The sequence below is a fragment of the Acidimicrobiales bacterium genome (assembly GCA_036378675.1).
Taxonomy (GTDB): Bacteria; Actinomycetota; Acidimicrobiia; order Acidimicrobiales; family Palsa-688; genus DASUWA01.
Window position 1 is genome coordinate 1 of sequence record DASUWA010000001.1, and the last position, 101377, is coordinate 101377.

Here is a 101377-nt window from a genome sequence, read left to right on the forward strand (position 1 = left end):
GATCGAGTGAGAATGCTGGCATGAGTAGCGAGAGAGGGGTGAGAAACCCCTCCGCCGAAAGCCCAAGGGTTCCTGGGGAAGGCTAATCCTCCCAGGGTGAGTCGGGAGCTAAGGCGAGGCCGAAAGGCGTAGTCGATGCACAACCGGTTGATATTCCGGTACCACCGTGTCCGCGCCAATCCCAAGTCGAGGTACTAAGGGGCTGCCTTCGGGCGAACCGACAGACTCGAGGAGGGCAGCGAAGGCAGGACGCAGGAGGGTAGGTGATCCCAAGTGTTGGTTATCTTGGGGCAAGCAGGTAGGGAGAGGACCAGGCAAATCCGGGCCTCATTAATCCCGAGATGTGATACCGAGCCGATTCAGGCGAAGTCACCGATCCCATGCTGCCAAGAAAATTGTCGTCGTTAGTTGGCACGGTGCCCGTACCCCAAACCAACTCAGGTGGGCGGGTAGAGAATACCAAGGCGATCGAGAGAACTGTGGTTAAGGAACTCGGCAAAATACCTCCGTAACTTCGGGAGAAGGAGGACCTCGGTAGGGTGAAGAACCTCGCGTTCCGAGCCCGATGGGGTCGCAGAGACCAGGGGAAAGCGACTGTTTACTAAAAACACAGCAGCGTGCGAAGTCCTAAGACGATGTATACGCTGTGACGCCTGCCCGGTGCCGGAAGGTTACGGGGAAGGGTTAGTCCGTAAGGGCGAAGCTCTGAACCTAAGCCCCGGTAAACGGCGGCCGTAACTATAACGGTCCTAAGGTAATGGCCCGGATTCGTGCCCGGGTGTTGCCCCTTTTAGGAGTGATCCTGAGAGTGCAGCTGGCCAAATGCTGGAAACTCCGAGCATCCAGCGGTACTAGTTCATTGACACACCCTCTTCGTAGGGTAAGTCGATGCGCAGTGACAAACCGACTGGTGCGGACAATCAGCAGGAAAGGCCGCTAGCTGCGGAGTGGGTCGTCGGCTTTGTCGACGGCGAGGGATGCTTCAGCATCCCGATCTTCAAGAACAAATCGTGTCGCTCGGGTTGGCAAGTCCAACCTGAGTTTGCTGTTGTTCAAGGAGAGAGAAGCGTTTCTGTGCTTCATGCGCTCGAGAAGTTCTTCGAGTGCGGTGTCGTATCGGTCAACCGCCGGAGCGACAATCACCGCCAGGACATGTGGCGCTACAGCGTCAGGCGCCTGGAGGACGTGCAGAAACGCATTATCCCGTTCTTCGAAGCAAACCCACTCAGAACGGCTAAAGCCTGTGATTTTGCAGGCTTCGCAGCTGTCGTAGCCATGATGTCGAAAGGTGACCATTTGACGATGGAGGGCCTGAGACTGATTGGTGAGATAGCAGCGACGACGAATCGTCGGAGGCCGTCGCGCCTAGCGGAATCCTCAGAGGCCATACGCCAGCCAACTCACCTCGACGGGTGAGCTGAAGATATGGTCCTAGCCCCATGGCGACATGGGGAGCTCTAGAGCGAAATTCCTTGTCGGGTAAGAAGTTGCCCCTTGCGGGAGTGATCTCGCATGAAACATCCCGCTCATAACGGCGAAGCCCACACCGGCTGCCTCGTACAAGGCGAGGCGATAGACGGCGGGTAATGCCGTGGGAAGCCCTCTGCCACTCACATGAGTGGTATGGCCCCGTAACGACTGATCCCATTATGGGTGAGGCCTCAGTCCTGTCACACCCCGGCCATATGGTCGGGTCATGGCAAATCTATGGCTGGGGCAAGACGCGGGCTCTCTGCAAAGTGCAGAGATGAAGGCATAGTCTGTCCCCCTCGAAAGAGGGGATTAAGACGAAGTTCCGACCTGCACGAATGGCGTAACGACTTTCCTACTGTCTCAACCACAGACTCGGCGAAATTGAAGTACGAGTAAAGATGCTCGTTAGCTGCACCAGGACGGAAAGACCCCGTGGACCTTTACTGCAGCTTGATGTTGGTTTTTGTTACATGTTGTGTAGGATAGGTGGGAGACTTGGAAGCCGCAGCGCCAGCTGTGGTGGAGTCAACGTTGAAATACCACCCTGCATGTGACGGGAATCTAACCCACGTCCATTATCTGGATGGGGAACAGCGTCAGGTGGGTAGTTTGACTGGGGCGGTCGCCTTAATTAAATGGGGCGAATCATGGGTAACCATGTGAAATAAAACTCCCGGCGTATGCTGGAACATCCGAGAATCTGGCAGTACTCATTCATGTCACAGCCCTCTTTAGGATCGTGGCATGAGAAGTAACAATCTGACCAGCGCGGACAATCAGCAGGTTGGGTGGCCCAAAGCCACCTACCCCAACGACCACAACGGGAGCCCCGTTGCATCGCAACGGGTGATGGGATGGTCTGACCTGCATGGCGACATGCAGACCGAGGCAGAAATGACCTCGGGACGACAGCGAGTGTTCGAACGCAGCCGTAGGTCTTGTGCAACGTAGGCCGTCGCCCTCCGTGACGGATGACGCACAAGCACCTGTAGCTGTACTTACTGTCGGGCTAACAGAGTGCCCAAAAGGTAACGGAGGCGCCCAAAGGTTCCCTCAGGCTGGTTGGCAATCAGCCGTCGAGTGCAATGGCACAAGGGAGCTTGACTGCGACACCTACAGGTGGAGCAGGTGCGAAAGCAGGGCATAGTGATCCGGCGGTTGCGTGTGGAAGCGCCGTCGCTCAACGGATAAAAGGTACCCCGGGGATAACAGGCTCATCTTCCCCAAGAGTCCATATCGACGGGAAGGTTTGGCACCTCAATTTTGGGGTGTGGCGGCAGAAATGTCGTCAGAGCATCGGCTTATAACGGTGAACCCCGAAGCTGTCACAGGCCATCTGTACAGTGGGCAACACCGTGGGAAGTCTTTCGGAAATACAGCGCTCGATCGTTGTCGGCACCTTGCTGGGTGACGGCGCGATGCGCTGCAAGGCCAATGCTCTTCTGGAGATCAATCACTCCGTCCATCAGCAGACGTACGTCGACTGGAAGTTCCGCCATCTGGCTGAACTTGTGTCGACACCGCCAAAGCGGCGGATCGGTAACGGGGGACGGATCGCATATCGATTCGTGACCCGAAGCCTCCCGGAGCTCACTCCCTACTACCGCCTTTTCTATGACGGAGGAAGGAAAGTAGCCCCAGAGGTCGAGCTGACTCCGCTAGCGATGGCCGTCTGGCTCATGGATGATGGTTCGAAATCAAGAAGAGCCTTGTACCTGAATACACAGCAGTTCGACGTGGCTTGTCAGCAATCACTTCTCTGGCTCTTACAAGACCAGTGGGGGATTCGAGGCACGCTGAATCGGGACAAGTCGTACCACCGGATTAGGTTGTCGGTAGACGGCACGTTCCGATTTACGGAGTTGATAGCTCCTTACGTCTTGCCAGAGTTCAGGTACAAGATTCCGGAATGACCCCGTAACGACTGAGGCCTAACGGCCGAGGTAGCGGTTTCTCGGCGCAAAGCGTCGAAATCTATGGCCCCTACAACACGCCGACCCCTCGCCCGATTGGCCGGGCAGGGTGGAGATATAGTCTGCGCCGCCAGAAACGGCGGATTACGTGCGATGTCGGCTCGTCGCATCCTGGGGCTGAAGTAGGTCCCAAGGGTTGGGCTGTTCGCCCATTAAAGCGGTACGCGAGCTGGGTTTAGAACGTAGATTCACTGCGTCCCCAGGGAGTAATCCCTGGGTGCCCACCGGCTCATATCGGTGGAACCCTCACTGTCACAACCGAACAGTACGGTGAGGGCAATACCGAGGGAAGGCCAGCAAATGTCCCTAAACTATTCCAAACGGAAGCGGATTACGGCCGAAGATGTCGAGCGGCATCTTCGTAGCAAGGGCTGCTGTGCCCCTGTAACGACTTCTCTGTTTGCTCAACAGAGAGATGGTATTTAAGCCATAACACGCCGGCCCCTGGAAACAGGGTGAAGGTATAGTCTGTGCCCGCAGTAATGCGGGGTTTACATGCGTGAGACAGTTCGGTCCCTATCCGGTGTAGCCGTAGGAAATCTGAGGAAGGCTGTCCCTAGTACGAGAGGACCGGGACGGACGCAGCTCTCGTGTGCCAGTTGTCCTGCCAAGGGCACGGCTGGTTAGCGACCTGCGGAAGGGATAAGCGCTGAAGGCATCTAAGTGCGAAGCTCGTTCCAAGATGAGATTTCCCACTGGGTCAACCAGGTAAGGCCCGTGGTAGACGACCACGTTGATAGGCCGGAGGTGTAAGCACAGCAATGTGTTCAGCCGACCGGTACTAATCGGCCGAGGGCTTGGGAACACTTCCGCTCGTGCTCGCTATGGAACGCTCAAAGGATCAGCTCGCCGATAGGCGAGCGAACCTAATTGAGCACGTTTTCCGGTGGCCATAGCGGCGGAGTCACACCCGTTCCCATCCCGAACACGGAAGTTAAGCCCGCCAGCGCCGATGGTACTTGGGGGGTTGCCCCCTGGGAGAGTAGGACGCCGCCGGAATAATCGTGAAGACCAAATCCCGCCCGAATGGGGCGGGATTTGGCGCGTTTAAGAACATTTGTTGGCAAGGGATTTTGCTCAATAACCAGCCGATGAAGGCCTCAGGGCCTCGACGGATTCACGACCCCCAACCGGTACGATGACAAGTCGTGCCTCCCCCCTCTAATTCCTCGCGGCGCGGCCAAAACCCCGCAAGACGTGGGGACCAGCAGGGCCGCGCCGGTCGGGCTGGCGGGGGGCAGAGCCGCTTCGAGGGGACGGGGCGGCCAGGGACCCCCTCAAGCTCAAAGGGTCGGTCAGACGCCTCACGGGGTCGGTCCGACGCCACCGGTCGAGGCGGTCGCTCGACGTCAGGCACCAGTCGTTTCGGTTCCGGCGCCGGCAGCAGCCGACGAGGGACCTCGTCCGGCTTCGGTGGCCGGCCAACCGGGAATCGCTCCACGGACGCTCGAAGCGGCGGCCCTTCGGCAGGGCGCGGCACGCGGGGTTCGACTTCCGGATCGCAAGAGCGCCGCGGTGGATACCGGCGGGACGAGGACTGGACCGACCGTCCGAGACGTCGCTTAAACGAACGCGAAAGGAATGGCGACCAACGTTGGGCCGGCGACGGTCGGTCCTACGGGGAACGCCGGTCGAACGGTGAACGCCGCCCCTACCGAGACCGGGAGCCCTTCGGCGAGCGCCGGTCCACCGGTGAACGCCGGCCCTACGGCGACCGGCAGTCCTCGGGAGAAGGCCGATCCTCGAGCACCGGACGCCCCTCGGACGAACGCCGATCCACCGGTGACCGCCGACCTTACGGAGATCGTCAACCGTTTGGGGAGCGACGCTCCTACGGGGACCGCCCAACCCGCGGACGCCAGACCGACGCTCGGCGCGACACCGGGGACAGATCGAGCGGACCGAGGGACCGAACCAGCTACCGCGACGGAGCAAACCCGCCCGACGACCGAGCCCCCCGCCAGCGCCGAGCACCAGCGGCCCGGTACCGCTCCGACGACGAATACCGCGACAAGCCGGCCCGGCAGAACCGCTCCTCCGACCAGAACCGCAGGTGGGGGAGCGTCGCCCGCCGGGGCGCCCGGGAGATCCAAAACGGCAGCGACGACGAATCCAAACCGTCAGCGTCACAACTCTGGCGAGACGCAGTCGCGAGAGCCGAGACCGACAGGCCGGCGCATCAGCCCCAGTCAGGCTGGGAACCCGACGAAGTCTGGATCTCTGAGCCCGAGCCGCTGGAGGACCGGCATGAAACCAGGCCGCCGCGCAAACCCGGGCCGCCGCAGCCGCGTGATCTGGCGACGGGCCGGGAAGGGACTGCGGCGCCGGGCGGCCATCGCCGCAAGGTCCCACGCCCTGTGGTGGACGAGCTCGCAGCAACCGCAGGTCCGCTGAAGGGACCAAAGCTTGCCAGCCGCATCGCCGACGCCACGTACGCGTACGAGAAGGAGCGCTACCAAGAAGCTCGCCGCATCCTGCGCCAGCTAGTCGAGGACGCCCCGGATTCGGCCGCGGTCAGGGAGCTCAACGGTCTGGTGCTCTACCGGACCGGGCAGTGGGCCGCTGCCGCCAAGGAGCTCGAGCGGTACCGGGAGCTGTCCGGCTCTTACGACCAGCATCCGGTTCTGGCCGACTGCTATCGAGCCTTGCGGCGTTACGAGGAAGCCGACGAGCTGTGGAACGACCTCCGCGAGGCCTCTCCGTCGGGCGACCTGGTTGCTGAAGGAAGAATCGTTGCCGCGGGATCGCGCGCGGATCAGGGCGACCTCACCGGTGCGATCAATCTTCTCGAGAAAGCGCTTCGCCGGGTCAACCGGCCGCAGGAACGCCACCTCAGGCAGTGGTACGCCCTCGCAGACCTGTACGAGCGGGCCGGTGACCTTCCCAAGGCCAGGGACCTGTTCAACCGGGTCGCATCGGCAGACCCCGACGCGTTCGATGTGAAAGCACGCCTCCGCGCGCTCCGCTGACCGACACCGTCTCACCTCCCGCGTAACCTCGACCTCGCCTCGTCAAGCGGCGTATCGCCGGTGCATCGACACCGACCGGGTCCGACTACCAAGCCCGTTAGGGCCGAGGCGGGCGCCGGCACCCGGCGGCCGCGGGAGGTGAACGATGCTCAACGTTGTCGTATTGATCGGCGCGCTCGCGCGCCCCGCACAGGACGTGGAACTCCCGTCAGGAAGCCGCCTGCTTTCGCTTGAAGTGACCGTCCGGAGGGAGTCGGGCCCCGCAGAGACGGTGCCTGTCGCCTGGTTCGATGCCCCGGCGTGGGCCACATCTCTCGACGCCGGCACCGAAGTAATCGTCTACGGGCGCGTCCGCCGGCGCTTCTTCCGGTCGGGAGGCTCGACCCAGAGCCGCACCGAGGTCGTCGCGTCGAAAGTCGCCCGGGCTTCAGCGTCGAGCCGGTTGCGTTCATTGATCGGCGACGCCATGACCGCACTGGAGGGGGCTACTGGGGAGTCGACGGAGCCGTCCGACCCGGTTCGCACGGACCGGTGGTGACCCAACCGGCCAGAAGCACCGTCAGTCCGCCCGTGACCGGGCGAGCTCCTCGAGCAAGCCCGCCACGCCCCCCTCGCCGTTGGCTGGCAGTACATGATGGGCGACGGCGAGCACTTCGGGGATCGCGTTGGCAGGGGCCATCGCCGTGCCCGCCCAGGCGAGCACCGAGAGATCGTTGTGGTTGTCACCTATGGCGATGACTTCGCTCAGGTGGACCCCCAGCCGGTCGCACAACCTCTGCAGGGCGTAGGCCTTCGACACATGGACGGCCCCAATGTCGACCCAGTCGAGACCCGAGGTGGTGACATGAGCCATCTCGGCCAGGTGATCCTCGAGAAACTCGATCAGCTGAGGAGCCGAATGACCGGGCGAGCGGGCCACGAGCTTCACGCATCCAGCGCGAACGCTCTCGCGAATGTCGTCCACTTCGTACATCTCCTCGTCCCAATCGACGGGGGAGGGGAAGAAACCCCTCTCGTAGATGAAGTAGTCGAGGTCGTCGCAAGCAAGGACGATGCCCGGCACCTCAGCGCGAAGGAGATCGACCAACCCCTCCGCGATGTGCGCGGCGATCGGCTCCGACTCGAGGACGCTCCGGTTGTCCAGGTCGACCAGCGCCGCGCCGTTGGAACACACCCCATAGGGGCCTAGACCGGCCTGCTCGGCGAGATGCCACATCGCCTGAGGGGGCCGCCCCGTGATCGGAACGACATGGATTCCAGCCTCGCGGGCTGCGGCCACCGCCTTCGTGGTGCGCGGGGTTACTTCGCCGGCGGTGTCCAGGAGGGTCCCGTCCAGATCGGTTGCGACGACTCGCACACGAGACCAGCTTGCCGAGCCCCGTGATCCGGCCGAACCCTCAGACACACCGTCAACCATGCCTTTAGCCACGCCGGCGCCACCGCCGGGAGCCGTCTTCGCAGGCACCTCGGCCTCGCCAGCCACGCCCGCCACCCTACAGACGCTTCGGGACCGCGAACTCTCGGATTTTCGAGACGGCCGGCACCTCCCAACAGCGCCTCCCCAAGCCGGCCGCGTTCCTACCGATTCGCCGTCTCGCTGGCCGAGACGGAGGGCCGGTTATACCCGCCGGTAACCTGAGTGTCACGGGGGTAAGGCCGTAAACTCGTTGTGTCTTTACTTATACGAGAAGGAACGTACATGGCTGACACCGCTGCACGTGACCGTCCAGTGGTCGATCTCGACCGCGCGGTCATCCGTTTCGCCGGGGATAGCGGCGACGGGATGCAGCTCACCGGGGACCGGTTCACGACCTCCTCTGCGCTGTTCGGAAACGACCTGTCGACCCTGCCCGATTTCCCGGCGGAGATCCGAGCGCCTGCCGGCACTCTCGCCGGCGTTTCGGCGTTCCAGGTTCACATCTCCGACCACGACATCCTCACGCCTGGTGACCACCCGAGCGTGCTGGTCGCCATGAACCCGGCGGCTCTGAAGGCGAACATCTCCGACGTCACCCCGGCCGGGACGATCATCGTCAACAGCGACGCCTTTGACGATCGCGCCCTCACCAAGGCCGGGTACGCCACCAACCCGCTCAACGACGGCAGCCTCGCGGACTACACCATCTACGAAGTGCCGATGACCAATCTCACTATGGAGGCAGTCAAGCCTTCCGGCACGAAGCCCCGCGACGCGGAGCGTTCCAAGAACTTCTTCGCGCTCGGACTCATCAGCTGGCTTTACACCCGCCCGGTCGAGCCGACCCTTAAGTGGATTGAGGAACGGTTCGCCAAAACGCCCATGGTCGGTGAAGCCAACACGCTTGCATTCAAAGCCGGGTGGAACTTCGGCGAGACGGCGGAGCTTTTTCCCAACATCTACGAAGTCAAGCCGGCGATCCACGAGACGGGCACGTACACCAATATCTCCGGCAATACCGCGCTCGCGTGGGGCCTGGTGGCAGCCGGTCAGCTTGCGAAGCTGCCGCTCTTCTTGGGGAGCTACCCGATCACCCCCGCGTCGGACATCTTGCACGAGTTGTCCAAGCACAAGAACTTCGGGGTGCGCACGTTCCAGGCCGAAGACGAGATCGCCGGAATCGGCGCGGCTTTGGGCGCGTCGTACGCCGGCTCACTCGGGATCACGACGACGAGCGGTCCGGGTATCGACCTCAAAACCGAGACCATCGGTCTCGCGGTGAGCCTCGAGTTGCCGCTTCTGGTCATCGACATCCAGCGAGGTGGTCCCTCCACCGGGCTTCCGACCAAGACCGAGCAGGCCGATCTGTTGCAAGCGATGTTCGGCCGCCACGGCGAAGCGCCGGTTCCGATCGTCGCCCCGGCGACGCCGGGGGAATGCTTCTACATGGCGATCGAAGCCGCTCGCATTGCTGTCAAGTACCGCACCCCGGTCTTCTTGTTGTCGGACGGCTATCTGGCCAACGGCGCCGAGCCGTGGCCGGTTCCGGACGTCGACTCGCTGCCCGACATCAGCGTCGACTTCGCCACCGAGACGAACCACGTCGCCGAGGACGGCACCGAAGAGTTTTGGCCGTATATCCGTGATGCGAGCACGCTTGCTCGGCCGTGGGCCATCCCTGGAACGCCGGGGCTTGCTCATCGAATAGGTGGCCTAGAGAAGGCGGACGGGTCAGGTTACGTGTCGTACGACCCGGCCAATCACGAGCTGATGACCAAGCTGCGCGCGGCCAAGGTCTCTGGGATCGCGTCCGACATTCATCTCGCTGAAGTCGATGACCCCGATGGCAGTGCGGAGGTCCTGGTGGTCGGCTGGGGGTCGACATTTGGCGCGATCCAGGCTGGTTTGCGACGAGTCCGGGCGCAGGGTCGTGAGGTTGCGCATCTGCACATCCGCCACCTCAACCCCTTCCCCGCGAACATCGGCGAGATCGTCGGGAGGTACCGGAAGATCCTCGTTCCCGAGATGAACCTCGGCCAGTTGGTAAAGCTCCTGCGAGCCGATTTCCTCGTCGACGCCAAAGGACTCAACAAGACGCAAGGTAAACCGTTCAAGGCCGAGGAGATCGAAGCAGCGGTCCTCGATCTTTTCCTCGAGCGGTCCTGAACGGCGGCGGGAACTGAACGGAGAAGAGGCTAAATGACAGACGTAGCAGTGCCGGTGACAACGAAAAAGGACTGGACCAGCGACCAGGAAGTCCGCTGGTGTCCCGGCTGCGGCGACTATTCGATACTCACTGCGGTGCAGATGCTCATGCCCGACCTCGGCGCGAAGCGGGAGGACACCGTGTTCGTGTCGGGAATAGGGTGCAGCTCGCGTTTTCCGTACTACATGAACACGTACGGGGTTCACTCGATTCACGGGCGGGCCCCCGCCTTCGCGACTGGCATCGCGGTGAGCAGGCCGGACCTGCACGTGTGGGTCATCACCGGTGATGGCGACGCCCTTTCGATCGGCGGCAATCACCTTCTGCATGCGCTCCGCCGGAACGTCAACCTGACGATCATCTTGTTCAACAACCAGATCTACGGACTCACTAAGGGCCAGTACTCACCGACGTCCGAGGCCGGCAAGGTCACCAAATCGACGCCGTTCGGGTCGCTCGACCATCCATACAACCCGGTGTCCCTGGCGTTGGGGGCGGAGGCCAGCTTCGTTGCGCGCACTCACGACATGGAGCGCAAGCACATGATGGAAACGTTCCGGCGCGCGTACGAACACCAGGGCGCAGCACTTGTCGAGGTGTATCAGAACTGCAATGTTTTCAACGACGGGGCCTTCGAACAGATCCTTTCCAAGGACGCACGGCCACAGATGCTCATACCACTCGAGCACGGCAAACCGGTTCGCTTCGGTCCGGAAGGAGAGCATGGTGTGGTCATGGAGGACGGCGCCGCGCGCGTCGTCAATGTCGCCGACGTAGGCGAGGACGGGTTGCTCGTCCACGACGAGCGCAGGGACGACCCGAGCCTCGCCTTCGCGCTGTCCCGGCTGTCGACAGGCCCGACTATGCCGACGCCGATCGGTGTTTTCCGGGCCGTTGAGCGACCCCATTACGGGGAATTGGTGGACCAGCAGCTGGTTGCGGCCGCCCAGAACAAGGGACCCGGCGACCTGGCCAAATTGCTGACGTCGGGCTCGACCTGGAAGGTTGGCTGAATTTCTCACTCCGGAAAAAAAAATGCCGCCAGACCTGCGGGTAAACGTGTTATCCAGATTTAAGGTTGCATAGACCGCCGGCGAGGGTAGGTTCGCCGCCATGCCGGTGACTCCGTCAACAAGCTCCCCCGCGCTTGCCGTCAGGCTGACGCCCGCCGACTTGGAGAAGGCGCTCGCCGACGATGTCCGGCGGGGGCTCAGCGCCCCACCCAGGCGCATCCCGCCGAGGTGGTTGTACGACTCCGTCGGCTCGCAACTATTCGAGCGGATCACCGATATCCCTGAGTACTACCCGACGCGAGCCGAGCGGGAAATCCTCCAAACCTATGCGGGCGAGATCGCCGAGCGGTGCGGCGCGGCGACACTGATCGAACTCGGCCCGGGCAGCTCCGACAAGACACACGCGCTGGTCGACGCTCTCATCGAGACCGGCACACTCAGGCGGTACGTCGGATTCGACGTTTCCGAATCGGCCCTCAAGGAAACCTTGGACGCCCTGAACGAGTCATACCCGACGATTCAGATCAGCGGCGTGGTTGGCGACTTCAACCGAGACCTCGACCTGCTCCCCGAAGACGGCCCGCGCCTCGTGGCTCTGATGGGCGGCACGATCGGAAACCTCGACCCGGCGGGACGCTCGGCCTTCCTCCACGCGGTTGCTGGGAAACTCCAACCCGGCGAAGGCCTGCTGCTCGGCGTGGATCTCGTAAAGGATCCCGCGCGTCTGGTTGCCGCCTACGACGACCCCGAAGGTGTAACAGCGGATTTCGAGAAGAACGTGCTCTCGGTTCTGAACCGATCCCTCAACGCCGACTTCGACCTCGACGAATTCGAGTACGTCGCGCGATGGGACGCGGCGAAACACGAAGTGCACATGGCGTTGCGGTCGAAGGATGCTCAACAGGTCCATATCGGTGCGCTGGACTTAACACTCGACCTCGCCGAAGGCGAGGAGATACACACCGAGAGCAGTTACAAGTTCCTGCGCGAGTCGATTGTCGACGATCTCTCGGCAGCTGGCTTCGTGTCGATGGGATGGTGGACCGACGCGTGCGCGGACTTCGCGGTCATCCTCGCGCAGCGAACCTCGGTCGGGCGCCGGACGCCGATGCCGACGGCCGCTGCGCCCGCCGTTTCGCCGCCGGCCGCCGATCTCGACGGGTACCGGGTTATCCGGGCCGTGACGGAGGCGCTCGCCGCGCCGCTGTCACCAGAGGATCAGACCGTCCAGACGATTCCAGATGTCAGCCCAACCAAGTGGCACCGCGCACATGTGACTTGGTTCTTCGAGCAGTTCGTTCTGATGCCGCACAGGCCCGGCTACGCGCCGGTGGACGATCGCTATCTCTACCTGTGGAACTCCTACTACGAAGGCGCCGGCCCACGACATCCTCGAGCGGAACGGGGCAACTTGGGCCGTCCCGGAGTCGGCGAAGTCACCGCCTACCGCGACACCATCGATGAGGCGATGGCGGACCTGCTCTGTCAAGACCTTCCCGAGCAGGTACTTGCCCTCGTCGAGTTGGGCCTGCACCACGAGCAGCAGCACCAGGAACTGTTGCTGATGGACATCAAGCACGTCCTCGGCACCAATCCGCTGCGACCCGCCTACAGATTCACCAGGCCGCCGTCAGGGGCAGCGCCGGGCGAGGACACCTGGACCGCCCATGAAGGTGGACTGGTCGAGATCGGGGCAGACCTCGGTGAGGGTTTCGGTTTTGACAACGAAAGCCCCCGGCACCGCGCATATCTCGAGCCGTTCGAGCTCGCGGACCGGCTGGTAACCGTTGGCGAATGGCTGGCCTTCATCGACGACGGCGGATACCAAAGACCCGAGTTGTGGCTCTCCGACGGTTGGGCTGCTCTACAGCTTCCCCCCGTCCCACAGGGATCCGGCTTCGAGGCCCGAGCGCCCCTGTACTGGTGGCGTGAAGGGGGGACCTGGTGGACCTACACCCTGTACGGCGCCGCCCCAGTCGACCCCGCGCTGCCAGTCACTCACATCAGCTATTACGAAGCCGACGCTTACGCCAGGTGGGCCGGAGCGAGGCTGCCGACCGAGACTGAGTGGGAAGCGGTCGCGGCGAGCCAACCGGGACCTTCGCAATTGGCTGTCGCCTTGCACCCCGAAAGCGCCGGCCGCGGCCAAGGCATGCGTCAGTTATACGGAGCGGCGTGGCAGTGGACTTCGAGCGCCTATCTGCCCTATCCGGGCTTCGTACCCGCCCCGGGGTCGGTAGGCGAGTACAACGGGAAGTTCATGGTTGGCCAGCAGGTGCTTCGGGGGGGAGCCGCGATAACCCCGCCGGGCCATACTCGGGCCACGTACAGGAACTTCTTCCCGCCGGGAGCGAAGTGGGCGATGACCGGCGTCCGTCTCGCCAGGTAGGCCCGCCAACCCCACCCCTGGCCGTGTAACAGTGGTGAAACGCGCCAGGGCCGCCGCCGCGGGAGGACGGCGACGGCCCCTGCAATCCGGGCGGGATGAGGAGGACCCCACCCGAACTGAGTCTGCGCAACGCTGCGCCACAACTATCGCTCGGGAACCCAAACGTTCACTGAGAGATTACTGAGGATCAGCCAAAAATGGGAAGTGGTTTCCGCCGCTAACTCAGACAATCAGTTCTCTGACGACCATCCCCGTCCTGGGTTTCGGCCAAAAGAAAGTGGTCTTGGGCGGCATCCGCACGCCGCCCCGGCTGATAGCTGCGATCTGCGCGACAGAGGGCGGCCTCAGGAGGACTGCGATGTCGGCCTGGCCGGTTGCGACCGCAGCTGCGGCGTTGTCCCAGCCGTACTGAAAGACCAGCTCTGGCGAGCGGATCGCTGCGATGGCAACGTCGAGGCGGCTGCTGTCCAGGTCGTGAGTGGCCGCCGCCTGAACCTCTGGGTTCGGGCGAATAAGCCACGCACCTCTACGCGTGAGAACCGCCAGCGCGCCCGCATCGTCCATCCGGCTCAGGATCGTGCGATCGACTGGTTCGGTCGGTGTCACGTCGAACCATCGACCAAAGAAGTCCTCGACGTTGAAATCCGCCGGCAATCCGGACACCAAGCGGTGGATCGCCTGAACGGTCAACTGTTCCTCGGACAGCTCGACGATGAGTCCCATGACGAACGATTCGTCCTCGCCGGCGAGGCCGGCTGATTCTCGCTCCGCTCGGTAGTTGAGCGCTGTCTCGAAACGGTGGTGACCATCGGCGATGAGAACCGGCTCCGACTCGACCGTTTTCGTGATCGCTGCGATTCGCTCCTGGTCGACGATCGGCCAAAGCTCGTGCCGCACGCGATCGTCGTCGGTCGTGTGATCGATCGGATGAGGCGGGGGCTGGAGCAACTCGCTCAGGCCGACTGCGGGAGACAACCCCCAGATGGGGGACACGTTGGCCCGGGTCGCTCGGAGAAGATCCAGCCGATCGGACTTCGCCTTGGGGGTCGTCTCCTCGTGCGGCAGTATCCCCGAACCGGGCTTCTCCAGTCCCAGGGCGCCGATCACCCCGACGGTCGACCTCTCGATGCCCGACGGATCCGTGTACGTCATCCGGTAGCCGTAGAGAGCCGGGGCCGGATCGCGATGGACGATGCCACCGTCACGCCAACCGTCCAGGAGCAGCGCCGCCCGTTCGTAGCGGTCCCCACCGGCTTCTCCGTCGTCGGACGGCAGTTCGAGACGGACGATGTTGTTTGGGCTTCGCGCCTCCAGGGCGAGACGTTCAGGCTCTGATATGACGTCGTATGGAGGGCATACGACGTCGTCGAGAGAGCGGATGTGAGAGTGGGAGTAGCGCAGTCCGCTGAAGGGTTCGAATCGGGGCACGGTCACACTGCGTAGCAGACTTGTGGCTCACCGCGTAGAGGACGTGTTTTCACTGCGTTAGCCGAGTTGTAGCCGACTCCGTACAAGACTGTCCGAATGCTCTGGGTTCTCGACCTCGACGGAGTCGTTTGGCTGGCGGGAACACCGATTCCCGGTTCGGCCGGGGCGATCAAGCGTCTTCGGCTCTCCGGCGAGCGGATCGCGTTCGTAACCAATAATTCGACACCGCTGCTCTCCGAGCACGTAAAGCGGCTGGCTCTCGCCGGAGTAGAGGCCCAACCAGCCGAGGTGGTGTCATCGGCACAAGCGGCCGCGTCGTTGCTCGAGCCCGGCAGCCGGGCCACTTGTGTTGGAGGGGAAGGCCTCAGGGAGGCCCTGGAGCTCGGGCGAGTCCAGGTGGTGCCGCCGGACGATCAGCCCGATGCGGTAGTGGTAGGACGAACAATGACTCTCGACTTCAAGCCATTGTCCGACGCAGCTTCCGCGATCAGATCCGGGGCCCGATTCATCGCGACGAATACGGACGCGACTTTTCCGACGCCGCACGGTCTCGAGCCTGGAGCTGGAGCATTGGTTGCCCTCTTGGAGGTGGCTTCGGGCCAGAAGGCGGAGACCGCGGGAAAGCCGGGAAAGCCGATGGCCGAGTTGCTGAAGGCCCGGTTCGGGGACGCCGGCCTCGTCGTCGGAGATCGGCCGGATACCGATGGTCTATTCGCGCGTCGACTCGGCGCCGACTTCGCTCTCGTGCTCAGCGGGGTGACCAGAGCTTCGGATCTCCCCGTCGATCCCGAGCCGGACCTGGTCGAGAAGGACCTGGAGACCGTTGTCCGCTCTCGGGTGGGTTGACCGGCGCTCTGGGGGAGCTTCGCGGACTGGCGCTACGATGCGGCATGGCACGCGACGAGAGGTTCAAGAAATACCAAGAGGCTGGGGCCGACTTTCTCGAGACGGCGCGGGTACGCGCGGAGGAGTTCCTTCGTGAGCTCTCGAAAGCCACGGACTCAACCTCGAAGCAAGGGCGCGACACCATCGACGACCTGATGGAGGGGAGCCGCAAGGGAACCGAGCAGTTCATCGCGTCCATCCGCAAGGAGATCACTTCGCAGCTTTCGGCGCTCGGGCTCGCCACCAAGGATGACCTTGCCGCGCTGGAAAGACGATTGGGTGGCAAGGCTGGGGTACAGAAATCGGCGCCCAGCAAGACTGCGGCCGCCTCGAAAAAGGCGACCAAGACCTCGTCCGCGACGAAGAAGGCCGCTTCTCCGGCCGGCAAGGCAACTGCCAAGAAGGCGTCAGCGGGCAAGTCGACGGCGGCGAAGAAGACAACCGGTCCGAGCTGAGCGTCCGCCGGCGCCTGGACACCGAACTGGTCCGCCGGGGACTCGCCCCGAGCCGCACTAGCGCCGTAGAGCTGATCGCTCGCGGGGTAGTTCTGGTCTCGGGCTCGATCGCCGATCGTCCCTCCCGCCTGGTATCCCCAGCGGAGCCAGTCCTGCTGGCCGAAACGGGACCGCAATACGTAAGCCGCGGGGGTGACAAGCTCGCTCCAGCCCTAGAACATTTCCGCATCGACGTGAAGGGCGCTCGTGCACTGGACGCGGGAGCGTCAACCGGCGGCTTCACCGATTGCCTCCTGCAAAAGGGCGCCTCGTCGGTCGTCGCGCTCGACGTCGGCCGCGGCCAACTGCACGAGACCCTTCGTGATAACCCGCGTGTCACCGTCCTCGAGAGGACCGATGTCCGACGTGTGTCGCCTGCGTCCCTTGGGGGTCGGTTCGACGTCGTCACGGCCGATCTCTCATTCATCTCCTTGCGAACCGTCGCGGCCGCGCTCGCAGAACTGGCGCGTCCAGGCGGCGCGTTGATCGTTCTGGTGAAGCCGCAGTTCGAGGTGGGCAGGCGGGAGGCGGCCAAGGGGAAGGGGGTGGTCCGGGACCCTCATTTGTGGCGCCAATCGGTCGCTGAAGTGATAGCCGCGTTCGACCGAGCAGGAGCGACCATGATGGGGGTCATGGTTTCTCCGCTGCACGGGGCCGACGGCAACGCCGAATTCCTCGTGCATCTCACCGTAGGGAGTCAGGCCTCCGAGCCGGACACCCATCGCGAGGAACTCATCGACTCGGCCGTCGCAGCTGCCGAGTCCGGTCTCGAGGCTCGATCCTGACGTGGCGTTGATCGGTTTCGTGCCCCATCCACAGCGGGAGGGCGCGACAGAACTCGCCAGTGAAACATCCTCATGGTTGAAGCGCCAGGGTCACGAAGCTGTCGTCCTCGACGGTGTCTACGGATCCGATGAACCGGGCGAAGAGTCACCGATCGCGGACAAACTGGACCTGGCGGTGAGCCTCGGCGGGGACGGGACGATGCTACGAACCGTCGACCTGGTCAGCCAGGAGGGCGTGCCCGTCCTTGGGGTCAACTTGGGCCATCTCGGATACTTGACGGCCGTGGAGCCCGAGGACCTAAAGCCCGCACTCAGCAGGTTTCTCGCCGGCGATTATCTCGTTGAGTCGCGAATGACTCTGGACGTCTCGCTGACCGACGACGGGGAAGGCACAACCAGCGTTCTTCACCGGAGCGCTCTCAACGACCTGGTGATGCAGCGCGTCAGCGGCGGTCATACCGTTCGTGCTGCAGTCGTGGTGAACGGCACTCCCTTCCTCACCTTTCTTGCCGACTCGATCATCCTCGCCACCCCCACGGGGTCCACTGCGTACAACCTTTCCGCTAGGGGTCCCATCGCCTCCCCTCGGGCGAGAGTCCAGATCCTCACTCCGGTGGCTCCGCACATGCTTTTCGACCGATCATTGATCCTGGACTCCGACGACGAGGTGTCGATCGCGCTCGAGGGTGCGTATCCCGCCGATCTGGTCATAGATGGCTGGAAAGCTGCGACCCTCAATCCAGGACAAACTCTGATTTCGCGGAAGGGCGGACGGGACGCACTGCTGGTCACATTCGGCGAGCGGGACTTCCACGACATCCTCAAGCGCAAGTTCAACCTCGCAACCCCCTGATGCTCACCGAGCTTCGCGTCACCAACCTCGGAGTCATTCAGGACGTAACCGTCGTCCTCCGATCCGGAATGACGGCCCTGACTGGCGAGACCGGAGCCGGCAAGACGCTCCTGGTCGACGCAATCTCGCTGCTTCTCGGAGGCCCGGCGGACCCAAGCCTGGTCCGCCCCGGCTCAGCCGAGGCTGTCGTCGAGGGTAGGTTCAGCGGCCCGACCGGGGACGAGACGATCTTGAGAAGGGTCGTCCCGGCAAGCGGGCGCTCCCGGGCCTACATAGATGAGAGGATGGCCAGCGCGGCGCAGCTGGCGGAAGTCGGCGAATCGCTGGTCGACATGCACGGTCAGCACAGCCACCAGGCCCTCATGGCGACCGCGGCTCAAAGAGCCCTCCTCGATCGATTCGGGGGCATCAGCACGCAAGAGGCTGTGTCCGCGCGGCGGGCGTTGCGGCAACTCGCCGAGGCGCGAGAAGCCATTGGCGGCGATCCGAAGGCCCGTGCACGGGAAATCGATCTGCTCCGGTTCCAGGTCGACGAGCTCGACTCGGCCGGGCTGGAATCCGCAGACGAGGATGAGCGTCTGCGAGATGAAGAAGAGACACTCAGCGCTGCCACGTCCCTGAGGCAGGCCGCCGAGCAGATCCACGCTTCTCTGACTTCCGAGGACGGGATATGTGACCGGCTGGGATCACTGGCGTCGATCGTCCCGTCAGGCAAAGCATTGGCTTCGATCCGCGAACGGCTGTCGGCGTCGCTGGTCGAGTTGTCGGATGTCGCCCAAGAAGCCCGACTGGCCGCAGAGTCATTGGAAGATGACCCCGATCGGCTCGCGTGGATAGGCGCCCGGCGCAACCTCATCGCGGACCTTCGGCGCAAGTACGGCGACAGCCTGGAGGAGGTCATCGCCTTTCGCGACGACGCCCGCAATCGGATCGCTGAGCTCGAATCCCACGATCAGCGGGCATCCGAGCTCGACGGCCAGATTCAGCTCGCCGAGGCGAACTTGGCTGAACAAGAGCGGCTCGTCCTCGAAAACCGGCTACGGATTGCACCATCATTGTCCGAAGCGGTCGAGGCAAGGTTGCGTGAGCTCGCCATGCCGCGGGCGAAGTTCCTGGTCGAGGTCGGCCGGGAGCCGCCAGGCGATTCGGTCACGTGGATGTTGGGAGCCAATCCGGGAGAACCGGTGCTTGCGCTGACGAAGGTCGCGTCGGGCGGCGAACTGGCGCGGACCATGCTCGCCGCTCGATTGGTCGTCGGGACAGGGGGGCCGGGAACCCACACGAACGGCGGCCGTGTCGGTGCGACGACCATTGTCTTCGACGAGGTCGACGCGGGCATCGGTGGAGAGGCGGCGGTCGCGGTGGGACGGGCGCTGGCGTCGCTTTCGTCCGACTACCAGGTTCTGGTCGTCACCCACTTACCTCAAGTTGCCGCCTTCGCAGACCAGCATTTGGTCGTGCAGAAACGAACCGAGAAGGACCGCACCGTCGCGTCAGTCGAACAAGTCGAAGGGCAGAACAGGGTCGTCGAGCTTTCTCGCATGTTGTCGGGAAGCCCGGGCAGCCTGACCGCCAGGCGCCACGCCGAGGAGCTGCTCCGGAACACGAGGTGATCCGTCGCGGGGGTGATCACGCATCACCCAGGAGGGGAACCGGCGTGCGGTAGGGTGGGGTGGCCGAGCGGTGTATCCACCCAGAGCCTTCGATTCCGACTCGAGTGGAGGAGCGTTTTGGCGAAGCACATCTTCGTCACGGGCGGCGTGGCAAGTTCGTTGGGCAAGGGGCTGACCGCGTCGTCTCTTGGGCGGCTTCTCAAGAGCCGGGGCCTGCGGGTCACCATGCAGAAGTTGGACCCTTACATCAATGTCGATCCGGGGACCATGAACCCCTTCGAGCACGGGGAAGTGTTCGTCACCGAAGACGGCGGCGAGACTGACCTTGATCTCGGTCATTACGAGCGATTCGTCGACGAGAACCTTCACCGGGACTCGAACGCGACGACCGGCTCGATCTACCAATCGGTGATCGCCAAGGAGCGCCGAGGGGACTTCCTCGGCAAGACGGTCCAGGTAATTCCCCACATCACCGATGAGATCAAGGACCGGATCAAGAGGCTGGCGACGGACCAGGTGGACGTCGTGATCACCGAGATCGGCGGAACGGTAGGCGACATCGAAATTCTGCCGTTCCTCGAGGCGATCCGTCAGTTCCGCAAGGACGTCGGCCGGGACAACGTCTGCTACATGCACGTCACACTCGTGCCATATCTCGGCCCGTCAGGAGAGCAGAAGACCAAACCGACCCAGCACTCCGTCACCGAGCTCCGGAGCCGAGGAATCCAGCCCGACGTCATTATCTGCCGAAGCGACCGGAGCATCTCGGCGGGGCTCAAACGGAAGATTTCCTTACTGTGCGACGTACCGGTCGAAGCCGTGGTGTCGTGCATCGACGCCCCCAACCTGTACGAGATCCCCCTGGCCCTGCACGAGGAAGGACTCGACGACTACGTCTGCAGGTTGTTGGGACTGGGATCGGGAGAACCGGGCACGAGTCATCCGCTGGATCTCGGCAAATGGGAAGCCCTGGTTTCGAGGGTCGAGGCCGCGACTCGTCCGGTGTGCATCGGGCTGATCGGTAAGTACGTCAACCTCCCCGACGCGTACCTGTCGGTAGTGGAAGCTCTGAAACACGGCGGATACGCCCACGGCGCGAGGATCGATCTGCAGTGGATTCAGGCCGAGGAAGTCGAGGGCCTTCTTGCCGCCGGCCGATTGAAAGATCTGGACGGGATCGTGATCCCCGGCGGGTTCGGCGAGCGGGGGGTGGAGGGGAAGGTCGCGGCGGCGACGTACGCCCGGGAGAATTCGATCCCGTGCCTGGGGCTCTGCCTCGGTCTCCAAGTGATGGTGGTCGAGTTCGCCCGCAACGTCGCAGGGCTCGAGAACGCCAACTCCCGCGAGATCGACCCGTCCTCGCCTCACCTCGTGATCGACTTGATGGACGAGCAGCGAGACGTCGTCGACATGGGCGGAACCATGCGGCTGGGCCTATACGCAGCCAAGCTGCTCCCCGGCTCCATCGTGGCCCAGGCGTACGGGTCTGAGCTGGTCTACGAACGTCACCGCCATCGGTTCGAGGTGAACCCCCGATACCGCGCCCGGCTCGAGGCCGCCGGTCTGGTCTGCTCCGGCAGCTCCCCGGACGACCGTCTGGTGGAGTTCATCGAGCTACCCGACCACCCGTTCTGGGTCGGCACCCAGGCTCACCCCGAGTTCAAGAGCCGTCCGGACAATCCTCACCCACTCTTCCGCGGTCTGGTTGCGGCTGCGCTGGACCGGGCCGACGGGCGCTCTCCGAGGCTGATCGGCATGCAGGACCTTGCCCCAGTCTCATGAGGACCAGTCTCATGAGGACCAGTCTCGTGAGGGCCGGGCCCCTGGGGGCTTCCGAAAGGTAGGGGAGCAGGAGCTCTTCCGAGGATCGCTGATCCAGGTAGCAAACGCCACTTTCGAGGACCCCGCGGGGCGGCGGTTCGAGAGGGACGTTGTTCACCACCCGGGAGCTGTGGTGGTCGTCCCGGTGACCGCGTCACGCACCATCGTCATGGTCCGCCAGTTCAGGGCTGCCATCGGGCAAGAGCTGCTCGAGCTTCCTGCCGGCAAGCGCGACGTCGACGGCGAGGACCCCGAAACGACCGCTGCCCGGGAGCTCGCTGAGGAGGTCGGCAAGGAGGCCGCGAAGCTCGAACTGCTCGCCCGCTTCTACAACTCGCCCGGCTTTACCGACGAGCTGAGCTGGCTCTACCTGGCCACCGACCTGCAAGAAGTTCCTGACGCCCGACAGGGATTCGAGGAACAGCAGATGTCGGTAGAAGAGGTACCCCTCGATAGTGCACCAGAGTTGATAAGAAGCGGCAAGATAATGGATGCCAAGTCGATAATCGGACTTTCCCTCGCTGCAATCTCCCTCGGACGCTCGGCAATCGGAGTGCGACGCCAGGCCTAATCGGCGTCGGCGTGGTTACACTCAGATGGATGGCAGCTGAAGCGACGACTCAGGAACTGCGGGAGGCGCTCGAGTCCGAGCGCGACTCGCTGCGCCGCCAGCTCGCCGAGCTCGGCCACGGCACCAAGGGACTCGACTACGACCCGAACTTCGCCGATTCGAGCCAGGTGACTGCGGAACGAGGGGAGAACGAGGCCCTGGTCACCAAGCTCGTCGAGACGCTCAACGAGGTCGAGCACGCCCTCCAGAAGATCGACGGAGGGAATTACGGCGTGTGCGAAAGCTGTGGGCGGGAGATCGCTCCAGCTCGCCTCGAGGCGAAACCCGAAGCCCGCCTGTGCATCGACTGCGCCGCGGCCGCCTCCTCCCGTCGCTAAGCACCCATTTCGGCTGACCCTCGGATATTGACCCCGTCGAAGCAGTCGTCCCGTGAGCAGGAGATCGGCAGCTGGGGACACTTAGCGCGCCGTTTTCTGTTCTCGCTGTGGCCTGCGGGGCCTGGCGTGGCTGGCGAGGCCTGGGCGCGCCAGTGGTTGCGGTCCGGCGAGATCGACGTTTGGAAGGCGATGAGCGGACCGGACCGTCGGCACGGATTGGGCGTGGCCCGGCGGGTTGCGGAGGCCCTGGGCAACTCCGACGGGGCGGGGGTGCCGCGGAGCGCTCTCGCGGCTGCCCTTCTTCACGACTGCGGCAAGGCCGGCTCCGGCCTGGGAGTGCTGGGTCGCACCTCGGCCACCGTTCTCGCTGTTGCGCTCGGCCGGAGGAGGCTTGCCGCGTGGAGCGAAACCCGGGCCGGGTGGGCCGCGAAGGCTGGTAGTTACGCGAACCACGACGACATCGGCGCCGACATTCTCGCCGCGGCGGGCAGCGACCCAGTGGTTGTCGCTTGGGCTCGGGAGCACCACAGACTCCCGTCGGAATGGTCCGTCGATCCAGCTCTGGCAGCGGTCCTGAAAGCCGCAGACGACGACTGACGTACCGCTGATCTAGGGAGATCTAGACCGCTGATCTAAACGACTGTTGCTGCCCGGCTAACCGGAGCGAGCAGGCCAACAGCGTCGAAGGCGCGGGCGAGCGTCTTCCGGGCGTACTCGTCAGCCTTTGATGCACCGGCTTGCAGGATGTCGCCGACGGTCGCAGGGTCTGCAGCCCAGCCGCGGTAAGCCTCCTGGATCGGCAGAACCACCTCCAGAACAGCCTTGGCGACGTCAGCCTTGAGGGGACCGTACCGGCTGTAGTCCTCTGCGACTTCCTGGGGAGAGCGGCCCTGGATAGTGGCGAGCAGTTCGAGGAGGTTCGAAACCCCCGGCTTTGTCTCAGGGTCGTACCGAACAGAACCGGGGCCGTCCTCGGCGTCTGTGACCGCCCGTTTGATCTTCCGCTCGATCTCCTTGAGATCGTCGAAGAGGCCGATCGTGCCTTGGGGACTGCTTTCGGACTTGGACATCTTCCGGGTCGGGTTCTGCAGGTCCATGATCCGGGCGCCCCGGCCGGGAGGCGGGATGGACGCCTCGGGGACGACGAACGTGTTTCCGTACCTGGTGTTGAAGCGTTGCGCCAGGTTTCGGGTCAGTTCGAGATGCTGCCGCTGGTCGTCGCCGACCGGGACCAGATTCGTGTCGTAGAGAAGGATGTCCGACGCCATCAGCGCCGGGTAGGTGAACAGGCCGGCCCGGGCGGCCTCTTCGCCGCCTTTCGCCGACTTGTCCTTGAACTGGGTCATCCGGCGGAGCTCCCCGAAGCTGGCAGTGCACTCGAGCACCCAGGCCAGCTGGGTGTGGGCCGGCACGTGGCTCTGCACGAACAGCGTGCACACGTCGGGGTCGAGCCCGGCCGCAAGAAGAAGCGTGGCCATGGTGAGGGTTGCCTTCCGCAGCTCCGCTGGATCGCCCGGCACCGTGAGCGCGTGGAGGTCGACGACGCAATAGAAGCAGTCGCCCTGGCGCTGGTCCTCCACCCACCAGCGAACTGCCCCGAGGAGGTTCCCGAGGTGGGGGTCACCGGTCGGCTGGATGCCGGAGAAGACTCTTGCCATCGACCCATGGTATGCCCGGGTGCTGATGCCGACCCCGGTAATGTTGGGGGGTGCCCTACACGGTGAGCACGCCCGTTTTCGAGGGTCCTTTCGACCTGTTGCTCCACCTGATCACGCGCGAACAGGTGGATCTTTGGGAGGTTTCGCTCTCGGACATAGTCGACGGGTACGTCTCGACCTTGGAGGAGATGCAGGCCGGGCTTGACCTCGAGGTCGCTACGGAGTTCCTTCTCATCGCGGCGGTGCTGCTGGAGCTGAAAGCACGCCGTCTTCTGCCCGGCACGGATGACGTGGATCTCGAGGAGGAGCTGGCGCTCTGGGAAGAGCGCGATCTGCTGATCGCCCGGCTCCTCGAGTGCAAGACGTTCAAAGACGCCGCTATCGCAATGGGCCGGTTGATGGACAACGCCGGGCGCTCATGGGCCCGCTCGGCAGGCCTCGAGGAGCGCTACGCCGATCTGGCTCCGGACCTTCTGGCCGGTGTCAACCCTCTGCGCCTGGCGGAGAGCATGCAGCGGATGATGGAACCCAAGCCGGTTGCCCGGGTCCTGCTAGAGCACGTCGCGCCGGTGAGGGCAAGCGTCCGGGATGCGGTCGAAGAGCTGGTCGAAGAGTTGCCGCGGGCGGGCAAGATCACCTTCGCCCGGCTGACTTCAGGCCTGGTTGAGCGCCTCGAGGTGATAGTCCGCTTTCTCGCACTCTTGGAGATGTTCAAGCAGGGCCTCGTGGACCTTGATCAGGCCACGTCATTCGGCGAGCTCACCGTCACCTGGCTCGGCGTTGCACCGGGCGCCTCGGAGCCAGTGATGGATCTCGTCGAGGAATACCAGGGTTGACCGACCGAGCAGGCTTTACCGGCTGATGGCATCAGAAGCGCGCCGCGCGATCGAAGCGATAGTCATGGTCGCCGGCGAGCCAGTCGACCCACAGATGCTCGCTCAGCTACTCGAGGTCTCAGTGTCGGGCGTCGAGCAAATGTGCGCAGAGTTGGCGGAAGTTTACGAATCCGAGGATCGAGGCTTTCAACTGGTTCGGGTTGCTGGCGGATACCGATTCCAGAGCCACCCAGATCTCGCTCCGTACGTCGAGCGATACGTTCTCGATGGACAGAGCGCGCGCCTTTCGGCTGCCGCAATGGAAACCCTGGCGATAGTGGCTTACAAGCAGCCGGTGTCGCGCGCGCAGATCGGTGCGATCCGCGGAGTCAACGCGGACGGCGTCATCCGGACTCTGCAAACACGCGGTTACATAACGGAGATCGGACGCGATCCTGGACCGGGTCAAGCGGTGCTCTACGGGACGACGACCCTTTTTCTCGAGAAGCTGGGCCTCGATCGTTTAGAGGATCTGCCGCCACTCGCTGAATTCGTCCCCGGCCCAGAGATCATGGATGCGCTCGAAAGCAGCCTGCGAGCCGACCGAAACCGCGCTTCCGATCAGTCTTCCCAGCAGGTTGTCGTCGGCACCACCACCGTGGACGACGTCGACGACGACGAAACCTTCGATCGGGCGGTCGAGGACAACGAAGGGGATTCCGGCGAACCCTCCTGAGACCGTTCCGGAGGGCGAGCGACTCCAGAAGGTGCTGGCCAGGGCGGGGATTGCCAGCAGAAGAGCCTCGGAGGAACTCATCTCCGCAGGCCGAGTCTCCGTCAACGGAGAGACCGCCCGCCTCGGCCGGCGCGTCGATCCCGAGCACGACCGGGTGGCGGTCGACGGGATACCCGTCGGGGTCCAGCCAGGCCTCGTCTACTACCTGCTGAACAAGCCGAGAGGCGTGGTTAGCACCGCAGCCGACCCCGACGGCAGGCCGACAGTCACGTCCCTCGTCCCGGGGGATCCGCGGGTCCATCCGGTCGGCCGGCTGGACGCCGACAGCGAAGGGCTCCTGCTCCTCACCAATGACGGAGAGCTCACCCATCACCTCACCCATCCGCGTTTCGGGGTCGAGAAGGAATACCTGGTATCAGTGGCGGGACGACCGTCGGCCGGGACGCTTCGGACCCTGCGCCACGGCGTAAAGCTGGACGACGGCGTCACGGCTCCAGCGAAGATCAGCCAGGTGGAGCCCTCGTTGCTGCGGATCACCATCCACGAAGGCAAGAAGCGCCAGGTTCGCCGCATGTGCGAAGCCGTCGGGCACCCGGTCAACCGGCTCGTCCGAACCCGGATCGGTCCTCTTCGCGACCCCGGCCTGCCCCCGGGGACCTGGCGCGAACTGACCACCGCCGAGGTGCGAAATCTCGAAAGGGCCGCATCCGGTCCGCCGGCTCCCCGGTCGCGACCGTCGCGGCGCCCCGCCTGACGCCGCCGCCCGCCTAGTCTTTAACGCCGTGCCGAATCCAGCCCACCCGTAAAAAGTTCCCAACAAGTGCAGCGGATAGACCCCCAGCGGCAAAGGGCCCAGATCATCGGCACCGGACTCATCGGTGGCTCGATCGGGGCAGGGTTGCGCGCGCGTGGATGGCTGGTCACCGGCTTCGATCTCGACGCCGCGCGTACCGAAAGGGCACTCGAGATCGGCGCAATCGACGCTTCCGGCCGGGATCCCGAGGCACTGATCACGTTCGTCGCCACCCCAGCCGGATCGGCCGTCGACGCCGCGAAGGCGGCCCTCAACTCCGGGTTGGGAGTGGTGACCGACGTGGCCGGCGTGAAAGGACCCATCCTGGATCAGGTAGCCGACCCGCGTTTCGTGGGCGGCCACCCGATGGCGGGATCGGAGCAAGCGGGTGTCGACGGCTCGGACCCCGATATGTTCGAAGGCGCGACCTGGGTCTTGACGCCTACGACTCACACCGATCCAGTCGCCTATTCGACCGTCAGGTCCGTGGTGGCGACCCTCGGCGCCAACGTCGTCGAACTGCCAGCTTCGCGTCACGACGATCTGGTAGCGATGGTGTCCCACGTCCCCCACCTGACCGCAGCCACCCTCATGAACCTTGCCTCGGACGCGGCCCTCGAGCACTCCGCCCTCCTTCGCCTGGCCGCAGGCGGCTTCCGGGACATGACTCGCATCGCGGCGGGGGAACCCGGTATCTGGCCCGACGTGTGTGCCGAGAACAAAGAGGCGATCCTCCACGTACTCGACCAGCTGATTTCGGCACTGGGGGATGTGCGCGAGGTCGTGGCCGGCGCGGAACGGGGCGTGCTCCTCAAAGTTCTCGAGCGCGCCCGCGAAGCTCGGGTCAACCTCCCGGCCGGAGTCCCCGCGGGTGGTGACACCGTCGAAGTCCGCGTTCCAGTGCCAGACAGACCGGGCGTACTCGCCGAGGTGACGACTCTTCTCGGCGAGATGGGCATCAACATCTATGACCTCGAGATCGCCCACAGCGCCGAAGGCGACCGCGGCGTACTCGTACTAGTCATCGACAGCACGGCCGCCGAAGCGACCCGATCGGCCCTTCACTTACGCGACTTCCGTTGCTCGGTTCGTCCTCTCGGATCGTGACCACGTACCTCTCCGAACGGGCCAAGAACGGTTTGAAGGGCCGCCTTCACGTGCCCGGCGACAAGTCGATTTCGCACCGCTGCCTGCTCCTAGCGGCAAAGGCCGACGGAACGTCCACCATTCGCGGGCTCTCCGAAGGGCATGACGTCGCTCACACGCTCGATGCCATTGAAGCCTTCGGTGCCGAGGTCGACCGGTTCGCCACGGGAGCTATTCGTGTCCGGGGCGGATCGCCCAGCGAACCACAGACCGTGATCGACGTCGGGAACTCTGGCACCGGCATCCGGCTGCTGTCAGGTTGGGCCGCCGGGGTCGACGGGGTCACCGTGCTCGTCGGAGACAAGTCGATCGCTCGCCGGCCTATGGATCGGGTGGCTGAGCCATTGCGGCAGATGGGGGCCCGCATCGACGGCCGCGAAGGCGGGCGGTTTCCTCCGCTCGTCGTCCGCGGCGGTTCGCTGCATGGCATCGAGTACCGGGTGCCAGTTCCGAGCGCCCAGGTCAAGGGAGCGGTGCTCCTCGCCGGAATATCCGCTGACGGTGCTACGACAGTCCTGGAAGATGCCACCACAAGGATCCACACCGAAGAACTTCTCGCACAGTGCGGCGCCGACATCTCCGTGTCACCCGGGCGGGTCACAGTGCGCCGATCGGTTCTCTCACCGCTCGACATCGACGTGCCGGGGGATCCTTCTCAGGCGGCGTTCTGGATCGTCGCCGCGTGCGTCACCCCTGGCAGTGACCTGACGGTCGAGCGGGTGTACACCGGTGTCGCGCGAGCCGGTTTCCTCGAGGTCCTCCGTCGGATGGGAGCCGACATTCAAGTGACCGACGAGGACCCCGCCAACTCAACGTCGACGATCCGAGCGCGTTACTCACCGCTCACCTCGACCCGGGTAGACGGAACGGAAGTGCCTACTCTGATTGACGAGATCCCTGTCCTTGCGGTGGCGGCCGCGTTGGCGGATGGCGAGACGGTTTTCGCGGACGCTTCCGAGCTGAAGGTGAAGGAGAGCGACAGGATCGCGAGCACCGTTGCGGCCTTGTCGTCGATCGGGGGAACCGCCGAACCTCGTGACGACGGGCTGGTCGTCTGGGGCTCCGGTGGGAAGCCGCTCGCCGGCGGAGCCGTGGACGCCGCCGGAGACCACCGAATAGCCATGGCTATGGCCGTCGCCGGAATGGCCTCGGCGTCGCGGGTGTCGATCGAGGGTTGGGACTCGGTGATGACGAGCTATCCCGATTTCGAGCAGGACCAACGCAGATGCGCGTGATAGCGATCGACGGCCCGGCGGGATCCGGCAAGTCGACCGTCGCGAAAGCGGTCGCATCGCGTCTCGGGTTGGACTATCTGGACACGGGCGCGATGTACCGGGCCGTAGCCTTTGCCGCGATCCGCAGGGGCATTGATCCCGATGACGCAGAAAGGGTTGCGGAGCTTGCGCGCCAGATCGATCTCGAAGTGGGGGAGTCGGTGAAGGTGGACGGAGCCGACGCCACAATCGAGATAAGAAGCCCCGAAGTGACCCGAGCGGTGAGCGTCGTGGCCGCGAATCCCGCGGTCAGAGCCGAGCTGGTTGCAAGGCAGCGCGAATGGGCGTCCGGGCATGACGGTGGGGTGGTCGAAGGCCGGGACATCGGGACCGTCGTATTTCCGGAAGCGGACGTGAAGGTGTACCTGACCGCGGACGACACCGAGCGGGCGAGCCGGAGAAGCAAGGAAATGCTCGATCTCCAATACGACCAGGTCGCCGCGGATATCGCCCGCCGAGATCATGCCGATTCGACCAGAGCGTCGTCGCCTCTTAGCGTTGCGCCGGACGCAGTCGTGCTCGACACGACCGGCCTAGGAGTAGATGCCGTGGTGACGACCGTTCTCGAGATGGCAGAAAGAACCCGGCGTGACGGTTGAGCCATTGCGCGATCCGAAGCCCGCAAGACCGCTGTCCGCCGACACGCTGCCCGGGTCTTCGTCTTCGCGGATCGCGCTCGCCTGGTACGCGTTCGCCCGGGGCCTGGTCGAGGTGGTCTGCCGCCTCTACTGGCGAGTGGAGATCCGGGGCAAGGTCAACGTGCCGGCCTCGGGGCCATTCGTGATCGCACCAGTCCACAGGTCGAACATCGACACCCTTCTCTCAGGCTGCCTGACCCACAGGCGGATCCGGTTCATGGGCAAGGACAGCCTGTGGAAGTACCAGTGGTCGGGTGCTCTCTTCAGTTCGCTCGGAGCGTTCCCGGTTCATCGGGGCACACCCGATCGGGAGGCTCTTCGCAAGTGCGAAGCTGCGCTCGCAGGTGGCGAACCGGTCGTGTTGTTCCCCGAGGGCACCCGCCAGTCCGGGCCGATCGTGCAGCCCCTGTTCGAGGGAGCCGCGTTCGTGGCGGCGCGGGCCGGGGTCCCCATCCTGCCGGTCGGCATAGGCGGAAGCGAATGGGCGATGCGGAAGGGCAGCAAGCGGATCTCGCCCGTCAAGGTGGTGATGGTCGTCGGCGAGCCGATCCCGGCGCCTGCGCGTTCGGAAGGCTCACGGGTCTCCCGGCGTGCCGTCGCCGAGGTCTCCCAACGGCTGCACTCCACCTTGCAAGACCTCTTTGACGAGGCTCTCAGAGGCGCAGGCCGGGCCTAGGCCTCCGCCTCGGGGACCGTTCCGGGGACTCATGAGCAGTTCCGTAACTCTGGGCTAGTGGGTTAGCCCCGCGAGAGCCATAGCAGCCGACATCTCGCGATCGTCGGGGAGGGGAGTCCCGCCGGCGGTCGGATCGGCCCCGGGCGCCAGTCCGGCGACCGCTGCGGCCGCTGCGAGGTTGCGAACCGAGTCCCGTAGCTCGCGTGGGAGCGGGAAGTACTCGTCCTCGTCGACGGCCCGTACTTCCTCGACACCCTTCCGGGGTGCGAGCTTGGCGATGATCGCTTCGACAACTTCCTCCGGAGCCGACGCGCCGGCGATGACGCCTACGGTACCGGAGACATCGTCGGGCAGCTCGTGGGGGCCGTTGACCCGCAGCACGCGGGGACAACCGGCGGCGATGGCGGTGCGCTCCAGCGCCCGCGTGTTCGACGAGTTCTCCGACCCGATCACCACCACCTCGTCACAGCGGGGGGCGATGGTCTTCAGGGCCTTCTGGCGGTTGGTCGTCGCAAAGCACAGGTCGGACGTACCCGGCACCCACACATCCGGCCAGCGAGTTCGAGCCGCCTCCAGAAGAGCCTCCCATTCATCTACCGCCAAGGTGGTCTGGGCGAGAAAAGCGACCGGACCATCGAAGCTGGGCAGCGCCTCCAACTCTTCAAGGTGCTCTACCCGATGAACCGCGTCTGGAGCGACCGCAGTGGTCCCGATCGCTTCCTGGTGACCCTCGTGGCCGACGTAGACGATGGAGTAACCCTTCCCCGACCTGACCTTCACCTCATGGTGGACCTTCTTCACCAGCGGGCAAACCGCGTTCACGACGGCGCCGCCGCGCTCTCGAGCCGCGGCGACGATCTCGGGAGGGGAACCGTGAGCGGAAAGCATCATCGGTGCGCCCTGGGGCACCTCGGCCACGTCCTCGACGAAGACAACGCCCATCTCGCGGAACCGGTCGACGACAACCTTGTTGTGGACGATCTCGTGGTAGCAGTACACGGGCGGCTCGAACACCCTCGTCATCCACGCCAGTGATTTGATCGCCATCTCCACGCCGGCGCAGAACCCGCGGGGCGACGCGAGCAGCACCTTCTCCACGTTCACGACCCCCAGGCTACCGGGCTGCCGGATCACGGCTTACGGCCGGTGTGGGGTTGGGTCCCCGCGCTCCAGAGGAGGCCAGGTCCCGGCCGGCGGGTCCGCGTGCCGGGTCATTGTGATGGCCGGGCGTGGAACTCACCTATCCTTGAGGGGCCATGTCCATGCCCCGTGTGGTGGCGGTGACCCCTGGGTCGCCAGCCGCCCGGGCCGGTTTCCAGCCAGGCGACGAGATCGCTGCGATGGAAGGCCAGCTCCCCCGCGACATCATCGAATACCAGCTCATCGCCGACCAGGACCGGATCGCGTTCGACGTGCGGCGAGGCGGTCTCGAGTTGTCGCTCGAGGTCGAGCGGAACGGGGCGGAACCGCTCGGGATCGAGGTCGACGCCGCACTCTTCGACCGGGTGCGAACATGCGACAACCACTGCGAGTTCTGCTTCATCCACCAGCTGCCCAAGGGCATGCGCAAGAGCCTTTACACCCGCGACGACGACTATCGCCTGTCGTTCCTGTACGGCAACTTCACGACCCTCACCCGGTTCACCGAGCTCGATCTCGAGAGAGTCGTCACCGAAGGACTGTCCCCGCTGTGGGTGAGCATTCACGCCACAGATCCCGATGTCAGGGCAAGGATGTTGCGCAATCCTCGCGGTGCCACCAGCCTACGGTGGCTACGAGCTCTGCTCGACAACGGAATCGAGATTCACGGACAGATAGTCGTCTGTCCCGGAGTCAACGACGCGGCGATACTCGACGACACGCTCGCCGGTGTCCTCGACCGATACCCGGAGCTGGCCAGCATCGCTTGCGTCCCTCTCGGAGTGAGCCGTTTCAACAACGAGCCGGCGATGCGGCCGCACACAAAGGACGAAGCCGAACGGGTCGTGGACCTGGTTGAGAGCTGGCAGGAGACCTTCCTCCTGGCTCTCGGCCGGCGTCTCGTGTACGCCGCCGACGAGTACTACCTGTTGGCCGGCCGCCCCTTTCCCACGATCGAGACCTACGGCGCGGTTGCTCAGCACGAAAACGGTGTCGGCATGGCCGCAGCCTTCGAAGCTCGGTTCCGAGGGCGTCTCGAGGCTCCCGAGGGCGGACCGGGCGGCTTCTTCCAGTCGGTCGACGGTGCGCCGGCGGCCGGCTACCGCGCCCCTCGCACCAACGGCCTGAACATTGCCCCGTCGAAGGAGGCGCCGGTCACCGTGGTCACCGGTGTTTACGGAGCCCGCGTGCTCGCGCCGTTGATAGCCGAAGTAGCGCCGGACGCCGAGGTGATGGCGATCACGAACTCCTTCTTCGGGGGCAACACCGGCGTCGCCGGCCTTCTAACCGGGTCAGACCTCACCGTGGCCCTCAGCAACGCGCCGATCGGTCGCCGCTACCTCCTGCCAGACGTATGCCTGTCGAGCGGGCGTTTCCTCGACGGCATCGCGCTGACTGATCTTCCCCGTCACGTCGAGGTCGTTGCATCCGACGGGGCGGCCTTGCGCGCCGCGCTCGTCGGAAGCTCCAAATGAAAAAGGACTCCGGGTCGGCGACTACCGCTGTCTCCACACGGCCGGTCGTCGCAGTGGTCGGGAGGCCGAACGTCGGAAAGAGCACCCTGGTCAACAGGATCGTCGGTCGTCGCGAGGCGATCGTGGAAGAGCAGCCCGGTGTAACCCGCGATCGGAAGTTTCTCGATGCCGAATGGGCGGGAAGAGAGTTCACCGTCGCCGACACGGGCGGTTGGCTGGCGGCAGGCAGCACGCTCGACGCGCAGGTGAGTGCTCAGAGCGAGCGGGCGGTGAAGGATGCCGATGTGGTTGTTTTCGTCATCGACACATCAGTGGGCATCACTGACGAGGATGCGAAGGTCGCAGAACTGCTTCGACGGACGGGGCGACCGGTTGTCGTCGTTGCCAACAAGGTGGACGGCGAGAGCCGCGACGCCGACGCGTGGGTATTTGCAAGGCTCGGACTCGGGGACCCAATTCCGGTCAGCGCGATTCACGGCAGAGGGACAGGGGACATGCTGGACGCGGTGGTGGCTCTTTTTCCTCAGCCACGTGCGCAGCCGGAGGACGAGCCGGCCACGAATGCGCCGTCGGTCGCGATCGTCGGCCGACCTAACGTCGGCAAGTCGACTCTGTTCAACCGGCTCATCGGCGACGAGCGCTCAGTGGTTCATGACGTTCCCGGAACGACCCGTGACTCGGTTGACACGCTCGTATCAACGCCTGATGGCGACATCCGCTTCATCGACACGGCCGGCATGCGCCGGCGAGCCAAGGAAGCCGAGGGTGCGGAGTACTACTCACTGGTGCGCGCGTTGCAAGCCTTGGACCGGGCCCAGGTTGCGCTGTTGGTGATCGACGCTACCGACGGTGTTACCAAGCAGGACCAGCGCCTGGCCGAACGCGTGGACGCTTCCGGCAGCCCGATCGTCATCCTCCTCAACAAGTGGGAGTTGCTCGACTCAGAGCGGCGCACAGAGGTCACCTCAGAGGTCGAGGACCGGCTTGGGTTCCTTTCCTACGCCCCGGTGCTGAAGATCAGCGCTCGCACCGGTCTGGGCGTCCACAAACTCCTTCCGGCGCTGCTCGACGCCATGGATGCTTCGGGAAAGCGGGTGCCGACAGCCGAGCTGAACCGGGTGATCGCGCTCGCACAGTCGGCGCACCGGTCACCCGGAGGCCGGATCCTGTACGCGACCCAGGGCGGGACAGACCCTCCCACCTTCACCCTCTTTGCCACCAAATCGGTGCCGGCTCCCTACCTGCGCTACCTGGAACGGCGCCTCAGAGAGCACTTTGCATTCGGTGCTACGCCGATCGTTTTCAGGGTTCGGCGTCGCGCGAGTTAGCCCCAGGAACTTAACACCGCATTGAAATAGCAGGGACGTCCTTCGGATAGCGTTTTGGGCATGTTCACGCAGCCGTGGCTGGCCGCGGCGGCGGTGTTTTGTGCGATAGCCGCCGCGCTTTGGGGGCGGGCAGCGGCCCGCCTGGCGCGCGCGGCGCGCCGAATCGAGGCCGAGACGGCGTCATCTTCCCACGGCCGCGACGCGGCCGAGCTGGCCCGCTCGGCGTTCGACAAGGACCTCCACACCGCGATCCTGTACTCGATCCTGACCGTCGCCCTGGCGGTGGCATCCTGGTCGCGTTCGGTCTGGTACGAGCTGCCGTTGTTGGCGGTGAGCATCCCGGTTGTTGTGTCGATTCGTTACGCGCCGCGCTTTTTCGACGAGGCCCGACTCGCGGAGAACAGGGCGATGCTGGAGCGCCGCGCGGAGGAGGTACTTGCCCAGGAGCAGCTCGCCCCACGTCGATGGGCGGACCGGTTGGCGCCCGAAAGCCTTCCGCACATCGAGGGTTTCGATCTAGGGCGGGTGTACGAGCCGGGAACCGGGATGATGGCCGGGGACTTCTACGACGTGTTCGTTACCGGCCCCGGACGAATGGCTGTTGTGATCGGCGACGTTGCGGGGCACGGGATCGAACCGTCGATCACCGCCTTCCAGGTGAAGTACCTGTTGCGTACGTTCCTGCGGCAGTACCGCGACCCGGCGCAGGCCCTGGAAGAGCTGAACAAGTTGATGTCGACGGGGAGCAGGCCGGAGGATCTGGTGTCGGTGTGTGTCGTCGTCTTCGACAGCGATGCCGGCACGTTGCGGCATGCTTCGGCGGGGCATCCGCCTGCGTGGCTGTGGCAGGACTCCGAGATGCGTTCGCTACGGGCGACGGGGCCGCTTCTGACGCTCGACCCGATCGCCGGGTACTACTCGAGGGAACTGCCGTTGACGAGCGGCGACCTCCTCGTGCTTTACACCGACGGTCTAGCCGAGGCGCGCTCGGGCGGCCAAGTGTTCGGCGAGGACCGGATCGCCGCGCTCATCCGGCGCGACCCTGGACAGGACACGACCATCCTCTGCAAGTCGCTTCTCGAAGCGGCCCGCGACTTCGCATCCGAGCCGCTGAGCGACGATGTGGCGATCCTGGCGGTGCGCCGGATCTAGATTTTTTCAAGCGGCGGTACCTTTGAACCGGTGCCTTGGTGCGACGACTGCAGCAAGTTCTGGAACGACGAGACCCTGGGCGAAGAACGGATATGTCCGAGTTGTGGCCGGGTCCTCGTCGCCCCCCGCAAGGGGGTCCCATGGCACTTCAAGCTGATGCTGGCAGCCTTGGCCGTGTACATGGTGTACCGGATCTACTGGCTCATCGAGTGGCTTCCCAAGCACATCTAACGGACTAGGGTCGTAGTCCCACCGGGCGGTGGCGCAGTTTGGTAGCGCACCAGACTGGGGGTCTGGGGGCCGCGGGTTCAAGTCCCGCCCGCCCGACAGGAATGGCCCCGGGGCGCGATCCCCGGGGCCGACTGTTGCGAGGTCAACTGCCGCGAGGCCGCCTCCTCCTGGCAGAATGGAGACGTGATTACCGACGACGAACGTGCTCAGCGCCTCGCCAATCTCAATGAGCTGATGGACCTCATGCGCCCGGCCGTCCAATCCGACGGTGGCGACCTGGTGCTGGTGAGCGCTGACGTCGAGTCCGGCGTCGTCGAAGTGCAGCTGCAGGGCTCATGCTCCTCATGCGCAATCAGCAGCACGACGCTTCAGGCCGGAGTGGAGCGGATTCTGAAAGAGCGTCTCGACTGGGTCACCGAAGTGATCGGGGGCGTGGACGAGGACATCGACTGGGAGACCTCGGCCGCGATGGGCCGCGGCGGGTACACCCCGGCCTGGTAGCCACCGAGTGGCGACGGCCGCCGGCCCCCGGCGCAATCGCTTCGTCCCCGGAGTCATCGCTCTCGCCGCTCTTTTGGCCATAGGGATCATCTTCGGCGCCGGCGCCGACCTGACCCATCCAAGTCCGCACTCACTTAGCGGCCGTGATATCTCATCTCAGATCGAGCTCGGCATCCAGACCGAGAAAGGGCTCACCAACCTGCCCACGGTCACCTGCCCGTCGTCCGAACCGGTGAAGGCCGGGCTCAGCTTCGAATGCTCCGTCACCGGCCTCCCTAGGGCGGGAGCATCGAACGTCGAAGTAACCGAAATGGACGGCAGGGGACATTTGCGCTGGCAGCTCGTCTCTCCCTGACCGCCGCTTCCGTCGCCTCCGCCGCTTCGGTCGCTGACGAGCCGGTCAGACCTTGACCGTGCCGCTGATCTCTGTCAGCAACCGGCTGACGCGGGTTCTCGACGTTTCGAGCTCGGCGCGGAAGTCATGCAAAGCAGCGAGCTTGGCGTCGACGGTTCGCATGAGCTCTTCGCGGACCTCGAGCGCCTGGCGCAGAAGGTCCCGACGTCGTGGCGACCCTTCCGACGCTGCGTGGTACTGCTCCTTTATCGCGGCGAGCCGATCGTCGCTGTCGAGGATGACCCTGATCTCGTCGAGGTTGAACCCGAGGAGAGACTGCAGATCTCGGATGCGCCGGACCCTGTCCAAGTCGGACGGTGCGTAGCGGCGCATCCCTCCGGGGGTGCGCCCGGTCGGCTTCAGCAGACCGATCTGCTGGTAGTAACGAAGCGCTCGCTCGGAAACGCCGCATTCCGCCGCGGCGCGGCTGATGCCCAGCATTTCGATGTCGGGAATCGCCGCATCGGGTGTGGCGACCTTGGGCCTCCGTGAAGAAGTCAATCCGATGCTCCTTCAAGAGCTGCGCTGTTGAAAGCCTCCACCTCAACGCTCGCCGCGGCCACCTCGCCTGCGCCGGCGAGTCCCTCTCCTATCTCCGCCGACAACGTCTCACGCTGGTGCACGTATTGCGCCCCGCGCAGGACCGACGCCACCGCAGCGACCAGGGTGACCGCCGCCGCGAAGTAGAGCGCGAGATGCAGACCGTGAGCGAACGGGGAAGAGATCAATCGCGGGAAGAACTCACGGCCGGTGAGGTACGCGGCCTTCGAATGGGGGAGAGCGGTCAGAACGCCCGTGTGACCGAGCTCGATCTGAACCGCGTTGTACCCCAGAAAGGCGGAGAACAGGGCGCCGATCGGCGGAAGCGACGCCACCGACCGGGCGGCACCGGCTGGCACTCCCTGGGCCACCAGCCCGCTGTACAGATGCGAGGGAAGGCTGGCGGCCAGTCCGAGCGTGATGACCGTGAAGAACGCTCCCATCGACAGGACGTTCGCCGAGTTCTGGAAGGTGGTCAGCATTCCAGCTCCCACACCGCGTTGGCTCGCCGGGAGACTGTTCATCACCGCCGCCTGGTTCGGAGAAAAGAACATCCCGGCACCCAGAGCCCAAACGAGGATCAGAACCGCAAATGCGAGGTAGGAAAAGTTGATCGGGAGCAGGTTCATCAGGATGAAGGCAAGTCCGCTGATCGCGAGCCCCGCGGTCGCGAACGGTCGTGCCCCGAAGCGATCCGAGAGCACTCCTGATATCGGGCCGGATGCGAGAAAGCCGACGGTCATCGGGATCATGTAGATGCCCGCCCACAAGGGAGTCTGGTCGAAGCTGTAGCCGTGGAGCGGCAGCCAGATGCCCTGTAGCCAGATGATCAGGACGAACTGAAGCCCGCCTCTGCCCATGGCGCCGAACGCCCCCGCGACCGAGCCGGCGGTGAACGCACGGATCCGGAACAGATGGAGCCTGAACATCGGCTCCGGAACCCTGAACTCTATGAAGACGAAGAGCACCAGCAGGACGATTCCCGCCGCGATCGTCGCGTCGACGAAGGGATTGGTCCAGCCCATGGTGTGGTGGCCGTAGGGCTGGATGGAGTACACGATTCCGACGAGCAGGAGAATCAACCCCAACGCGAATGTGATGTTCCCGGCCCAGTCGATACGCGAGGGGGTGCGAACCCCGTTGTCGTGCAGCTTCAGGTAGGCCCAGATGGTCGCAAACAGCCCGACCGGGACGGACACCAGAAATACGAGCCGCCACTCGACTGGGGCTAGGAGGCCCCCGAGGATCAACCCGATAAAAGATCCGCTCACGGCAGCGACGCCGTTGATGCCCATCGCCATCCCGCGCTCGTTGGGTGGGAACGCATCAGTGAGGATCGCGCTCGAGTTCGCGAAGAGCAGGGCCCCACCTACTCCTTGAAACACCCGCATGACGATCAGCCAGATCGCCGCGACGGTGCCGGTCATCCACGTGACGGACAGGAGTATCGAAAAGAAGGTGAAGACCGCGAAGCCGAGGTTGTACATCCGGACCCGGCCGAACATGTCGCCGATACGCCCGAAGCTCACCACCAGGACCGCGGTGACGAGCAGGAAACCCATCAGCATCCAAAGGAGGTACGAGGTGTTGGCGGGTCCCAGCGGGTCGAGGTGGATTCCCTGGAAGATGTTCGGGAGCGAGATCAGCAGGATCGACTGGTTGATCGTCACCATCAACACGCCGAGCGTCGTGTTCGACAGGGCGATCCACTTGTAGCGCGGGTTCTGCTCAGCCCGCGGGGGGGACCGGTCTGCCATCATCGACCAGGTTACCTCGAACTCTTACGTCAACGTCAGATTGGTTCTCGGAATCGCACCAGCGTGAGTTCGTCCCCTAACCAGCAAACCGGGGTCTCGCGACCGTAGACTCCCGGCATGGTCGCCCAGTCGCGGGAGGAGAGCCGGATCCTCACCGTGCCGAATCTGGTGACCCTTCTCCGGCTTCTCTGCATACCTCTTTTCGTCCTTCTGATCGCGCGACCGCACCGAGCCGGCTGGTATCCGGCCGCACTCCTGCTCGGCGTTCTCGGCGCAACCGATGGGGTCGACGGCTACGTCGCCCGTCACTTCAACCAGGTGTCCACACTCGGCAAGGTGCTGGACCCGATCGCTGACAGGTTGCTGCTCGGGGTCGCCGCGATAGCGATCATCGCGGTCGGGGCGATACCCCTGTGGGTTGCGGTTATCGCGCTGAGCCGCGAGGCGCTGGTCGCCGGCGGTTTCCTCTTTGTCGCCGCGGCCGGAGGGCGGCGCATGGACGTCCAATGGGCGGGCAAGGCCGGCACCTTCGGGATGATGTTCGCGTTTCCGCTGTTTCTAGCCGGGCACGCCAACGACAGCTGGCACTCGGTTGCCGAAGCACTCGCCTGGATCGCCGTCATTCCCGCTCAGGCGCTCGGTTGGTACGCCGCAGTCACTTACCTGCCCAAGGCGCGTGCAGCGCTCGCGGAAAGCCGCAATGAGCGGGAGGGGGCGCCCGCGTGAAGGCCGTGATCATGGCGGGCGGAGAGGGGACCCGACTGCGGCCGCTTACCAGCAACCAACCGAAGCCGATGATGCCGATCGCCAACCGGCCGATGATGGAGCACATCGTCGAGCTGCTCAAGAAGCACGCCCTGCATGACATCGTCGTCACTGTCGCTTACCAGGCGAACGCGATCAGGACCTACTTCGGGGACGGCTCGGAGTTCGGCGTCAAGATGGTGTACGCGACCGAAGAGAACCCCCTCGGCACTGCCGGCTCGGTCAGGAACGCGATGGCCGAGTTGACGGAAACGTTCCTGGTCATCTCGGGCGACGTGCTGACGGATATCGATCTGGGCGCGATCGTCGAATACCACCGTGAGAAGAAGGCTCTCGCGACGATCGGGCTGAAGGCGATGGAGAACCCCCTCGACTTCGGGATCGTAATCACCAAAGAAGACGGCGCCGTCGAGCGGTTCCTCGAAAAGCCGAGCTGGGGCCAGGTCTTCTCCGACACCATTAACACCGGCGTTTACGTGCTCGAACCCGACGTCTTCGAGTACATCCCGCCAGAGAAGCCGGTCGACTTCTCGTCCGATGTCTTCCCGAAGCTGCTCGACGACGGGCGACCGATATTCGGCTATGTAGCCGAGGGTTACTGGGAGGACGTCGGCACGCTCGACGCGTACGTCAAGGCGCACCAGGACGTACTCGACGCGCAGGTCGGACTTGAGATCCCCGGATTCCGGCTGGGCGAAGGAGTATGGCTCGGAGAGGGATCCGAGATCGACCCGGCCGCCACTGTCGATGGGCCGGCGATCATCGGTGACTACTGCAGGGTCGAGGCCGGAGCTCGTCTTGCCGAATACACAGTTCTCGGTTCCAACGTGCGAGTCGGACCCGACGCGTTCATCGAACGGTCGGTCGTCCACGACAATGTGTACCTGGGTGCCGGCGTCCGACTCCGCGGTGCCGTCGTGGGCCGGTCGAGCGACCTGCGTCGAGGCGCCCGTCTCGAAGAAGGCGTCGTATTGGGGGACGAATGCTTCGTCGGAGACCACGCCGTTATCAACCCCGGCGTCAAGGTCTACCCGTTCAAGACCGTCGAGCACGGCGCGATCGTCAACTCGTCGATCGTCTGGGAATCGCGCGGCGCCCGGAACCTCTTCGGCCGGCTCGGGGTCGCAGGTCTCGCCAACGTCGACATCTCGCCACAGCTGGCCTTGCGGCTTGCCATGGCGTACGGGACCACCATGAAGAAGGGCTCCACGGTGGTCGCATCCCGAGACACGAGCCGCGCCTCGCGGGTCCTGAAACGAGCGATGATGGTCGGCCTCAACGCCGCGGGCGTCGACGTCGCGGACCTCGAAGTGGCCACCGTTCCAGTGACCCGGTTCGGCGTCCGAATCGAAGGAGGCGCCGGCGGCCTGACCGTGCGTCTGGCCCCCGATGATCCCCAGTCGGTCGTGATCCGCTTCTTCGACTCCGGCGGGATCGACATTTCCGAAGCGACCCAGAAGAAGATCGAACGCCTCTTCTACCGGGAGGACTACCGGCGCTCGCTCGCCGGCGAGATCGGCGATATCCGGTTCCCGGTGCGCACCGCGGAGTTCTACACGGCGGTGCTCATCGAGAACGTAGACGTCGAAGCGGTGAAAGCGGCCCGTTTCAAGGTCGTGCTGGACTACGCGTACGGCGCGGCGAGCTTTGTCATGCCGAACGTTCTGGCCAAGCTCGGGGCGGAGGTCCTGTCCGTCAACCCGTACGCGTCAACCCGTCAGTCGCTCACCTTCGATCGTTGGGAGCACGCCGAGCAGGTCTCCGACCTGGTTCGCGCGTCCGGCGCCCACTTGGGGGCAGTGATCGACACCGACGGGGAATACGTCACCTTCGTCGACGACAACGGCCATGTTCTCAGCGACGACCAGGGGCTCATGGCACTGCTGCGTCTGGTGCTCGACGACGCACAGCGAAGGGGGGGCCCGCCTCCGACCGTCGCGTTACCCGTCTCGGTCGGCAGGGCGGTGGAGCGGATGTGCGACGACGCGGGTGCGACTCTCCTTTGGACCAAGCTGTCGACCCCTCATCTCATGGAGATCGCTTCCCGGCCCGGAGTCCGGTACGCGGCCAGCCAGGAGGGCGGGTACATCTTCCCGGCTTTCCTACCGGCCTACGACGCGGTCGCCGCTCTGGTCGACACTCTCGCCCTGATGGCGGGGGTGCGGCGCCGGATGTCGGAGGTCGTGGCCGAGCTGCCATCGGTGCGGGTCGCTCACGAGGCCGTGGTCACCCCGTGGGAGAAGAAGGGGCTCGTGATGCGGATGGTCATGGAGTGGGCCAAGGACCGTGACCTGCTTCTCGTCGATGGAGTGAAGGTTCTCCATGACGACGGCTGGGCTTTGGTTTTCCCCGACGCCGAGGAGCCTCTGACGCACGTGTGGGCGGAGGCGTCCTCGGATGCCGACGCCCGCGCGCGAGCGCAGGAGTACGCGCGACGGATCCGCAATCTGCTGCGTTCTTGACCTGGCGACCCGGTCCCCTCGAACGGCATTGGGAGCAGCCTGCGCACGCGTCCAGTAAGTTCCGGGTCCATGATTGTCCCTGACGAGCTGCGCTACACCTCGGACCATGAATGGGCTCGCCTGGAAGGGGACCTCATTCGCATAGGTATCACGGATTACGCGCAGGACGCTCTCGGCGACGTCGTCTTCGTGCAGCTCCCCGAACCCGGGGCCAGCGTGACCGAGGGAGATTCGTTCGCTGAGGTGGAGTCGACGAAGTCGGTTTCAGACGTCTACTCGCCGGTCGCGGGCACGGTGGTGGAGGTGAACGCGGAACTGGGCGACGCGCCCCAACGGCTCAACGAGGACCCCTACGGCGAGGGATGGATCTGCGTTATCCGCCCAGCGGACGCCGCCTCATTCGACAACCTGTTGGACGCCGATGGATACCGCAAGCTGACCGAGAGCTGACGATCTGGTAGTGGCGTCGATCTTCTGCAATCGCTGCGGGCACCGCAATCCCGATAACGCCAACTTCTGCTCCTCCTGTGGGGCCGTTCTAGAACACCCGGACCCGGACAGGACCGTCACGACAATCACGCTGTCACCGGTGGAAGCGGCCGGAGAGGTGGGCGACGAGGAGGTGACCGTCTCGGTGGCCGACGTCCCGCTCGAGATTGGAATGCTGGTCGTTCGCAGGGGACCGAATGCCGGTTCCCGGTTCGCGCTCGGCGTAGGAACGACGACGATCGGGCGCCACCCCGACAGCGATATTTTTCTCGATGACGTGACCGTTTCGAGGCGCCATGCCGAGATTCGCAGCGAGAACCGATCGTTCAGGGTGAGCGACGTCGGGTCTCTCAACGGCACCTACGTCAACCGCGAGCGCATCGATCAGACGACCGAACTCCATAGTGGCGACGAGGTGCAGATAGGTAAGTTCAGACTCGTTTTCTTGTTCGAGGTTCGAGGCCGGTAGGCGCCATGCCGGAGAGGTCACACTTGTCGATAGGGGAGGTCCTTTCGCTTCTGCGCGAGGAGTTTCCCGACGTGACCATCTCGAAGATACGTTTCCTCGAAAGCCAGGGCCTGGTCGATCCAGAGCGGACTCCGTCTGGTTACAGAAAGTTCTACGACCAGGACGTCGAGCGGCTCCGCTGGATACTCCGCCAGCAACGGGAGCACTTCCTTCCGCTGAAGGTCATACGCGGGAGGCTCAGCGAAGGAACCGGGGGGGCGGACAACGGGACCGGTGTCCACCGTTCCCACACGTCCCACACGTCCCGCCCGGATCCGGCCGACAGAGGGGAGACGCCGCACCTTCCGGGACTCGCCCCACCGTCAACGGCTGCGCCCGCGTCACCGGGCGGAGAGACCCGCCGGACCGAGGTCCTCACCCACGAGCCGAGTCCCCACCGAGAAACGAACGTCCGCACGGGCGCCGAAACGGCAGCGGCGACCGCGACCGACGAGGGCCTGCCGGGCGGCGAGACCCAGCGGGAGCCGGCCAGGACGCCGGCTCCGGCGCCACGGCGGGAACCGTCCTCGCCGACGGGCCCGGCTCAGCGAACATCAGCCGAACCCACATCCCGCGAGGCGCCGGCGCCTGCGAGGGCGCACCGCGGGCACGAGGATCACGATCACGAGAGCTACAGCGCCGACGAGCTGGCGGCGGCAGCCGGCGCCACTCCAGAACTGGTTACCGAGCTCAAGCAGTACGGGCTGATCATTTCGCACACGGTCGTCGCCGGAACGCCGTACTTCGATGAGACCGCAATGGCCGTCACCCGCGCCGCGGTGGGATTCGCCAGTCACGGAGTCGAAGCGCGGCACCTCCGAGCTTGGCGCAACTCGGCGGACAGAGAGGCCGCGCTTTTCGAGCAACTGATCATGCCGTTGCTCCGCCAGCGAAACCCCCAAGCCCGCCGCCAGGCGGTGGACACGGTCGCCGACCTCGCCCGCCTTGGAGGAGAGCTCCGGGAAGCGCTGTTGCAACGGGCTCTTCGGGACATTCGCTGACTTCCAGGGGCCGCCACCAACCGCCGCGGCCAGGGTAACGTTCAGATCATGGTGGAGATGCACCTGAGCGCTGTCCGGGTGGAGCTGCCTAGTAACACTCCGATACTGCTGTTGCAGGAGGTACAGGGCTCACGTCGCACGCTGCCGATCTATATCGGTCCGGCAGAGGCCCAAGCGATCGCGTTCGCGCAGCAGGGGGTCGAAACTCCCCGGCCGATGACGCACGACTTGATGAAGAACCTGCTCGACGAGGTTGGGGCCCAGGTCGAGCGGATCGTGATCACCGAACTCAGGGACCGGACCTTCTACGCGGAGATCCACCTCGTCGTCGCGGGGCAGCGCCGGGTCGTTTCCGCCCGTCCGTCGGATGCGGTCGCCCTCGCCGTTCGGGTGGACACAACGATCTTCGCCGAGGAAGAACTGCTCGACGCCGAGGGGATCGTCCTGCCCGCAGAGGACGAAGACGAAGAGGACGGGGCGGTCGAGGCGGACGAGCTCGTGTCCGAATTCCGCCAGTTCATAGAGGGCGTTCGCCCCGAGGACTTCGAGTCCTAGATCGCAACCGGCTGGAGTCCGAATTCGCCCTGTTACGGGGCCTTGCAATCCCAACGCCCGTGGGCCACACTGTCGTAACTACTCGTCTGTGATCCCCGGGAGGGCGGAGATGCAATCAGTCGAACCGGACGGGGAGGCCGGCTTCCGGGGGCCCCAAGTTTGCTCGATCGTGGGCATCACCTACCGCCAACTGGACTACTGGGCCCGCACGGGGCTCCTTCATCCGTCCATCAGCGAGGCAAAGGGGAGCGGCTCCCAGCGGGTCTACTCGTACACCGATCTCGTTCAGCTAAAAGTGATCAAGAGGCTCCTCGACTCCGGGGTGTCCCTCCAGGCCGCCCGCAAGGCCATCGAGTGCCTCCGTTCGACCGGCGAGGATCTCGCCACCGCGAATCTGGTCATCGACGGCCGCCGCTCAGTTCTCGCACATTCCGGCGAGGAGATCATCGACATCCTCAAGGGCGGCCAGACGGTCCTGAACATCGTTCCTCTCGGAGGCGTGGTCTCCGAGATAGCTGCAGCGATCACCGAGCTCCAGCTCGATCGACCGAATCTCGGCGCCGGTCGCAAAGCAGTTCACGGAGCCTGAGCACCACTTCGCACCCACGGGATCAGCTCCGGGAGCCTCTAGGCTGCCCCGAGTGACCGATTCGGAACCGTCGCTCCGGCATTCTCCTCTCGACGCGGCTCATCGCACACTTGGAGCGAAGATGGTCCCGTTCGGCGGCTGGGAAATGCCGCTCTCATACGCCGGCGGGACGATCGCAGAGCACATGGCGTGCCGAAACGATGCCGTTGTTTTCGATGTCAGCCACCTCGGCACGGTCCGTCTCTCCGGACCGGACGCGCGGACGGTTCTGCAGTCGACCCTCACCAACGACCTCGCCAAGATCGGCCCGGGCCGCGCGCAGTACACGCACCTGCTCGATGAGACCGACGGTTCCGTGCTCGACGACATCATCGTCTGGTGGGTCGAGGAGGAGTCATTCGATGTGATGCCCAACGCGTCGAACACCGCGAGGGTTCGGTCGGCAATCGGTGGGAGGGACGTCACGGCCGAGCGGGCCGTCCTTGCGGTACAGGGCCGGAACGCCCGCGAGCGTCTCGCGGTCGTCTCCAAGGACGCCGCCAACGTCGGCAGGTTTCGGGTTACCCAGTTCAGCTGGTCCGGCTACGAATGCGTCGCCGCCGGCACCGGCTACACCGGCGAGGACGGGGTCGAGTGCAGGCTGCCGGCCGACGCGGCGCCGGCGTTCTGGGAGACTCTCCTCGGCACCGGGATCCTCCCGGCCGGGCTGGGCGCCCGCGACACCCTGCGGCTCGAAGCGGCACTTCCGCTGCACGGCCACGAGCTCGGCCCGGGAATCACACCACTGCAGGCCGGGCTCGAGTGGGTCGTGTCGTGGACCAAGCCGGAAGGTTTCCGGGGGAAGGTGGCGCTCGAGCGCGAAAAGAAATCAGGCGTCTCGCGACATCTCGCCGGGCTGGCGACCGAGGGCCGGCAGCCCCCGCGCGCCGGAGCGACGGTGCTCGTGGACGGCCGGCCCGCCGGCGAGGTCACCAGCGGCAACTTCTCCCCGGTCCTTGGTCACGGGATTGCGCTCGCCTTCCTGCCCCCGTCGGTGGGGGAGGGCACTGACGTAAAGGTCGAGCTTCGCGGGAGACCGCTCCGCGGGAACGTCGTAAAGCTTCCATTCGTACAGAAGAAGGGTTAGGACACGCTTTGGGACACTTCGTTCCGCACACCGACGAAGAACTCGGGCAAATGCTCGCCGACATCGGGCTGTCGTCACTCGATGAGCTGTTCGACGTGATCCCCGAAGCGCTTCGCCTGGCCGGCGGGCTGGCCGTCGCACCCGGCATGCCCGAGGCGGACGTTCTCGACGAGATGGGCAGGCTCGCCGCTCGGAACAAGTTCGGCTCAGATTTGGTCTGCTTCGCCGGCGCCGGGGCCTACGACCACGACATCCCCTCCGCGACCAACCGGCTCGCCTTCCGGTCCGAGTTCGTCACCGCCTACACGCCCTACCAGCCCGAGGTGGCCCAAGGCGTGCTTCAGGCGCTGTTCGAGTACCAGACGATGATCTCGCGGCTTGCCGGCCTTCCCGTGGCGAACGCGTCGCTCTACGACGGGGCGAGCGCCGTGGTCGAGGCCACCAACTTGTCTACGGCCGCCACGGGGCGCCAGACAGTGTGGGTCAGCGGCGGACTCCACCCGCACTGGCGGGCGGTCCTCCACACTTTCGCCAAGGGCACCGGCCACGTACTCGTCGACGTACCGCTTCGTGACGGGGTGACCGACTGGACACAGGCGCCGCTGGCCGAGCCTCCCGCAGCGCTGCTCGTCGCCTCGCCGAACTACCTCGGTGCGATCGAGGACGTCCGGGTCGCACGGACGGTGGCCGATTCTCACAAGGCTCACCTGCTGGTCGCGATCGATCCGGTGTCGGCCGGCCTGTTGCGGACGGCGGGAGACGACGGAGCCGACGTGGTGGTGGGGGAGGGCCAGCCGTTCGGGACGCCCCTCTCCTTCGGCGGTCCGTACTTGGGTCTGTTCGCCTGCCGCATGGAGCACGTCCGGAGGCTTCCGGGTCGCCTAGTCGGGAGAACCGTAGATACCGAGGGCCGCCCGGCCTATGTCACGACCCTCAGGGCGAGGGAGCAGGACATCCGCCGCGAGAAGGCCTCGTCCAACGTGTGCACGAACCAGACCCTGATCGCGGTCGCGTGCATGATCCAGATGTCCTGGCTCGGCACGTCCGGCCTGCGAGAGCTTTCACTCCGGTGCGCCCGGGGGACCCGCTACACCCGCGAAGCGGTCACTGCCATCCCGGGAGTCGAGCTCGTCGCGTCCGTCCCGACGCTTCGCGAGTTCGCGGTCAAGCTCCCGGTGCCGGGGCCGGCGGTGGTCGCGCGCATGGCGGAAGAAGGTTTCCTGGCCGGCGTCCCGGTCGGAATCGAGGGGGGAGTGGTGCGCGACGAAGGCGACGCCCTTTTGATCGCGGTCACCGAGAAACGAACCAAAGACGAGATCGACGCGTTCGTCTCCGCTCTCGAAAAGGTGGTCCGCTGATGGCCGAAAAAAGAACCGCCGCGCCCGCCGGCAAAGCTTCGAGCGCCCCAGTCGTCGGCAGGGAGCACGAACCGACGATCTTCGAGTTCTCGAGCCCCGGGCGCTCGTCAGCGTCGTTCCGGACCACCGGGATCCCCGAATGGGGCCCGGCCGACCTTGTCCCGGCCGGTTTTCTACGCGAGGAACCGATAGGCCTGACCGAGGTGTCCGAGCGCGACCTGGTCGCCCACGTGACCAGGCTCACCCACCGGCAGTACTCCGTGGACCTGGGCGCCTACCCGCTCGGCTCGTGCACGATGAAGTACAACCCGAAGCTCTGCGACGATGCTGCCTCGCTTCCCGGTCTGACGTCGGTCCATCCGTCGACGCCCGAGCACCTTTCGCAGGGATGGCTCGAGCTGTTGTGGTCCCTCGCCGACACGCTGTGCCGCATCACCGGCATGTCCGCCGCCACCCTCCAGCCGCCCGCCGGCGCCGCGGGCGAGCTGACCGGCCTGCTCCTGATGCGCGCCTACCACGAATCGCGGGGCGAGACCCGGCGCAAGGTGATCATCCCCGATTCGGCGCACGGCACCAACCCGGCGTCGGTAACCCTCGGCGGTTACGAGACCGTGACGGTTCCCTCCGACCATCGGGGTCTCGTAGATCTAGAGGCACTGAAGGATCGCCTCGACGCAGAGGTGGCCGGGATCATGCTGACCAACCCGAACACGCTCGGCCTCTTCGAGGAGGACATCGCCCAGATCGCCGCCGCAGTCCACCAAGCCGGCGGGCTCCTCTACTACGACGGGGCCAACCTGAACGCGATCCTCGGAGTCACCCGTCCTGGCGACATGGGCTTCGACATCGTGCACATGAACCTCCACAAGACGTTCGCGGTTCCCCACGGCGGGGGCGGACCTGGAGCCGGCCCGGTCGCCGTGTCGGAACGCCTCGCCGCCTTTCTGCCGGGGCCGATGCCCGAGCGACTCGCCGATGGCAGCTTCACCTGGAAGACCCCGGCCCACTCCATCGGGCGTACCCACTCCTGGCACGGAAACGCGCTGGCCCTTGCACGCGCCTGGTCGTACATACTCGCCAACGGCGGCGACGGGCTCCGACGAGTAGCCGAAGGGGCGGTCCTGAACGCCAACTGGCTGCGCCACCAGCTCCGCGGCGCCTACGACATCCCATACGACCGGCCGAACATGCACGAGTTCGTCGCGTCGACGTCGACACTCAAGAAGGAAAAAGGCCTCCGGGCGTTGGACGTCGGCAAGAGGCTCCTCGAGGAAGGGTTCCATGCGCCGACTGTGTACTTCCCTCTGATCGTCGACGAGGCACTCATGATCGAGCCGACCGAGACCGAAAGCCCGCAAACCGTCGCCGCGCTCGCCGACGCGTTGATCCGGATCGCCGCCGACCCCGAGGGCGAATCTCAGAAGGCGCCGCGCACGACTCCCGTAGGAAGGGTCGACGAAGCCCGGGCTGCCCGGACTCTTTTGCCGACGTGGGACGCGGTCGCGGCGGAGTCAGTCGGTTCGCCCGGCGCGTAGCGACTCGCGAAGCGCCGCCTGGCTCGGATGCGCCTGGATCACCTGCCGTAGTCCCTGCGCGGTTGCAGACAGGTAACGCCTTGTCGTCTCGAGGCTCGCGTGTCCGAGAAGCTCCTGCAGCTCGACTACATCCGCACCGGCTTCGAGGGCTTCTGTAGCGAACGTGTGACGCAATGCGTGGACAAGAGCCCCTGCAGGAACCTGGGCACGGATTCCCGCCCGCACGTAAAGCTTTTCCACCAGATAACGGATCTGATGAACCGTGAGTCTTCTGCCGCGAACGTCGACGAACAGCGGTGTGTTGGGATGATTCATTTCGTCGCGGGGAAAGCGTCGCTTTCTCTGCTGCGTGTATTCGTCGATCACCGCCTCGAGCGACGGGTCGATCGGTATGGGCCGAACCTTGCCGCCCTTCCCGCGCACTTCGACGCGCCGCGCTCCGGGATCACCGTCCAGCGATCCGATGTTAAGGCCCGACGCCTCAGCCTCTCGGATTCCGGTGACGCAGAAGGTGGCAATGACCGCGAGGTCTCTCGCCGGCCAGGGATCGCGAGCGGTCGGATCCGGTTCCGCAGCAGTCTTGATGAGCCGGGCTACCGCGTCGCGGGCGCGGATGGAGCGGGGGAGCGTGGATGGTGTCTTCGGCTTGGGGATCGCCGCCATCGGGTTGCCCTCCATGACCGCCTCGGCGACCAGGAAGTCGAAAAAGCTCGACCAGGCCGAGTGTGCCCTTCGCACCGATGCGGCGGCGTGATCCGAAGCCCATGAAGCGAACGCCGCGCGCAGCCCGGTCTTCTCGAGGTCGGGGAGCGCGACATCCTGGTACTGACCGATCTCCTCGAGGGCAGCGAGTCTCGACGCGACGCCCTCGAGGTCGCGGCGGTACGCGGCGAGCGTCGCCGGCGACGGTTTCGCAGCCCCGAGATTGAACAGCCATGCCTCCACCGCGTCCGCGACCGACGACTCGGCGGTCAAGCGCCGGCGAGGTGCGATCGCCGCGGCGGGGGAGCGGGCCACGAGGTGTCGAGGGTAACGGGAAGGTGTGGCGCCGCCGCGGATGGCCGTTCAATTCTGGGGGCGGCCACAGGCACGGGCGAGGGAGTCGCGTTTGGGAGTGAGATCTGCACGTGTCGTGCTCCAATCCACGCCCAAACGCAAAATACACACCCAAACGTCGAAGAGCTGCGGTCAGTTCGGCCGGATCTCGTAGGAGCACGAGTGGGCTCCGGACAGGATGTGCGAAACCCTGTCGACCTGCGCCTCGGGTAGCACAGCCCGGATGAACGCAATCTCGCTGCCGCAGGCCTCGCGGTGCTGGCGGGCGACATCGAGGATGGCGCAATTGCGTTCCGATATCCGCCAGGTCCCGTCGGGTTCCTGCTCGCAGTGGGCGAGATAGCCGTCCTCGTCGAGGATCCGGCTCAACTCGCGGATCTTGTCGTCGAAGCCGAGCCCGGCGAGTCGCGCTTCGGCGCGAGCCTGGCGTTGGAGGCCCCGCCTGGCGAACGCCTCGCCAATGAGGTCCGGCGCGGATTCCTCGATGATGCCCAGCAACTGGTTGGTGAGCTGCCCATAGCGTTTCGGGAAGAGAGCCTCGGCCGCGGGCGTGAGGCAGTACCACCGGCGGGGCCGGCCTGGTCCTGTCCGCTGATCGCGGTGGGCGATGAGGCCGTCTTCGCCGAGAGGCCCGAGCTGCTGACGGACGGCACCGACGGTGATCCCCAGGTCGCCGGCGAGATCGTCCGCGGTTGCCTCACCGTAGCTCTTGAGGCTGGCGAGCAACGCCATCCTCGGACGGCCGACCGCATTCGCCGCGACCTGCTGACCTGCCGACTCTGTCGGCGCCAGCTCGACCGGTTCGGAGGGCCGCCGGTTGACCGAAGGATCAGTGCTCACGGGAGGATCAGGTGGCTGTCGCCGAACTCGTGCCACAAGTACCCGGCGGCGACAGCCTCACGGTAGGACGACTCGATCAAGTCCTGCCCGGCGACCGCTTCGAGCAGGGACAGGTGCGATGCTCCCGGTTCGTGCCAGCCGGTGATCAGCCCGTCTACCGCAGTGATCGGGGTGTCCGGTCGGATTACCAGCTCGGTCCAGCCTTCTCCGGGGTGCACCATCCCATCCGGGCCCGCCGTGCTCTGCAGCGCTCTTACCGCGGTCGTGCCTACGCCGATGACCTTCGATCCGCGCCGGCGCGCCTGGTTGACCAGCTCGGCGGTCGTCGGGGGGACTTTGAACCATTCCGCCGCCGGTGGCTCGTGACTTTCGGCCGATGAAACGCCGCAATGAAGAACGAAGGGTGCGACCACGATTCCTTTCGCTGCGAGACGAGTCGTGATCTCGGCGGTGAACGGTCTAGCCGCGCTGGGCATCTCGGCGCTGCCCGGCACTTCGGCGAACACGGTCTGGTAATAGGAGATCGGCCAGTCCCGGGTGACGTGCGAATAGCGGATCGGCTTCCCGTGACGGGCGAGATAGGAGAGTGACGGTTCAGGAAGCTCGACGGTGGCCACCCAGATCCTGACCGGAAACCGGCGGGAGAGTCCCTCGGTCGCCGGCGCCCGGAGAACCGCCCGGCCGCCGGAGGGCAGAAGCAGGCCCAACCCTGGTTCGGCATCCAGCCACGGGGTGCTCGCCGGTTCGAGCCCCGCCCCTGGGCCCGGGCGCCAATGACGAAGCTCCACCGTCCACAGACCACCGGGCAGCCGTCCGGACAGATGGAGCCGAGCCGGCTCTCCACGCGACGTCTCGGCGTCGAGAGCAGCCGGAAGGGTCGCGGACGTGTTCACGGCGACGACGTCGCCGGGTTCGAGGAGGGTGGGCAGGTCGGTGAAGTGGCGGTGGGACAGCGAGCCGTCCTGCTTTCGGGCTACCAGGAGCCGGACGGAGTCGCGCCGGAGGCCCCGGGCCTCGGGTGGTTCGGTCGCTTCGAGGTCCCGCGGCAGGACGAATTCTGTTCCGCTATCGAGCAGCCGAAGGCTCGGGGCCGGATCCGCATTCATCTCTTACCCCCGGGGAGGTGGGTGAGGTCGGTGACGTCGGCGAAGTTGGCGACCTCGGCGACCTCGGCGAGCTTGACCCTTCCCGACTGCCGATCCGAGGCGATGAGGGCAAGGAGCGCCGGGACCACCGACGCCGGCTCGGGCCGGTCGGAGATGTCCTCGCCAGGGAAGGCGTCCTGGTGCATCTGAGTCCGCATGTCGCCGGGATCCACCGCCCATACCGTCCACCCCGGTCGCTCGGCTGCGAGAACGGCGGAGATCCGGTCGAGCGCCGCCTTCGAGGCCCCGTAACCGCCCCAACCTTCATACGGCTCCACCGATGCATCCGACGTGATGTTGATCACCGTCGGACGGGGGGAGAGCTCGAGCAACTCGGCGGCCTCCTGGATGAGGGCCAGCGGGGCGATGACATTCGCCTCGAATGCTTCCCTGAGGCCGTCGAGGGGGAATCGGCTCAGGTCCGGGAGGGGGCTGGGGCCTAGGGTGCCGGCGTTGTTCACCACGAGGTCGATTCCCCCGATTTCCTTAGCGGCGGCGACCAGCTGGCGCCGGTGGGCTGGATCCGTGACGTCCCCGGCGATCGCCCTGAGCTCCTGGCCGGCCCGCAGGGCGGTTCCGATCCTGGCCTCGGCGGCCTGGAGGCCCTTGGCGGTACGTGCGTCGATCACCAGCGACCACCCCGCGCCGGCGAGGCCGGCCGCGAGTGCCTCGCCTAGGCCCCTGGAAGCTCCTGTGACGATCGCGATGGGCATCTCTTTCAACCTCCCCGAGGGCTCATCTCCCCGTTGCCAGTAAAAGTAGCCCTACCTGTCTAAATATGTAAAGGAAATTTACAAACTGCAGGCCAGGGGCCGATCCCCGGCGGGGGAGGACCCGCGGGAGGACTATCTGATCACCCGCCCCGCATCTCCTTCTGTTCCGCATAATCACAGTTATCCGTAATTCAGTACACGGCACGGGCGACCCTCGAGGCGTCCTCGAATACCAGCCCTGGGAGCACACCAGGCGCGCACCAGGAGCACCTACCAGCTCGCAGCCCCGTCTGGGGCTCTAAGGACCCACGGGATCTACGGCTCTACGGATCTACGGCTCTACGGATCTACGGGCGCAGCCTCCGGGTGCCCGGCGGCAATCTCTCCCGGCGCTAGGCGCCGGCTGCGGGCTTGCGAGCCTCGGCTTTGGCGGCCCGGACACGCGCGTCGCGCTGCTTCTTGCGCCGGATCCGGTCGTGCTTCCAGCGGACGGTCGATCTAGCTCCACGGCCCATGGCGCCAGACCCTACCAGGCCCGGCACACCGATGCACTGGGTATACTTAACACTGTTATAATCGATTTTCTTTACCCACCACCGGTTTTCACACCACCGACGACGAGGATGCCTCAGTCGCGCAGGAAGTCGACGGTCGCCTCGATGAACCGGAAGTCTTTCGGCGTCCCGAAGTGGTCCGCGCCGGCGAGGCTGGCCAGCCGGGCGTCCGGCAGGGCCTTGAGCAGCCTGTCAGCGGGTCCGGCGAAGTCGCGGTCCCCCAGCACGACCAGGACAGGAAGCTTCACCGACGAGAGGATGGATTCATCGAGAGGTGAGTGCGGCCGGCGCAGGCACGCCGCCAGCGCCGAAGGATCATTGCCGGGCGCCCTGGCGAAGACCGCGAAGGCCTGTGCGACCGCCGGATCGCCCTCGGCGGTGTCTCCCGTCTCGATCGCACGGGCAGCGGGTTCGGGGTCCCCGTCCCTGAACACGTTCTCCCCGACGCCTCCTACGACCAGCTTTCGAAACCGCTCGGGGCTGTCGGCTATGACCCTGAGCAGAAGCTGCCCCCCGAGGCTGAACCCAACGGCATCGACCTGACCGTCGGCCGGGAGAACGTCATAGATGGCGCGAGTCAGGTCGGTGTACGCCTCCGGCTCATGTGGCTTGTCGGCGGTCCCATGACCGAGAAGGTCCAACCCGATGACCTCGCGGCCTTCGTCCTGAAGGATGTCCACCCAGCCCGGCTCTCGCCAGTTCCGTTCGAACGACGAAGCGAATCCATGCACCAGCAAGACGGGTGGCAATGACACGGGCGGCGGGGACACGGGCGGCGGGGACACGGGCGGCGGGGGCATCGGCGAAGGCTATCCCCATGGGCAAATGCCCGGTGCGGTGGCGCCGGCGCAACGGACGAATCCCGACAACTCTGCGCCCCTTCGGCAGGTCACCCGCTCTCCGATAGCTTTGATGTCGTGGCCCGGCGCATCGACATCGAGCTGACCAGCACGCGACCTGACGGAACTTGGACGTGGCGCGCCGCTGGCGCGAAGGAGCCTCGGGGCATCGTCGACGGTTCGCTTCTGTACGAGGGCGCCAAGCCAGGTGACGTAGTTAAGGCGGAAGCCGAGTTCGAGATCGAGGGGATCTCGATCACGTCGGTCGCTCCCCCGAAGTCGGATAATCGCACAGAAGCTCAACGCATCGAACTGATCGGTCCTTCGCGCGGCGACGCTCCCGGGGTCACGACTCAGCTGGTCGGCCGTACGACGCGCAGGCGTGAAGGTCCCGACGGGCGCCCCGGTCGAGACGGGCGGCCCACCCGCGAGCGCCCACCGAGGGACCGGGCCGATCGCGACCAGTCAGGCGCAGGGAACGGCCGGCCTCGGCCGCGCCGAGATCAGCCCCGGCGCGATGGCGGTCTGCGCGAGACCGGCGGAACCGGCGGTGGCGAGGCCGACTCCACCGAAGAATCGCCGCGGCGCCGGGAGAGGCCCGCTGCCCGCAAAGAAGGCGCTCCCCGCAAGGAGTCGGGCGCAGGAAGATCCGTTCGACCGGGACCGGGTCGACCTTCGGCGCCGCGCTCAGGTGAGGCCGAGGATCGCAAGTCGAAGCGTTTGAACCCGGGCCATGCTCATCGCCAAGCCATGCTTGCTTCACTACCGCCCGAGCAACAACCCGTTGCCGAGCAGGTCCTTCGAGGTGGGATTCCCGCGGTGCGCACCGCGCTCCATCTCGAGCGCGAGAAAGCTGCGGCAGAGGGGCGCCCCGCTCCCAACACCGATCAGTTGATCGCGATGGCGGAGGAGCTTCTTCCACGACTGAAAGCCGCCGAGTGGCGCGACCGTGCTGAGGCCGCCGCCAAGGACGCCGAGGCGATTTCACTTCGGGATCTGCGCTCGGTCGTCGCGGGATCCGACGTTGCGCGCGATGACGAGACCCGAGCGCTGGCAGCAACGTTGCGGGAAGCTCTCGAAAAGCGGGTCGCAGGACTTCACGACCAGTGGGTTCAAGAGATCGTCAAGCACCTCGACGACAACCGCGTTGTCCGAGCTCTCAGACTCTCAGCGCGTCCCCCGGAGCCCCTCGCCCGCCTTGACGCCGAACTCAGCCAGAGACTCACCGACGCCGCGAGCCAAGCGATGGCGCCGGACACGCCCCACGACCGGTGGCTGGCGCTGCTCGACGCGGCGTCCGCGTCGCCTGTGCGCCGGTCGATCCGTCCTGTCGGGTTGCCGACCGAGCCCGACGCAGATGTGAAGCAAGCTGCCTATCAGCAGTCCGGTCGCATCCCGGCGCTTGCCGTCATGCTTGGCGTGTCAATCCCGCCGCCACCGAGCCCAACGACGAGCCGAACGCGGCGCTCCCCGAGTCCGCGCAGGGCCCCAAGCAGCCGACCCTCTCGCCCGACCACTGGGGACCCGGCAACCCCCGAAGACCGGGCAACCCAGCGAGACCAGGCAGCCATCGGAGACCCGGCAGCCACCGAGGAAAAGCGCGCTTCAGCTGAAGGCGGGGAGAATCCCACGGTCGTGGAGGAACTCGGCGAGCCCGTCGACGAGCCGAAGGTCCGCGACCTCGGTTAAAGGCACCCACGCTGCCTCTGCAGCGTCGTAGCCCGCTCTCGGTTCCGCCTCCTCGATGATCGTGACGTAGAAATCGAGGATGACGTAGTGGTAGCCGTCGCCGACGCGTTCCACCCAGCCGGCCATGCTCTCGCACACGCCGTTCAAGCCGGTTTCCTCGCGGAGTTCACGCACAACTGCTTCGGCAAGAGTTTCGCCGGCTTCGACACGACCGCCGGGGATCGACCATTCACCCTGCGCCGGACCGCGTCCCCTTCTGATGAGAAGGATCTGGTCGTCGTCGACCGCGATGGCACCTACGCACAGTTCGGGTCGTCCGTTCACCGCCCGCCCTGGGTCAGCCGTCGTCATCCCCGTTCTTTCTATTGACCGGGCGATGCATGATCAACAGTCTCGCTATGAAACCGTTGTCCTCGAAGAAAGCCTTCGCTGAACGGCTCCCGGGCAGCGCCGGCGCGTCGACCCCGACGCACCCACGTTCGTCGCTCCACTTCATCACGACTTTGACCATCGATTCCGCTACCCCCACTTGTCGAGCTTGCGGATCCACGTAGACGATCTCGATGACGCCGACCGGCTCACGCCGTTGACGATCGCAAACCGCCAATGCGAAACCGACTGCCACATCTTCAATCCTCCCAATGACCACGATGCGGTCGGGATCGTCGAACGCGAACCGCAGCGCTCCTTTCGGATCGGACCGGTAGAGACTGCCCGCCAGCAACGAGCCTCCGCGCTGACCGTCCAGCTCCGCGACGGCTCGCTCCCACAGCTCGGCCACGAAGTCCAAATCGGCGGCGGTCGCGACTCTGGCGCTCTCCACCGTCCGGTTTCCGGTCAGGCCTTCAGCTGATTGACCCGAGTAAGGATCGTTCTCCTGGCCCGGTGAGCCGACTCGTATGCGCCCACGGCCTCGAGCTCGTCCCTCGACAATCCGGCGAGGCGCTGTACCACTTGAGACGCCGAGAGCGAGTCGTAACCCGGAATGGCGAGCTGTTCCGCGCTGGGGGCCGGCTGGTCGAGAGGCGGCTGCGGGCTGCCCGGCGCTGCGGCCGAGCTCGGCGCGTGCGCTGAGTCTGCCCGCGTGGAGTCTGCCCGCGCGGAGTCGGCTCGCGTGGAGTCTGATCGCCTTCCGGAGAGCTTGCCGTACCCGCCGTCCGAGTCGATCAGCTCCGATTCGAGCGGCTCCTCTTGCGCTTCGGGCAGGGGCTTCTCGTTGAGCGGAGCGCCCCCAGCGCGGGCGGCCGTGCCGTTGGCGACGACCGCCGGCTCATGAGCCTTTGCACGTTCAGCCGGCGATTTCTGCGGACTTGTGGGCTGTCGCGCGGTCGACGAGCCGCCGCTTGGCCCGAGTCGCCGCTCGATCTGCTTCCGCCCCTGCGCCACTGCGAACTGGCCGACCATCCGGGCGATCGTGACCTGGCCCTGAATCTGCGCCCGGCCCTTCTCGGCAAGCTTGGGGAACTCCTCGATCGCTGTCAGTGCCAGCCCGACGGGCGCGTAAACGAACACGTCGAGGGCGTTGTCCAAGGGGGACCGGTTCTCCTGGGTCACGCCACGATCCTGCCGTGCGGCCAATGGTCACGCCAACTCGCCCGAGTCACGACCATCACACACAATCCCGACAAAGCATCCGGTTTCCGTCGGCGAGCTGGCTCGGGTGCTTCACCAAGAAGCACGACTGGCAAACGAACTCGCCCGGCTGCTTCGGCAGTACTCGCAGCGGGCTCTCGCCGCGCTCGTCGCCCTCCGCGAGTTCTTCTTCGTCTTCCTCGTCCTCGTCGTCGGTTACGACGAGGCGTTCCTTCAGGATGACATCCAGGCTCGCTTCGACGTCGTCGGTGTCCTCGTCTTCGTCGTCTTCGTCGTCCTCGTCATCCTCACGGGCCTTGACCGCTACCTGTGTCCCGTTCTCCTCATCCTCCAACTCGTCCTCGTCGTCTTCGAGAGCGTCGTCGTCGTCATCGTCATCGTCCTCGAGCGCGTCCTCGTCCTCGAGGTCCTCTAGGTCCTCCTCGTCAAGATCCTCGGGCAGCTCTTCCTCATTCTCTTCGTCGTCTACAACTTGGTCGTCGAGATCGTCTTTTGGCATCAGTGCGTCCTTATAAGCGGGTACCGCCGACGGCACCGGAGCGTCGTCGGCGGCGGATACTAGACCGCCCGGAAGACCTCCGGGCCACGGTCAAACGCTCAGCCACAGACAGCTATTCCGCGCCTCGACTACCCGGAATTTCACACGGGAAAACAAGGCCGGCCTCTCCCCGGGCAGCGGCGCCCTTTGGCGCGGGCACCCGGCCCCGAGCGCGACCGCCCCGGTGACCGGGCCGGCGCGTCAGGGCCTCAACGCACAGGGGGGCTGGAGGTCCTTTGGTGCCGTTCGGTGATCGCCCCTACATGTCGACCGGAGTGCGCAGTGATGCGGTTCACCGACCGTTGTCTACTTGGACCTCTAGCCACCCTGAGCGCACGGGACCGCGACTTCGAGCACGGCCACGTCAAGTGCGCCGACATCTTCCCAAGCTGACCTGCACCCGTCAAGCGAAGCGGCGTACAGCAAGACCAGCCCTTTTCCGCGTACATGCTGCTCAGCGAGTTGCAAAAATTTCTCGTTATTCGGCGGGCCGAGTTGCGTCACTCGAAGCGTGGAATCAGGGCCTCGACGCTGGCGACGTACTGCTGACTTTCGGGGAAAACCCCGTAATGGCCAAGGTTCAACGGGCCTTCGTAGTAGGCGGCGATCGTCGCGCAAAGGTTGTTGTTTTCGAGGTCTGACAGGTAGCCCAGAAACGCCGCCGACATGCGAACGTTGTCGGACACCGAGTTGATGTTCATCGGCATCCCGATCAGGTTGCTGGTGATGAAGTTCGCGGTGCCGGGCATGATCTGACCCGCGCCCACTGCTCCTACCGGGGATATGACGCCCTGCTGCCAACCTGATTCCTGCCAGGCGATCGCTTCGAGGAGGGCGAGGGAGAGGTTGTAATGGTTCGCCCACTTGATGAACAGGGGCTGAAGTGAAAGACGTTTGGGCGAGTGCCGAAGCTGCGACGGCAGCACGCCCCACGGACCGCCGTTCGGCTGGAACGTAGAGCAGAACGTCCAGGGGTTGGCGGCCGGCTGGGGGCTGGGCGCCGCCTGGCTAGGCGTCGTCGCGGTTTGCAGCGCCGGCGGCGGCGGGTCCTGCTTGGTCGGGATATTCAGCTTCCGCCCGATCAGGAGCAGGTCGCTCGGGCGCATGTTGTTCGCGGAGGCCAGCGTCGAGACGCTGACCCCGTGCTTCCGCGAAATCGCCCAGAGGGTGTCCCCTGGCTTTACCAGGTAGGTCCCGCCGGCGGTGAAGCCTGCCGCCCCGGCCGCTACCAGAAGCCCGAGGCCGAGCAGGGTGGCGATGAGGCGGAGTTGACGGCGCATGGGTGTTGAAGGTCCAATCCCTCCGCCCGCAACGCCTAAAGCTACAACATCAACATCAGCCTCAACAACCTCTATTTTTTCATAGACATCAGCTTTATCTTCAGCCTCAACTTGACCTTTAAGGTGAGATTCGCGCCTTCTCTTGGCGTTTCAATGCAGCTCTTCGCTCGCCGGACAGGCGCTCCAAGCCCTCTTGCTCGTAGTCGGCGGGATCCACGTGGGTCATCATCTCGGCGATCACCGAATGGCCCGCCTTCTCGGCTATCAGCCGGTGCATCTGCTGGCACACTTTGCGGTACTCGGGATGTCCCTGGGAGCTGGTTCGCAGCTCGATCAGGTGCATCGCTTCCCGGGCGTTGAACTGCATGGTGTAACGGATCCTGAAAGCCAAAGCCACCGCGTAAGCGGCCTGTCCCGGTACGAATCGCTCCGCCAGCAGGTGATAAAGACCGGACGATCGGGCCATGGCGGCGGAGTACGCGCCCTCTCCCCCGGCTTCGACCACCGAGGCCGGAATGGTGTAGCCGTTCGACGGCGTGAGGTCCTGCCATTCGACAGTGAGCAGACGGTGCCGCTGAAGATCCCGGAACGCTCCGTAGTCGGACACCACGTCGAAGCGGTAACCGACCCTCTCGAGCGCCCTCCCCGGCTTGTGGCGCCGGTTGTTTCGGTCGCCGGCGTAGGCCCGAACAACCCGGGACCGCTCTTCGACGCTCATCCGGGCGACCTTCTCCTGCACCCGATGCTCCGAAAGGTCGGTGTAGGGATAGAGCATCGCGGCGACCAGCTTCACCTCCGCGTCCGGATCCCAGTCGACCAGCTCGACTTCTGGGTCCCCGCCCACCCTCGGCTCCTCCGGCTCGGCGGGCGCCTCGAAAATGCTCCTCGCCAGCTTGCGCATTTCCTTCGAGGTGCATTCCAGATAGGAGGAATGCTCCACTCCCCTGTCGGTTGCGTCCACCCGCTTCACCCAGGAAGGGATCACCTTCCGCAGCTCCTCGAGGATCATGTCGGCGTAAAGCTGCGCCTCCGGAAGCGGGTTCGAGCGCATGCGGATCAGCAGTGCCTCATAGGCCTGCCCGCTGGCGTAGATCCCGAGGTTCGAGGTCGCGCCGGCCGGGAGGATGCCGCGCAGCGCGTCGAATGCCTTGGCGCGGATGGATTGGCGCCACACGAAGTCGCTGTCCTCCGCCGACTTCGGATGGCGGGCCGAGAAATAGGACTGCATCACCGGCAGGAGCTCGGCGTACGAGTCGAACAGCCGGTCCATGTCGCCGACGTACCTCGCTCCAAGCGGCGAGTCGAGGATCGCTGCGTCCCGGTAGTAGCGGTAGCGGCCGTTGGGCAGCCTGCTGTCGTACGCGACATATCGCGTCGACTTTTCCATGTAGGACATGAGCCGGCCCCACTCGAGGATCTTGGTGAGGACGTTCGACGCCTGTTCGCAGGCGAGGTGAACGCCGCCAAGCTGGGCAACTGAGTCGTCCCCGTATTCGAAGAAGACCCTGTCGTACAGCTGCTCCGCCCGTGCCAGCCCGATCGTCGCGTCAACCCCCAGGTCGCCGCTTATGTCGAGGTCCCCTACGAACTCGTCGAGGAACAGGCGCCGGAGGCTTTTCGCCGAACGGGAGTACCTCGCGAACAGGGCCCCCTTGACCACCTCCGGCAGGTTGACCAGCGCGAAAACGGGGGCGTCGAGGTTGGTGAAATACCGCCGCAGAACCTCGGCTTCCTCGTCGGTCCATTGCTCGACGGCGTACACCCCGGTGTCCAAGTAGCCCATAATCGCGGAGTCCAACACTACGAGGGCGCGGCCTCGTGTGTGGGGACCCTAATTGCCGACGACCGATGAGGCGGCGACCACTCCCCTCATCAAACGGTCTGCAGCGGAACGAGCCGCCGAGGCGGTGGCCGGATCGGGTGCCACGTCGCCGAGCTGGCGTAGCAGGTCGACCAGCTGCTTCACGTTGCGGACGAAGTCCCCGCCGGATATCTCCTCGTCCTCGATCACCTCGGCGAGCTCCTCCCCCGCCGCCCAGGCCGCCGCCAGCCCGGCGAATCCCGGGTCCGGCCGGCGGGTGAGGGGAAGGCCGGCCTCGTCCTCGGCGGTGTTCAGCTCCGCACCGAGGCGATCGATCTCGACCCATCGCCGGCGTACCCGTGGGGTTGGGAACCACGCCGTTCCCTCGGCAGGACCCCGAGCCTCGAACGTGAACGCCGAAACGGTCCCGGCGAGCTCGGCCGTCTCGAGGCCGTCCAACAGCCCCTGCCCCAGGCACTCCGCTATCAGCAGGTCCTCTTCGTGGTAGATCCGGGCGAGTCGCTCCCCAGCGTCTGTCAACGACCACCCGTCGACGTACCCCCACGCCTCCAGCACCCTGAGGACCCGGTCGAACTGACGGGCCAAAGACTCGACCCGGCCCTTGACCCGGCGCTGGAGCCGCTCGGCGTCGCGTGCCAGCCGGTCGGCCCGGTCAAGGGCCCTCACGTGCGCCCGCTCGTCCGGGCAGGACGCCACCGGGTGCCGGGCGGCGGCGCCGGCCTGCGACATGGCGACCTCGCCCCTCCACTGACGGCGCGAGGAGACTCCGTAGTCGGGCCGATCGTCGAGCCGGGCGGCGAGCAAGGCCGAAGCCACCTGCTTCTGGAACGCCGAGTTGTTCGGCGTATACGGCGACGGGAGGTTCACCGCGGCGACCGGCTTCGGAGGAGCAGGAAAGTTCTTGGGACCGAGCGACAACAACCTCCCGTCGGCGGTGACCGCGCGCAGCCGCACGTCGCCCCCGCGACGCCGAGCCGTGGAAAGCACCGCCACCCGTCCTCCCGCCCGCGCTCCTGGAACCAGCAACACGTCGCCGGGCCGGACCTTTTCGAGCGCGGCCAGCACCTCGGCCGTCATCGACGGGCGGTGCCGGGCCGACTCTTCGCTGGCCCGGAGGAGCCGGCGGTACTCCTCCACGTCCCCTCGATCGCATTTCGCCGCCGCCTTGGCCTCCTCGAGAGCCGTGGTGGTGCGTTCGAGTTGCGCTTCCAGCCGGACGACGTCACTGTCGGCGCGGTACTGCGCGAACGAGAGGTTCAGAAGGTGATGGGCCACGTCGGGCGGGTACCGGCGAACCAGGTTGGCCGCCATGTTGTACGTAGGCCTGAAGCTGCTCGTCAACGTGTAGCTGCGCGCGCCGGCGAGCCCGGCGACTTGTTCGAACGGGACGAACGGCGACCAAAGCACAACCGCGTACCCCACCTCGTCGATGCCCCTGCGGCCCGCCCGGCCGGTCAGCTGGGTGTACTCACCCGGGGTGAGGAACTCGTGGCGCTCCCCGGTGAACTTGGTGAGCTTCTCGATGACCACCGTTCTCGCCGGCATGTTGATCCCGAGAGCGAGGGTTTCCGTCGCGAAGACCGCCTTGACGAGGCCGGCGGCGAAGCACGCCTCAACCGCCTCCTTGAACGGAGGCACCATCCCGGCGTGGTGGGCGGCGAAACCCGCCTCGAGCCCGTTGAGCCACCCCGGGTAGTCGAGAACGCGAAGGTCCTCGTCGGTGAGCGACCCCACGTGGCTCTCGGCGATGATCCGGATCTGCCGTCGCTCCTCGGCCGTCGTCAGCCTCCCGCCTTCCCTCACGCACTGCACGACGGCGTCGTCGCACGCCGCCCGGCTGAAAATGAAGTAGATCGCCGGGAGCATGTCTTGATCGGCGAGCAGGTCGATGACCTCGATTCTCCTCGGCGTAAAAAGACGTCCCCTTGGTTTGCCGCGCATCCCGGCATGACGGAGCGTCTTGGAGTCGAGAGCGGCAGCCTCCGCGTTGGGCCGGCCATCAACGAGGGTCGACATCAACAGGAGGCGGTCGGAGGTCTTGTCTCCCAGCAGGTAGAGGTCGTGCAGCTCTACGGGCCGATGATCTTCGATAACCGCATTCGTCTCTCCGCGGACGGTTGCGATCCAATCGGCAAGCTCCTCGGCGTTCGAGACGGTCGCAGAGAGGCAGACCAGATCGACCTCGGGCGGAGCGTGAATGATCACCTCTTCCCAGACGGGACCGCGGTAGGCGTTCTGGAGGTAGTGGACTTCGTCGAGGACGACGTATCGAAGCCCCTGCAACGAACCCGAAGCGGCGTAGATCATGTTCCGTAGGACTTCGGTCGTCATCACGACGATCGGCGCGTTGCCGTTTATCGAGTTGTCGCCCGTCAACAGTCCGACCTGGTTCGCTCCGTGGCGCTCGACGAGCTCGCCGTACTTCTGGTTCGAAAGCGCTTTCAGCGGCGTTGTATAGAACGCTTTGCGACCTTCGGAGAGCGCCTTGGCGACCGCGTACTGGGCGACCACCGTCTTGCCCGAGCCGGTCGGCGCGGCGACGACGACGCTCCCACCCGAGTCGAGAGCATCGAGTGCATTGCGTTGGAACGCGTCGAGCTCGAAACCGAGGTCTGCTTCGAACTTGGCGCGGACGGCATCCATCCGCTGCTCTACTTCTTCAAGAGGCGGCCCACAAGGATCGCCGACTCGTAGAAGAAGAGCATCGGAACGGCCATCGCGAGGAAAGAAAACGGGTCGCTGCTCGGCGTGATCACCGCGGCCACCAAGCAAATCACCACGATGGCCGGCCGCCGCCACCTCCGCCACGTGGCGCTCGGTACTACCTCCACCAGCTGCAGGAAAACGACGAGCAGCGGGTAGATGAAAACCACCCCGAAGATGAGGCACATCGTGACGTAGAGGGTGAAGTATCTCGTCGGGGAGAACAGCGGGACGATCCCCGTGCCGCTGACATCGATCAGCCAGGTGAGGGCTTTCGGAAACACCAAGATCGCGGTGGTCACCCCGCCGGCGAAGAGCGCGACCGCGGAGGTGACGAACGGAATGATGTATCGCTTCTCGTTCTTATAGAGGGCCGGTGTGACGAAACGCCAGACCTGCCACAAGATGACCGGCGACGCGAGCGCGATCCCGCCGTACGCGCTCACCTTCAGCCTGGTCGTGAAACCTTCGAGCGGCCCGGTTGCAACCAGGTTGCCGTTGGAGATGTTCTTCTGCCGATGATGGGCGAGGAAATCGTGGTAAGGGTGCAGCATGAAGCGGATGGCGTCGTTGTAGAAGAACCAGGCGATTGCGGTCCCGACCGCGATCGCGACGAACGCGATGATCAGCCTTTGGCGCAGCTCGGCAATATGCTCGAAGAGCGTCATCTTGCCGAGCTCCTGCTCGCCGGTGCGGCCGGCGCGGGGCTCCCGCTCGCCGGAACCCGTCTCGATGGGTGGAGCGGGCAGCGAGAACGGGTCCCCCCTGTCGTCCGCCAGAGCCACGATGGTTAGTTCAGGGTCGGGTCGTCGGGCGTGCCGGGCGGCAGGTTGGCACCGGCACGTGGCGTCTGTGGCTCAGGAGGGGCCAACGTCGAGCTGACGGCGTCCCGCACGGAGCGGCGTACGTCCGGGATCTTGAACTCGGAGACCGCCGAGTTGACCATCTCGGTCGGCTCAGCCAAGGCGGACCGGACCTCCTCGTGGAAGCCACTCGACATCTGCCGCAGGGTCGCCACGAACCTGCCCATCGACCGGGCCGCCTGCGGGAGACGGTTGGGACCGAGGACGATCAGGGCAATCACGCCCACGAGAAACAGCTTCTCGGGGCTGAAATTGAACACGCAAAGAGTGTAATCGGGGGGCCAGCCTTGCGCGGGGCGGTGATAGCCGCCCGGGCAGCCTGTTTCAGTCCGTCTGGGAACCCCGCCGCTGGACCCTGAGCGGCCGCATGGCCTCTCGCAGCGCGACAGTGCGCAGATAGAGGTGGCGCACCGAAGCCGCCAGGGAGACAGAACCTGCCGCGCCGAGTAAGAGCGCGACTGACCAGGATTTGCTCATCGCCTAGGCCAGGTTAGCCCTGGTTGATGGCGGCGAGCTCGTCGCGCCAGACGTCATCCTCGAGCGCCAGGTGAAACGCCAGGAGATCGTCGTGCGTGATCGCAGGCCCGACCTTGGGCTCCCACAGCTCTGCCGGGAGGTTCCACATGACCACTTCGGCGCCGGCGCCGCTCAGGGCGGCGAACACCCGTTCCCCCGCCTCCTTGTTGGTGATCAGGTGGCAATCGGGGCACTGGAAGGAGTACGTGGCTACTGCGGTGGGCGAGCAAACCTGGATCTGGACCTGATCGATGTCGAGCTCGACATCGCCGCAGTCCGGGCATGTGGCCTTGACGATCGCCACCCTCGCTCCTCCTTCCGGCTTTAGTGGTACCTCCTTTATCGGCGCGACTAACGCCCTCTTGAGCAGGCAGGATGAAAAGGTGGCAAATCCCGTCCGCCCGCCCATCGGTTTTGCCCACCGGGGAGCCCGCTCGGAACGCCGTGAAAACACCCTCGCGGCCTTCTCGCGGGCTCTGGAGCTGGGGGCCACCGGTCTCGAAAGCGACGCTTGGGTCACTGCGGACGGCGTTGTCGTGCTCGACCACGACGGCGTGTTCGGGATGCCGTGGAGGCGCAGGCCAGTCGCCGAGCTACGGCGGGGCTCCCTGCCCCGGCACGTTCCTTCGCTGGCGGATCTCTACGGGCAGCTGGGCACGGGCTACGAACTGTCCCTCGACCTGAAGGACCCCGCGGCGTTCGAGGCGATCCTCGCGGTCGCAGCCGAATTCGGGGGGACGGAGCGGCTTTGGCTGTGCGACGACGACCTGCAGCGGGTGGTCCGCCTGTCGAGGTCAGCCAGCCCGGCCCACACGGTGTTGTCGACCCACCTGAGCGAGCTCGAGCGGGCGCTACAGGGAGGGCTGCCCGAGGCTTTTTCCCTCGTGGCCGGCGCGGGTGCCGCGGCGATCAACCTGCACGGGAGCGAGTGGAATTCCGACCGGGTGCGCCTGGTTCACGACGCCGGTCTGCTGGCTTTCGCGTGGGACGCGCAGTCCGAGTACCACATCTCCCGCCTGGTTCGCCTCGGTATCGACGGGATTTACTCGGATTTCGTGGATCGCCTGGTCGCGGCAATTTCGCCGGTCACCGAGCCCCGGTGAGGTTCAGAGGCCCCCGATACGAGAGACCGGCCAGACCCGGACGAACGCCCGCCCGATGAACAGCTTGTCCGAGACCGGTCCGATGATCCGGGAGTCCGCGGAATCGCCCCGGTTGTCGCCCATCATGAAGTAGCGGCCGGACGGAACGAACGTCGGCGGGAAGGAACTCGTCGTCTCTCCTTTCGGCAGCCACGACTCCTTCAGCAGTCGCCCGTCGATGTAGACCGAGCCCCCGTGCGCCGAGATGGTCTCGCCCGGCAGGCCGATGACCCGCTTGATGAGGTCCTTGACGCCGGGGCTGTAGTCGTTGGCCGGCCTCTTGAAAACGACGATGTCCCCCCGGTGCACCGAGTGAACGTCGTAGCTGAGCTTGTTGACCAGGACCCGATCGCCTACCTGAAGCGTCGGTTGCATCGAGCCTGACGGAATGTAGAACGGCTCGATCGCGAAGCTTCGGATCAGGAACGCCGCGAGCACGGCGACGACGAGGATGACCGCCCACTCGATGGCGACCTTGCGCCCGTGGCGATCCGTGGTCCGCTGCGGAGAAGCGGCTGCGGCCTTTTCCCTCTCCGCCAGATCCTCCCCTGGCGGCGGATGATCCGAACCTGGAGCTCGCTGGCCCCAGCCAGCGTCATCTGGTCGGTCCGGCTGGTTAGGCCACCAGGGAAACTCTTCCCCCACCGCCGGTTCGCTGGCCCCAGCGGATTGCCCGGCGCCGGTGGGTGTCCCGGCCCCAGCGGGTTGCCCGGGCCCAGCCGATTGTCCCCCGGCGGGTTGGCCCGTCCCGGAGGAACGTTCCCCCGAATCGGGTTCGTCTGGGGCCCACACGGGCGGAAACCCTACTGAAATCCGGTTCAGCGCCGGTACCGCGCGAGAACGCGGCTTGCCGCGTCTGGCCCCGTCCGAGAGTTGCCCTCGACGAGCCGGACGTTCGCGCCTCCCCGAAGGAGCAGGCGCTCGAGCCAGGCGGGCCCTGCGACGCGGAGACTGACGCGCAATACGCCGCCGGGAAGCTGAACCACGTCCTCGTTGGGATACTGCTCGGCGATCCAGTGGGCCGGTGGGTCGAGGTCCAGCACGACCAGGTCGTCCTCTGGACGAGGGCGGTAGATCGCGGCGTCGACGTCGGCGATGGCATCCGGCGGCTCGAACGTCTCGGCCAGAGCTTCCGACCCGGTGACTCGGTCCACCCGGAACAGGCGCTCGGCTTCGACCGACTCGCACCAGGCCTGGAGGTACCAGTGACCGCCGGCATTGAAGACCCTCCAGGGGCGCACCACCCGAGTGCTGTGCCCGTCGCGGCCGAACGAGTAGTACTCGATGCGGACCTTGTGCCGGGACGCCGCGGCCCGCCGGAGTTCGTCGAGCACGCTCGCCGGCGCCGGACCCAACTCGACGTCGAGACCGTCGTCCGCGCCGAGTCCCAATACGGTCTCGAGCTTCCAGACAGCCCTCGCCAGGGCGCCGTCTTTGTCGGCTCCGGGAACATCGAGGAAAGCTGATGCGGCCGAGGCCAGTGCCATGCCCTCGTGAGGGCTGAGCCTCAACGGACGGCGGAAGTAGTCGGCCATCCGGACCCACACGCGCCCATCGGCGACGTCGACGTCGATGAGCATGTCGGGGGTGAACGGGTAAAGGCCGCACAGGAATAGGAGGTTCAGCTCGGAGAGAAGCTCCTCCTCGGGAATGTCGAACCGGCGGCAGACTTCTTCGATCTTGGGCCCGTCGTGCGCGGCGATCCACGGGACGATGTCGAGGAGCCGGCCCAGCCGTATGTCGGCGGGCGCCCTAGGCACGCCCGGCCCCTTTGACGATCTCCTGCAACCATCCGACCATGTCGCTCCGGAGCGCCGGCGGTCCGAGCACTTCGACGTGGTCCAGGAACCCGAGGACAAGGGATCGAAAGGCCGGCAGGTTCCGCACCGGAAAACTGAAAACCACCGAACCGTCCGCCCTCGCCTCCTCGCTCCCCTCCCCTTCCAGCGAGTCGCGGACAAATCGCACCTGGTCTGGGTCGGCCAGCACCTGCGCCACGATCTCCTCTTCCTCACCGATCCGCCACGCAGGAGGCGGCTTGGCTGCCACGCCGGTAGGCCGCTCGAACGCCTTGGACGGCCCTTCAGCCTCTAAGGTTCCCTCGACCCTGTCGAGGCGGAACAACCGCTCCTCCTCGCGACCGTGGTCGTACCCCGCCAGGTACCAGCGTCCTCGGCGGAACGACAGCCTCCAAGGGTCTACGAGACGCTGTTCCCCCCGGTACCGGAACCGGAGCCGGCGCCTTTCTCCGATCGCGGCGAAGGCGGCCGCGGCAGCGTCCTCCCCCGGCAGCGCCGCCAGACGGACCGGTTGCTCCCGCTGTGCCCGGGCACCCCCATTGCCGGAGGGTGGGGCGTCGCCGTCAGGGACCGCGCCTCCAAGCTTGCGCAACGCCCGGGTGACGGCTTGGTCCGCCCATGGGCTGTCAACTTGAACCGCCGATGCCGCCAGCCGGAGTGCGGCCAGCTCGGAGTCGTCGAGACCGGGATCGGGCAGCTCGTACCGCTCCCGCGGTATGCGGTAGCCGACATCGTCTCCGAGGTTTTGGTCGACCGGCTCGGTGAGAAGCGGCATTCCCATGTCGCGCAGAAGTTCCTTGTCGCGCTCGAAGTTGCGCCGGAACGCCTCGGGATCGTCCGAGTAGCCCTCGATCCTTTCGCGGATCTCCGAACGGGTGAGCGGCCTGTCCGTGTCGATAAGTGCCGCGACCAGGTTGACCAGGCGCTCTAACCGATCCACAGCGCTCAGAGTGAGGCGATGAGCTTCTCGACCCGGTCGTCTCGGGCCTTGAACGGGTCCTTGCAGAGAACGGTTCTCTGAGCCTGGTCGTTGAGCTTGAGATGCACCCAGTCGACGGTGAAGTCGCGCCGGCGCTCTTTGGCCCGCCGGATGAACTCACCGCGCAGCCGCGCCCTGGTGGTCTGCGGAGGCTGCTCCATCGCTGTCTCGATGTCCTCGTCGGTGCAGGTTCGCTCAACCATGCCCCGCGCCTGCATCTTGTAAAAGAGGCCACGGGTACGGCTCACGTCGTGGTATTGAAGGTCCATCAGCGCGACCTTCGGGTGAGTCAATGACACGCCTTCACGCCCACGGTAGTGCTCGATCAGACGGTGCTTGATCACCCAGTCGCACTCGCGGTCCAACGTCCATGGGTCTTTTTCCAGACCCTCGAGACAGTGCTCCCACATGGCGAGCGCTTGGTCCTCGAGAGGCGAAAGTCCCTTGGATTCCTGGTAACGCTTCGCGCGGTTGAAGTACTCGGACTGAATGTCGAGCGCACTCGCTTCACGCCCGTTGGCGAGCCGAACCTTGCGCCGCAGTGTGGTGTCGTGGCTGATCTCTCGTATGGCCCGGATGGGGTTCTCGAGCGTCATGTCGCGAAGGACCACCGCGGGATCCTCGAGCATGCGAAGCAAGATGCTGGTCGCGCCCACCTTCAAGAAGGTCGCGTACTCGCTCATGTTGGAGTCCCCAACGATCACGTGCAGCCGCCGGAAACGTTCGGCATCCGCGTGCGGTTCGTCCCTTGTGTTGATGATTGGCCGGCTTCGTGTCGTCGCAGACGAGACGCCTTCCCAGATGTGCTCGGCGCGCTGGCTTATGCAGTACATCGCTCCGCGGGCGGTCTGCAGCACCTTGCCGGCGCCGGCGTAGATCTGCCGGGACACGAGGAACGGGATCAGCACCTCGGCGTAATGCCCGAAGTCGTCGCGGCGGCTGGTGAGGTAGTTCTCGTGGCAGCCGTACGAGTTGCCGGCCGAGTCCGTGTTGTTCTTGAAGAGGAAGACGACTCCGCGGATCCCTTCCTCGCGAAGGCGCGCTTCGGCAGACGTCACCAGGTTCTCGAGGATCCGCTCCCCCGCCTTGTCGTGCACCACCAGGTCGGCAATCGAATCGCACTCCGGGGTTGCGTACTCGGGATGGCTGCCGACATCCAGGTACAGGCGCGCCCCGTTCTCCAGGAACACGTTTGATGAGCGGCCCCAGCTGACCACCCGCCTGAACAGGTAGCGGGCAACCTCGTCCGGGCTGAGGCGTCGTTGGCCGCGCAAGGTACAGGTGACTCCGTACTCGTTTTCGAGCCCGAAAATGCGCCTGTCCATACCGTGGCGCACGCTAGCGCCTGTTGATCGCTTCGGCGGCGGATTCACGGGCCAACCCCCGCGTCAGCCCTGCTCCGCCTCCTCCGCCCCGGGCGTCATCCGCTCTCGGATGGCGGTGACGACCGTCGGATCCAGCAACGTCGTGACGTCCCCAAGCTCGCGCTGCTCGGCGACGTCGCGAAGCAGCCGGCGCATGATCTTGCCGCTGCGGGTCTTGGGCAGCTCGGGAGTCAGCATGATCTGCCTCGGTTTGGCGATCGGCCCGATCTCCTTTGCGACGTGATCACGCAGCTCGGCGACGAACACCTCGCCACCGTCGCCACCGTCCTGCGCCTGGCCCTTCACCGTGACGAACGCCACGATGGCCTGGCCGGTGGTCGGGTCGTTGGCGCCCACCACCGCAGCCTCGGCGACCCTCGGATGGCCCACGAGCGCGTGCTCCACCTCGGTCGTGGAGATCCGGTGGCCCGACACGTTCATGACGTCGTCGACCCTGCCGAGAAGCCAGATGTCGCCGTCGTCGTCTCGCTTGGCGCCGTCGCCGGCGAAGTACATCCCCGGGAATCGCGACCAGTAAGTCGCCTTGTACCTTTCCTCGTCGCCCCAGATCCCCCGCAGCATCCCCGGCCAGGGTTCCTTGATGACGAGGTAACCGCCCTCGCCGTTCTTGACCGGGCTCCCGTCCTCGTGCACCACGTCAGCCGCGACCCCCGGGAACGGTGTCATCGCAGCTCCGGGCTTGGTGGCGGTGATGCCGGGCAGAGGCGTGATCAGGATGCCGCCGGTTTCGGTCTGCCACCACGTGTCGACCACCGGGCAGCGGTCGCCGCCGATGTGGGTGCGGTACCAGATCCAGGCCTCGGGGTTGATCGGCTCGCCCACCGACCCGAGTAGGCGCAGGCTCGACAGGTCGTGTGACGCCGGGAGATCCTCGCCCCACTTCATGAAGGTTCTGATCGTCGTCGGAGCGGTGTAGAGGATGTTCACCTTGTAGCGCTCGATGATGTCCCACCAGCGATCGCGCTTCGGCGTGTCGGGAGTTCCCTCGTACATGACCGACGTGGTCCCGTTGGCCAGCGGGCCGTAGACGATGTAGCTGTGCCCGGTGACCCAGCCGATGTCGGCCGCGGTCCAGAAGATGTCTCTTTCCGGTTTGACATCGAAGATCAGCCGGTGGGTCGAGCTGACGTGGGTGAGGTAGCCGCCCGACGTGTGCAGGATGCCTTTCGGTTTGGCGGTGGTCCCGCTCGTGTACATGATGTACAGGGGGTGCTCAGAATCGAAGAACTCCGGCGCGTGGCTCGACGGCTGGGCGGCGACGAGATCGTGCCACCAGACGTCGCGTGAGTCATCCCAGGGAATCTCCTGGCCGGTTCTGCGGACGACGAGGACCTTGGTTACGGCGGGGCATTCTTTCAGCGCTTCGTCGACCGCCGGCTTCAGCGCGCTGGCGGCGCCACGGCGGTAGCCGCCGTCCGAGGTGATGACGACGCGTGCGTCGCAGTCGAGAATGCGGCCGCGTAAAGCGTCCGCGGAGAATCCGCCGAACACAACCGTGTGGGGTGCGCCCAGCCGTGCGCACGCGAGCATCGCCGCGACCGTTTCGGGGATCATCGGCATGTAAATCGCCACGGTGGTGCCGGCCTTCACGCCGAGGGCTGTGAGAGCGTTCGCCGCCCGGCAGACCTCTTCCGTCAGGTCCTTGTAAGTCACGGTCCGGGTGTCGCCCGGCTCGCCTTCCCAATGGAACGCGACGCGGTCACCGAATCCTGCGTTCACATGCCGGTCGAGGCAGTTGACTGCGACGTTGAGCTTGCCGCCGACGAACCACTTGGCGAACGGCAGGTCCCACTCGAGAGGTTTGGTCCACGGCTCGGCCCAATCGAGCGTCCGCGCCTGCTCTTCCCAGAAGCCCACCGGGTCGGCATCGGCACGCTGGTAGATATCCGCTTTCGCGTTCGCCTGAGCCGCGAACGCGGGGGGCGGCTCGAATTTGCGGCCCTCATGGAGAAGCGCCGACAGGTCCGCCTGAACCTGCTCGGTCATCGGGTCCCCTCCCTCTCGTGTCGGAAGTTGTTCTTACGATCCTTCCACCTGGGAGCCTCCGTCGACTCCCGCGGTGGCCCCGCCTGACGAGCCGAGCGCGGAGGCCACCTCGTCGTCCTCCAGCCGGCGGAACGCCCGCCGCCCGTTGGTCCTGGCCAGCACCGCAACTTCGAGGTCGGCGGCAACCGGTTCGCGTTCCGGCCCGGAGAGCGCTTTGGCCGCGGCGGAGACGGCCCCGTTCAGGTCCCAGCCCCCCTGAAACGTGTCTCGCATCCGACCGGAGATGGCTTCGGCTTCACCGCCGAGCACGGAGTAGCGGTCCTCGTCGACGACCGAACCGTCGTAGAGGATGTGGAACATCTGATCCTCTCCGGCGACCGCACCGACCTCGGCGACGAGGATCTCGACCTCGAGCGGCTTCACCTCATGGGTGAAAACGTTGCCCATGTACTGCGCGTACAGGTTGGCGAGGGACCGCGCTTCGACGTCCTCGCGACTGAATTGGTATCCCTTCACATCGGCGTGCTGGACGCCGGCACGCCGCAAGGAGTCGAACTCGTTGTATCGACCGACCCCGGCGAAGGCGATCCGGTCGTAGATCTCGCTGATCTTGTGCAGCGACTTGGACTGGTTCTCGGCACAGATCACGATCCCGTCGGTGTAGACCGTCGCCACCAGCGGGCGCCCGCGCGCGATGTTCTTGCGCGCGAAGTCCGCCTTGTCCTTCATGAACTGCTCGGGCGCGACGTAGAACGGCATGCTCATCGCTGGTTCACTCCCGCGACGACCGAAGCGAACCGCTCGGCGACCTCCTGCTCGCTTACAAGCTTGAAGCCCTCCGCGTTGATAGTCGCAACAGTCGGGTAGATGCCGCGCACCGTGTCGGGGCCGCCCGTCGCCGAGTCCTCGTCCGCCGCCTGCCACAAGGCGTTCACGGCGAGTTCGATCGCCTCTTCCCGGCTCAGGTCCGGCCGCCAGCCGAGCTTCACCGTGGTCCTGGCGTCTCGCCCGCCGGACCCGTCGGCGTGAAAGTCGGTCTCCTCGTAACGGCCCCCGGTCGGGTCGTAGGTGTAGATCCTGCCTACCCCGCGCCTGGTGTCGAACCCTGCGAAAAGTGGGACAACAACGAAACCCTGCAGGGCCATCTGCAGGTTCGAGCGGACCATCTGCGACAGCTGATTGGCCTGACCTTCCAGGCTGATCGGAGCACCTTCGACCTTCTCGTAGTGCTCCAGCTGGAGTTGGAAGAGCTTCACCATCTCCATCGCGGGACCGGCGGCGCCGGCGATGGCGACGGCACTGTGCCGGCCCGCCTGGTGCACCTTCTCCATCGTCCGGTGAGCGATCGAAGACCCGGCGGTGGCGCGGCGGTCACCAGCCATGACAACTCCGTCGGCGTAGCGGATCGCCACGATGGTCGTCCCGTGACGGATGTCGAAGCTCCGCAACCCTTCAGATGTCACTGAACCGTCGGGCCTCGTAGGCGAAAAAGGGTGGATCCCAACCTTCCGCAGCACCTCAGTGAAGCTGGGCCCCGGCCCGTCTTCGGGCTTGAACATGGGAAGGGTCATAGGGTCCGCGACCCTACTGTGATCTAAGCCCGTTGCGCGGCGACGGGCTCACTCACCGCCCTTCTGGACGTAGCTGCGAACGAACTCCTCGGCGTTCTCCTCGAGCACCTCGTCTATCTCGTCCAGAAGGTCGTCGAGCTCGGCCTTGAGCTCCTCGCCCTTCTTGTTGGTCGTCGGGACTTCCTCGACCGTCTCTTCTTCAGTTCGGCTCGGCGCTTGCTTTCGGATCTGCTCTCGTTCTGCCATGGGGTCTGTTCCTCCTACGAGCCCAGTCGCTCAAGAAGCTCGGCGGGGCTGGACACGCTACTCAGCAATTCTTCGACATGTGAGCGGGTTCCCCTCAGTGGTTCCATCATCGGAACCCGCCGGAGGGGGTCGCCTCCAAGGTCGAACACTAGGGAATCCCAGTTGGCGGCGGCTATCGAGGAACCCCACTTCTGCAGGCATTTGCCCCGGAAGTAGGCCCTGGTCGTTTCCGGAGGCTCGGTGACCGCCGTCTCAATCGAAGCCGGATCGAGGATGGTTTCCATCCCCAGACGGGCGTATAGCGAGCGCTGGGGAGTCACGTCGTGATACTGCAAGTCCATAGCCGCGAGCTTGTGGTCCTTCCATGAAAGGCCATGGCGCTCGCGATACGCGTTGACAAGCCGGTACTTGGCAACCCAGTCAAGCTGGGATGAAAGGGTCATCGGATCTGATTCCAGACCGGCGAGAACCTGTTCCCAGCGGCGCAGGATGTCCCGGCCGATTTCGTTGCCCCCGACGGAGTCGAGGCCGCGCTCTTCTGCGTACTTCCTGGCCAGGTCGAGGTACTCCCACTGCATCTCGAGGGCGGTCATCGAACGGCCGTCTGCCAGGTCGAGCGGGAGGCTCAGGTCCATGTCGTAGGACACACGCCTCATGGCGCTGACCGGCGACTGCAGGGAAAATTCCCGGTTTGCCCGGGCAAACCAGTCGTCCTCGATCATGGAAAGCACGAGCGAGGTTGTACCCACCTTGAGGAAATTGGCGACCTCGGACATGTTTGCGTCGCCCACTATCACGTGCAGACGCCGGTATTTCTGGGCGTCGCAGTGAGGCTCGTCGCGGGTGTTGACAATCGGCCTCTTCAGGGTGGTCTCCAACCCGACTTCTTCTTCGAAAAAATCGGCGCGCTGCGTCAGCTGGAAGTCGATTTCCCGTCCCGATGGTGGCGATTCGGACCCCACCTTCCCCGCCCCGGTGAAGATTTGGCGGGAAACGAAATGGGGCATCACGTGGGTGACGATCCGCCCGAACGGCACGGACCGGTCCATCAGATAGTTCTCGTGGGTTCCGTACGAGTTGCCCTTGCCGTCGGAGTTGTTCTTCAGGACGACCAGGCTCTGTCCCGGCGGCAGCAACCTCGAGGCCGCCTCTATGGAGATCGCCAGGATCCTCTCCCCCGCCTTGTCGTAGCGGATTACCTCGTAGGCGTTCGAGCACTCGGGCGTCGAGTACTCGGGGTGCGCGTGGTCGACGTAGTAGCGCGCGCCGTTGGTCAGAACCGCGTTTACCAGGTGGGTCTCGACTTCCGGGGGCATCGATCCCTCCCGGGCGAAGCCCCTCGCGTCACGGCCCGGAGACTCGTCCTCGAAGTCCCACTCGACCTTCCGGTTCAGCTCGGCGACGTACGCGTTGATGAGGGTCGAAGAGGCCGCGATCGGGTTCGGTTCGGCGGCGCCACGGATGACGATCCCGTACTCCGTCTCCATGCCGAGGACCTTGACTATCGCCACGGCGTGCTCCGATCCTGGATCACGGTCCGACGTTATCCCTCCGGAACCTCGTCGCGGGTGAGGGTTGTCGCCGAGTTGGGGAGCCCCGCAAGAGGTTGTTCCCCCGCGGAGCGAAACTCAGAGTTACTGGCTGATGGGTCTCATAGATATTGGCCTGTCGTGACTCGCTCGATGGATCTGCCGCCGGTCGTTTCGTCGCCTTGCGACATGAGGGTCCGGATGTAGACGATCCGCTCGCCCTTCTTCCCGGAGATCTTCGCCCAGTCGTCGGGGTTGGTCGTGTTCGGAAGATCCTCGTGCTCCTTGTACTCCTGCTTGATGGAGTCGAGCAGATCTCGTGTGCGGATGCCCCGGCCTTCGCCGGCGATGGTCCGTTTGATCGCGAGCTTCTTGGCGCGGCGGACGATGTTCTCGATCATCGCTCCGGAAGCGAAGTCCTTGTAGTAGAGGACCTCTTTGTCGCCGTTCTGGTAGGTCACTTCGAGGAACTGGTTCTCTTCGTCCGCCCGGTACATCTCGGCGACCGTCTTCTCGATCATGAGCTGCACGGCCTTGCCACGGTCGCCGCCTCCAGCCCCGGTTACCTCGTCCTCTGCCAGAGGTAGATCGGAGGTCAGGTACCGGGCGAAGATCTGGGCTGCCGCATCCAGGTCGGGGCGCTCGATCTTGATCTTCACGTCGAGACGACCCGGGCGCAGGATCGCCGGGTCGATCAGGTCTTCCCTGTTCGAGGCGCCGATGACGATCACATTGCGCAGCGTTTCGACACCGTCGATCTCGGCAAGAAGCTGGGGCACGATCGTGGATTCCATGTCCGAGCTGATCCCGGTTCCGCGGGTGCGAAACAAGGAGTCCATCTCGTCGAAGAAGACGATCACCGGGACGCCCTCTTCACTTTTTTCCCTGGCTCTTTGGAAGACCAGGCGGATCTGGCGTTCGGTCTCTCCGACGTACTTGTTGAGAAGCTCCGGGCCCTTGATGTTCAGGAAGTAGCTCCGCGCCGCGCTGTCGCCGGAGCGCTCGGCGACCTTTTTGGCCAGGGAATTAGCCACCGCCTTGGCGATGAGCGTTTTGCCGCAGCCCGGCGGCCCGTAAAGGAGGATGCCCTTCGGCGCCGGCAACCTGTGCTCGACGAAGAGCTCGCGATGCAGGAACGGAAGCTCCACCGCGTCGGTGATCGCCTCTATTTGCCGGTCCAGACCTCCAACATCGGCGTAGGAGATGTCGGGTACCTCCTCGAGGACCAGCTCCTCCACCTCGGGGCGCGGCAGCTTTTCGAGAAGGAGGCCTGTCCGGCTGTCCATGAGCACCGAGTCCCCGGCACGCAGCTTCACGTCGGCCAGACCCTGCGCGATCTCTACGACCCGCTCCTCGTCAGCCCTTCCCACGATGATTGCGCGGCCGTCCTCCAGGCGCTCTTTGAGGGTGACCACCTCACCCGACTGCTCGGGGGACCGGGCGAGCACGACGTTTAGGGACTCGTTGAGGACCACCTCAGCGCCGCGGCTCAAAAGCTCCGCCTCTTCGGCTTCCAACTCCGGGTGGAGAGCGACGCGCATCTTTCGGCCACCGGAGAAAACGTCGACGGTGCCGTCGTCGTTGCGCCCGAGGAAGGTGCCGTAGGCCGACGGCGGTTGGGTCAGCTTGTCGACTTCTTCGCGAAGGGCGGCGATGTGCTCACGGGCCTCGCGAAGGGTGAAGGTCAGCCTCTCGTTCTGGGAGATCGCCTGCTGCAACTGCCCCTTCGTTTCGAGGAGTTTCTCCTCGAGCGTCCGCACCCGCTTGGGGGCGTCCTGCATCCTGCGACGCAGGCCGAGCATCTCTTCCTCGAGACCCTTGATCTGGTCGCGTAGTTCGGCGACCTCCTTCTCGTAGGCCGCAATCCGGGCGTAGGTTTCGGCGTCGCTCACTGGAGCACCTCGTTCCCTAACTTAGGGTGTGAACTTACCCCCATACTTGCGGCTTGGGAGTGATGGGCGAAGCTGTTTACCGCACCCGCCGGCGTGATAATCGACACGTTTGATCAACAATTGACACCGCGAGCCGGGCCTCTGTACCGTCGTTCGTTAGACTGGGGCGTAGAAACTCTGGTAACCCCCTGCCGAGGAACGAGGCTAAGCGACGCGATGAAGGTCTGGATCGATCAGGATCTGTGCACGGGAGACGGGCTCTGTGAGGAGATCGCGCCTGCCGTCTTCACCCTCCTCGATGATGGCCTTTCCTACGTCAAGGAGGGGGACAAGGTCTTCGACAACCCTGGTGGGCACGAGGGCCTGGCCGTTGTCCCTGACGGCATGGAGGACGCGACCAAAGAGGCAGCCGAGGAATGCCCCGGGGAGTGCATCTTCATAGAGGAGTAGAGCGCGCCTAACCGGTGAGGCAAGGCCCGGTTGACGTGCCCGACGGCGACCGCGGTTCGGCCAGCGCCGCCTGCAGCTCGCTGGAGTTGAGGGCGTACGAGGTACCGCTCTGGTCGGCGGAGATGGCGAAGGCCACCCCGATCACCGAGCCCGAAGTGCTGACCAGTGCCCCGCCGGAGTCGCCGTGCTGCAGCCCGGCAGCGAGGACCAGCACCTGCCGGCGGGTGGTGTGGCTGTCGTAGAGGTCCTGCCCGACCGCTATCTCCATCTGGGCGACCCTCGCCGGCGTGACCGCCAGCTGGTCCTGCCCCTCCGGGTGGCCGAACACCGCCCCTGTCTGCCCGACGTTCGGCGCCGCCATGGTCAGGGGAGCTTCGGGGAGCCCCCTAATCGAGAGCAGCGCGAGATCCCGGTTCGAATCGAACATGATCACGGTGGCGTGCATGGTTCGCCCGTCCGGAAGCAGTACCTCGGTGTTCCCTGCTGATTCTCCCGCTACCACGTGTGCATTGGTTACGACAAGGTCCGGTGCGATCGTGAAGCCGCTGCCCTCGTAGATCCGGTCGCAGGCCTGGCCCTCCACCTTGACAGTGGAAGCCGAGACCAGCGTCGTCACCGGCCCCGAAAGCGGGCTCGACGAAGGTGCAGCGCCGACGGAGCCCCCGGGGCGAAGCTCGGAGAACACCTGAGGCGCGTCCTGGCCGATGATCCGCCGCAGGACCTGCAGGGCATCGGGAGGGGTGGGCAGGTTGCGAGACACCCAGCGGGCGATACCCGAGCCGTTGGTGACCTGCGCCGGCCAGCCGGGCACCGAGGCGACCGAAGGAATAAGGAGCCAAAGCACCGCGATTACCCCCACCACTCCGAACACCGCGCCCACGACCCGGTCGGCCTGGCGGACCCGCCCAAGCGGCAGGGCGCTGTGGAGCCTCGACCCAAGAACCAATCCGGCGGCTTGGCCCGCCATGGCACCCCCGACGAGGAGCAGGATCGCCACGGTGAGCTGCACGCCGGGTGAGGACGAAGCCAGGTCCACGACCACCGTCGGCAGAAAACGCACCGCCAGGTAGAAGCCGAGCGCCAGGCCCACCCAGGACACGACCCTGCCGAGGAAACCGATCCGGTACCCGCCGATACCAGCGACGACGGCCAGAAGAACAAGTATTAAATCGAGCACGTCCATCCGTTAGGTCAGGACTCCGATTCGCCGGGCGACAGGAGCCGAGCCGAGGTGAGGAAACCGGTGTGGGCCACCATGCGGTGGTCGGGGCGGACGGACTGTCCCTCCACGTGCCAGCTCCGTTGGAGGACCTCCACGGTCTCTGCCATGCCGAAGGCGCTCCGGGAGAGGGTGTCTCTGAGGGTGCTGACCTGGTTGATGGTCGGCAGGTAGGACACCAGGATCCCGCCGGGAAGGAGGGCCTCCTCGGCGTGCTTGATCATCCTCCACGGCTCGGGCAAATCGAGGACGACGCGGTCGAAACCGTGCTCCTCGATCCCGTCGTACGCATCCCGGATGTTCACGTGATACTGGTCGAGCGCTACCGACCCGAGGAATCCGGCGACGTTCGCCTGTGCTCGCTGGGCGAAGTCCGGCCGCACCTCGTAACCGGTCACCTCGGCCCCGGCTCGCAGCAGGGCCATCGAGAGCGCGCCCGAGCCAAGGCCGGATTCGAAGACCTTGGCTCCCGGGAAGACGTCCGCCAGGATCAGGATCGGGCCGAGGTCCTTCGGGTAGATGACCTGGGCTCCGCGCGGCATTTTCAGGACGACCTCGGCCAGGGTGGGTCGCACCGCTGTGTATCGCGCTCCCCTGCTAGACCTGACCACCAAGCCCTCCTCGCGCCCGATGAGCTCGTCGTGGCTCACCGGCCCGGAGTGGGTGTGGAACTCCCCTCCCGCCTCTAGCCGCACCAGGTACCGGCGGCCCTTGGAGTCGAAGAGGAGCACACGCTCGCCGGGCTCGAACGGGCGGCTCATACCGCTCCCCCGGCGCGTTCGACCAACTTGCAGAAGGCGCAGACCTTGCTCACCGTCGGCGATCCGCACCCGGGGCAGGGATGCAGCCCCTCGCGCTCCTCCTCCGCCGCGTGCGCCACCATCGGTGCGATCCGATCGAGAAAACCGAAGTAGAAAGCGGCCTTCGAACCGGGTGAAGTCGATTCGATCTCGTTGAGAGCCTCCTTGTAGCCGAGGTGCCGGTTTCCCGCCGCCATCGGGCACTCCTCGACGATGTACTCGATGCCGCGAAGCACGCAGTAGGCCGCCGTCTCCCGCTCTGCGAGGCGAACGAGCGGCTTCACCTTCCGGGCGAATCCGTCGCCGCCCGGCAGCACCGGGTACTGGCGGCCGAGAAAGCCGAGGTCCCACCGCAGGACGTTGCCGAAAAGAACTGCCGCCTCGTCGTCAAGGTTGTGCCCGGTGGCGACCACGTCATACCCGCCGTCAAGAGCGGCCTTGTTGAACAGGTGCCGCTTGGAAAGCCCGCACGCCGAGCACGGCGCGCGGCGGGCCGCGGCCGATCCGGTGGGGATGTCGTAGCCGAAATCTGCCGGCAGGTCGATCTCGACAAGCGTGGCATTCCGCTTTCCCGCAAAATCCCTGGCGTAGTCCCCCGAGGGCTCGCTGTACCCGCTGATCCCCAGGCCGAGATACAAGCCGTCGGCGTCGTACCCGAGGTCGAGCAGCAGGTCCCAAAGGGCGAGCGAGTCCTTGCCGCCCGAGACGGCCACGAGCACCCGCTCTCCTTCGCTGATCATCTTGTACGAGTGGATCGCCTTCTCCACCTGGTCCCGGCAGTGCTTGAAGAAGCACTGCTGGCAGAAACCGGCGTTGTGCCGGCGGATGTCGATCACCGCCGGCGCACGACAAGATCTGCACTTCATCGCGCGCCACCCGATATGACCGGTCGCACCTCGACCGTCGCCGCGTCCGGAATGGTGGAGTCGCCCGTGACGAGGGTGCCATCGACTATGACGAGAACAGACTCGCGGTTCACCTCGAGCCGTGACAAAAGCGCCTGCACCGCCATCGGTCCGGCAAGTTCCAGCTCCCGCCTCGGGTTGCGGAGCATGACCTTCACGCTCCCATTGTCGCGTGGCAGCGTCAGTCGTGAGCCTCGTGGGTCACTCGGAACGATTCGCCAGGCTTGATCTCCTCCGAGAAGACGACCTCCGGCTCCCGCCGCAGCGCCCTCCGCGCGAGCCGGGCGACAAGTGCGGCACCGCCGATCACAACCCATACCCGGCTGCCCTCGCCGACGCCGCGATCCCATCCACGGCGGATCCCGAGCCGGATCGCCCGGTCGACCAGGGTCATACGGCCGGGCGTGGGGATGGGGTCCCCACGCTTCCCCAGAGGCGGGGCCAGATCGATGTAGCGGGGCCCCGCCGGGCAGATGTCACAGTCTGCGGATCTCGACCCAGGTGGTCTTGCGCTGGCCCCGCCGGCGCCCGAGGAGGAACGCCACGACAACAATCAGGATCACCGCGGCCACACCCGCCGACAAGGCCGCAGGTTTGGCGGTCTCCGCCTTCTCGTCGACTTCGCCGCGGATCTCACGAAGCTTGGAACGGATGTCGACCGCCTCGACGCGGCCGCCCGGTCCGCTTCCCTTGACGCCGGATGTGTCGACCGCAGGCATCCGGGGCATCAGCGAAGACCCCGCGTGATCCGGCTCACGGCCCATCCGATGCCGCACACGGCCACGGCGATCCCTCCTGTGTAAGGCACCCAGGTGAGGTCACCGTGGAGATGCGATCCGGTCTCGTTCTGCAAGATTCGCACGGCGCTCAGGATCAGCAGCGCACCGCCGAGTGCGATGAGTATCGCTCCTGCGATGCCGAAGGTCACGAACCGTCCGAGTTCCCTCAGCGGATCGAGAGTCTCCTGCTTGGTGTACGCGACGACCAGGTTGAGTAGCTCGGTGGCGAGCGCGGACACCGACTTGTCGCTCTTCGATCTCGCGCCGCTCTGAGTCACGGGGTGCGATCCTTATCTGCGGCTTCACTTCCGCGCAAGGATCGGTCACCCGCCGGGCTGTGGCTCCAGCAACTTCATGGGCGGAAGGTTCGGGTACCCGGCAAGCGCGATTCCGACCTTGTCCGAGACGTCCTCGGCGATCGTGTCCGGGAGGCCGTTAAGAATCAACGAGAAGACCAGCGGTTCTCCAAGCGCCGGCGTCGGGGGCGTGCCGGAGGGCGGCAGCACAAAACCGCTGAGGCTCACGACGTTGTCGAGGCTGCCCGTCTTGGCAATAAGCCTTCCCTGTGCAGGAGTACCGGTCATTCTCCCGACGAGGGTCCCGGTCTTGCCCGCGATCGGCAACCCCTTTGCGATGACACCGGTGGGCCCGGCCCTCTCCAGGGCGTCCACGATCAGGTCGCAGCTCGCCCGATCCGAGCGGTCCAATCCGGACCCGTCCACCTGTACGAGCTGATCGACCGGAAGCCCGTCGGCCTGCAGGTCCGCCCGTATGGCCGCAACTCCCGCCTTAGTGGTCCCTTGCTGCGATTGCTGGTAGCCGAGCTCCTTTGTAAAAAGCTCCGCAGCGGTGTCGTCGCTCACGCTCAGCATCGCGTCCAGCTCGTCCGTGAGGGGCGCGCTGTCGATCGCTGTGACCACGGCCGTGGTACCGGGGGTGAACCCGCTTCGCGCACCACCGTCGACCCTCACTCCGTCGTTGCGCAGCAACGTCTCGAATGCTTGTGCCGCCTGACCCACGGGGTCCGTCGCGGCAGCAAACGCGAGTGCAGCAGAGTTGCTCGTCTCCCCCGGCCTTGTTGCGGGAGGAGGTCTGGGGGTTGGCGGCTTGGGAGCATCCGGAGCGCCGCCGGGCGGCGGAGGGGGTGGGACCGTGGTCGTCGTGGTCGTGGTGGTGTTGGGAACGAAACCGTCGTTGACTTCGAGTGCGCTCAAAGGACCGACGTCACCTTCGGTGGTGTAGATCGGCTTCCACGAGGGGACGATCCGTTGGCTGTCGTAACGGCCCGCGTCGCCAACGATCGACCCGGTCACTTCCGTCACGCCAGACTGGCGCACCTGTTCGGCGAGCTTGTCGAGAGAAGTAAAGACCGTGCCGCCGCCGGCGGTTCCGCCCCCATATGACGAAGTTCGCAGGTCGGGGTCCCCTCCGCCGACCAGGTACAGATTCCCGAAGACGATCCCACCGGAGGGAGGACTCGCCGACCGGACGCTTGTGACGAACTTGTCGGATCCGCCGAGGCGGTCGAGAACGGCTGTCGCGGTAAGGATCTTGAGGTTCGACGCTGGGATGAACATCTTGTCGGCATAGGAGGCGAAGATCGTTGCGTTGCCCTGTGTGACGAGCAGGCAACCCGAAGGCAGACCGCCCGACGTCAGCGCTTGGCCCACTACGCGTTGGAGCGCGGCGCCGAGTCGTTGCGCGGATGCGGTCCCAGCCAACCAGTCGGGCACCCTCCGAACAGACAGGACCGAGGTCGGAAGGAGGTCCTGGCCCGGTCGCTGCGCGCCATTACCCGCAGCGGCCGCCGGTAGCCCCGTCGCCGTCCCTCCCACTCCCGCCAGGGCGACCACGATCGCCCCGATGCCCAGCCGCGACATCAAGGGACAGAAAATAGACGACGTCATGCCCCCTCCCGCGTCAACTCCCCAGACCCGAACTTGTTCCGAGCGACTCGGATCTACGAATGGCTCTGCCGCGGGGTCAACTGAGCAACCCCTCGACTAGCGTTGGCGCGTGCCCGGCATCCTCATCGCAATCCTGGCCGGCCTGGCTGTCTGCCAGGTCGCCATCGTCCTGACGACCGTTTTCCTCCACAGGACCCTTTCACACCGTGCGATCACGATGTCGCCGGCGCTCCGATTCGCCTGCCGGGCGATGCTCTGGATCACGACCGGCATCCGACCCCGCCAGTGGGTGGGCGTCCATCGCCGGCACCATGCTTTCACCGACGTAGAAGGAGACCCGCACTCCCCGCTCCTCGAGGGTTTCGCGACTGTCCAGTTCGGCAATGTTCTGTTGTACCGCAAGGCTGCCCGGGACGGCGTCACCGTCGAGAAGTACGCAAAGGACGTACCGGCAGACCGGTGGGACCGGGTCCTCTTCGACCACGCCCTCGTGGGGCTAGGCGTCGGGATCGGCTTGCTGGCGCTGGTTTTCTGGGGCAACTGGCTTCTCGTGGCCATCGCCGCGGCCACCCATGTCGTCTCCTATCTCGGACTCAATTCGGCGGTGAACGCCGTCGGCCACTCCTTCGGGCGCCGGCCCTTCAAGGGTCTCGCCGCCAACTCGCAATGGCTTGCCTGGCTAACCGCGGGTGAAGGACTCCACTCGAACCACCACGCGGCGCCCACATCGGCGCGACTCTCGATGCAACGGGGGGAAATCGATCCCGGTTGGTGGTTCATCAGCGTTGCTAAGAAGCTGCGCTGGCTGACGGTGCGGCACCTGGAGCCTCGTCTGTCGACGAACGCCCGCCAACCCGCCAAGGCAGCCTGAACCCCTAGCTCGACTTCACCCCAACACGGACTTCAACATGGACATCGTTTCCGCTCTCTTCGTCGAGAACATCGACCTTCGACCGGTTCCGGGTCCGTCGACCCGCATCGACCTGACGGGGATCATGTTCTCCACGCCGGCGCCCGCCGATCCGCCCGTGACGATCACGCCGCATTTGATCGTGCTGGTCCGGTGCCGGCAGGACGAGGACGGCCAAGGGATACTCGAGGTCGTTTTCAAGGACGAGGACGGCGAGCAGGTCGCCCGCAACGTGTCGCCCTTCCAGGTCGAGCCGGGGAAGTTCACGTACCGGCTGGTGCGCGGCGAACTCGAATACAAGAAGCTCGGAACCATCGAGGCCAACTGCCGCCTCCTCCCTGACGGTCCTGTCACCGTCGTCCCCCTTACCCTGCTGGCAGTGTTGTAACACTCTTGTCTCGCGTGCGTCCGGGGCCTGGATAGGGTTGGCCCATGACGGATCGGGACCTGGAGCAGCTCGGCATCAACGTCATCAGGGGCTTGGCGATGGACGCCCCTCAGAAAGCGAACTCGGGCCATCCGGGCACCGCGATGGCACTCGCGCCGCTGGCCCACGTGCTGTGGACGAGGATCATGAAGTTCGACCCGACCGACCCGGATTGGCCCGACCGCGACCGGTTCGTTCTCTCGTGCGGCCACGCGTGCATCCTCCTCTATTCGATGCTCTACCTGACCGGGTACGGGGTGGAGATCGAAGACCTCAAGCAGTTCCGCCAGCTTCACAGCCGAACACCTGGCCACCCGGAGGTTCACGATCTGCCAGGGATAGAGGTCACCACCGGCCCGCTGGGTCAGGGCTTCGCCAACGGTGTCGGCCTTGGTGCCGCCGAACGGCTTCTCAGGGCCCGGTTCGGCTCCGATGTCGTCGACCACCACACCTTCGTCATCTGCAGCGACGGCGATCTCATGGAAGGGATAAGCCACGAAGCCGGTTCGCTCGCAGGCCACCTGCAGTTGGGCCGCCTCATCTACATCTACGACGACAACCACATCACCATCGACGGACCGACCGAGATCACTTACGGGGACGACGCGGCGAAGCGCTTCGAAGCCTACGGCTGGCACACCGAGCGTCTCGGCGAGATCGCCAACGACACCGACGCGCTCGAAGCGGCGATAAGAAGGGCGATGGCCGTCGAGGACCGGCCGAGCATGCTGGTGCTCAGGAGCCACATCGGGTACCCCGCGCCGCACATGACCGACAACCCGAAAGCGCATGGCTCCCCCCTGGGCGAGGACGAGGTTCGTGCCACCAAGGAGATCTTGGGGCTTCCACCGGAGCAGACGTTCTGGGTCCCCGACGAAGTCCTCGGCATGTATCGCGAGGCGATCCCTCGAGGTCAGGCTGTTCGAGCCGAATGGGACAAACGTCTGGCAGGCTGGACACGCGACAGAACCGAATGGGACGCGGTGTGGTCCTCTGGAACCCTGCCCGGCTGGCACGAGAAGCTTCCCAACTGGGACCAGCCCGGCGAAAAGATCGCCACCCGGGTCGCCGCGAACAAGATTCTGAACGCCGTCTTCCCGCACGTCCCAGCGATGGTCTCGGGCGGAGCGGATCTGACCGGAAACACGGGTACCAAGCTCGACGACACACCGCGCCAAGGTGTTAAGAACCCGGAAGGAAGGGCGTTCGCCTTCGGTGTACGCGAGCACGGAATGGGCGGGGTAATGACAGGTATGTCGCTACACGGAGGGGTTCTGCCCATCGGGGGCACCTTCTTCGTATTCAGCGACTACATGCGGGGATCGGTGCGTCTCGCCGCGCTGTCCGAAGCCAAGGTCATCTACTTCTGGTCCCACGACTCCGTCGGTTTGGGCGAGGACGGACCGACCCACCAGCCGATCGAGCAGCTTGCCGCCATGAGGGCTATGCCTGGCCTCCGGGTAATCAGGCCGGCGGACGCCAACGAATGCGCCCAGGCCTTCCGCGTGGCGGTTGAGAGCGACGGGCCGACGGCGCTCATCCTGACCCGTCAGAGCATTCCCGTTCTCGAGGGAACTCACGAGCTGGCGTCAAACCTCCAACGAGGCGCGTATGTGCTCATGAACGGCAACGAAGACCCGGACATTGTCCTGATCGGCACCGGATCGGAGGTTTCAGTATGCATGGAGGCCGCCAAGATCCTCGCCGACGAAGGGATTACCGCCCGGGTCGTCTCGATGCCCAGCTGGGACCTGTTCGAGGACCAGGAGGACGACTACCAGGATTCTGTGCTCGGCCCGGGGGCCCCGGTCTTGTCGGTGGAGGCGGCATCGTCGTTCGGGTGGTCCCGTTGGGCGGACGAGTCTGTGTCGATCGACCATTTCGGCGCGTCGGCTCCCGGAGACCAGGTTCTCGCCGAGTTCGGGTTCACCCCTGAGAACGTCGCCGAGCGGGCGAGGCAACTCTTCGACGAGCTCGGGTATTTCTCAGATGACGAGGACGACGAGTAGGAGGAAGCCCCGATGACCAGGCTGCAAGACCTCTACAAGCAGTGCGGGCAGAGCCCGTGGTTGGACAACTTGACTCGGACCGCAATCCAGGGCGGTGGTCTGGCCAAGCTGGTCGGATCGGGCATCCGGGGGGTCACCTCTAATCCCACCATCTTTCAGAAGGCGATGACCGGCTCGGACGCCTACGACGATCAGTTCAGACAGCTGATTGCCAAGGATTCCATCGAAGCGGCTTTCTGGGATATGGCCATCGACGACGTCACGAACGCTTGTGGCGTGCTCCGTCCAGTCCACGACGAAAGCGGCGGCACCGACGGGTTCGTGTCTCTCGAGGTGTCTCCGGCTCTGGCATCCGACACGGCCGCGACGATCGAAGCGGCGAGATCGCTGCACGCGCGGATTTCGCTTCCGAACCTGATGGTCAAGATCCCCGCCACGGAGGAGGGTGTACCTGCGATCAAGGCAATGATCTCCGAGGGCCGCAACATCAACGTCACCCTCATATTCAGTCTCGACCGGTACGCCGAGGTCATCGAGGCCTACCTGTCGGGTCTGGAAGCTCTCGCGACAGCGGGGGGCGACCTTGCGAAGGTGCACAGCGTCGCCTCCTTCTTCGTCAGCCGGGTCGACACCGAAGTGGATCGCCGGCTCCAGGGTGTCAGCGGTGCCGAAGACCTCGCCGGAAAGGCCGCCGTCGCCCAAGCGAAGTTGGCGTACTCGTTGTTCAAGGAGCACTTCTCGGGGCCCTGGTGGGATGCGCTGAAGGCGAAGGGCGCCCACCCCCAGCGGCCGTTGTGGGCGTCGACTTCGACCAAGAACCCCGCCTATCCAGACCTGCTCTACGTCGACAACCTCATCGGACCCGACACGGTCAACACGTTGCCCGATCACACCATCGACGCGTTCCAGGATCACGGCACCGTTAAACGCACGGTCGACACCGGGGTGGACGCAGCGCGAAGCGAGCTGGATCGGCTTGCAGCCGCAGGCATCGACATGGCTGACGTGTCGAACGTGCTCGAGCAGGAGGGGGTCGCCTCGTTCCTCAAAAGCTACGACGAACTCCTTCAAGCACTGTCCGACAAGGCCAACGCGCTCAGCGGGGGCGGGTGAATTCAGTGAGCGACCAGAGCAGCGCTCCCCCCAATCCGCTCGCCGAAGGTCTGAACAGCTCCCGCACCGCTCCACCGGGAATTCTGGTCGTGATGGGAGCGTCAGGGGACTTGACCGCCAGGAAGCTGCTCCCAGCCTTGGAGCGTCTGTCGCGCCGGAGGCTTTTGCCTCAGTCCTTCGCCGTGGTGGGCGTCGCCAGGACTCCCATGGACGACGAGGGCTTCCGGCAGGTGATGACAAAGGCGGTACCAGACGCCGGGCCGGCATGGTCCGACGTCGTGAAACACAGCCGGTACGTGGCCGGGGACTACGTAGATCAGGCCACGTTCGCGACCCTGAAGTCGACTCTCGCGGACCTCGAAACCGAGATTGCGTCATCTGGGAACAGAACGTTCTACCTCGCCACGGTTCCGGCGGTGTTCGAGGAGGTCGCAGACCACCTGGGTCAGTCCGGTCTCAACCAACCCCCCAACGAGCAGTCGGCGGTGAGGCTGATCATCGAGAAGCCGTTCGGCAGGGACCTCGAAAGCGCCCGTCACCTCGACGCAACATTGCACCGCACCTTCGACGAGTCCCAGATCTACCGGATCGACCATTACCTCGGCAAGGAAACCGTCCTGAACGTTCTCGCGCTCCGCTTCGCCAACGCGATCTTCGAGCCACTGTGGAGCCGCAGCTACATCGACCACGTGCAGATCACCGTCGCCGAATCGCTCGGTGTCGAGAAGCGCGGCGGCTTCTATGAAACCGCGGGGGCCCTCCGGGACATCGTCCAGAACCACGTCATGCAGGTCCTCTCACTCACCCTCATGGAACCGCCGGCGAGCCTCGACGCTAACGACGTACGCGACGAGAAGGTCAAGGCTCTCCGTTCGGTCGTGATCCCGACCCCCGACGATGTCCTTGTGGATGTCGTCAGGGGTCAGTACGACTCGGGTTGGAGCGAGGGAGTTGCGGTCCCGGCATACCGCCAGGAGCCGGACGTCGACCCGCACAGCCACACTGAGACATACGTCGCGATGAGGCTTCGCGTCGACAACTGGCGGTGGGCGGGCGTCCCGATCTACATCCGCACGGGAAAGAGGCTCCCCAAGCGGCTCACCGAGGTCGCCCTCCAATTCCAGCGGGTCCCGCACTTGGCGTTCACGGCCGCCGAAGCCCGTCAGCTCCAGCCAAATGCGCTCGTCCTCCGCATACAACCCGACGAAGGCGTCGCGCTTCGCTTCGGCGCCAAGGTCCCCGGTCAGTCGTTCCAGGTGCGCGACGTGCTGATGGACATGTCCTACGGAACTTCCTTCATCGAAGAGGCCCCCGACGCGTACGAGAGGCTCCTCCTCGACGCGATGGTCGGCGATCCGACGCTCTTCATCCGCAGCGACGAAGTGGATCAGGCGTGGCAGATCGTCGACCCGATTCTCGAGACGTGGCACGGCGAACGGTCGGTTCCGTTGGCCGGCTACGCCGCGGGAACGTGGGGACCCAAAGCGGCCGACCAGCTCATAGAACGGGACGGAAGGCAGTGGCGGACGCCGTAGCGGTCGACACCTGGAGCGGACAAGGAGTGCGGCTTTCCGAGGTCGTCGCAGGCCTCGCCGACCTGAGGCACCAGTCCAAAGACGAGCGGTCCGCACGCACCACCGTGATGACACTCGTCGCAGTCGCGCCAGACGACGACCGCGCATACGCGGCGACTCGCGCCCTGCGGTCCCTCGGCGGGAGGCATCCCGCGCGGATCGTCATGCTGCGACCCGATCCGGACCAGGTGGCGAGCCTCGACGCCCGCGCGGCCCTCTTCACGGTCGAGAACGAGGGCCACGAAACCAACTTCGAGGAGGTCACCCTCACGGTCTGCGGGCAGGCGGCAAAACACCTGGATTCGTTGGTCGACGCTTTCACCGTGTCAGACCTGCCCGTTGCCCTCTGGTACGTCGGGTCCGTCCCCGATCCGACCGATCCCCTGCTGAAGGTCGCCACCGCCCTGCTCGTCGACAGCAGGGACGCCGCCGACACCGGGCGTTTCCGTCCTCTCCTCGAAGTCGCTCGCCGCCGCACGGTCAGCGACCTGTCCTGGATCCGCTTGCGCCCGTGGCGGGAGCTTCTGTCGGGGCTGTTCGATCCGCCCGAGTGCCGTCGCTGGCTACAAAGTGTCGAGTCGGTCACCGTCACCGGCAAGGTCGGTCCGCGCAAGATGCTGGGCGGCTGGTTGCTCGCCCAGCTCGGGCTGCAGCCACGTCAGGTCACTCTGCAAGACGCCCGCCACGTCGAGATTCACGTGACCTGCCGGGAAGGCACAGACGAAGCCACTTTCGAAGTGACGAGAGCCAATTCGGTCAAGGCGATATCCGCCCAAGCGGTGCTTCCCGACGGTCCGAGACCCCCCGCCGTCCACCCGTTGGCGGACGATCCGCTGGCCGTCTCCCTGTCCGAAGCTCTGACGAATCTGGCGCCTGACGTCATCTGGGAGAGGGCGCTGGCGACCGCAACTCTTCTCGGCGAGTGACCGACCCCCACTAACGTTCCCCCCCGTGAACGGTGAGCTTCGAGTCGTCGACGACCTTCCGGGCGAGTTCGCGTCGCTGGTGATCGCCGCGTACGAGAACCGGCCGGACGAACTGTTCTCGCTCGCGCTCACCTCGGGCAGCACGGCACGCCCCTGCTACGAGAGGCTCGCCGCCGAGAGTGGTGACGCCATCGACTGGCTGTCCGTCAACATCTACTGGGGCGACGAGCGCTGCGTCCCCCCGGATGACCCGGCATCGAACCAGCTTCTCGGGCGGCAGGCCCTGCTGGAGAAGGTCGGAGCTGCGAACGCGGTATATCCGATGAACTGCGACGAGGGCCCCGATGCTTACCAGCTCCGCCTGGGCGAGGTCGGCAAGCTCGATGTGATCCATCTCGGCATGGGCCCGGACGGGCACACCGCCTCGCTTTTTCCGAACTCTCCTGCACTCGACGCCGACCCGGGCCAGCTGGTGGCGCTGAACGAGGATCCTTCGGGGCGGAACCCGTACAAGCGGATGACATTGACATTTTCCGGGATCGCCCGTTCGCAGCTGGTGATCTTCACCGTCGCCGGCGAGTCCAAGCGCGCCGCGCTCAAAGCCGTAGTGGACGGGGCAGACCTCCCCGCGGGCCGGGTCACCTCCGACCGGGTGATCTGGCTAGCGGACCGCGACGCAGCGCCGCAGTGAGTGAGGTTCTGAACGACCAGCTGGCCGCCTTGTTGGACACCATCGGTGTCGCAGCAAACCGCGACCAGCTGATGGAGATCCTGGAAACCGTGGTGAACCTGGCGACTGATCACACCGACCGCCTCGACCTCAAGATCACCAACGCGGCGCTGAAGGAGATGCGTGAGGGGTTCGAGGTGTTCGCGCCCTACCGTCATCTGCCCAAGATCACCATGTTCGGCTCGGCGAGGACTCTCCCGACCGACCCGTTGTACGCCCAGGCAAGGGACCTCGCCCGGCTTCTCGCAGTGCACGGATGGTCCACCGTCACCGGAGCGGGTCCCGGGATCATGGCTGCAGGCCTCGAGGGTGCCGGCCCCGACCACGCGTTCGGAATCAACATCCGCCTTCCCTTCGAGCAGGGAGCCAACCAGTTCATCGCAGACAACCCGCGGCTTGTGTCCATGAAGTACTTCTTCACCCGCAAGCTGCTCCTCATCAAGGAATCGTTCGCCTACGCAGTGCTGCCGGGGGGATTCGGAACTCTCGACGAGGCGTTCGAGCTGCTCACCCTTATCCAGACCGGCAAGGCGGAACCGGGACCTGTGGTACTTCTCGAGGTTCCGGGCGGCAGCTACTGGCGGGGATGGGACCGCTTCGTTCACGAGGAGGTCGCATCGCGGAACCTCATAGCGCCAGTCGATACTTGTCTTTACAAGATCGTGGAAAAAGTTGAAGAGGCCGCCGCGGAGATCCTCGGCTTCTACAGGAACTATCACTCGATTCGCTGGGTCGGAGAGACGCTCGTGCTCCGGCTCATCAACAAGCCAACGGTCGAGGAGGTGGAGAGCCTGTCAGAAAGCTTCTCCGACATCGTCGAATCTCCCATTCGGATCCTCGACCGACCCCTCCCTGTCGAACGCCGTAACGAGGACTTCCCCGACCTGCCCCGGATTGCACTCCGCTTCGACCGGATCTCTTACGCAAGATTGCGGCAGTTGATCGACGAGTTGAACCGCCTTCCCAGCGCGCCACCAGCCCCGGTGGTGAGCTCTCCGCGTTGAGCAGGCCATGAGCGTCCTCGCCGAGCCGGTCCAGATTGGCAGGTTCATAGCGCCATCTCGGCTGGTATTCGGCCCTCACGAGACCAACCTCGGGTATGGGCGGGCGATGAGCGAACGTCACCTGGCCTACTACGTCGAGCGGTCCGTCGGCGGGGCCGGGGTGATCATCACGGAGACCGCGTCGGTAACCGACAACGACTGGCCCTACGAGCGCGCCCCCCTCGCCCGGCTCTGTATCCCGTTGTGGTCGCAGCTCGTCGAGGCCTGCAGGACGCAGGGAACTGTTCTGCTCGCCGGACTGGGCCACGCCGGCGGACAGGGCTCGAGCGCGTACTCGCAAGAGGTCATGTGGGCCCCGTCGCGTGTTGCGGACGTCGTGACGCGAGAACCTCCGGCCGAGCTGGACCAGACGGGAATCGACACGATCATCCGCTCCTTCGCGACTGCAGCTTCCGGAGCAGTCGGCGCCGGGCTCCACGGCGTCGAGATCGACTCGGGGGCGTGGTCGCTGCTCAGGCAGTTCCAGTCGGGCCTGACCAACCAACGCAAGGACGTGTACGGCGACGACAAGCTCCTGTTCACCCGGCAGGTACTCGATGCGGTCAGGATCGCGATCGGATCGGGGCACATCCTGGCCATTCGATTGTCGTGCGACGAGCTGGCACCGTGGGCCGGAATCACGCCAGAACACGCCGCGGCAGCGGTGAAGCAGCTCGCCCCGCTCGTCGATCTCCTCACGGTCGTGCGCGCAGGTCCGTACTCGACGGATGCCTACCGGCCCGACCTGCACACCGAGCCGGCGCCCAACATCGCCCTGTGCGCATCTATGCGGGAGGCCGCCGGGAGTCAAGCACCCGTGGTTCTTCAAGGGAGCGTCGTCGATCCCGCGACCGCCGAGTCGGCGATCACCGACGGGACAGCGGATCTGGCGGAGATGACCCGGGCGCAAATCGCCGACGCGCGGTTGGTCGCCCTCGTGCGCGCCGGTATTGCGGAGCAGGCTCGGCCGTGCCTGCTGTGCAACCAGATGTGCCGTGTCCGCGACAACCGCAACCCGATCGTCACCTGCGTCGGCGAGCCTCGTTCAGGGCACGAGACCCAGGATGTGGTTCTTCCGACCGACGTTTCTCCGGGTGGGCCGGTGCTGGTCGTCGGCGGCGGTCCAGCAGGGATGGAATGCGCGCGGGTGCTGGCCGGCGCCGGGCGGCGGGTGCGCATAGCGGAGCGAAGCGATCGGCTGGGTGGCGCGCTTCTCCTGGCAGCCGTCGGCACAGGACGGGACCGAATGAAGCTGATCACCGACTGGCTCGCAGCGGAATGCGCCCGCCTCGGCGTTGAGATCTCTCTGAGCGAGGAGGTTTCTGCCGAGTCGCTTCAAACTGTGCGTGCGAACGGTTGGGAGGTCGTGCTTGCGACGGGCTCGCGCCTTTTTCCGGGGAGATATTCAGACGCCGCCGACCCTGCTGTGATCGACTCATTGGCCGTCGTTCAGTCCGATCCTGCGACGCTCGCAAACGGGCCGGTCGTCGTCGACGATCCGATCGGCGACTGGGTCGGCGTCGGAATCGCAGAATGGCTGTCCGCGGCGGGCAAGGCGGTCACCATCGTCTCGCCCGACCCGGTCGCAGGGACGTTGCTGGCTCGCACCGGCGACCTTTCTGCCACGAACGTGCGGTTGCAACGCGCCGGAGTCCGGCGTCAGTTGCGAAGCCGCGTCCGTTCCGTGGGCGCCGGCGAGGTTTGGGTCGAAGATGTGTGGACGGGCGAGAAGACCGCGCTGCCCGCCGCTCTGATCGTCGACTGCGGGCATCGGCTGCCCGAGGACTCGCTGTACCGCACCCTCGGCGATCGCCGGATCTTGCGAGCCGGGGACTGTGTAGCGCCCCGGACGGTTCACGAGGCCGTCCTCGAAGGCCGCCGAGCCGCGCTCTCGATCCTGGGTGTGGGCTTGTGAGCGCGACCGGCCAGTACCGGTACCTTTTTACTCCGCTGCGGATCGGCCCGGTCACGGTGCGGAACCGGATCGTGTTCTCCGCACACTTGACCAACTACGCAACCCAAGGCGGCTTGCCAAGCGAGCAGCACGTCGCGTACTACGCGGCGCGCGCCGCGGGTGGCGCGGGGCTGATCATCACCGAAGAGCACTCGACCCATCCGACGGATTGGCCATACGAAAAGCTGATTCATGGTTTTCACCCGGAGGTCATCCCGGGCTACCGGCGCATCACCGACGCAGTGCACGAGCACGACGTTCCGATATTCGCCCAGATCAACCACAACGGCGGGCAGGCGTCGAGCATGTACACGCGGTTGCCGGTGTGGGCTCCGAGCCCGGTGCCCGACCCGCTGTTCCGCGAGGTTCCCAAGGAGGTGGAGCTCCACGAAATCGCTGAGATCGTTGCCGGCTACGCGCTGGTCGCGGAGCATTGCGCGCGCGGCGGGTTCGACGGAATCGAGTTGCAGTGCTCGCACTCTTCGATCGTGCGAGGTTTCCTCTCCCCCGTAACCAACGTGCGCACCGATTCTTACGGAGGATCTCTGGAGAACCGGGCGAGGTTGCTTGTCGAGATCGTCGATGCGGTACGCGAGGCGATCGGACCGGAACTGGCCCTAGGCGTGCGGTTGTGCGGCGACGAGCTGATCGAGGGAGGCACGACCATCGATGACGCAGTGGCCGTCGCGCGAATGGTGGAGGCGTCGCAGAGGGTCGACTACATCAACACCTCGATAGGTGTTGCTACCGCGACGCTTTTCATGATCGAAGCGAGCATGCAGATCCCGCCGGGTTACTCGATGTTCATTCCGACGGCGATCCGTGAGGCGGTGAGCCTGCCGGTGGTGGGGGTAGGTCGTTTCAAGGATCCGCTGCAGGCCGATCGGGCGTTGGCCGCCGGCCAGTGTGATCTTGTCGGGGTAGTCCGGGGTCAGATCGCCGACGCCGACTTCGGCGCCAAGGCCCGAGCCGGACTCGCGACCGAGATCCGCTCGTGCCTTTCGTGCAATCAGGAGTGCGTTGGGCGCATGGGCCTCAACCGTTGGCTCGGTTGCATCGAGAACCCGCGCACCGGAAGGGAATCCGCGGCCGTCGCGGCGCCGGGACAGTCGCGACGTGTCGTCGTCGTCGGCGGCGGCCCGGCCGGTATGCAGGCGGCCGTTACGGCAGCCGAGCGCGGTCACCGGGTCGTCCTCCTCGAGCGGCAGGCGCGCCTCGGAGGCCAGATCCCGGCGGTGGCGAGCGTCCCCAGCCGCGCAGAGATGCTCGACATCACCCGGAACCTGTCGGCTAGTGTCGCCCGTCTCGGCATCGACGTACGTCTCGAATGCGTAGGCAGTGCCGAGATGGTCAGGTCGTTGCGTCCTGAAACCGCCGTCGTCGCCACGGGGGCCGCTCCGGCTCGGCCGTGGTGGGCCGGCGATAGCGACCGGGTGGTGGACGTCCGTGACGTTCTCGAAGGCCGGGTCTCGCCTGCCGGTAGGGTCGTCGTGGTCGACGAGCTCGGCTTCCATCAGGCGACGTCTGTCGGCGAGTTGCTCGCCGATCGTGGATGTGAGATCGAGATCGTCACCAACGGAATGGTCGTCGGCCAGGACCTCGGCATCACATTGGACCTGGAAACGTGGAACGTGCGCGCGCACGCCAAAGGAATCCGGCAGGCGACCGACTTGGTCCCCATGGCAGTGGTGGCGTCCGAGGATGGAGTCGTCCTCACGTTGCAGCACCACCCGACGGGCATGAACCGGGACATTGAGTGCGAGTGGGTGGTGTGTTGTGTGCACCAGCAGCCCGAGGACGCTCTGTGGCGCGAGCTGAGCGGGTCGTCGTTCGAGGTCTTCCGAATCGGTGACTGCCTCGCGCCGAGGCGAGCTCACGCGGCTGTCGTAGAGGGTCATCGGGTGGCGTTGTCGCTGTGAGCTCAGAGGACTTCGACGGCGATGAGATCGCACTAGTCGTGTGCCGTGACGGCCGCCTGCCGGCGGGCGCCGGCGAGGCGGCGGCCGAGGCCGGAGGTCGTGTCATCGTCGTTGGAACCGGCACCCAGTCGGTGGTAGGCGCCCTAGGCGGTTCGCGGATATGGCTGGCCGAGGCAGCGGTGGACCTGCCCAGCATCACGCGGGCACTCGCCCCGCTGCTCAACGGAGTTCGGGTCGTGGTAATGCCCGGGTCGCCCGACGGACGTGACCTTGCCCCGCGGTTGGCCGCCGAGATGGGCAGACCATTGCTCGCCGGAGCGGTCAGCGTCAAAGTGTTGGCGGATTCGACAGTTCACTCGGAGCTTCTCCGCGTCGATGGGCGCGTCGTGGTTCCGGTGGTCAGCGAGGATTGCGTTGTGGCGACACTGATGCCCGGGGCCCGCTCCCCCATTGCAACGCATGCCGATCAGTCGGTGTCCACCCTGTCGGTGTCCACCCTGTCGGTGTCTATCCCAGAGGCGGACCGAATATCCGATGTTGCGTCGGAGCTCGTCGAGCCGGATCCGGCGACGATGGATCTGGCGGATGCCAAGCGGGTTCTCGGCGGCGGAGCCGGGCTGGTGCCGGCGGGTATCTCCGACGAGGAGGCTCGATCGGTGTACGAGCTACTGGTCGCTGTCGCCGGTTGCCTCGGGGCTTCGGCCGGCGCGACGCGCGTCGTCACCGACGCTGGATGGATGCCATACGACCGGCAGATCGGAACGACAGGCGTCACCGTCGACCCTGACATCTATGTGGCATTCGGAATCTCGGGAGCTAGCCAGCACGTCGGCGGCCTCGGCGCACCCCGGCACATCGCGAGCATCAACCTCGACCCGTCGTGCCCGATGACGGCGATGGCCAACCTGGGCTTGGTGTCGAACGCACCGGGAGTCCTGCTCGAGCTTGCCCGGCTTCTCGGTGTCGCAATCCCGCCGGAAATCGAATCTCGACTGACGAACTCCAAGGAACCGCACCTTGCCTGACGTGGTTGACGCCGTAGTCGTGGGCGCCGGGCCCGCCGGATCGGCCGCCGCTCTGGCGCTAGCCCGCGCCGGTCGATCCGTGATCCTTCTGGAACGCGGGCCTTTCCCGGGCTCGAAGAACCTGTACGGCGGGGTTGTTTACGCACGAGTCCTCGACGGGGTCATCCCCCGCTGGTGGGAGGAGGTCCCGGTCCAGCGCTGGGTGGTCCGCCGGTCGACGATGGTCCTCACCGAGACTCAGTCCTTGAGCGTGGACATGCGAACGTCTTCGTGGGGCGACGCGCCGTACAACGGGATGACTGTGTACCGAGCTGACTTCGATCAGTGGCTCGCAGGTCACGCAGTCGCGGCGGGGGCCAATCTCGTCACGTCGACGGTCGCAACCGGCCTGATCTGGGACGGCTCAGGCCGCGTAGTAGGCGTGAAGACAGACCGCCCGGATGGCAACATTCGCGCACAGGTCGTCATCGCATGCGACGGCGTCAACTCATTCCTGGCGAAAGAAGCCGGACTGCTCCCTCAGGCCGATGCCGCCCACCACACACTCGGAGTCAAAGAGGTGCTCTCACTGCCCGCCGAGACCATCGACGAACGATTCGGTCTCGGCCCCGACGAAGGGCTCGACATCGAGATGGTCGGCGTCACCCGCGGCATTCCCGGTGGCGGTTTCCTCTATACCAACCGCGACACGGTAAGCCTCGGTGTCGTCGTATCGCTGAAGGGCCTCGCCGACGCGAAGGTACGTCCCGAAGAGCTGATCGCGGATCTCAAGGCTCACCCGACCATCGCACCTTGGCTGCGCGGCGCGACCTTGAAGGAGTACGGCGCTCATCTGATCCCCGAGGGCGGATACGACACAATGCCGCCGCTTACAGCCGACGGACTCATGGTTGCGGGCGACGCCGCCGGGATGACCTTGGCCGCCGGCATATGGCTAGAAGGAGTCAACTTCGCCATCGGGGCGGGTCTCGCTGCGGGCAAGGCAGCTACGGATGCGATCGCCGCCGGTGACACCACGACCGCCGGCCTCGCCGGCTACCGGCGTGCTTTGGAATCGAACTTCGTCCTCAAGGATCATCAGCGCCTCAGACGGGCCCCGGGACTGGTCCTCTCGCAACGGATGCAAGGTCCGTACCCGAAGCTGATGTGCGACGTGGCCGAGCGAATGTTCACCGTGACCAACCCTGAACCCAAGCCTGGACTGGTGCTGCTCTTGCGACGGGCCGCAAAGGAGCAAGGGGTGCGGTGGAGGGACCTGGTCCGGGACGGCATCGAGACGATACGGGTATTCAGATGACCGCAAGATGGCAGTCGGTTTCGTTCGATGAGCGGATGTCAACCGTCGAGTTCCGGGTCGGCGAACGTGCTCACATCGTCGTCGACTCCGACGTGTGCGAATCCTGCACGACGCGCGCCTGCGTGACCGCCTGCCCGGCAAACCTCTTCGCGCCTACCTCGAGTGGGGGCATCCTCTTCAACTACGAGGAGTGCTTCGAATGCGGCACCTGCTACATGGTGTGCAACGAAGAAGGCGCGATCACGTGGACGTATCCCGATGGCGGCCAAGGAGTCGTGTTCCGCCATGGGTGAGCCCGATGGGTGAGCTCGGTGGGTGAGCTCGAGCGATGAGCTCGATGGGTGAGCTGAGTGGGTGAGCTCGAGCGATGAGCGCGAGTGCCGAGGTCGTCGTCGCCTGCCTCGCACCGGCGGATCAGAGACCGGAGGTCGATCCGTTGTCGGGAGAGGTCGTGGTCAACGACGCGATGGCAAGCCTCTCGGCTGCGGACGCGGCAGCGCTGGAGTACGCGCTCCGTGCCGGCGAGGCCTGGGGCGCTCGGGTCATGGCCGTCGCCGCCGGCGGTGCTTCCGTCGTCCCGGCGCTGCGCGAGGCCGCGTCGCTGGGAGCCGAAGTGCTTCGCGTTCCCCTGCCGTCCGCCCATGACTCGCTGCACGGCCCCCGTCGATGCGAGGGGACGGAACTCGCCGGCGACCCGGGTGTCGTGACTGCAGTCCTTTCGTCCGCTATTCGCGCTTCCGGCACGCCGGCGCTGGTGGTGTGCGGTGACCGGTCGTCGTTGTCGGGCGCCGGCGCAGTGCCGGCGATGCTTGCCCACCATCTCGGTGCGGCCCAGGCCCTCGGGTTGGTGGCGATGGAATTCGAATCCGGCGGTGTCGTCCTCGGGCAGCGCCGTCTAGATGGAGGGTGGCGGGAGAGGATCCGCTTGACCGCGCCGGCGGTCTGCTCGGTTGAGGCCGCCGGCGTTCGCTTGCGGCGCGCTTCTCTGAATGCGGCCCTCGCGGCTGCCTCGGTTCAGGTGCCAATCGCGTCTTCTTCCGCGACGGCCGCGGCGGCCGCGGCGGGCGCTGCCGGCGCTGCTCGGGTACACGCCGGCGCTCCGCGCTTCTACCGACCCCGGACCAAGGTGATCCCCCCGCCAGCCGGAGGGACCCACGAGCGGATCCTGTCCCTCACCGGTGCGCTCGTTCAACGGGAGCCGCCCCGGGTGGTCGGCCCGGTCGCCCCCGCCGAGGCGGCCCGAGAACTCCTCGAGTTCCTTCGGCGCGCCGGCGTGGAGGTCGGTCAGGCCGGTGACGCCGGCGGGTGACCCCGCCGAGATCCACCTTTGACCGATCGCAGGGCGCCAAACTGGCGAGCCCATGGCAGAAGAACCCGCCCGGACGACGGAGTGCCGCTCACCGCTCGGCATATTCGAGGAATGCCCTCATTGCGGAGGCCGGATGACGAACGAACACGCCCACTACCGTTGCGAGGATTGCGGCTGGCGGGACTCCTGCTGCGACTGATACGACTGATGCGACTGATGCAACTTGCGACGGATGCGACGGATGCGACTGAGCGCACCGAGCGGCGGCGCAGACGAGTCCGTCCGCCAACTCTCACAAGGTGTGTAGAGAAAAGGAACCCTGGTTCCCTTTCTCTACCCGGCGCCCTCCCCTGCCGCATGAGAGCGATAGGGAACCGAGCCCTACGATAAGCCGCGTGCTCAACATGGTGTCCACGTGACCGAGCCGGTCCGGCGCAAGTGGCGTGGCATCGAACCCGACGCACGCACCGCTGAGCGACGACAACGACTGATCGACGCGGCCATCGACCTCCTCTCCACGGAGGGCCTGAGTGGCACCACTGTGAGAGCGGTATGTGCCCGGGCCGGGCTGCACAGCCGCTACTTCTACGAGAGCTTCGAAGACATCGACACTCTGCTCGTTGCCGTCTTCGACCAACTTTCGGCCAGCTTCCTCGAAGAGGTCTCCGCAGCGGCCGAGGCGGCCCCGGACGACCCGAAGGCCCGGCTCCAGGCGGCGGTCCAGAAGTCCGCGGAGATCGTCACCCGCCAGACTCACCTGGTACGCATCCTGAACGTTGAAGCCATTGGTAACGAGCAACTCAACCGGCGCCGGATCCGCATGCTCCACGACATCGCATGGATGATCGAGCAGGATGCATACCGGGTCTACGGCGCGCCGGCGCAGGGCGAGCAGATCGGCACTCTGTCGGCCCGCTTTCTGGCTGCGGGTTTCGCCGAGTTGCTCATCGCATGGGTCGGAGGCGAACTGGACGCCGAAGCGGAAGAGCTGGCTGCGGACGCGACCGAGCTGATGCTGGCGGTCTCGGAGAAGGCCCGGCAGCTCGCCCTCTCTCGGGCCGCGGAGCGGCCGCGAACGTCACGCCGCAGCCGAGGCACCGCCTGAAGTCAACCCGGGCATCCGGCCTTGTTGACTACGGGTGTATCCAACTATATGCTGCGACGGGATGGCAGGCACCGCTGACCGCTTCGTGGTCGCCGGCGGGAGCGTGGCTGGGCTGGCCACCGCGCTGGCTCTCGGTCGCGCCGGCGCTGACGTCGTCGTGGTCGAGCGTGACGTCATCCCTGAGGTCAACGACGCCGAGACGGCGTTCGGGGTAGAGCGGCCCGGTGTTCCGCAATCGCATTTCTTGCACGCGTTTCTGGCGAGGATGGTCAAGGTCCTGCGGGAGCGTTTTCCAGACGTGCTCGACGACCTGCTCGAAGCCGGCGCCAGGATCGACCGGCCGCCGGCAGCGGATCAGATCCTGGACGAGAACGTGTGCATGCTCCT

Annotated in this window: 100 protein-coding genes, 1 tRNA gene and 2 rRNA genes; 61 read left to right on the forward strand and 42 right to left on the reverse strand. The window is 65.5% G+C overall.

Features of this window, described 5'->3' with window-relative positions:
• The 4 genes from VFZ97_00005 to VFZ97_00020 form a co-directional block, all read left to right on the forward strand.
• Nucleotides 1–2846: ribosomal RNA gene (locus VFZ97_00005) — 23S ribosomal RNA — on the forward strand; the annotation flags it as partial.
• A gap of 12 nt (nt 2847–2858) precedes the next feature.
• Entirely contained in the window at nt 2859–3386 is a 528-nt protein-coding gene (locus VFZ97_00010; GenBank protein ID HEX6391794.1) for a hypothetical protein, read from the forward strand.
• A gap of 942 nt (nt 3387–4328) precedes the next feature.
• Nucleotides 4329–4445 (forward strand): 5S ribosomal RNA (gene rrf / locus VFZ97_00015).
• A 198-nt stretch (nt 4446–4643) separates the two neighbouring features.
• The gene (locus VFZ97_00020) at nt 4644–5012 is read left to right on the forward strand and encodes a hypothetical protein (protein ID HEX6391795.1); all 369 of its coding nucleotides are present in this window, start codon (nt 4644–4646) and stop codon (nt 5010–5012) included.
• On the opposite strand, the gene VFZ97_00025 is transcribed toward VFZ97_00020, so the two are convergent.
• The gene (locus tag VFZ97_00025; GenBank protein HEX6391796.1) at nt 5009–5539 is read right to left on the reverse strand and encodes a hypothetical protein; all 531 of its coding nucleotides are present in this window, start codon (nt 5537–5539) and stop codon (nt 5009–5011) included. The genes VFZ97_00020 and VFZ97_00025 overlap by 4 nt on opposite strands.
• A gap of 267 nt (nt 5540–5806) precedes the next feature.
• Between VFZ97_00025 and VFZ97_00030 the strand changes: the two genes are divergently transcribed.
• Nucleotides 5807–6415 (forward strand): tetratricopeptide repeat protein, encoded by a 609-nt coding sequence (locus VFZ97_00030; GenBank protein HEX6391797.1) that lies wholly within the window; start codon nt 5807–5809, stop codon nt 6413–6415.
• Nucleotides 6416–6560: 145 nt separating this feature from the next.
• Nucleotides 6561–6953: a single-stranded DNA-binding protein gene (locus tag VFZ97_00035; GenBank protein ID HEX6391798.1), complete on the forward strand. Its 393-nt coding sequence runs from the start codon at nt 6561–6563 to the stop codon at nt 6951–6953.
• Between the two features lie 21 nt (nt 6954–6974).
• On the opposite strand, the gene VFZ97_00040 is transcribed toward VFZ97_00035, so the two are convergent.
• Complete coding sequence (locus tag VFZ97_00040) at nt 6975–7898, reverse strand: Cof-type HAD-IIB family hydrolase (GenBank protein HEX6391799.1); 924 nt, start codon at nt 7896–7898, stop codon at nt 6975–6977.
• Between the two features lie 216 nt (nt 7899–8114).
• Here VFZ97_00040 and VFZ97_00045 point away from each other — a divergent pair, with 216 nt between their 5' ends.
• The 3 genes from VFZ97_00045 (at nt 8115) to egtB (ending at nt 13440) form a co-directional block, all read left to right on the forward strand.
• Entirely contained in the window at nt 8115–9998 is a 1884-nt protein-coding gene (locus VFZ97_00045) for a 2-oxoacid:acceptor oxidoreductase subunit alpha (GenBank protein ID HEX6391800.1), read from the forward strand.
• A 33-nt stretch (nt 9999–10031) separates the two neighbouring features.
• On the forward strand, nt 10032–11051 hold the full coding sequence (locus VFZ97_00050) for a 2-oxoacid:ferredoxin oxidoreductase subunit beta (GenBank protein HEX6391801.1): 1020 nt from the start codon (nt 10032–10034) through the stop codon (nt 11049–11051).
• Nucleotides 11052–11151: 100 nt separating this feature from the next.
• Nucleotides 11152–13440, forward strand: coding sequence for an ergothioneine biosynthesis protein EgtB (gene egtB / locus VFZ97_00055; GenBank protein ID HEX6391802.1), 2289 nt, complete (start codon nt 11152–11154; stop codon nt 13438–13440).
• 222 nt (nt 13441–13662) lie between these two features.
• Here the strand turns inward: egtB and VFZ97_00060 are convergent, their stop codons facing one another.
• On the reverse strand, nt 13663–14868 hold the full coding sequence (locus VFZ97_00060) for a DUF1015 domain-containing protein (GenBank protein ID HEX6391803.1): 1206 nt from the start codon (nt 14866–14868) through the stop codon (nt 13663–13665).
• Between the two features lie 96 nt (nt 14869–14964).
• Here VFZ97_00060 and VFZ97_00065 point away from each other — a divergent pair, with 96 nt between their 5' ends.
• The 9 genes from VFZ97_00065 to VFZ97_00105 all read left to right on the forward strand — a co-directional run bounded on the left by VFZ97_00065 (nt 14965) and on the right by VFZ97_00105 (nt 22864).
• The gene (locus tag VFZ97_00065) at nt 14965–15714 is read left to right on the forward strand and encodes an HAD-IIA family hydrolase (GenBank protein HEX6391804.1); all 750 of its coding nucleotides are present in this window, start codon (nt 14965–14967) and stop codon (nt 15712–15714) included.
• Nucleotides 15715–15758: 44 nt separating this feature from the next.
• A complete protein-coding gene (locus VFZ97_00070; protein HEX6391805.1) occupies nt 15759–16208 on the forward strand; it encodes a hypothetical protein in 450 nt (149 codons plus the stop codon).
• A 14-nt stretch (nt 16209–16222) separates the two neighbouring features.
• Nucleotides 16223–17032, forward strand: coding sequence for a TlyA family RNA methyltransferase (locus tag VFZ97_00075; protein HEX6391806.1), 810 nt, complete (start codon nt 16223–16225; stop codon nt 17030–17032).
• A 1-nt stretch (nt 17033) separates the two neighbouring features.
• Nucleotides 17034–17885, forward strand: coding sequence for an NAD(+)/NADH kinase (locus VFZ97_00080; protein ID HEX6391807.1), 852 nt, complete (start codon nt 17034–17036; stop codon nt 17883–17885).
• Nucleotides 17885–19498, forward strand: coding sequence for a DNA repair protein RecN (recN, locus tag VFZ97_00085; protein HEX6391808.1), 1614 nt, complete (start codon nt 17885–17887; stop codon nt 19496–19498). The genes VFZ97_00080 and recN overlap by 1 nt, the downstream gene beginning before the upstream one ends.
• Before the next feature lie 117 nt (nt 19499–19615).
• Nucleotides 19616–21280, forward strand: a complete 1665-nt coding sequence (locus VFZ97_00090; GenBank protein ID HEX6391809.1) for a CTP synthase — start codon at nt 19616–19618, stop codon at nt 21278–21280.
• Entirely contained in the window at nt 21264–21890 is a 627-nt protein-coding gene (locus VFZ97_00095; GenBank protein HEX6391810.1) for an NUDIX hydrolase, read from the forward strand. Before VFZ97_00090 ends, VFZ97_00095 begins: the two co-directional genes overlap by 17 nt.
• Nucleotides 21891–21919: 29 nt before the next feature.
• Nucleotides 21920–22267: a TraR/DksA C4-type zinc finger protein gene (locus tag VFZ97_00100; protein HEX6391811.1), complete on the forward strand. Its 348-nt coding sequence runs from the start codon at nt 21920–21922 to the stop codon at nt 22265–22267.
• A gap of 27 nt (nt 22268–22294) precedes the next feature.
• Nucleotides 22295–22864, forward strand: coding sequence for an HD domain-containing protein (locus VFZ97_00105; GenBank protein HEX6391812.1), 570 nt, complete (start codon nt 22295–22297; stop codon nt 22862–22864).
• Nucleotides 22865–22899: 35 nt separating this feature from the next.
• Here VFZ97_00105 and trpS read toward each other — a convergent pair whose 3' ends face one another.
• Nucleotides 22900–23925 carry a tryptophan--tRNA ligase gene (trpS, locus tag VFZ97_00110; protein ID HEX6391813.1) on the reverse strand — a complete coding sequence of 342 codons (1026 nt, stop codon included), beginning with the start codon at nt 23923–23925 and terminating at the stop codon, nt 22900–22902.
• 50 nt (nt 23926–23975) lie between these two features.
• Between trpS and VFZ97_00115 the strand changes: the two genes are divergently transcribed.
• The 7 genes from VFZ97_00115 to VFZ97_00145 all read left to right on the forward strand — a co-directional run bounded on the left by VFZ97_00115 (nt 23976) and on the right by VFZ97_00145 (nt 30003).
• Entirely contained in the window at nt 23976–24761 is a 786-nt protein-coding gene (locus VFZ97_00115; GenBank protein HEX6391814.1) for a segregation/condensation protein A, read from the forward strand.
• Nucleotides 24762–24786: 25 nt separating this feature from the next.
• A complete protein-coding gene (scpB, locus tag VFZ97_00120) occupies nt 24787–25476 on the forward strand; it encodes an SMC-Scp complex subunit ScpB (GenBank protein HEX6391815.1) in 690 nt (229 codons plus the stop codon).
• A complete protein-coding gene (locus VFZ97_00125; protein HEX6391816.1) occupies nt 25457–26230 on the forward strand; it encodes a pseudouridine synthase in 774 nt (257 codons plus the stop codon). Before scpB ends, VFZ97_00125 begins: the two co-directional genes overlap by 20 nt.
• 66 nt (nt 26231–26296) lie before the next feature.
• A complete protein-coding gene (locus VFZ97_00130) occupies nt 26297–27376 on the forward strand; it encodes a prephenate dehydrogenase/arogenate dehydrogenase family protein (protein HEX6391817.1) in 1080 nt (359 codons plus the stop codon).
• Complete coding sequence (aroA, locus tag VFZ97_00135) at nt 27373–28650, forward strand: 3-phosphoshikimate 1-carboxyvinyltransferase (protein HEX6391818.1); 1278 nt, start codon at nt 27373–27375, stop codon at nt 28648–28650. Before VFZ97_00130 ends, aroA begins: the two co-directional genes overlap by 4 nt.
• Entirely contained in the window at nt 28641–29288 is a 648-nt protein-coding gene (cmk, locus tag VFZ97_00140; protein HEX6391819.1) for a (d)CMP kinase, read from the forward strand. The genes aroA and cmk overlap by 10 nt, the downstream gene beginning before the upstream one ends.
• Nucleotides 29278–30003 carry a lysophospholipid acyltransferase family protein gene (locus tag VFZ97_00145; protein HEX6391820.1) on the forward strand — a complete coding sequence of 242 codons (726 nt, stop codon included), beginning with the start codon at nt 29278–29280 and terminating at the stop codon, nt 30001–30003. The genes cmk and VFZ97_00145 overlap by 11 nt, the downstream gene beginning before the upstream one ends.
• Before the next feature lie 54 nt (nt 30004–30057).
• Here VFZ97_00145 and ispH read toward each other — a convergent pair whose 3' ends face one another.
• On the reverse strand, nt 30058–31107 hold the full coding sequence (gene ispH, locus VFZ97_00150) for a 4-hydroxy-3-methylbut-2-enyl diphosphate reductase (protein HEX6391821.1): 1050 nt from the start codon (nt 31105–31107) through the stop codon (nt 30058–30060).
• Nucleotides 31108–31259: 152 nt separating this feature from the next.
• On the opposite strand from ispH, the gene VFZ97_00155 reads away from it, so the two are divergent.
• The 7 genes from VFZ97_00155 (at nt 31260) to VFZ97_00185 (ending at nt 36185) form a co-directional block, all read left to right on the forward strand.
• Nucleotides 31260–32618: a DUF512 domain-containing protein gene (locus VFZ97_00155; protein ID HEX6391822.1), complete on the forward strand. Its 1359-nt coding sequence runs from the start codon at nt 31260–31262 to the stop codon at nt 32616–32618.
• Nucleotides 32615–33946 (forward strand): ribosome biogenesis GTPase Der, encoded by a 1332-nt coding sequence (der, locus tag VFZ97_00160; GenBank protein HEX6391823.1) that lies wholly within the window; start codon nt 32615–32617, stop codon nt 33944–33946. Before VFZ97_00155 ends, der begins: the two co-directional genes overlap by 4 nt.
• Before the next feature lie 60 nt (nt 33947–34006).
• Nucleotides 34007–35098, forward strand: coding sequence for a PP2C family protein-serine/threonine phosphatase (locus VFZ97_00165; GenBank protein HEX6391824.1), 1092 nt, complete (start codon nt 34007–34009; stop codon nt 35096–35098).
• A gap of 30 nt (nt 35099–35128) precedes the next feature.
• Nucleotides 35129–35329: a hypothetical protein gene (locus tag VFZ97_00170; GenBank protein HEX6391825.1), complete on the forward strand. Its 201-nt coding sequence runs from the start codon at nt 35129–35131 to the stop codon at nt 35327–35329.
• A 22-nt stretch (nt 35330–35351) separates the two neighbouring features.
• Nucleotides 35352–35425, forward strand: a tRNA-Pro gene (locus VFZ97_00175).
• An 87-nt stretch (nt 35426–35512) separates the two neighbouring features.
• Nucleotides 35513–35830, forward strand: a complete 318-nt coding sequence (locus tag VFZ97_00180) for a NifU family protein (protein ID HEX6391826.1) — start codon at nt 35513–35515, stop codon at nt 35828–35830.
• Nucleotides 35831–35837: 7 nt separating this feature from the next.
• Entirely contained in the window at nt 35838–36185 is a 348-nt protein-coding gene (locus tag VFZ97_00185; protein HEX6391827.1) for a DUF4333 domain-containing protein, read from the forward strand.
• Nucleotides 36186–36230: 45 nt separating this feature from the next.
• On the opposite strand, the gene VFZ97_00190 is transcribed toward VFZ97_00185, so the two are convergent.
• Nucleotides 36231–36725 (reverse strand): MerR family transcriptional regulator, encoded by a 495-nt coding sequence (locus VFZ97_00190; GenBank protein ID HEX6391828.1) that lies wholly within the window; start codon nt 36723–36725, stop codon nt 36231–36233.
• A complete protein-coding gene (locus VFZ97_00195; protein ID HEX6391829.1) occupies nt 36722–38521 on the reverse strand; it encodes an MFS transporter in 1800 nt (599 codons plus the stop codon). Before VFZ97_00195 ends, VFZ97_00190 begins: the two co-directional genes overlap by 4 nt.
• 117 nt (nt 38522–38638) lie before the next feature.
• Between VFZ97_00195 and VFZ97_00200 the strand changes: the two genes are divergently transcribed.
• The 10 genes from VFZ97_00200 to gcvPB all read left to right on the forward strand — a co-directional run bounded on the left by VFZ97_00200 (nt 38639) and on the right by gcvPB (nt 48909).
• Complete coding sequence (locus VFZ97_00200; GenBank protein ID HEX6391830.1) at nt 38639–39247, forward strand: CDP-alcohol phosphatidyltransferase family protein; 609 nt, start codon at nt 38639–38641, stop codon at nt 39245–39247.
• Entirely contained in the window at nt 39244–41748 is a 2505-nt protein-coding gene (locus tag VFZ97_00205) for a sugar phosphate nucleotidyltransferase (GenBank protein HEX6391831.1), read from the forward strand. The genes VFZ97_00200 and VFZ97_00205 overlap by 4 nt, the downstream gene beginning before the upstream one ends.
• Nucleotides 41749–41817: 69 nt before the next feature.
• Nucleotides 41818–42198 carry a glycine cleavage system protein GcvH gene (gene gcvH / locus VFZ97_00210; protein HEX6391832.1) on the forward strand — a complete coding sequence of 127 codons (381 nt, stop codon included), beginning with the start codon at nt 41818–41820 and terminating at the stop codon, nt 42196–42198.
• A 10-nt stretch (nt 42199–42208) separates the two neighbouring features.
• Nucleotides 42209–42706, forward strand: coding sequence for an FHA domain-containing protein (locus VFZ97_00215; GenBank protein ID HEX6391833.1), 498 nt, complete (start codon nt 42209–42211; stop codon nt 42704–42706).
• Between the two features lie 5 nt (nt 42707–42711).
• A complete protein-coding gene (locus VFZ97_00220) occupies nt 42712–43746 on the forward strand; it encodes a MerR family transcriptional regulator (protein ID HEX6391834.1) in 1035 nt (344 codons plus the stop codon).
• Nucleotides 43747–43803: 57 nt separating this feature from the next.
• Nucleotides 43804–44301: a bifunctional nuclease family protein gene (locus VFZ97_00225; protein ID HEX6391835.1), complete on the forward strand. Its 498-nt coding sequence runs from the start codon at nt 43804–43806 to the stop codon at nt 44299–44301.
• A 109-nt stretch (nt 44302–44410) separates the two neighbouring features.
• Nucleotides 44411–44890 carry a MerR family transcriptional regulator gene (locus tag VFZ97_00230; GenBank protein ID HEX6391836.1) on the forward strand — a complete coding sequence of 160 codons (480 nt, stop codon included), beginning with the start codon at nt 44411–44413 and terminating at the stop codon, nt 44888–44890.
• Nucleotides 44891–44942: 52 nt separating this feature from the next.
• On the forward strand, nt 44943–46016 hold the full coding sequence (gcvT, locus tag VFZ97_00235) for a glycine cleavage system aminomethyltransferase GcvT (protein ID HEX6391837.1): 1074 nt from the start codon (nt 44943–44945) through the stop codon (nt 46014–46016).
• An 8-nt stretch (nt 46017–46024) separates the two neighbouring features.
• Nucleotides 46025–47374, forward strand: a complete 1350-nt coding sequence (gene gcvPA / locus VFZ97_00240) for an aminomethyl-transferring glycine dehydrogenase subunit GcvPA (protein HEX6391838.1) — start codon at nt 46025–46027, stop codon at nt 47372–47374.
• A complete protein-coding gene (gcvPB, locus tag VFZ97_00245; protein ID HEX6391839.1) occupies nt 47374–48909 on the forward strand; it encodes an aminomethyl-transferring glycine dehydrogenase subunit GcvPB in 1536 nt (511 codons plus the stop codon). The genes gcvPA and gcvPB overlap by 1 nt, the downstream gene beginning before the upstream one ends.
• On the opposite strand, the gene VFZ97_00250 is transcribed toward gcvPB, so the two are convergent.
• The 6 genes from VFZ97_00250 to VFZ97_00275 form a co-directional block, all read right to left on the reverse strand.
• Nucleotides 48886–49926: a tyrosine-type recombinase/integrase gene (locus tag VFZ97_00250; protein ID HEX6391840.1), complete on the reverse strand. Its 1041-nt coding sequence runs from the start codon at nt 49924–49926 to the stop codon at nt 48886–48888. The two genes, gcvPB and VFZ97_00250, sit on opposite strands and share 24 nt — an antisense overlap.
• Nucleotides 49927–50097: 171 nt before the next feature.
• Nucleotides 50098–50805 carry a hypothetical protein gene (locus VFZ97_00255; protein HEX6391841.1) on the reverse strand — a complete coding sequence of 236 codons (708 nt, stop codon included), beginning with the start codon at nt 50803–50805 and terminating at the stop codon, nt 50098–50100.
• The gene (locus VFZ97_00260; protein HEX6391842.1) at nt 50802–51911 is read right to left on the reverse strand and encodes an S-adenosylmethionine:tRNA ribosyltransferase-isomerase; all 1110 of its coding nucleotides are present in this window, start codon (nt 51909–51911) and stop codon (nt 50802–50804) included. Before VFZ97_00260 ends, VFZ97_00255 begins: the two co-directional genes overlap by 4 nt.
• On the reverse strand, nt 51908–52663 hold the full coding sequence (locus VFZ97_00265; GenBank protein ID HEX6391843.1) for an SDR family oxidoreductase: 756 nt from the start codon (nt 52661–52663) through the stop codon (nt 51908–51910). Before VFZ97_00265 ends, VFZ97_00260 begins: the two co-directional genes overlap by 4 nt.
• Before the next feature lie 392 nt (nt 52664–53055).
• Nucleotides 53056–53178, reverse strand: coding sequence for a hypothetical protein (locus VFZ97_00270; GenBank protein ID HEX6391844.1), 123 nt, complete (start codon nt 53176–53178; stop codon nt 53056–53058).
• A gap of 113 nt (nt 53179–53291) precedes the next feature.
• The gene (locus VFZ97_00275; protein HEX6391845.1) at nt 53292–54017 is read right to left on the reverse strand and encodes an alpha/beta hydrolase; all 726 of its coding nucleotides are present in this window, start codon (nt 54015–54017) and stop codon (nt 53292–53294) included.
• Between the two features lie 117 nt (nt 54018–54134).
• Here VFZ97_00275 and VFZ97_00280 point away from each other — a divergent pair, with 117 nt between their 5' ends.
• Complete coding sequence (locus VFZ97_00280; protein ID HEX6391846.1) at nt 54135–55745, forward strand: hypothetical protein; 1611 nt, start codon at nt 54135–54137, stop codon at nt 55743–55745.
• Here the strand turns inward: VFZ97_00280 and VFZ97_00285 are convergent.
• The 11 genes from VFZ97_00285 to VFZ97_00335 all read right to left on the reverse strand — a co-directional run bounded on the left by VFZ97_00285 (nt 55662) and on the right by VFZ97_00335 (nt 65364).
• The gene (locus tag VFZ97_00285; protein HEX6391847.1) at nt 55662–56096 is read right to left on the reverse strand and encodes an NUDIX domain-containing protein; all 435 of its coding nucleotides are present in this window, start codon (nt 56094–56096) and stop codon (nt 55662–55664) included. The genes VFZ97_00280 and VFZ97_00285 overlap by 84 nt on opposite strands.
• Entirely contained in the window at nt 56083–56568 is a 486-nt protein-coding gene (locus VFZ97_00290) for a GNAT family N-acetyltransferase (GenBank protein HEX6391848.1), read from the reverse strand. Before VFZ97_00290 ends, VFZ97_00285 begins: the two co-directional genes overlap by 14 nt.
• A gap of 14 nt (nt 56569–56582) precedes the next feature.
• Nucleotides 56583–57299: a hypothetical protein gene (locus VFZ97_00295; protein HEX6391849.1), complete on the reverse strand. Its 717-nt coding sequence runs from the start codon at nt 57297–57299 to the stop codon at nt 56583–56585.
• A gap of 55 nt (nt 57300–57354) precedes the next feature.
• Entirely contained in the window at nt 57355–57837 is a 483-nt protein-coding gene (locus VFZ97_00300; protein HEX6391850.1) for a DUF4193 family protein, read from the reverse strand.
• A gap of 539 nt (nt 57838–58376) precedes the next feature.
• Complete coding sequence (locus VFZ97_00305) at nt 58377–59156, reverse strand: transglycosylase SLT domain-containing protein (GenBank protein ID HEX6391851.1); 780 nt, start codon at nt 59154–59156, stop codon at nt 58377–58379.
• A gap of 118 nt (nt 59157–59274) precedes the next feature.
• Nucleotides 59275–60939 carry an FAD-dependent thymidylate synthase gene (locus VFZ97_00310; protein ID HEX6391852.1) on the reverse strand — a complete coding sequence of 555 codons (1665 nt, stop codon included), beginning with the start codon at nt 60937–60939 and terminating at the stop codon, nt 59275–59277.
• Nucleotides 60940–60987: 48 nt separating this feature from the next.
• Complete coding sequence (locus tag VFZ97_00315; protein ID HEX6391853.1) at nt 60988–63621, reverse strand: DEAD/DEAH box helicase; 2634 nt, start codon at nt 63619–63621, stop codon at nt 60988–60990.
• A gap of 8 nt (nt 63622–63629) precedes the next feature.
• Nucleotides 63630–64466: a twin-arginine translocase subunit TatC gene (gene tatC, locus VFZ97_00320; GenBank protein HEX6391854.1), complete on the reverse strand. Its 837-nt coding sequence runs from the start codon at nt 64464–64466 to the stop codon at nt 63630–63632.
• A 5-nt stretch (nt 64467–64471) separates the two neighbouring features.
• Nucleotides 64472–64804 (reverse strand): twin-arginine translocase TatA/TatE family subunit, encoded by a 333-nt coding sequence (locus VFZ97_00325; GenBank protein HEX6391855.1) that lies wholly within the window; start codon nt 64802–64804, stop codon nt 64472–64474.
• Nucleotides 64805–64868: 64 nt separating this feature from the next.
• On the reverse strand, nt 64869–65021 hold the full coding sequence (locus VFZ97_00330) for a hypothetical protein (GenBank protein HEX6391856.1): 153 nt from the start codon (nt 65019–65021) through the stop codon (nt 64869–64871).
• Nucleotides 65022–65034: 13 nt separating this feature from the next.
• Nucleotides 65035–65364 (reverse strand): hypothetical protein, encoded by a 330-nt coding sequence (locus VFZ97_00335; GenBank protein ID HEX6391857.1) that lies wholly within the window; start codon nt 65362–65364, stop codon nt 65035–65037.
• A gap of 79 nt (nt 65365–65443) precedes the next feature.
• Here VFZ97_00335 and VFZ97_00340 point away from each other — a divergent pair, with 79 nt between their 5' ends.
• Nucleotides 65444–66163 carry a glycerophosphodiester phosphodiesterase gene (locus VFZ97_00340; GenBank protein HEX6391858.1) on the forward strand — a complete coding sequence of 240 codons (720 nt, stop codon included), beginning with the start codon at nt 65444–65446 and terminating at the stop codon, nt 66161–66163.
• Nucleotides 66164–66166: 3 nt separating this feature from the next.
• On the opposite strand, the gene lepB is transcribed toward VFZ97_00340, so the two are convergent.
• The 10 genes from lepB to arc form a co-directional block, all read right to left on the reverse strand.
• A complete protein-coding gene (gene lepB / locus VFZ97_00345) occupies nt 66167–66847 on the reverse strand; it encodes a signal peptidase I (protein ID HEX6391859.1) in 681 nt (226 codons plus the stop codon).
• Nucleotides 66848–67020: 173 nt separating this feature from the next.
• Nucleotides 67021–67962 (reverse strand): WYL domain-containing protein, encoded by a 942-nt coding sequence (locus tag VFZ97_00350; protein ID HEX6391860.1) that lies wholly within the window; start codon nt 67960–67962, stop codon nt 67021–67023.
• On the reverse strand, nt 67955–68941 hold the full coding sequence (locus VFZ97_00355; GenBank protein HEX6391861.1) for a WYL domain-containing protein: 987 nt from the start codon (nt 68939–68941) through the stop codon (nt 67955–67957). The genes VFZ97_00350 and VFZ97_00355 overlap by 8 nt, the downstream gene beginning before the upstream one ends.
• A gap of 5 nt (nt 68942–68946) precedes the next feature.
• On the reverse strand, nt 68947–70305 hold the full coding sequence (gene pafA, locus VFZ97_00360; GenBank protein ID HEX6391862.1) for a Pup--protein ligase: 1359 nt from the start codon (nt 70303–70305) through the stop codon (nt 68947–68949).
• A gap of 63 nt (nt 70306–70368) precedes the next feature.
• Nucleotides 70369–72351 (reverse strand): acetate--CoA ligase, encoded by a 1983-nt coding sequence (acs, locus tag VFZ97_00365; protein HEX6391863.1) that lies wholly within the window; start codon nt 72349–72351, stop codon nt 70369–70371.
• A 33-nt stretch (nt 72352–72384) separates the two neighbouring features.
• Complete coding sequence (gene prcA, locus VFZ97_00370; protein HEX6391864.1) at nt 72385–73116, reverse strand: proteasome subunit alpha; 732 nt, start codon at nt 73114–73116, stop codon at nt 72385–72387.
• Nucleotides 73113–73922, reverse strand: coding sequence for a proteasome subunit beta (gene prcB, locus VFZ97_00375; GenBank protein HEX6391865.1), 810 nt, complete (start codon nt 73920–73922; stop codon nt 73113–73115). The genes prcA and prcB overlap by 4 nt, the downstream gene beginning before the upstream one ends.
• 48 nt (nt 73923–73970) lie before the next feature.
• Nucleotides 73971–74168, reverse strand: coding sequence for a ubiquitin-like protein Pup (locus VFZ97_00380; GenBank protein ID HEX6391866.1), 198 nt, complete (start codon nt 74166–74168; stop codon nt 73971–73973).
• A 14-nt stretch (nt 74169–74182) separates the two neighbouring features.
• Nucleotides 74183–75679, reverse strand: coding sequence for a depupylase/deamidase Dop (dop, locus tag VFZ97_00385; GenBank protein ID HEX6391867.1), 1497 nt, complete (start codon nt 75677–75679; stop codon nt 74183–74185).
• Nucleotides 75680–75819: 140 nt separating this feature from the next.
• On the reverse strand, nt 75820–77589 hold the full coding sequence (arc, locus tag VFZ97_00390; protein ID HEX6391868.1) for a proteasome ATPase: 1770 nt from the start codon (nt 77587–77589) through the stop codon (nt 75820–75822).
• A 216-nt stretch (nt 77590–77805) separates the two neighbouring features.
• Here arc and VFZ97_00395 point away from each other — a divergent pair, with 216 nt between their 5' ends.
• Nucleotides 77806–78039 carry a ferredoxin gene (locus VFZ97_00395; protein ID HEX6391869.1) on the forward strand — a complete coding sequence of 78 codons (234 nt, stop codon included), beginning with the start codon at nt 77806–77808 and terminating at the stop codon, nt 78037–78039.
• Between the two features lie 7 nt (nt 78040–78046).
• Here VFZ97_00395 and VFZ97_00400 read toward each other — a convergent pair whose 3' ends face one another.
• From VFZ97_00400 to dacB, 8 genes are all read right to left on the reverse strand, one after another.
• Nucleotides 78047–79216 carry a MarP family serine protease gene (locus tag VFZ97_00400; GenBank protein ID HEX6391870.1) on the reverse strand — a complete coding sequence of 390 codons (1170 nt, stop codon included), beginning with the start codon at nt 79214–79216 and terminating at the stop codon, nt 78047–78049.
• A gap of 14 nt (nt 79217–79230) precedes the next feature.
• Nucleotides 79231–80019 carry a tRNA (adenine-N1)-methyltransferase gene (locus VFZ97_00405; protein HEX6391871.1) on the reverse strand — a complete coding sequence of 263 codons (789 nt, stop codon included), beginning with the start codon at nt 80017–80019 and terminating at the stop codon, nt 79231–79233.
• Complete coding sequence (locus tag VFZ97_00410) at nt 80016–80924, reverse strand: tRNA(Ile)-lysidine synthetase (protein HEX6391872.1); 909 nt, start codon at nt 80922–80924, stop codon at nt 80016–80018. The genes VFZ97_00405 and VFZ97_00410 overlap by 4 nt, the downstream gene beginning before the upstream one ends.
• Entirely contained in the window at nt 80921–81112 is a 192-nt protein-coding gene (locus tag VFZ97_00415; GenBank protein ID HEX6391873.1) for a MoaD/ThiS family protein, read from the reverse strand. Before VFZ97_00415 ends, VFZ97_00410 begins: the two co-directional genes overlap by 4 nt.
• A gap of 32 nt (nt 81113–81144) precedes the next feature.
• Entirely contained in the window at nt 81145–81357 is a 213-nt protein-coding gene (locus VFZ97_00420) for a hypothetical protein (protein HEX6391874.1), read from the reverse strand.
• 82 nt (nt 81358–81439) lie between these two features.
• On the reverse strand, nt 81440–81682 hold the full coding sequence (locus tag VFZ97_00425; protein ID HEX6391875.1) for a hypothetical protein: 243 nt from the start codon (nt 81680–81682) through the stop codon (nt 81440–81442).
• Nucleotides 81683–81690: 8 nt separating this feature from the next.
• Complete coding sequence (locus VFZ97_00430) at nt 81691–82020, reverse strand: hypothetical protein (protein ID HEX6391876.1); 330 nt, start codon at nt 82018–82020, stop codon at nt 81691–81693.
• Nucleotides 82021–82065: 45 nt separating this feature from the next.
• Nucleotides 82066–83622, reverse strand: a complete 1557-nt coding sequence (dacB, locus tag VFZ97_00435; protein ID HEX6391877.1) for a D-alanyl-D-alanine carboxypeptidase/D-alanyl-D-alanine-endopeptidase — start codon at nt 83620–83622, stop codon at nt 82066–82068.
• A gap of 136 nt (nt 83623–83758) precedes the next feature.
• Here dacB and VFZ97_00440 point away from each other — a divergent pair, with 136 nt between their 5' ends.
• From VFZ97_00440 to VFZ97_00515, 16 genes are all read left to right on the forward strand, one after another.
• Complete coding sequence (locus VFZ97_00440; protein ID HEX6391878.1) at nt 83759–84520, forward strand: fatty acid desaturase; 762 nt, start codon at nt 83759–83761, stop codon at nt 84518–84520.
• Between the two features lie 37 nt (nt 84521–84557).
• The gene (locus tag VFZ97_00445) at nt 84558–84947 is read left to right on the forward strand and encodes a hypothetical protein (GenBank protein HEX6391879.1); all 390 of its coding nucleotides are present in this window, start codon (nt 84558–84560) and stop codon (nt 84945–84947) included.
• 44 nt (nt 84948–84991) lie between these two features.
• Entirely contained in the window at nt 84992–86995 is a 2004-nt protein-coding gene (gene tkt, locus VFZ97_00450; protein ID HEX6391880.1) for a transketolase, read from the forward strand.
• Nucleotides 86996–87007: 12 nt separating this feature from the next.
• A complete protein-coding gene (gene tal / locus VFZ97_00455; GenBank protein HEX6391881.1) occupies nt 87008–88108 on the forward strand; it encodes a transaldolase in 1101 nt (366 codons plus the stop codon).
• 5 nt (nt 88109–88113) lie between these two features.
• Nucleotides 88114–89643: a glucose-6-phosphate dehydrogenase gene (zwf, locus tag VFZ97_00460; GenBank protein ID HEX6391882.1), complete on the forward strand. Its 1530-nt coding sequence runs from the start codon at nt 88114–88116 to the stop codon at nt 89641–89643.
• Nucleotides 89628–90608 carry a glucose-6-phosphate dehydrogenase assembly protein OpcA gene (locus VFZ97_00465; protein HEX6391883.1) on the forward strand — a complete coding sequence of 327 codons (981 nt, stop codon included), beginning with the start codon at nt 89628–89630 and terminating at the stop codon, nt 90606–90608. The genes zwf and VFZ97_00465 overlap by 16 nt, the downstream gene beginning before the upstream one ends.
• Nucleotides 90609–90633: 25 nt before the next feature.
• On the forward strand, nt 90634–91299 hold the full coding sequence (gene pgl, locus VFZ97_00470; GenBank protein ID HEX6391884.1) for a 6-phosphogluconolactonase: 666 nt from the start codon (nt 90634–90636) through the stop codon (nt 91297–91299).
• Nucleotides 91296–92342 (forward strand): LOG family protein, encoded by a 1047-nt coding sequence (locus tag VFZ97_00475; GenBank protein ID HEX6391885.1) that lies wholly within the window; start codon nt 91296–91298, stop codon nt 92340–92342. Before pgl ends, VFZ97_00475 begins: the two co-directional genes overlap by 4 nt.
• A gap of 7 nt (nt 92343–92349) precedes the next feature.
• The gene (locus tag VFZ97_00480; protein ID HEX6391886.1) at nt 92350–94296 is read left to right on the forward strand and encodes a mycofactocin system FadH/OYE family oxidoreductase 1; all 1947 of its coding nucleotides are present in this window, start codon (nt 92350–92352) and stop codon (nt 94294–94296) included.
• Complete coding sequence (locus VFZ97_00485; GenBank protein ID HEX6391887.1) at nt 94293–96254, forward strand: mycofactocin system FadH/OYE family oxidoreductase 2; 1962 nt, start codon at nt 94293–94295, stop codon at nt 96252–96254. Before VFZ97_00480 ends, VFZ97_00485 begins: the two co-directional genes overlap by 4 nt.
• On the forward strand, nt 96251–97279 hold the full coding sequence (locus VFZ97_00490; protein ID HEX6391888.1) for a mycofactocin-associated electron transfer flavoprotein alpha subunit: 1029 nt from the start codon (nt 96251–96253) through the stop codon (nt 97277–97279). The genes VFZ97_00485 and VFZ97_00490 overlap by 4 nt, the downstream gene beginning before the upstream one ends.
• A 1-nt stretch (nt 97280) precedes the next feature.
• A complete protein-coding gene (locus VFZ97_00495; protein ID HEX6391889.1) occupies nt 97281–98576 on the forward strand; it encodes an FAD-dependent oxidoreductase in 1296 nt (431 codons plus the stop codon).
• Nucleotides 98573–98869: a 4Fe-4S dicluster domain-containing protein gene (locus VFZ97_00500; GenBank protein HEX6391890.1), complete on the forward strand. Its 297-nt coding sequence runs from the start codon at nt 98573–98575 to the stop codon at nt 98867–98869. Before VFZ97_00495 ends, VFZ97_00500 begins: the two co-directional genes overlap by 4 nt.
• A 74-nt stretch (nt 98870–98943) precedes the next feature.
• Complete coding sequence (locus VFZ97_00505) at nt 98944–99885, forward strand: mycofactocin-associated electron transfer flavoprotein beta subunit (protein HEX6391891.1); 942 nt, start codon at nt 98944–98946, stop codon at nt 99883–99885.
• Between the two features lie 415 nt (nt 99886–100300).
• Nucleotides 100301–100990, forward strand: a complete 690-nt coding sequence (locus VFZ97_00510) for a TetR/AcrR family transcriptional regulator (protein ID HEX6391892.1) — start codon at nt 100301–100303, stop codon at nt 100988–100990.
• Between the two features lie 61 nt (nt 100991–101051).
• A partial coding sequence (locus tag VFZ97_00515; protein ID HEX6391893.1) for a hypothetical protein occupies nt 101052–101377 on the forward strand: 326 nt, incomplete at its 3' end.

What these genes read in the sequence shown, in the direction of transcription:
- tal (HEX6391881.1), top strand. Translation starts at nt 87,008, where the DNA reads ATGACCAGGCTGCAAGACCTCTACAAGCAGTGCGGGCAGAGCCCGTGG.
- VFZ97_00050 (HEX6391801.1), top strand. Translation starts at nt 10,032, where the DNA reads ATGACAGACGTAGCAGTGCCGGTGACAACGAAAAAGGACTGGACCAGC.
- VFZ97_00070 (HEX6391805.1), top strand. Translation starts at nt 15,759, where the DNA reads ATGGCACGCGACGAGAGGTTCAAGAAATACCAAGAGGCTGGGGCCGAC.
- VFZ97_00445 (HEX6391879.1), top strand. Translation starts at nt 84,558, where the DNA reads ATGGACATCGTTTCCGCTCTCTTCGTCGAGAACATCGACCTTCGACCG.
- VFZ97_00225 (HEX6391835.1), top strand. Translation starts at nt 43,804, where the DNA reads ATGCACCTGAGCGCTGTCCGGGTGGAGCTGCCTAGTAACACTCCGATA.
- prcA (HEX6391864.1), bottom strand. Translation starts at nt 73,116, where the DNA reads ATGAGCATGCCGTTCTACGTCGCGCCCGAGCAGTTCATGAAGGACAAG.
- VFZ97_00195 (HEX6391829.1), bottom strand. Translation starts at nt 38,521, where the DNA reads ATGGCAGACCGGTCCCCCCCGCGGGCTGAGCAGAACCCGCGCTACAAG.
- VFZ97_00200 (HEX6391830.1), top strand. Translation starts at nt 38,639, where the DNA reads ATGGTCGCCCAGTCGCGGGAGGAGAGCCGGATCCTCACCGTGCCGAAT.
- VFZ97_00155 (HEX6391822.1), top strand. Translation starts at nt 31,260, where the DNA reads ATGTCCATGCCCCGTGTGGTGGCGGTGACCCCTGGGTCGCCAGCCGCC.
- VFZ97_00275 (HEX6391845.1), bottom strand. Translation starts at nt 54,017, where the DNA reads ATGCCCCCGCCGCCCGTGTCCCCGCCGCCCGTGTCCCCGCCGCCCGTG.
- VFZ97_00410 (HEX6391872.1), bottom strand. Translation starts at nt 80,924, where the DNA reads ATGAAGTGCAGATCTTGTCGTGCGCCGGCGGTGATCGACATCCGCCGG.
- VFZ97_00415 (HEX6391873.1), bottom strand. Translation starts at nt 81,112, where the DNA reads ATGCTCCGCAACCCGAGGCGGGAGCTGGAACTTGCCGGACCGATGGCG.
- VFZ97_00100 (HEX6391811.1), top strand. Translation starts at nt 21,920, where the DNA reads ATGGCAGCTGAAGCGACGACTCAGGAACTGCGGGAGGCGCTCGAGTCC.
- VFZ97_00405 (HEX6391871.1), bottom strand. Translation starts at nt 80,019, where the DNA reads ATGAGCCGCCCGTTCGAGCCCGGCGAGCGTGTGCTCCTCTTCGACTCC.
- cmk (HEX6391819.1), top strand. Translation starts at nt 28,641, where the DNA reads ATGCGCGTGATAGCGATCGACGGCCCGGCGGGATCCGGCAAGTCGACC.
- VFZ97_00330 (HEX6391856.1), bottom strand. Translation starts at nt 65,021, where the DNA reads ATGAGCAAATCCTGGTCAGTCGCGCTCTTACTCGGCGCGGCAGGTTCT.
- VFZ97_00300 (HEX6391850.1), bottom strand. Translation starts at nt 57,837, where the DNA reads ATGCCAAAAGACGATCTCGACGACCAAGTTGTAGACGACGAAGAGAAT.
- VFZ97_00165 (HEX6391824.1), top strand. Translation starts at nt 34,007, where the DNA reads ATGTTCACGCAGCCGTGGCTGGCCGCGGCGGCGGTGTTTTGTGCGATA.
- acs (HEX6391863.1), bottom strand. Translation starts at nt 72,351, where the DNA reads ATGACCGAGCAGGTTCAGGCGGACCTGTCGGCGCTTCTCCATGAGGGC.
- VFZ97_00395 (HEX6391869.1), top strand. Translation starts at nt 77,806, where the DNA reads ATGAAGGTCTGGATCGATCAGGATCTGTGCACGGGAGACGGGCTCTGT.
- VFZ97_00265 (HEX6391843.1), bottom strand. Translation starts at nt 52,663, where the DNA reads ATGCCCATCGCGATCGTCACAGGAGCTTCCAGGGGCCTAGGCGAGGCA.
- VFZ97_00220 (HEX6391834.1), top strand. Translation starts at nt 42,712, where the DNA reads ATGCCGGAGAGGTCACACTTGTCGATAGGGGAGGTCCTTTCGCTTCTG.
- VFZ97_00065 (HEX6391804.1), top strand. Translation starts at nt 14,965, where the DNA reads ATGCTCTGGGTTCTCGACCTCGACGGAGTCGTTTGGCTGGCGGGAACA.
- prcB (HEX6391865.1), bottom strand. Translation starts at nt 73,922, where the DNA reads ATGACCCTTCCCATGTTCAAGCCCGAAGACGGGCCGGGGCCCAGCTTC.
- VFZ97_00425 (HEX6391875.1), bottom strand. Translation starts at nt 81,682, where the DNA reads ATGCCTGCGGTCGACACATCCGGCGTCAAGGGAAGCGGACCGGGCGGC.
- VFZ97_00420 (HEX6391874.1), bottom strand. Translation starts at nt 81,357, where the DNA reads ATGACCCTGGTCGACCGGGCGATCCGGCTCGGGATCCGCCGTGGATGG.
- recN (HEX6391808.1), top strand. Translation starts at nt 17,885, where the DNA reads ATGCTCACCGAGCTTCGCGTCACCAACCTCGGAGTCATTCAGGACGTA.
- VFZ97_00310 (HEX6391852.1), bottom strand. Translation starts at nt 60,939, where the DNA reads ATGGGCTACTTGGACACCGGGGTGTACGCCGTCGAGCAATGGACCGAC.
- VFZ97_00380 (HEX6391866.1), bottom strand. Translation starts at nt 74,168, where the DNA reads ATGGCAGAACGAGAGCAGATCCGAAAGCAAGCGCCGAGCCGAACTGAA.
- VFZ97_00045 (HEX6391800.1), top strand. Translation starts at nt 8,115, where the DNA reads ATGGCTGACACCGCTGCACGTGACCGTCCAGTGGTCGATCTCGACCGC.
- gcvPB (HEX6391839.1), top strand. Translation starts at nt 47,374, where the DNA reads ATGGCCGAAAAAAGAACCGCCGCGCCCGCCGGCAAAGCTTCGAGCGCC.
- VFZ97_00305 (HEX6391851.1), bottom strand. Translation starts at nt 59,156, where the DNA reads ATGCGCCGTCAACTCCGCCTCATCGCCACCCTGCTCGGCCTCGGGCTT.
- VFZ97_00500 (HEX6391890.1), top strand. Translation starts at nt 98,573, where the DNA reads ATGACCGCAAGATGGCAGTCGGTTTCGTTCGATGAGCGGATGTCAACC.
- pafA (HEX6391862.1), bottom strand. Translation starts at nt 70,305, where the DNA reads ATGGACAGGCGCATTTTCGGGCTCGAAAACGAGTACGGAGTCACCTGT.
- tkt (HEX6391880.1), top strand. Translation starts at nt 84,992, where the DNA reads ATGACGGATCGGGACCTGGAGCAGCTCGGCATCAACGTCATCAGGGGC.
- VFZ97_00260 (HEX6391842.1), bottom strand. Translation starts at nt 51,911, where the DNA reads ATGAATGCGGATCCGGCCCCGAGCCTTCGGCTGCTCGATAGCGGAACA.
- VFZ97_00285 (HEX6391847.1), bottom strand. Translation starts at nt 56,096, where the DNA reads ATGACGACGGCTGACCCAGGGCGGGCGGTGAACGGACGACCCGAACTG.
- VFZ97_00480 (HEX6391886.1), top strand. Translation starts at nt 92,350, where the DNA reads ATGAGCGTCCTCGCCGAGCCGGTCCAGATTGGCAGGTTCATAGCGCCA.
- VFZ97_00270 (HEX6391844.1), bottom strand. Translation starts at nt 53,178, where the DNA reads ATGGGCCGTGGAGCTAGATCGACCGTCCGCTGGAAGCACGACCGGATC.
- gcvH (HEX6391832.1), top strand. Translation starts at nt 41,818, where the DNA reads ATGATTGTCCCTGACGAGCTGCGCTACACCTCGGACCATGAATGGGCT.
- der (HEX6391823.1), top strand. Translation starts at nt 32,615, where the DNA reads ATGAAAAAGGACTCCGGGTCGGCGACTACCGCTGTCTCCACACGGCCG.
- VFZ97_00230 (HEX6391836.1), top strand. Translation starts at nt 44,411, where the DNA reads ATGCAATCAGTCGAACCGGACGGGGAGGCCGGCTTCCGGGGGCCCCAA.
- VFZ97_00315 (HEX6391853.1), bottom strand. Translation starts at nt 63,621, where the DNA reads ATGGATGCCGTCCGCGCCAAGTTCGAAGCAGACCTCGGTTTCGAGCTC.
- trpS (HEX6391813.1), bottom strand. Translation starts at nt 23,925, where the DNA reads ATGGCAAGAGTCTTCTCCGGCATCCAGCCGACCGGTGACCCCCACCTC.
- VFZ97_00035 (HEX6391798.1), top strand. Translation starts at nt 6,561, where the DNA reads ATGCTCAACGTTGTCGTATTGATCGGCGCGCTCGCGCGCCCCGCACAG.
- egtB (HEX6391802.1), top strand. Translation starts at nt 11,152, where the DNA reads ATGCCGGTGACTCCGTCAACAAGCTCCCCCGCGCTTGCCGTCAGGCTG.
- VFZ97_00505 (HEX6391891.1), top strand. Translation starts at nt 98,944, where the DNA reads ATGAGCGCGAGTGCCGAGGTCGTCGTCGCCTGCCTCGCACCGGCGGAT.
- scpB (HEX6391815.1), top strand. Translation starts at nt 24,787, where the DNA reads ATGGCATCAGAAGCGCGCCGCGCGATCGAAGCGATAGTCATGGTCGCC.
- dacB (HEX6391877.1), bottom strand. Translation starts at nt 83,622, where the DNA reads ATGTCGCGGCTGGGCATCGGGGCGATCGTGGTCGCCCTGGCGGGAGTG.